The organism is Gottfriedia sp. NPDC057948 (genome assembly GCF_042887255.1).
GTDB lineage: Bacteria > Bacillota > Bacilli > Bacillales > Bacillaceae_G > Gottfriedia.
In genome coordinates this window covers 654412-769754 of sequence record NZ_JBHVPN010000001.1, presented here as the reverse complement: position 1 = coordinate 769754, position 115343 = coordinate 654412, and the positions used below count along the sequence as shown (strand labels likewise).

Sequence of the window (115343 nt, the reverse complement as noted above, 5' to 3'; positions counted from 1 at the left end):
GAAATTTGATTACCTTTTCAACAGCATTTTCCATTTCATTATTTAATACTAAGCTTCTAAGTAATGCATGAAGCTTTTCTCCCTTACCTTGTAAGCTAAATAACTGTTCAAAAACATTTCTAGCTTGAAACGGTAAATTAATTGACTGAATAAAACGTTCTAATTCATCTATGTTTTTTAAATAAATTAGCTTTTTCAATTTGTTTTTTTGCGACTCGGTTAAATTACATTCCTTAAATAATCCTTCGATAAACCCTGTATGCCCGATTTCTAAAATAAAAGGAACTTTGCTTAATAAATCAATTGCCATAATAACTACTTCTATTTCAGATGCTTCAGTAATTTGCCCTAAATTTTCAACACCAAATTGATTAATTTCTTCAAGCTCTAGCCCCATATTTCGATAGATTGTTGATTGATAAAATACTTTACATTTCTCTTCCTTTTGCGCGATTGGATAAATTTCTTTCATCAATGCACTAGTTAAATCAGGTCTTAACAAGAAAATTTGCTGTAAACGTGTTAAAACAACAACTAAGTCTTCTCTAGCTAATCTAGGGTTTCGACTTGAAAATGAATCATACTCTTCAAATAACTGAGGATGAAAAGGAATATATCCTCGCTCTAGTGCATAATCTTCCATTTTTCTTTTATATCGATAATTGACTAATGACTGCTTTAATTTCCCATCCAATTGAACATTCCCCCTTCTAGAAAAAACAAAAAGGCCATACAGGTTAAATGCCTGTATGGCCTTCTGGCACGACACAAGCACCTTTTTCGTAACACGAAGAGGGCTTGCATCTACGGTCAATTTTTGTCCATAGATTCAAACCCTGGGTGGATGATGATGTTGTAGCCCATTATTCGTGCGTGCGAAAAACATGTTCATGTCTCCTTTTTCGTTTTATTTTTATTCATCTTAATGAATTTGATATAAGTTGTCAATCCCTTTTGAAAAATAAAAATTTTGAAAGGGTTTACATTAGCTTTTTTTAATTTATTGAATAAAATGTCTTTTTTATTCTTAAAGCGATTGGTTTTGTTAAAATAAATTTTTGCTAGTGGTCATAAAACACAATTACATAATTATTTAAATTATGAAAGTTATATTATGTTAAACAAATTAAAAAAGACCTTGGAAATTAAAAATCCAATGCCTTTTTCATTTAGTTAATATTACATATTTACTAGCTTTTTAGGTCTTGTTTTCCAACTATTTTCATTGATTCTGATTCTGTATTTCGCGTAAGATAAGCAATGTGTAAACTGAAGAAAAGAGCAGGGATAAACAAGACTAACCAATAGTAAACTGTTCTAATTAATCGTCCTTCATCAACTTCGCCAATTGGATAGTATGTCCACAAATCAATTACGTAAAAAGCAGTTAATTTGATGAAAATAGCAAACGGGATTAGGGCGATGATGCGTTTTTTTTCACTCCAGTTTTGGAGAATCATAAATAAACCGAAACATAAAATGGATACTTGTAAAATCAAATCGGCGATAAAAATATCATTGTAACCATTTATAAAATAAAGCATGAAAATATTTAACGAGCAGATTGTGATCAAAGTTGTACTACTAAAAAAAACAGTCGCAATCAGAAGGCTGATCAATTTAATTTGAATAGAAATGTTATCATTTGTGATGTAAGGGAATTTTAACAATATAAAAGTTAACCCACTTAATATTATTCCGATGAAAATGTTTCGAAAGATTAGGTTTTTTTTTCGTAATTTTTGACCACCCCATAAATAAGGTGATGCAAAATAAAAGAAAGTGACAATGGTGCATAGGTTGATAAAAATATATTTAAGGAGCATTTTTGCCTCCGTTCGTTTACAATCGTAAAGTTTTATTCAATTAAAACAACAACTTTATTTTTTACATCTAGTTCATTTATAAGCGTAACAAGATTTTTTGTAAGAATTGGGATAGGCTGCAGTATTATTCATGGCCTGTAAACTGCAAAAAGGGTGAAAACCTCTCTACTTACTAGCGAACATGTAGAATATTTTCCACCCATTATGAGTACCTATTGGATTTGTGTCATTCCTTATTGGATAATTTCAAATACTCTCCAAGGTTCAATGTAATCTAAGAGTTTCAATTCATTTTCTGGTATCCGACCAACTATATTTTTACGACCATCATTTGGCATGTCCTTTAAAATAAGATGGAGTTCACCTTTATAACGACCATATTCATTATTGATAATTACGATATCACCACGTTTTAATTCATCGTTGTGATGCGGCTCAATGCTTGCATCTTTATACGAAATTCGTGACATTGTTGATCTTGCCATATATTCACTCATGTCTCCACGAACAAAATGAGGGAATTTAAAAATAATTTCTTTTTCCACATCGCTCACATTGTCATTTAAATCGATCTTGAAAGATAACTTTGATGGATTGACCTTACTAAGTGTCTTTAGTTCTTCTTCGCTAGCATACGCATTGGCTACGATTACATCATCTACTAAACCAGTTGCGAATAAGTGACGGGCGGCTACATCAATTGGAAGAAAACGATGCTCCTCTAACGTACAAAGTCCCTCATTCACTGGCCAAGGGCCAAAAGTTGAGTTATTCTGACTAGAAACAAATGCTGCAACCTTTAAACCAAGGTCTTTTACATCTTTACTGCATTTTTCAAAATGTTTGAAGCTTAATCCTGAATACATTTGCGGGTAAAAGTTATGGCAGGTAATAATATATTCTTTATTTGCTTTATAACTTAAAATATTATCTATATATTTAGTACCAATACTGGCATTAATTTCAATTTTTAGATTAAATGGGTTATAAGTCATGAATGCTTCTTTTGCACCGTCAAACCCCTCATCCAATCGAATGCCTGCTGCACCTAATTCAGCAAAGAAGCTCAAGTCCTCATAAGTGATACCCAGTTTCGAAAAAATATTGGGTGCAACATCCAAAATCACTTCCATGCCTAATGAATTCGCATGACCAATGATTTCTTTGAATTCGTCTTTGATTTCGTCTACATTTTTCCCTTCAACACTTAATAAACAAGTAAACACTCGTTTAAACCCATATTTTGCAGCTAGCGATAAATACGCCAGATCTTTTTCTTTTGAGGAGTTTTCTGGATAAATTGAGACACCTAATCTAGGCATCATATCACCTCTTTTTGACAGGATAGGTTTTCTTTTCGGATTACTTCTTCGAGATAAGCAAATTGCTTGCTCATGTTCTTTTTGCTTTTTCTAGCGAAAAATATGGAGGCTAAACTGTAATTCAAATTTTGCAGTGTTGATGAGGCTTGGTAACTCTCTTTATAGTGGATCTCGACGCCTTTTTCGGTATCAGTTAGGGTGTATGCCATTGTATTGATTCCTTTTGAATGTTCAATCGTTGCCCGATATTCTTTCGATGGAATTAGCTCATCGATATGAACTTTCACTGCTGTATCATAACCCATGCGGTTTTTGATGTTCTTTTGATAGGAAAATTCTTTCGCTAATTGTTCTTTCGAAATCGTCTGACCTGTACTCTGCTTGATGTCATGTAGAATGGAATGAAGCAATTGCTCGAATACCTCTTCTGCCCGAACTTTTAACAGTACGATTAATTCCATTATTTCGCACCTTCAAAAGCAGCTAGTTTCTTGTATAAACCAATAAACTCCTCTGCCATTATTTTGATCGTTTCTGCGCTCATCATTTGATCTTCAGCGTGAACCAATAGTAAGTTAATGTCCGTTTTTTCACCACTTGCTTCTTGTTGGATTAATTTTGCGTGATAGTGATGTCCTTTTAGAAACACATCTCGTCCTTCTTCTATTAACAAAGCAGCTTTTTCAAAATCCCCATTTTTCGCTTCAACCATCGCTTCTAAATACATGGACTTTGCAGATCCAACTGCTGAAATGATTTGAAAACAAATTAATTCGTTCTGTTCCACTTTACATTCCTCCTACTTTTTTTTAAAACAGAGAGAAAAGAATGCTTTCTTCTCTTCTCTCTGTTCGTTTTTATGAAACTTTTTCAGATTCGTGACGGTTCGCTAATTTAATGAATGGGTAATAAATGACAACCGCAATCGCTAGGTTGATAATCGCCACTAAAGCGGCTTTGATGTCTCCAGATGTCGATAAAAATGCACTTAGACCAACTGGTGTTACCCAAGGTACAACGACGTTTGTATACCCAATGAAGCCTGTTACAGTTGCTATATAAGCTGTAAGGGTTAAGACTACTGGCACGATCATGAACGGAATGATTAAAATCGGACTTAACACGACTGGTAATCCAAACATGATTGGTTCGTTTATTTGGAAGAGTGAGGCCGCTCCGCCTATTTTCGAAATTTCACGGTAATCTCGACGCTTAGAAGCGATAAAGATTGCGATAACTAGTGCTAATGTCGCACCAGCACCGCCAAGGTGAACAAATGAATCGAAGAAAACAGATGTGAAGACGTTGTGCCCACCACTTGCATTGGCTGCAACTTGTGGCAGATAAATCGCGTTTGTAATGGCACCCATCATGTTGCCACCATGTAAACCGAAGAACCATAGTACTTGTATCATTAAAACGTAGATAATTGCCGAGAATGGATTTTGTGATAAATGCATGAATGGATCGGTAATAAATTTTGTAATTAAGTCGAAGAGATTTGTTTCGACTAAGATTTTTGCTTCATTTAAGATTGAGAATAATACTGGCACAAACGCGCCAACGATAATCGCTACTAAACCAGGTATGATCGCCGCAAATGCACGTCCAACTGCTGGTGGTACATTATCTGGTAATTTTAAAGTAAGATTTTTCTTCATTAAAAAGATGAAAATTTGTGTGATGACCAATGTGACGATGATCGCTGTTAATAACGCTCCGAAGTTAAAGTATTGCCAACCAAAGTTCCCCCATGTTCCTTGTGTCGTTTTTCCATCTGCTAAGGTAATTGTTACCCCTTGAGGTGTTAATGCAAGAAAACCTGCTACAGCAACGACGGCAGCTGATAAAGGGTTTACATTATACGATTTTGCTAAACTGTATGCGACTGTAAAGACCAAAACGAGTGATAGAACCGCAAATGTTCCCCACCAGATATTCCCCATTAGTGGTTGAAGGTATTTAGTTGTAAATTGCAGATAACCACTTGTTTCTGGCTTTAAGTTAAACCATTCTGCAATCAGTGAGGCTGGTGTAAAGAAAACATTGTTTAATAAGACGGCTAATGATCCAGCCATGACTAATGGCATTAACGCGACGAATCCATCGCGAATTGCGACTAAGTGACGCTGTCCACCAATTTTAGCAGCAATTGGTACAAAGTGCTCTTCCATCCATTTTATGAAACGATTCATATAGTGAATCCTCCCTTAATTGTTTTTCTTTTTTTCGCGAAACCATTATCCTAATCGAGCAAGTGCATCGTCCAAAACTTTTTTTCCATTCATAGTGCCATAAGACATCATATCAATCACGGTTACGGGGATTTTGTGTTGAACCATTTCGTTAATTTTTCCTTCAAGGTATTTCACTTGAGGTCCAAGAAGAATAATATCTGCTTTCTCCCAAACGGATTTTGCTTCTGCTTCTGCATTTGCCCAGATATTCACATCGATTCCTTCCTTAGTTGCATAATCTTTCATTTTGTTGACAAGTAAACTCGTTGACATTCCCGCTGAACAAACTAACATGATATTAATCATCTATTTGCCTCCTAAAATTGAAGATTTTCAAATACTTTTAAATCCTTTAACAACATTAGAATGATATCGTTCTTCTTTTAATTCCCCCTCTTCTTTTCAAGTGAATTACTATACTTGAATAATAACATCCAAATAGTATTTCGGATTGTGAAATAGTGTACATTTTGTGTACAATATTAAAATTGAAAATTTAGCCAAATTCTTAAATAAAAAAGTAGCCATTTGCTGCTCGAATTTCTTATGTACACCAATTGAATTTATAAGCAAAATAAAGATGTTAATCACTGAAAATTAACCTTTCCTTGTTCAAACAACTTGCATTATAAAAAAAAGAGCGCCAAAGCAGTCGATCGTTATTCAACTAAAGCATCGTTAATTGAACAACAAACTTAGGGGCTATTGATACAACAGCACATATAATTCATATAGTTAAAACATTTATCGTTTGTTCACTCATTTCGATCACAGGTATAGAAATATATTTGATGGATATTATCTATTTGTACCCATAATGGTACAGGCATGAATAGAAAAATTGTGAACGTTTTTCTTTCAACTGTGAAACACAGTAACCGACAAAAAAGGCACACGATGACGGTGTGTCTTTTTTGTTTGCAAATATACTACAATTACTTGTCTCTAATGTGGATAGAAACTTTTTATGATACCATTCAGAAAATAAGAAGTAATTTAACTAAGTCGTCTCTAATGCGCATTGGAATAATATCAAACGCTGTCTTTATCCATTTTTACACTCCCTTATTACTATTTAGTTCTAGCTAAGAACACATTATAATCATAGGAAAATTCTTGTGAAAATCCTTACAAAATTTGGAGTAAGTATCTTTTTATTTGTTAGGTTAAATAATCCATTTTGCAAAGGACATAATATAAATATACTTCATAGAAGTTTTACTATTTTATGACGTGGATATAGTTGTCGTGTAATTACATACAAATTCATCATCCGGTTTATAAGCTAAGTAAGGTAAAGATACAATTAACATTCTATTGAAATATGTGAAAAAGCCAAACAAAAAAAGATATTCAACAGATAGAAAAAACTTGTCATAGAATAATAAAAAGAGCAGTTTAACAACACTGCTCCTTGCAATTAGATTTCATCTAAGCGTTTGCATGATTGTTAGTAGATAATCAGTAAAAAACTTCTTTGGTAATCAAAATGAAACGAATGGATATGATAAGGTTGCTTCTGTCCTCCTATACGTTAATTCATCTCAACTCCACTTTCTAATTTTTATCAATATTTTGATAATATTTATATGACTGAACTAACGAAATTTATCCTAGAAGGAGTGTAAAAAATGATGCTTAAGTGTGAATGGATTGAATTTATGTATGAAAATGATCCGCTGACTGAAGAGGAGTTTGAAGAAATGATGGGTGAAACTTTTCAGGCTATGATGGTAGATGAAAATAATTTCCCCCAGTATATATGGACAGCTAATCATGTCGTGATTGTCACCAAGAGAGTTAGACATGTGGAAGACGTTGAGTTCAAAAAAATTCCAAGAAATCCAGCTTGTGAATAAAAAAAGCAGATGGTTATTATGCCATCTGCTTTTTCATTTAAAATCCTCTATATGCATTTAAATAGACTTCTTCAAGCTCCTTCACAAGCGGTAAACGCGGATTTGCTGTTGTACATTGGTCCTCGAAAGCTTTATCCGCTAAATACGAAACCTTTTCTAAGAACTCATTTTCATCAATTCCTTGACCACGAATACTCATTTCAATTCCTAATTCTTTTCCTAATTTTACGATTGCCTTGATTAAGCTATCCACGCCTTCTTCCGTTGTTGATGCTGGTAGCCCTAGCATACGAGCAATCTCAGCATAACGTTGGTCAGCGATGAAAAACTTATATTTAGGGAACGACACAAACTTAGTTGGTTTTTGCGAATTATAACGGATCACATGTGGCATTAAAATAGTATTCGCACGTCCATGTGGAATATGGAACTCTGCTCCAATTTTGTGTGCCAAACTATGATTAATTCCAAGGAAGGCATTGGCAAATGCCATACCCGCAATAGCTGAAGCATTATGCATTTTTTCACGAGCTTCAAGATCACTACCATCATGGTATGCTCTTGGTAAGTAAGTGAATACCATTTTGATTGCTTGCATTGCAAGACCATCGGTATAATCGTTCGCTAATACACTTACATACGCTTCAATCGCATGAGTTAATACGTCCATACCTGTATCAGCCGTGATCGATTTTGGTATAGTTGCGACGAATTGCGGATCAATTATTGCAACGTCCGGTGTTAACTCATAATCAGCTAATGGGTATTTTACGTTTTTCGCTTTATCGGTAATAACCGTAAATGGTGTTACTTCTGAACCAGTTCCTGAAGTGGTTGGAATAGCAACGAATTTCGCTTTGCGACCCAAGTGAGGATACTTGTAAGCGCGCTTACGAATATCTAAGAACTTCAATTTTGGTCCTTCTAAATCAGTTTCTGGATACTCATAGAATAGCCACATTCCTTTTGCAGCGTCCATTGCGGAACCACCACCAAAAGCAATAATCGTATCTGGTTCAAATGACCGCATACGTTCTGCACCTTTGTATACCGTTAAGTCTGATGGATCAGGTTCAACATCGGAGAAAATCTCAATCTGAATATTTTCCCCTTGTTTTTCTAAATGGTATTTGATGACATCAACATAACCAAGTTTTACCATTGCTGCGTCAGTAACAATAAACGCTTTCTTAATACCTTGCATCACTTCTAAGTATTGAGTTGAATACTTTTCAAAATAAATTTTAGGCGGTATTTTGAACCATTGCATATTCGTATTTCTTCTTCCTAATTTTTTGAAATTCAATAGATGAGTTGAAGTCACGTTGGCGGAAACTGAGTTCTTACCATATGAGCCACAGCCTAATGTAAGGGATGGAATAAACGCATTGTAAATATCTCCAATTCCACCATGAGTAGAAGGTGAATTAAAAATAATACGATACGCTCTCATCCGTAGCCCGAATTCTTTTTGAATTTCTTCGTCACCTGTATGGATAACAGCAGAATGACCTAGACCACCGAAATGTAAGATCTCGTCACACGTTTTAATGCCTTCGTCTTTGCCTTTTACTTTAATCGCTGCAAGCACTGGACTTAATTTTTCACGCGTTAACGGTTCACCAACTCGTTCACATTCAACAATCAATATTTTTGTATCTTGCGGAACATCGATACCAGCTTTTTTTGCGATTTCATAAGGTGATTTACCAACAATATCTGCATTAACCGCACATGTATTTTCATTAATCACAAGACCTTCTAATTTCTTCTTCTCTTCTGAGTTTGCGAAATAACACTTATTATCAATTAACTCTTGTTTTACTTCGTCGTAAATAGATTCGTCAACTACAATGGATTGTTCTGAAGCACAAATCATCCCATTATCAAACGTTTTTGAAAGCATTAAATCATTACATGCTTGTTTAATATTTGCTGTTTTTTCAATATAACAAGGAACGTTACCAGGACCAACACCTAACGCTGGTTTTCCTGTACTGTATGCTGACTTCACCATTCCAGAACCACCAGTTGCTAAAACTAATGAAACTCCTTCATGGTTCATCAACTGCTTAGTTGCTTCAATTGAAGGTACTTTAATCCATTGGATACAGTCTTCTGGTGCACCTGCAACTACTGCAGCTTCTAAAAGGATGCGAGCTGCTTCTAAACTACAGTTTTGAGCAGATGGATGAAACGCAAAAATAATTGGATTTCTTGTTTTAATTGAAATAATCGATTTAAACATTGTTGTTGATGTTGGATTCGTTGTTGGTGTTACACCCGCGATTACCCCAACTGGTTCTGCAATCTCAATAATCCCTGCTTGTTTATCTTCTCGAACGACACCAACGGTTTTGTTATCCTTGATGCTATTCCATATATATTCAGTTGCAAAAATATTTTTAATAATTTTATCCTCATATACACCTCGGCCAGTTTCTTCAACCGCCATTTTTGCTAGTCGCATATGATTATCTAATCCTGCTAGAACCATTGCATGACAAATTTTATCAACTTGCTCTTGTGTGTAACTTTCGAATTTAGCTAAAGCTTGTTGGCCTTTTTCAACCATTTCATTGATTGTTTGAGTAACTTCTGAAGTATCCGCTGTTACTTGTTTTTTATCAACTGCCATGATGTACCCCCTAAAAAAATCACTTAATTTAACCCCTTTTTTCGCACGGGTAATTTTATTATGTGAAAATAAAAAGGTTTCATTATTGAGAAATTTTGTTATTACATCTTTATTGAAAAATGTGCAAACTATCAAAGGTAGTTTGAATTCAATACATAAGAGGTGGGATTATTGGAACAATGGCAAGGTTTTAAGGAAGGTTCATGGACAAGAAAGGTCAATGTACGTGAATTTATCAATTTAAATTATATAGAATACAAAGGAAATGACGAATTTTTATCAGCACCTACAGAAGCAACAAATACGTTATGGGCACAAGTCATGGAACTAACAAAGCAAGAAAGAGAACGAGGCGGAATGTATGATATGGATACGAAAACGGTATCCACGATCACATCACATGGAGCTGGTTATTTAAATAAGGAACTTGAAAAAGTGGTTGGTGTTCAAACCGACGAACCATTTAAACGTTCCATGCAACCATTTGGTGGAATACGTATGGCAAAAGCCGCATGTGAAGCATATGGATACGAACTCGATCCTGAAATACAACAAATCTTTACAGACTACCGAAAAACACACAATCAAGGTGTGTTCGATGCGTACACAAAAGAAATGGTTATGGCTCGAAAAACGGGTATTATTACAGGACTTCCTGATGCCTATGGACGCGGACGAATTATTGGGGACTACCGACGTGTCGCTTTATACGGCATTGATTTCTTAATGGCTGAAAAATTAAAAGAGTTTCACAATACAAGCAATGTCATGTCAGAAGATACAATCCGATTACGTGAAGAAATGTCCGAACAGTACCGAGCATTAAACGAGTTAAAAGAACTTGGAACCATTTATGGATTTGATTTATCACGACCTGCAGCCAATACACAAGAAGCATTTCAATGGTTGTACCTAGCATATCTTGCAGCGATTAAAGAGCAAAATGGAGCGGCTATGAGCATAGGACGTATCTCTACCTTCTTAGATATTTATGTAGAGCGTGATTTACAGAAAAAGACTATTACAGAGGAAGAAATTCAAGAAATCGTTGACCATTTTGTCATGAAACTTCGTATTGTAAAGTTTGCTAGAACACCTGACTACAACGAATTATTTAGTGGTGATCCAACTTGGGTAACTGAATCAATTGGTGGCATGTCGAACGATGGAAGATCACTTGTCACCAAAACGTCTTTCCGTTTCTTGCATACCCTAGATAATTTAGGTCCAGCTCCAGAACCAAACTTAACCGTTCTATGGTCACCGCAACTACCGGAGAACTTTAAACGATTCTGTTCAAAAACGTCAATTAATACGAGCTCGATTCAGTATGAGAATGATGATATTATGCGACCTGAATATGGCGACGATTATGGGATTGCTTGTTGCGTTTCCGCAATGGAAATAGGGAAGCAAATGCAGTTCTTTGGTGCGAGGGCAAATCTTGCAAAAGCACTCTTATATGCAATCAATGGGTGTGTTGATGAAAAATTAAAGATACAGGCAGGGCCACAATTCCAACCGATTACCTCAGATATTTTAAATTATAATGAGGTCATGCAAAAGTTTAATAACGTAATGGACTGGCTTGCAGGCCTTTACATTAACACACTAAATGTCATTCATTACATGCACGACAAGTACAGTTATGAACGCATTGAGATGGCGTTACACGATACCAAAATTTTACGTACAATGGCGACTGGTATTGCAGGATTAAGTGTAGTAACTGATTCATTAAGTGCGATTAAGTATGGCCAAGTGAAAGTAATCCGTGATGAGAATGGTCTAGCAGTTGATTTCGAAACAACTGGTGAGTATCCGAAATACGGTAACAATGATGATCGAGTAGATAGTATCGCAGTAGAGCTTGTGGAAACATTTATGCAGAAGTTACGTAAACATCCAACGTATCGTAATTCACTTCATACGTTATCTGTTCTCACGATTACGTCGAATGTTGTTTATGGTAAGAAAACAGGTAATACACCAGATACTCGACGAGCAGGTGAACCATTTGCACCTGGAGCGAATCCAATGCATGGTCGAGATGTAAAAGGGACTCTCGCTTCACTTGCATCTGTTGCTAAACTTCCATATGCTGACGCAATGGATGGAATCTCTAATACGTTCTCAATTGTTCCAAAAGCACTAGGGAAAGAAAAAGATGACCAAATCGGCAACCTCGTGTCCATTTTAGATGGATATGCAATCAAATCTGGTCACCATTTAAATGTAAACGTATTGAATCGAGAAACATTAATGAAGGCGATGGAACATCCTGAAGAGTATCCTCAATTAACCATTCGTGTATCGGGTTATGCCGTAAACTTTATTAAGTTAACGAAAGAGCAACAGCTCGATGTTATTAACCGAACATTCCACGAATCATTATAAAAGGAGGAGTACTAGTGGAAGGAAACATTCACTCAATTGAAAGCTTGGGCACTGTTGATGGCCCAGGAATACGGTATGTTGTATTTACACAAGGTTGCCTTCTACGCTGTCAATTTTGCCATAATGCAGATACTTGGGAGATTGGTACAGGGAAAAAAGTATCCGTTTCTGAAATCATGAAAGAATTGGAAAGCTATTTACCTTTTATTCAACCGTCTGGTGGTGGCATAACAGTAAGTGGTGGAGAGCCCCTGCTACAAATGCCGTTTTTGATTGAATTATTTAAAGAGTGTAAAAAGAAAGGGATTCATACGACAATAGACTCTTCCGGCGGATCTTTTAATGCAGAGTCAAAAACGTATATGAATAACCTAGATGAACTATTAGGTTATACAGATCTTATCTTATTGGACTTAAAGCACATTAATCGCAAAAAACATATTAAATTAACAGGGATGCCAAACGATCACATAATCGATTTTGCTCAGCTGTTATCTGAACGACAAATACCTGTATGGATCCGTCATGTTTTGATTCCGACAGTAACAGATGATGAAGAAGATTTAACAAAGCTAGGCGAATTTATTGGCACACTTATAAACGTAGATCGAGTTGAAATCCTTCCGTATCATAAGCTAGGGGTTTATAAATGGAAGGAACTTGGACTTGAATATCCATTAGAAGGGATCGAAACGCCAACTGATGAAGAAGTCGAATATGCTTTGAAAAAAATAACTGCACATTATAAAAAACGAAACGTTACTGTCATTTAAACAATTAAACGTAACTAAGATGAGCTTTATGAACATTTTAGTTGCGTTTTTGAACTGTTAAATTTTACTTATAAATCAATAATGTTTCAATTGCAGTAACTAATTTTGCATCATCTTTGTTTGTCTTCCCTACTACAACCTAGTCCATGGTTCATCGCCTGTAATTCTATCAATTATATTTTCTGCTTCCCAAACAGCTGCTATTTCTAATCCTTGACAGTCAGCTTTATTGACTTTACTAATTTCTCCTTTATGGTAAATTGAGTATTCGCCTGAGATACTGTCAATTATACAATATGGAGGAGGCCATTCTTCTTATTCATCTTTAAACGGACGATAATCAACTATTGGCCAATCACCTGAAGTTAATACATCGTTATATACACCAACTATAAATTGATAATCTTCTATTTTTGGCATGTCTACAATATTCTCACCAATATGAACGTATATGCCAATTGAAGCATCTCTAAATGTACGACAGAAAGCAAAATGACCATTAGGTAAAGGTATCGCATGAGAATTACCTATTTTTCGTCTAGTTCGTTTAACCATATGCGTACTCCTTTTTAGGCACTCTCCAAATCACATTTTTAAAACATCAACATACTGTTTAGCTTCTAAAAATGAAAGGTCTAAACCAGTTCTAACTTCTCTAATTGCTTGAATTTCTTTTCCTTCTCTTAAAAGTTTACGCAATTCATCATTAATTGGATGTTCTGGTACTTCAACTACTTTGGCAATCTGATCTAAAGTAATCTTTATGTTTTTCATTCGATTCTCTAGTTTGTTAAGTTTATCAATAATCGTTGTAATAAGTACAAAAACAATGACTAACAGTAAGCCAAAAAACATATATTCCATCCTAATCACCTACCAATATTTCTATTTATAATAGTTAACTTTATTGAATATCATTAAATATTTTTTCAAAGAGCTCTAATGGAATAGTAAACTTAGTTGTTTTATCATTCTTCCAATAAGTAATAATTTCAAATAGATTCCCTTTCTTCTCAACTTCCAGTAAAGCATTCTCCCCTTTATCTCTTACTGAGACAAAACGATTACCATTTTTCCTCTCTTTTTGTTTGTATTCGAAATTAAAATTTTGTATGTTCATTTTTATCCCCGCTCCTTTTTAATACATATTGAATAAGTAAATTTTACCATATATTGGAATTAAATTGATTTTTTATTGATTGTGCCAATTAAAATGTTGATTTTGGATCTCAAAAAACTGCCTATACATATGTAACCAAAAAGTGCCTATAGAACATACAAGTTACTATCGCACTTTAAAGTACGTTCTTTTTTTCTTTAAAAATTTATTACATAATAGCAACTGTAGAGAATAGTTTCCTTAGATGACATCGTTAATCACTATTACTACTCACTAACAACATCATTTAAATTTACTTCATGCTACATGAAGATTTATATATAGGAGGATTTATATGAAAGAGAAAAACATATTTAAAGGAAAACTAGGTTTTGGAACTGCTCCACTAGGAAATATGTTCCGTAACATCCCTGATGAAGAAGCCTTCGCAACTGTTGTAGCAGCTTGGGATCATGGCATTCGTTACTTTGATACAGCCCCACTCTATGGTGCAGGTCTAGCAGAATTGCGCCTTGGGGAAGTATTATCAAGATACAATCGTGATGAATATGTTTTAAGTACAAAAGTTGGACGTTTAATTCTTGATGAACTTGAAGACGTTTCTGAACGAGATTTAGGTGAAAAAGGTGGAGTTTTTGAATTTGGACGTAAGAATAAGATTGTGAATGATTATAGTGCTGACGCAACTTTACGTTCAATCGAACAAAGTTTAAATCTTTTGAAAACTGATCATTTAGACATTGTCTATGTTCATGATATTGCACAAGATTTTTATGGCGACGAGTGGATCGCTCAGTTTGAAATTGCACGTACTGGTGCTTTCCGTGTACTTTCTCAATTACGAGACGAAGGTGTTATTAAATCTTGGGGACTTGGTGTAAATAAAGTAGAACCAATCGAAATCGCATTAGAATTAGGTGAATACAAACCTGATGTTAGCTTATTAGCTGGTCGTTATACACTTTTAGATCATGATCGTGCGCTTCAACGATTAATGCCCGAAGCTGCTAAACAAAATGTTGATATTATCGTTGGTGGTCCTTATAGCTCAGGTATTCTAGCTGGTGGAACTCACTTCGAATATCAAAAAGCATCACCTGAAATTATCGCGAAAGTTGAGAAAATCAAAGGAATTGCTAAGAGACATGGTATCAGTGTGAAAGCTGCAGCTCTGCAATTTTCAATATCAAATCCAGCAGTTGCAACAATCATTCCTGGTGCAAGTAAACCAGAGCGAATTGCCGAAGACCAAGCTGCATTAAATGAAGTAATTCCAGCTGCATTCTGGCAAGAAATGAGAGAACAAAAACTAGTTGCAGAAAATGCACCATTACCAATAGACATTAAATAATAACTTTATTAAAGGAGCTAATAAAATGGCTAACACAATCGTTACAATGGAAATTCCTGCAAATCCTAAAAAAAGTATGGCAATTAATTGGCGGTTTCAACTCGCTACCAGATTGGTTACCATATATCCCAAATAGTGAATTATTAGAAGGTGGACGAGTTCGTAGTTTGGCAAATCCGGATGGAGATGCGATTGTTGAACGTCTTGAAGCATTCAATGATAAAGTGCGTTTTTATACGTATTCAATAATGAAAGCACCATTCCCTATTACAAACTATCAATCGACAATACGAGTTCAAGAGCATCCCGATCATAATAAATCAATTGTTGAGTGGTCTGGCAGTTTTACTCCAGTGGATGTAACTGATGAAGAAGTTATCAATCTATTCAATGGGATTTATAAAGATGGATTGGAAGCATTAAGACAAGCATTTCAAGTTTTAGCAGTGTAATAGTTAATAAAAAAATCAAGAGGAATACTTATTCCCTTTGATTTTTTCTTTTAAAGTTTTTAAAAATTAAGCATAGGAATACTTCTTAAAATTATTAAATCTTAAGCTTATTGTTTTTTTCGTTGTTTTTTATTTTGTTCTACAAATAAGTGATATTTTTGAAATTCTTCTTCAAGTTGATCTAGTAGTCTTCCATTTCCTCTTATTATTTACTCTCTATAACTAGAGTCCAACTAAAGTAATCTATCGTTTTATTTGGCTCCTAGCCATAAAACAACAGATGGACCGGTTTTAATGAATTATAATAGCCTCCATGTAAATAACCACTTTGGCTATATATTGGATATCCTTGAACATATCCACTGCTCTGCCATGTGCCTATACCTGACCCACCACATCCGCAGCTTGGACCTGGAGAACGACTCCCCATGATTCAACTATTTGATGTGCCGTCCGTGAATCTTATCTTTTACCCATCAGATAGGAAATAGCTGCAACTTCCATAATTGCATGAGGATTCGGGCTTCTCTTTAGCCATACTGTACCCATGGTTGAACCTGAGACAAAGTTTCTTTTTTGAGATTGTTGCTTACGATAAACAACATTAAATCCCTTCAAAAATATAATAACTACAATCATCCAACTCCATTTTTCTTCAACTCACGCATGCATTAGTTGTACAAAAAGTTGTTGTAAACTAGTTTCCGTTTTTTACCGATAAGAGTTTTTATGTAACTAGCTTTATACCCAAAAATTAATAATAAAAAACTCTTCCCTATTTCGTAAAGGAAGAGCTTTGAAATTTTTAATTGGTTGAAATTCCGCGAGCTCCCCAAATTGAATCAATTTGAGCTCCGTGCGACCCGCCGTAGAGCAGTACATCAGCTTGTTTAATAGCTCTAGCTCCATCTCTGAATGTTGCATTTGGAGTCAAAGAGAAGTGAGACTGCAAGATGATCTTGGTTGCAATATCCCGCCCAAACGCTTTCGCCATGTCATACTCCCCTTGAGACCAGATTTCACCATCCGCATGCACTTCCCCTGCCCAATCACGAGGATACACTTTATTATTGTCTAGTCGACGTAGGCAAGGAGGATTGCTTGAAGAATAGGAAGTAGCATCCCATTCGCCGATGCATCCTTTACCATATCCATTTGTTGACAGAGAATCTTCATAAGTAGCACCTAGGAAATCCCCGAAGCCCTCTCCCATTGCACCTCCCTCAACAGAATTACCAAAGCCAGGCACTTGGTTATCTTGGATTGAGTGTCCATATTCATGTGCGACAATTCCTGCATCCTCAGCATCATCCACTCCGCCAGATCCAAACGTCAACTCTTTCGTGGATGGAGAGTAGAAAGAGTTATCCTGAGTATAAGTATTTACATTGGCTTTAATCGAACGATTATTAATATTCTGAAAACCTATTGACTGGATATAACGTTGTAATGTGTCAATATGATAATATGTGTTCACATCCTCGAAACTATCATTTGATCGGGTATAATTGAACGTATTCGATGATGAGAAGGTTTTTGCTTTCGAGTATATGTTTACATAGCTACCTTTTAAGTAGCCAGATCCATCAAGTCCTAATAGACTGACTGCTTTTAATTGATTGTTCAGAGCAGTGGAGTCTGCATCTCTTTTATCTGTGAGACCTGTGATAGAGCCTTGCGATGCCACTGGATTGGGCATGAATACTTGTCCTGTTCCAGTAGCACGTTGGTTTAGGTTTCTTTTCTTTAATAGTTTTCCATTTTCAGCATGAATGTACGTTTCCCAAGCACCAAACGGCTCGTCCGTATGTACAACAACGCGATAGATCGGAATAGCTACACCATCTTCAATTATATAACCAAATTCTTTAGAGTTTTTTGCCCAATTGCCCTTGTCTTTTGCACCGATGTTTTTAATCGCTTTTGATTCTGCATCCTCTTTAGACATTTTATTTTTTATTTTTTCAACTGATTTGTACGGGGCATAATCGGAAACAACAAGCAGAATTTTACCTGATTGATTCAAAGTAACCGTAAGTTGATTAGAAAATACTGGTGCTCCCTCTATTGTTTGCTGATAGCGGACATAAGAACCTTTTTCTGAATTAATTACTGCTTCAACATTCAAATCGGAGAGGTCCTCTTTTAGGTTATACTTGTAAGCGTGTTCCTTTAGATACTGATTCGCAACTGTTCTGGCATCGGATGTTTCGATTACTGCTGCTTGTGTGTGTGCGCCCCTTTCTGCCATGACGGTTGGAACCGTCATCGTTAATAAAATAGATGTGGCTGCGATAATACTCCTGCGTTTCTTCATTGCTTTTCCTCCCATTCTTCTAACAAATTTTTAATGTTCAGAATTATTTTATAATTCATTCCTCGAATTGACAATATTTACTTTTTTTTAAATTACGTCAAGTTTCGCAGACTGAAATGGGCAAATACACCTTGATATAACTTGGAAGTCCTGCAATCTATTCCCGTAAATAATCATGAGAGTTGGACGATAGCCAAAATGGGGTTGAAAAGAGGATTGGCCCCAACGAGCACGTAAGGGTACCATACGTCAGCATAGAGATATTTTCGCTCCTAAAGATGTTTAACAATTTCTTGAAACATCTTCCTATGAATCTAGGTAAAAAGCAAAAAAAAAGGAATGGAAACAGAATAAATTCTTCTGTAATTTCCATCCTTTTTTGCACAACAAATATCTTCTTTTACTTAACAACAATTAATTTGTTGTTCAACTAACGCACGCGTTAGTTGCATAAGAACGTTTAAGCAATGACTAATAGCTGTCCTCATCCTTTGAGGAATTTAAAAAGACCGTGCAAGACGGAATCCAAGGTCTTCTATGCAAAATGACGGATGGCTACGACGACGACATGAAGCACCACAACCTCTTGCTACCTCTGCCCAGCTACCACCTCGAAAAATTCGGTAGGACCCATAGACCTGTTCATCATATAAATCCCAACACCACTCCCAAACATTTCCTAACATATCATACAGACCCCATGCATTCGGTTCCTTTCTTCCTACTTCATGTATTTTATCTCCAGAATTTTCATTGTACCAGGCAATTTTATCAAGTTCACCGTATCTATAACCAGTGGTCCCTGCTTTACACGCATATTGCCACTCTGCTTCTGTAGGAAGTCTATAGCCATCTGATTCCCAATCACAAAATATGTTTTCACCATCATTACTTATTGAATAACACTCTTTCAGTCCTGCTTTCTGTGAAAGTAGATTACAAAAAGAAATGGCATCATTCCAAGAAATATTCACAACTGGTTTTAGATCTCTGACAAAAGTATTAAGTGATGTATTTGTTATAGTATTGTATATACCCATAGTTACAGGATACTGGGCAAGTAGAAATGGTCTTATTTCAGTTTTCCATTTACTTTTTATTCTATCGTCTCTTAATTCTATATTTCCTCCTGGAATTTTTACCATTTGATAGTCAATGTAACTCTTAATTTCATTTGACACTCTGTCTTCCTCCTAATGATCATGATTTATTAAAAATCACCTCGTTAAGAATTATAAGAACAATTCAAAAATTACGTTGGTTTTTTGTAGATTAAAATCCGTTAGTAAAATAAAAAAGTCTGCAAATCAGCATATTCGTTATACAACAAACATATGCGTTAGTTGGTTAAGAATTATATTATTTCATCAAGAATATCGGTAAGATTTTCCTCTGAAATTACTCTTAAACCGTTTCTTTTAAGTAATGCTGTTGTGACACCATTTCCAACAACTTTCTTACCTTTAAATTCACCATTATAAATCATGGCACTTCCACAGGATGGACTGTACTCCTTAAGAACAATTATAGTTGCATTAACTTCTTGAGCTTTCCTTAGTGTATGGTAAGCCCCTTTTATGTAAAGTTCTGTTACGTCTCTACCCGATTTCTCAACTACTTTTGCTTTCCCATCAAGAACATCTTCTCCGTCACCACCTACTATTTCTGCAGGCTCTCTTGGTGTTAAAAAATCTCCAAGTAATTCAGGACATACAGTAATAGCTCTATTTTCTTGTATCAATTTTTGAATCCTATTATCTAAACTATGGGAACCGTTGTATCTTACCTCTAAACCAGCTAAACAAGAACTAACTAAAATCAATGATTCCACCCCATTTTAAATAAATACTTTTTAATGTTGTTGGTATAACTTTATAATTACTAAAACAAAAAAAGTCCATTAGTTGGATATCAATCTATTGTTTTTGTACCTTTTATATCATTACTTATCTTTTCAAAACAAATGTTAACTGTACGTTCATTTGAACGAGTTCGATGCATTGTGTTAGCTGGAATCCTAAAGATTTCTCCTGGTTTTAAAGAGATGGTTTCATCGTTTTCTAAGTCAATAAAAAGTTCGCCTTCTAATACATAAAATTATTCATCACAATCCTCGTGTTTATGCCAGTGAAAATCACCATTTATTACAGCTATTCTTAGTGCGTGATCATTTACTTCACTTACGATGAAATTTGTATATTCCATTTGATCCTGTGTCAATATTAGCAGGTTAATTACTTCTAGTTGTCCTTTATTTTGCATAATCTATCTCCTTTAATATTAGTAAATTCTAAATTAAATGAACAAATTAACTTTACCACATTTTGGAATTACCAACACTTTCCTTTAACTATTCTGTCATTTACAAATAAAAAATCTGCAATTAAGGAGCTTTGATATGCAACTAACGCATTGCGTTCGTATTATAAGGTCAACCAGTTAAAATTTCTGGTTGACCATTTTTTATATGGTCTTATGATTAAGTAGTCGGGGCAGAACGAGGCACTCGTGGGGCTTAGACCCCGTCAACTAAACAGTTCACCCCCTACTTATAGAAACATGCTTTGGGCTGGTTGGGACAAAGATCCCGCATAACAAGCGAACCTATGACACTATAAGGGAGTTTTAGGAGGAGATAGTTTATGAATCCAGTAGTTGGTCTGGATGTCGCAAAAGGAGAAAGTCAAATACAAGCTTTTTTAGATAGAAAGACTCCTTTTAAAAGAAGTTTTAAGATTTTACATACAGTTGAAGGATTTGAACAGCTACTTCAATTCTTAAAGAGTATCGAAGAAATAGCGAACACAAAACCAGTATTGAATAATGGAATCAACAGGGCATTACCATTCTCCAGTTATGCAGTTCTTAGATAGCCTAAATTATATTTACATCGTTATTAATCCATTAATCTCTTATCGTGCTAAAAGCTCGAGTTTAAGAAAAGTAAAGACTGATGTCTTCGATGCGTACCACCTCTGCGAGCTGTATTACAAAGAAGAGTTAGAGCCACATAAAAAACGTGGTGCACAGTTACTGAACCTACGAAATTTAACGAGACAGCACGAGCATTTAACGGGAATTAGTTCACAGGCAAAACTACATTTTTTAGCGATTTTAGATCAAGTGTTTCCTGAATATCGAGGTGTATTTGGAGATTTGTATTCTAATGTTTCGCTCTTAACTTTACTAGAGTTTCCCTCATCTGAGGCTGTGTTACAAGCAGGTGAAGAACAGCTAGCTAAACGAATCGCATCTTTATGTACTAGTCGTTCTAAACAATGGGCAAACGAAAGAGCTAAGCTTTTAATAATTGCGGCTGAAAAAAATCCGTTTCAAGTAAATCTTTATAGAAGCCTTATTATTTCGCTTGAAATGCATATTAAAATGGTTCTTCAATACAAAGAACATCTATCCAATTTAAAATCAGAGATAGATGTCCTCGTAAAAGAAATTGAAGAATATACTATCAACCAATCGATTACAGGTATCGGAAAAAAATCGCGGCAACGATTATCTCTGAAATTGGTGAAATTGATCGGTTTGATAATCCTAAAAAACTTGTGGCTTTCACTGGAGTTGATCCAAGTGTCTTTGAATCTGGTAAATTCACAGCCAGTAGAAACCGAATTACAAAACGTGGTTCGAGTCGCTTGAGACATGCGCTATTCATGGCTGTTCGGTGTGCAATTCGTGATAATCGTAAGAGTAAGACAACAGACGAAATTATCCCAAGAAATAAACGAATGCGACAATTTTACGATTAAAAGCGCCAGGAAGGAAAAACATTTAGAGTAACAGTTATTGCTTGTGTAAACAAACTATTACATTGGATTTATGCCCTGTTAAAAAGCAAAACCAATTTCCAAGATCTAGCTTAAAATCTGAACCAACTTCAATTATCATAATCTTCCAATTTTGAATAAGTGGAAGATTATTTGGCATGTCAAAAATAGTATAACATGAGTCACAAAATTTTTTTATTGAAAATTATTGACAAACTATTAGCTGGTTTAGTTACATAAGGTATTTACTTTTTACCCGATGAAAAACCGTCAAATAATCGTCCTCCAAAGGGTTGCAATATATTCTCTACTAATTGAATAACTTGATTTTTATCACTGGTCTTATAAAAATTATCAAAAGCCTCTACAAAATGATTTGCAAATTCTTCATCATAATGTCTTAATGAACGAACTACCCATTTCGATGTACCAATCCATTTACAGTTTGTTCTCAATAGGAATTCGCTTACCAGTTCAGCAAGTGTATTAGCAATAAATATTTCTTCTGCTCTATTAGAGCAACCAATAAAATCGTCCAATGCATCCGTAATAAAATATCGTTTTGTTATTATCGTTTCTTCTGACCATTCTTCTGGTCCCTTATCTAATATCTTATTAGCATCTTTTTTTATAGAGTCAATTATTCCATCATCTTTTAGGATTATTCCTTCTGAAACCATTCTTTGCAAAGAAGGTGTCGCTCTTTTAAAATCAATTTCAAAAAACCTCTTATAAGAAGTTAGGTTATGTACAAATACCTCGATAGCCCAACCAAAATCTATAAATGACTCTCTATAAGCTGAAGTTAGATTTCTATCAAAAATAATAATATCAAGATCAGATGTTTTTGTTCCCTCACCTCGTACTACACTTCCAGCTAATAAAGCTCCTTGACAGTTTGGAAAATACTTTTTAATAAACTGATGTGCTGTATCGATTGGGTTTAATTTATTCAAATCTCCCATTACATTCACCCCTGAATAACAACTTTCTTAAGTTTGATTATTTCTATATTAAACAAAAAATTCCTTTATAAAGTTCCGTTCTTTATTGAACTATTCTGCCATTTTCTTCAATAAAAAAACGAGCCATTTTTGTGACTCGTGATCTTCAACTATCGCATGCGTTCGACAACGTAGTAACAAGAACTTCCAATTTCAAACCATCTTTTCTTAAGATTCAATATTTAAATCTTTAACTTTAACAAAACCAAATCAATTTACTCTTGGAAAAATTCATTTTATGTAATCCTTCCACCTATTTAGTAAATTTAGCCCTAAGTAAATATACAACTTTATAGTCTTTTATTTCCTTAATATGGTTATTCACATCTCTATAAAAATCATCAGTAAGTGAATTCATATGATTTCCATTTTTATAACAAATAAAGCTAGCTAAAACTATATTATTTTTAAACGGATTGTTTACTATATGGGGGCCTCTCCAAGTACAAACGCCTTCTAATTCATCATTAATAATTGTTCGGTTGCTTTCACGACCATTAATACCAAGAATAAATACAGATTGATTTTGATTATTAAGTGTTTTAGATGTTGCAAAGATAATTGTACCATCATCTTTAATTTCAGAAGTAATGTGATTTATCTTTTTTCCGACTAATTTACCAAATTCATATTTTTCAACCCAAACAGATAATTGTTTGTAACTACTTTCAACATTGAAGTCATAAACAAAAGAAACATCCGATGTTGTTGAAAGTATTTCCGATTCTCTATTTGTCAAATTAGCTTCAGAAATAGTATTTTGATCATTAGTACATGCACTCAAAGAAAATACTAGAAAAATTAATATTGTTGTGAATATAATCTTTTTCATTATTTCCTCCCAACTCGCACTCTCTTATTACTCCTTATTCTACATATTTATATTCTACTTAAAGTACTTAATACCTTGTTCAACTAATCTGACATTTAGCCACCCATGCTGCGCAAGCGCTGCACCACAGCGAATGAAAATTAATTGGATTTGTCAATACTGATACTGACTTTATCCAGTCAACTGTAATCACTAGACTTTTTAGTTAAGCTCTCCTCTTTTTTTTAACGATTGAGCAGGGTTTTCTTAAGTATTGTCATTTTGTTAAATCAGAACTAACTTATTTTCATGGTAGTTCAACAAGCTCGCATATTACATTCCTGTTTAGCGACTTTTAATAAAGCTTGTCTTCACCCCATTTCCGTTATATAAAGATAAAACAAAAAAATCGTCATTCTTAAAAATGACGATTTTCCAATTAATTAGATTGTAGAAGTATTTTTCGTTAATGCCGGCTTTAAATGTAAGATTAGTCCTTCATTTTCAGCAGCAGTTCCGATTGTAATTCGAATTCCATTAGGGAATGCACGGATAATGTATCCTTTTGATTCTAGATCTTTAAAGATTTCTTGACTATTTTCAAGTGGAACAAATATAAAGTTTGCTTGAGATGGGTAGAATTCGATTCCATAGCTGTTGAAAAGCTCTTCGTATTGTTCCATGCCTTTTTTATTTTGTTCAACACAGTTTTTAATAAAGACTTGGTCTTCAAGTGCTGCTATTGCTGCTACTTGAGATAGCATTGAAGTGTTAAATGGTAGTCTAGCGATATTTAATTCTTGAATTAATTTGCTATTTGCGATTCCGTAACCAATTCGGAAAGATGCTAGGCCGTATGCTTTTGAAAATGTTCTTAATACGATTAGATTTTCAAATTTATTTAGTAATGAGATTGTATCAGGGAAATCTGATGCTGATACATATTCCACGTAAGCTTCGTCAACAACTACAAAAGTTGAGCTTGGTACTTTTTCTAAAAACTCGACTAATTTGCGGCTTCCAATATATGTACCTGTTGGGTTATTTGGATTACAAATCCAAACAATTTTAGTATTCGCGTCTATTTGTTCAAGCATAGCATCTAAATTGTGTACACCTTTCACTAAAGGTACAGGTCTAACTTCAGCACCTTCAATAACTGCGTGATGAGCATATTGTGAAAAAGTTTGTGATGCTTGTACAATATTATGTTCTTTTGTAAGCAACGCTCGACTAATCATTTGAATAACTTCGTCAGCACCACTTCCGAATATTAATTGATCCGGCTGTATATTTAGAAAGTTTGCTAATTTCTTACTAATTTCTTCTGTCGCTCCATCTGGATAAATCGCAAACTTACTTACTACATTACGTAGTTCTTCAAAAACTTTAGGAGAACATCCGAATGGATTTTCATTTGATGCAAGTTTTACTACTTTGTCTAGACCATATTCACGCATGACTACTTCACTTGGTTTTCCTGGTGTGTATGCTTGAAGAGTCAAAATTTGTGGTTTCACGTACATGCTTATTTCTCCTTTTATTCAAAGTTTTGTATAATGTTGTCAGTTTATCATATTATTAAGCTGTTAATCTAGTACTATTTTCAAGAATATTTCAAATTATCTAGTTCCATAATACCTGCGTTATCTTGAGCATAGCTTGTTTCAAATTCAAATAAAAAGTAGAATCAAAAGACTCTACTTTTCAATCCAACTACCCATATAAGCTGGATCTTCATATTGATGTGCTTCTTTTACTACGTAAAGTGGTCTAAATGTATCAATCATAACTGCTAGTTCTAATGTTTCTTTCTTTCCAATACTGCCTTCAGTTTTACCTGGATGTGGTCCATGTGGAATACCTGATGGATGTAATGTAATAGACTCTTGTTCGATCCCTTTTCTACTCATAAAGTTTCCTTCTACATAGTAAAGGACTTCATCACTGTTTACATTACTGTGTACATAAGGCGCTGGAATTGCTTCAGGATGATAATCATACATCCTTGGTACAAATGAGCACACTACAAAATTATGTCCTTCGAATGTTTGATGTACTGGTGGTGGCTGATGAATTCTTCCTGTAATCGGTTCGAAATCTTCAATATTAAATGCCCATGGATATAAATACCCATCCCAACCTACTACATCAAATGGATGATGTGTTAAGACATGTTTATATAGGTTTCCTCTTGCTCTAGTTAGAACAGTAAATTCACCTTTTTCATCATATGTCTCTAATGTTTCTGGTCCTCTAAAATCACGTTCGCAAAATGGGCTATGCTCAAGCATTTGGCCATATTCATTGCGATAACGTCTTGGCGTTGTTAATTGGCTATTTGACTCAACAATTAAAAACTTCGTATCATCATTTGGAACTACTTTGTAAATTGTTCCAATAGGGATCATGATATAATCCCCTTTACGGTAAGTAATTGTTCCAAACATTGTTTGGATTTCACCTGAACCGTAATGGACGAAGAACATTTCATCTCCTTCACCATTTCGATAAAAATGCTTGCTTTCTTCCGTTACGTTAGCAACTGCAATTAACAGATCAGAATTACCTAAAACGTATACTCTTCCTTCTAAAGCATCACCTGTACGCTCTAAATTGTTTGTACGAATATGGCGGTGTTGCAGGGATGTTTGTTCTTCAAATTCGATTTGAAGTGATTTATAAAATGATGTTTCACTAACGGATGTAGGCATATGGTTATGATATAAAATAGATTGAGTACCTGAAAATCCTTTTGTTCCCATTACCTGCTCTCTGTATAATGATCCATCTTCTTTACGAAATTGAATATGTCTTTTCTTTGGAATCTTACCTAGACTACGATAATACACACGCTTCCCCTCACTTTCTTACAGTATTTCGTAATGTACCTAAACCTGTAATGCTTAACTCAACAACGTCTCCATCTTCTAACCAGCGATGTTTTTCTTCACCCAGTTCTAAAATACAACCTGTTCCAACAGTTCCGGATCCAATCACATCACCTGGATAGAGTGTTACATTTTTTGAAGCATGAGAAATTAATTCTGGAACGGAATAATAAATTGAAGAAAAGTTGCCACTAGAAATGACTTTTCCATTAACTGCAGCTGTCATCTTCAAATCATAGCTTTTACCTGTTCTAAATTTCTCAATTTCATCTTTCGTTACAATGCAAGGTCCTAAAGAAGTAGCAAAATCCTTACCTTTTGATGGACCTAAGCCAACCTTTACTTCATGTGCTTGAATATCTCTAGCACTCCAGTCATTCAAAATTGTATAGCCAAGAATATAATCATCGGCTTCTTCAACTGGGATATCTTTACCTTCTTTACCGATAATACAAGCGATTTCTAATTCAAAATCCATCTTTTTGCAATTAGTTGGAATACTGACATGATCCTCAGGTCCAATAACCGCTCGATGATTCGTAAAATAGAAAACTGGTACGTCATACCACTCAGGTATCATCTCTAGACCTCTTCTGCCGCGAGCAGTTTTCACATGCTCCTCAAAGGCATAAAAGTCACGAATACTTTGTGGTTTTGGTAATGGTGCTCGCAATTGAACGGAAGAAAGTGGAATACCTTCTCCTGTTATTTCTGCTATTTCATTTTTATATAAATCATAGTTTTCTAGAATTGTTAGTAAATCCGCTGGAATTCGGCCATTACTAGCTTTATTTAGATCAATTACTTGATCTTCAACTAATAAACCTGCACGCTCATTACCATCATATTGAAAAGTTATAAATTTCATACCTTCACCTTTTTCTTTCAATTGCAAAAGTATCAGAGATAGCACGAGTGTAAGAATGACCAGCAAGGCGACCGACTGGATTTAGCTTTTCAGTATTGATTTTGCCATCTGCATATAATTCATCATTTATATGAACATTAACGACTTTACCAATTACTAAACTTCCAGCACCTTTGTTCTCACCAAAATGTAGTAGCTCATGAAGCTCACATTCTAGTCCTACTAAACTTTCTTTTACTCGAGGAACTTGCACAGTTGTTCCATCCACTTTTGTAAGCCCAACTTGTTCAAATTCATCTACTCCATATGGAAAATCTGCAGCAGCATTATTAACTTGTTCGCAAATTTCTTCACTTACAATATTAATAATAAATCGTTTCGTCTGTTCAATATTTTTTAATGTGTCTTTTTTCTCGCCGTCTGTACCTCTGATCATTGGTGCAAAGCACACTAACATCGGGTCAGCACAAATCGCTGTAAAGAAACTAAAAGGTGCAACATTCGCTACACCTTCTGAGTTTACAGTTGAAACAAAAGCAATCGGACGAGGCAACACTGAACCAATTAACAGCTTATAAGCATCTTGCCATGGTAAAGTATCCGGTCTAATTTCCATTGTTACAACTCCTTATAGATTTCCTCGAAGTTCTTGCTCGCGCTCGATTGATTCGAATAATGCTTTAAAGTTACCATCACCGAATCCTCTAGCACCTTTACGTTGAATAATTTCAATAAATAAAGTTGGTCGGTCAACGATAGGACGAGTGAAAATTTGTAATAAATACCCTTCATCATCACGGTCAACTAAAATCTTTAATTCTCTTAATTTCTCAATATCTTCATCAATTTTTCCAACGCGCTCTGTTAACATATCATAGTACGTATCTGGTGTTTTTAAGAATTCTACACCTAAAGCTCTAAGCTTAGTAACTGTATCAACAATATCTTCAGTTAATAAAGCAATATGTTGTACGCCTGGTCCATTGTTATAGTCTAAGTACTCTTGAATTTGTGATTTCTTTTTACCTTCAGCTGGTTCATTAATTGGGAATTTAATTCTGCTTCCATTTGTCATAACTTTTGACATTAATGCAGAATACTCAGTACTAATATCGTCATCATCAAAATGGATCATTGATTGGAATCCCATTACATTTTCATAATAAGAAACCCATTCTTCCATTCTTTCAACGTTACCAACTACATGGTCTAATGCGATTAGTCCTGTTTCATTTACAGGAATTGTGAAAGCACGATCTTTATATCCTGGTAAGAAAGGACCATTGTAATCGCCTTTTTCAATTAATGTGTGAATTGTATCACCATAAGTTCCGATTACAGCTTTTTTAACTGTTCCATACTCATCGCTAACTTCAGTTGGAGGTATAATTTTAATTGCTCCACGGCTTACTGCACCTTGATACGCTGCTTCGATATCATCTACTAATAAAGCGATATCTTTAACACCATCGCCATGTTTTTTAATGAAGTCAGCAATTTTAGAATCTTCTTTTAAAGTTCCAGTAATAACTAGACGGATCGTACCATTTTTTAATACGTAAGAAACTTTATCACGTACTTTTGTTTCTAAACCAGAGTATGCTACTGGTGTAAATCCAAAAGTGTTTGCGAAGAAATAAGCTGTTTGTTTCGCATTCCCTACATATAATTCTAAATGATGCACATCTGATACTGGAAAAACATCATAGCTTGTATTTGTTTGTTTTAATTCATCTTGTTTCATTTTAATTTCCCCCTATAAATTACGATTTTTGTAAAGAAAAGAAAAAACTATGTAAGAGCGTTAAGTAAACGCTTACAAAACAAATAAACCGCATAAAAAAAATTCTTAACAAGGATGACAATTCGCCAAGAATACCATTTAGAAATATATGGGAATTTCCCTAACGAACACACAACCTTTACTACTATATTAATGTAATCATCGTTTTATGAATCGATTTTACATTTATATAGTAGTCTCTAAATAAATATTTCTACACTTCTTTTTAAATTCCTTCAAAAAATTTTAAATTTAATAAATTTTTTGTCGTTTCTTAATTTTATAACGATCGTATTAATTCGTTTTGCTTTTCTTTATATGATTTCCGCCCCATGCACATAAGAGATCCAAAATTGGTTTCATTGATTTACCATATTCATTTAATTCGTATTCCACTTTAGGTGGGATTTGATCATAAGCAATACGATTAATTAGACCATCTGCCTCTAACTCTCTTAATTGCTGTGTCAACATTTTTTGAGTTATTTTAGGCATCAGTTTTCTAAGCTCATTCGTTCTTTTTTTACCAGTTTCTAAATGGCAAAGTATGATACATTTCCACTTACCACCTATTACCTCAATCGCTGCTTCAATCGGCATATTATATTCTTTCATATATCCTCCATCATTGTTAATTACTATTTAATTAAAATTAAAGTTATTTTACTCAACTTTTTTAGTACAAATGAAAACTTCAAAATCACCATATATTGTAGATATATAACTATTGTCCTAACAATGATTTTGCAGTCAACAGTAAATGTTCATAAAATATAGCATACAAATAATTTATAGTTCAAATATTTATCAGTTATAAAAAGCCCAAATTTAGTTCTATAGACTTAGTTGATCCAAAAAGTTTTATAGGCACTTTTTAGTACGTACTTTATTTTAAGATCGTTATCATTCATAATTACAAACATAATTTATTCAAAAAGGAGTGGAAACAATATGTTTATCATTCATGGTAGTTCTAGGGAAAACGGAAATACAGAGCAACTAACAAATCTCATTACAAAAGATGTTGCCAAGACGGAGGTACAATTACGTCATAAACATATAAAGGCGATTAACGACCAAAGACATGAGCCAAATGGCTTCCAACCAATTGATGATGATTACGAGGAAATTGTTAGAGAAATGCTAGAGCATGATACGATTATTTTTTCAACACCTTTATATTGGTATGGAATGAGTGGATACATGAAAAACTTTATTGATCGTTGGTCTCAAAGTCTTCGTAATAAAGATCTACAATTCGCTGAAAAAATGAAAAACAAAAAAATGTATGTCGTAATTGTTGGTGGCGATCAGCCAAAAATTAAAGCACTACCATTAATTTTACAATTTAAACATATTTTCGAATTTGTTGGAGCAACACTTGAAGGACATATTATTGGAACCGGAAATTCACCTGGAGCAATATTAGAAGATCAATTAGCCATTCAGCAAGCCCAATTGCTAAATACAACACTAAAAAATAAGTAAGTACAACTAGAAGGAGCAAGACCTTGATTCCATTTTTACAACATAACCCAACTAAATTATGGTTTGGGAAAAATCAAATTGAACAATTAGCAAATGAAGTACAAGAATATCATCGTATACTTGTCATTTATGGTGGCGGTAGTATTAAAAAAAATGGCGTATATGATGACGTAATGAACCAACTAAGTGGTAAAACGATTTTTGAGCTTTCTGGCGTTGAACCAAACCCGAGACTAACAACTGTGCAAAAAGGAATTCAAATTTGTAGAGATAACAAAATTGATTTTATTGTAGCAGTAGGCGGCGGCAGTGTAATCGATTGTGTTAAAGCAATCGCAATTGGCGTTCCATTCGAAGGAGATGTGTGGGATCTTATTACTAGAAAATCCCAACCAACAAGTGCAACTCCTTTTGGTACTGTTTTAACTTTAGCAGCAACTGGATCAGAAATGAACTGTACATCGGTCATCTCTAATATGGAAGTAAATGAAAAAAGAGGATGGAGTAACCCATTCGTTTTTCCTAAATTTTCAATTTTAGACCCTACTTATACATTCTCGGTACCAATCGATCAAACAATCTATGGAATTGTTGATATTATGTCACATGCATTAGAGCAATATTTCCACCGTGCTAGCAATACACCTATGATTGACCGCTTTATCGAAAGTTTATTAATTACTGTAATCGAAGCTGGTGGAAAGCTTGTTAAGGATTTAGAAAACTATGAATTACGTGAAACAATTATGTACGCTGGAACAACAGCCTTTAATGATACGTTATTAAACGGTACAGATGGCGGCGACTGGGCATCACATCAGATTGAACATGCAGTATCTGCCATTTACGATATTCCACATGGCGGTGGATTGGCAATCATATTCCCGAACTGGTTAAGTCACTGCTTAGACTATGATCCAAGCAGAATTAAAATGCTAGCAACAAATGTTTTTGGAATTTCTGAAGAAGGAAAAACAACAAAGCAAGTTGCAGAAGAAGGGATCCAAGCACTAAGAAGTTTTTGGAACTCAATCGGTGCACCAAACCGTTTAGCAGATTATCAAATTGACGACTCACGTCTAGACGAGTTAGTAGAAAAATCATTCGTAAAACCAGTAGTTGGTGGTTACAAAATTTTGGATAAAGAAAGTGCACGAGATATTTTAGTTCGTTCTCTTTAATGATGGAAAGAACCTTGTATTAAGCGAGGTTCTTTCTTCAGTATGTGTGTGATAGTTGATCTTTATTGTTCTGAACCAATACCCTTTTGGTTCGATTTATTAAGTTTTTTGATTACGATCTGCTGTTTTATATTTTTCGGAGGTCTCTTGTTGGCTTATTTGTAGTTATATTGGTTTTAAATGCTGTTTTGCTAATTTTATTTGCAGTTCATATTTATTTGCAGTTTCACAGACTTTAATTACACCTATCCATGATTTTATTGGCGACTTCACTGACCATATATGCACTCACTAATTTTCTTTACACTTAGCTTCAATAATTATATTTGCAATTTCAAATCTAGCTGCTACTTCCCTAAATTTACTGGCAATTTTCTAATCAAAAACAAAAAAAAGAACCCACTAATAGGTTCTCAATTAAAATTGCATTTCTACCCAATTAAGTTCATTAATATGGTGATCTACAACGTTACAACACATATTCGGGTTAATCGTATCGACATGTGAAATTGTAATAGAAGACATTGAAACCGAATATTTAACTGTATCAACAATGCTCATATTATTCATATAGCCATATCCGATCCCAGCAACTAAAGCATCTCCCGCTCCTGTTACATTCACGACTGAAACTCCATCGGCTTGGATAATACCTTCTTCTATTCCATTATTATAATATATTCCTTCTGCATCTAAACTAATGAAAACATTTGTTACGCCTAATTCTCTAAAATATCGGCCAGCTTTTCGTACATCTTCAACTGATGTAATTTCATTTCCCCATAGCACTTCAGCTTCATGACGGTTTGGTTTAATCGTATGAAAATATTGAATATAATCTCTTATTTTTGAAGCTTTTGAAGCAGAAACTGGATCTAAAATAAATTTTGTTTCATTATGGAAATTTGTTAATAAATAAGCCAAAATATTTGGATTATCCGCGTCAACTACCATATATTCAGCATTTCGAATAACCTCTGTTTTGGAGTCTATAAACTCCTTTGTAAAATTGTTTGTGATATCTAAATCTACTACTGCAGAGACCATTTCTCCGCTTTCATTTAAAATAGCTAAATAGGTTGGGGTAGATTCACCTTTAATAATTAACGTGTCTTCCATATCTATGTTCATATTTTTTGCGTGATTTAACATGTTGATTCCATTGATATCATCACCAATGACTGATATAAACTTTGTATTTAAGTTGATCTTTGCCATATTTTCTGCAATATTACGGCAAACACCACCAAACGATACTTTCACACTGCCTGGATTTGAATCATATGGACGATAATTTTTTTTCGTAAACCCGATAATATCACATATCGAAACACCAAATACTAATATATATGGATTAGAAGGAATTGTCATTTTGTCAGTCCTTTCATTTTAAACTGAAAGAAAAATAAATTGTTTTGATTAACTAATTATACCAGTATAATATATTTTTTATAAAGTATTTTTTTGAACTTATTTTCATAATTAAATTCTTTTTTATTATTGACTAAAATTTTTTTTAAGTATAATATTTATTCTTACGTTTAAAAAATATATTTTTTACGTGGTTCGAGAACCTCCCACGAAAAAAAACTAAGGAGAAACAAAATGAAGTTAAAGACAATTACTGTTAATGGAGTATTTGCTGCACTTTATATTGCAGTTACGTACTTTATTCAACCGTTCGGGTTTACGAATGTACAGTTTCGTGTATCCGAAATTTTTAACCACTTAGTCGTATTTAATAAAAAGTACATATATGGAGTAGTTTTAGGAGTAATATTAGCTAATTTTTTCTTTTCTCCAATAATGGCATATGATTTAGTCTTTGGTGTTGGTCAATCGATTATTTCATTATTAATTACAATTGCAACGTCAAAATTTATAAAAGGTATTATACCGAGAATGATTGTTAACACGGTTGTATTTACGATTACTATGTTCTTAATCGCAATCGAATTAAAACTAGCATTTCATTTACCTTTCCCTATGACTTATTTAACTACAGCCATTGGTGAATTTGTAGTGATGGTTATTGGTATACCGATTATGTACTATTTAAATAAACGAGTAAAATTCGAACATCTTATTTAAGTAAAAAAGAGTTGTTTCTCTAAATGGAAACAACTCTTTTTCTTATGTATTATTTGTCTTCTCTTAATAAATAATCATTACCATCTTGATCGTAGAAATTAAACATTGAACCGTATGGCATTTTCATCAGATCATCAACTTTTACGCCATTTTGTTTCATTTTTTCATAAGCAGCTTCAATATCCGTTGTGCTAAAAAGTACAGATGGATGAGCTATTTTTTCTGGTTTAAATTGTTCCATCGAAGGTTTTGAGTATAGAACTAAAGTAGTAAATTCACTTTCGCTTGGACCTACTTCGATCCATTTAGCATCTGGTCCCATTGGCATTTCTATTTTTAGAACAAACCCCATCTTATTAATCCAAAAATCTTTTGCTTGCTCTTGATCTTCTACATAAACAGTAACTTTACCGATTTTATTAATCATTTAAAAATCTCCTCTACTCGTTAATTTTACTACCTACTTATTTTAGCAAACACAATTCTGCAAAACAAACCGAATAAGTATGAATTTTCACTTCATGTGTATGACTTTTTTCCTGTAGAAGCATTTTTATCAAACAATACCATATACTTTTTTGAAACAGTACAAAGTAAGGGGGAAATAATCTTGACTAATAACATTATTTGGAACGATGTTGATGAATATTTATTCGAAAAACTAATTCCGAATGATCCTATCTTAGAAAATGTATTAATTGCAAATGATCAAGCCGGTTTACCTAGTATTGATGTGTCTCCAACTCAAGGTAAATTACTTTATCTATTAGCAAAAATTAAAGGCGCTAAAAACATTTTAGAAATCGGTACTTTAGGTGGATACAGTAGTATTTGGTTATCTCGTGCACTTCCCGAAGATGTAAAATTAACAACCTTAGAAATTAGCCATGAGTATGCAAAAGTTGCCAAACAAAATATCATAAAAGCAAATTTGCAAGAAAAAGTAGAAATTATTATAGGAAAAGCGTTAGATACATTACCAACATTAAAAGAATCGAAGCCTTTATTTGATTTCGTATTTATCGATGCCGATAAACCAAATAATCCTCACTATTTAAATTGGGCATTAAAATTAGCAAGTCCAGGCGCTTTAATTATTGTAGATAATGTCGTTCGAAACGGAGAGGTAATTTATGAGACGAGTCAAGATGAAAGTGTCAAGGGTGTACGTCAATTAATGGATCTATTAGCTGCTGACCCTCGTATTGACACTACAGCAATTCAGACTGTTGGATTAAAAGGATATGATGGTTTTGTTATTGGAGTTGTTAAGTAACATCACAAAATTAACTTTCTTGATATGGGGTTATTTAGCTCTTGGAAAAATATTTCGAGTCCTGGAGAGTACTAAATTTAATTGAATTGGATGGTAAACAAGCAAAAAAGAAGTATGAACAATAAGTAACCGGCCATACTTCTTTACTATTTAATCGTAATAATTGCAGCTTACGGTTGTATAATCCACAGGAGGGGAAGTCTCTAAATCTACCGTAGAAACATTTTTGAAATCATCGATAATTACTTCCCCTTTTTCATTATTTTTTCACAACAGGAATCCACATTTCTCCAAAGACTAAGCCGTTTCGATTTCCCATAATAACCGCTGCGTTTGGCCCACCAACATAAGCAAAATCCTTTACTTCTGGTAATACTTGACCAAAGGCGATGCCAGTAAGATTATTACACAATTCATCAGCTGTATTCCCTTCTCCTTCTACAACTAGGTATTCTCCTTTAGGGAATTGAATATCTCTAGATTCCTCAGGAACTGTTGCATCTGTCATGACTCCAGCATAATGCATCATCTTATTATTTACAGCTTCGTTCACAGAAAAAATATAGTCATTTGTAGCTATGGCTTTTAAAGCGTTTAATCTACCATCTTCTTTAATAGCCCCCCAGAAGTGTTCCTTTTCTTTGTTGATCCCTACATAATCTGTATAATCGCTTTTAAGTTCAATTCCAATTCCTAAAACTCTAAAACTGTCTTTTTCTTCTAATTTATAATTTGTCATATTAAAAACCTTCCTTTTTTAAAATTTATCAAGCGATTTATTTCATCAGCTGATACGTTTATAATAAACTTAAATCATGTCAAAAAATGATACTGTTTAGGAGATACAGATGAAAAAAGTTGAACGTATTAATATCATCATGCGATATATAAACAATCGTGCTAAGTTTACAATCTCAGAAATCATGCAAGAATTTAACATCTCCCGTTCAACTGCTTTAAGAGATGTCAAAGAAATTGAAGCGATGGGAATGCCTCTTGTCGCTGAAGTTGGAAGAGATGGGGGTTATTTTGTTCTAAACAACTCTGTCCTCCCAACTGTTCGCTTTACAGATAATGAAATAAAAGCGCTATTTATTGCATTTATGGCCACAAGAAATAAACAACTTCCTTATCTAAAAAGTCGTCAATCTTTAACAGAAAAATTACTTGGTCTGATCACTGAAAATCAACAAGATGAACTTGTTCATTTAAATCAAATATTGCTTTTTGAAGGGACCAATCCAAAAAATCCCGACTTACTTGATCTATCAGACTTACCTCATCCAATGTTAGAAAAACTAATCCAAGCCCTACTATTGGATACTTGTTTATTGATTACCGTCAAAGAAGAGTTTGCATCCATTTCTTATCCGATTTATCTTTTGCATCTATATCATGACAAAGGCTTTTGGCTAATTGAAGGTTTTGACTTGGTGGATGAAAAGAAAAAGATTTTTCCTGTCGATCATCTTATTGATGTCATACCACACCATACAAAAAAAAGATTAAGTAAAAGAATAGTTCTAGAAAAACTGAGTAAACAAGAAGAAGAAATTAATCTTATCGTTGAACTTGGTCCGATCGCGATTGCTCAGTTTAAAAAATACCATCCTTTAAAAGTCTCAATTTCCTATACAAATCCATACCAATCCACAGCCATTCTAAAAACTTATATAAATGTTAAAAATTCTGGAGAATTAACCGAGTTTACGAATTGGCTTCTATATTTAGGTGAAGATATCAAGGTAAAGAAAATTCCAGAAGATGTCTTAGAAAGTTTGCAAAAAAGAATAAACTTATTCTGCCCATAAGCAGTATCGTTGAAAATATTTGTGGTAGGCAATACTATTAAGAATGCCCATTTTTTAACTTTTGTATCATAATGCTTAAAAACTACGAACTGCAAATAAAGTCTGAAAATCGCAAATAAATATAGCTAAACTACAATTTAAAAAACAGATAATCGCAATTAAAATTAGTGAAACTGCAATTAAATTTCGAAGAATCGCAAATAAAGTAAAAAATCACCTATGCCAGTTAAGGTATTCCGACCTGAAACTAGCTACTTTCAATTAGAAAATTTGCCAATACGCTCTACTTCATACTAATCGAATAAAAAACAGATATAACTCTGCTAAAATTTATAAAAAGAATCAATTTCAAACAAATGCGGAGAGCTTCAGAAATACCTCTCACTACCTTATTAAAATTAGCAAATAAAAAAAGTGCTGTAGTCCCATATTCAGTTAACCTGATTCATGGGACTACAGCACTTTTAAAATTACATAACACGCTTAAACATTTTCTCTAACTCATATGAACTAAAATGGATAACGATTGGTCGACCGTGAGGACATGTAAATGGATTACTTGATTTTCTCAACGATTCTAATAGATTAAAAATTTCATCGTTTGTTATATATTGATTTGCTTTTATTGACGCCTTACAGCTCATCATAATCGCTTTTTCTTCACGCAGTTTTTTTATATTAATTGTTCCGCGTTTTAACAGTTCTTGAATCATTTCATCAATTAATGTATCCTCTTGGCCTTCTGGAAACCAATTTGGATGTTCACGAATGACATAACTATTCAATCCGAACTTCTCGATAAATAATCCAACTTCTTGAAGTTCATCTTGGTATTGGTCTAATAAAATAGCTTGCTCAGGTGAAACATCAAATGTGATTGGAATTAATAAAGTTTGTAGTTCTGATGCAACTTCCCCAATTTTTTCCTTAAAATATTCATAGTAAACACGTTCCTGTGCGGCATGTTGATCAATTAAATATAATCCTTTTTCATTTTGAGCAATAATATACGTCCCGTGCATTTGCCCGATTGGATATAAAGGAGGTAGTTGGTCTATATTTTGCTCATCATATACTTCTTCGTTCACAATGACTGTTTCTTCTATATTTGATTGGTCGTCTTCATTTACAATATTTGAATATCCTACGTCTTTTTTAGATTCATGTTTTTCAAAATAAAGACTCTCATAATCGGTTGGAGTTGATGAATCAAATTGAGTAAATGAATCAAATTCAGTTGTATTTTCTTCCTTTATTGTTTCATTAGTCTCATTGGAATAATTCGAATTAGTAGTAAAAGGATCTTGAAGCGAGAATGGTAATTTTTTTTCTACGTCTTCTTTTATAGAAGAATGATCGAACGAAAATGTTGATTGTTCACTAAATATTTTTTCCTTTGGAACTGTTGACTTTATTTCTGGAATTAGGGAACGACCTCTAAAAACTTTTTTTATACTTTCGGTTATTAATGTAAATAATTGATCCTCTTTACTAAAACGAACTTCTTGTTTAGTTGGATGAACATTTACATCGACTAATTGAGGGTCCATTTTAATAAATAACGAAACGATTGGAAAACGGCCAATTGGTAGCAAAGTATGATAGCCTTCGCTAATTGATTTGTTTACGCCATAGTGTTTTACATATCTTCCATTTACATAAAGTGAAATATAGTTTCTAGTTGCTCGTGTATATTCAGGCATAGATAAGTAGCCTTCAATTTGAAAGTCTAATGACTCGCCTTTAAAATGAACCATGTTTTTTGCAATTTGTAGACCGTATAATGATGCAAGAATCTGTCTTGCGTCGCCATTTCCATTACTACGGAACATTAATTTATCATTATGTTTCAAATCAAAAGCGATTTGTGGATTTGCTAATGCCAATCGATAGACAACGTCTGTCACATTACTTAATTCTGTTTGAACTGTTCTCATATATTTTAATCTTGCTGGTGTATTAAAAAATAAATTTGAAACTTCAATACTTGTCCCTTTTGATTTAGCAATTTCTTTTTGGGATTGCAATACGCCACCTTTTAAAATTGTTTCAATTCCAGGTCCGTCTTCAGTTGATGTTTTTACTGTAACATAACTAACAGATGCAATACTCGGTAATGCTTCACCTCGGAAGCCTAATGTACGTATTCGAAACAAGTCATTCTCATCTTTTATTTTACTAGTTGCATGGCGCTCAAATGCAAGTATACTATCTTCCTTTGTCATCCCTTCGCCATTATCACTTACAAAAATTCGTGAGAGTCCACCGTCGTTAATTTCGACTGTAATACGTGTACTAATCGCATCAATTGCATTCTCAAGTAATTCCTTTACAACTGATGCAGGACGTTCTACAACTTCACCTGCAGCTATTTGATTGGCTAAAATCTCATCTAACTTCTGTATCTTTGACATTAGTGAACCTCCTCTCTAAATAAATGCACTAATCAATAAAAAAAGGTATAGTACATTAAGCTATTATCATAATTTTAATTATTAATAAAAAGAAAGGCCAATTGGCCTTCTTTTATTTTTTAACTTGCTTTTGAAGTTCATATAATAAATTAAATGCTTCCATAGGATTTAATTCTAGTATGTTTATTCCTTTTAATTGATCAATGACAGGATGGTTTTTAACAACTTCTTTAGCCACCGGTTGATGATCGTCAAATAAGCTTAACTGAGATTCAGCATCCTCTATGTCGGTTGTTTGAACAATTTCTTTTTTCGGTACTTGAATCGTTACAATCTCTTTTTCTGTATTTTCAATTCCTTCTTTAACATAGGAATGATTATTTGATTCTAAATCATTTAATAATTCTTTTGCTCTACTGATTACATCTTTTGGAAGATTTGCTAATTCGGCAACGTGGATACCGTAGCTTTGATCCGCTGCACCTTCAAAGATTTTATGAAGGAATAATACTTTTCCATCTTGCTCTTTTGCTGCAACGTGAATATTTTTCAAAAACTTAAGTTGATTAGCTAATACCGTCAATTCATGATAGTGAGTAGAAAAAAGCGTTTTTGCTCCAATATGATCATGTATATATTCAATCATTGCTTGTGCTAAAGCCATTCCATCATATGTTGAAGTTCCTCTACCAATTTCATCAAATAAGATTAAACTTTTTTCTGTTGCATTCGTGATTGCATAATTAGCTTCTAACATTTCAACCATAAATGTACTCTGCCCAGAAATTAAATCATCTGCAGCACCAATTCTCGTAAATATTTGGTCAAAAATAGGTAATTTCGCGTATTCAGCAGGTACATAGCAACCAATTTGAGCTAATATACTGATTAATGCAACTTGTTTCATATACGTACTTTTACCAGCCATATTAGGTCCTGTAATTAAAAATTGATGAGTATCAACATCGAAATTCGTATCATTCGGAATATACTCTGAACCTAGAAGTACCTTTTCAACTACTGGGTGTCTTCCATTCTTCACGATATATTCTCTTTCCTCAGTGAATGCTGGTCTTACATATCCATTTTTTTCACTAACTACAGAAAAACTTTGTAAAACGTCAATTTGACTAATTACTTGTCCTAATGTTTGAAGTCTAGATAAATATTGTTTTACTTGTTCTCGAATTGAAATAAATAACTCATATTCCAATCCAATCATTTTTTCTTCAGCTTCAAGAATCATTGTTTCTTTTTCTTTTAGCTCTTCAGTAATAAAGCGTTCTGCATTCGCTAACGTTTGTTTACGTTCGTAACGACCTTCAGGTATTTGACTAATATTTGATCTAGTTACCTCGATAAAGTAGCCGAAGATTCGATTGTATCCAATTTTTAAGGACTTAATCCCCGTAATTTCTCTTTCTCTTTGTTCTAATTCCATTAGCCAATTTTTACCGTTCTTACTAACGAATCGATATTCATCTAATGTTTTATGAAAGCCATCTTTAATAATGTTTCCTTCTTTAATAGATAAAGGTGCATCTTCAATAATTGCATTCTCTAAAAGAATTTGAAGCTCTTCACATGGATCGATTTGATTAATTAGTTCATCTATCGTTTCATGACTGATTGATTTTAAAGCATGAATAATTGAAGGTATTGTTTGAAGTGAACGTTTTAATTGTAATAAATCTCTTGCATTTACATTACCAAATGAGACTTTACCAGCTAAACGCTCTAAATCATAGACTTCTTTTAATAATTCCTTCAGGTCTTCACGAATAAAATAGTTTTCCATTAACAATTCCACAATCGTCAAACGATGCTCGATTTGTTTCGTACTTACTAGTGGACGTTGAATCCATTTTTTTAGTAATCGTCCACCCATCGCTGTTTTCGTTTCATCTAATAACCAATTCAAAGAACCTTGTTTGTTTTTTGAACGTTGTGTTTCAACTAATTCAAGATTTCTCATCGAATACATGTCCATGTTTAAAAAATCATGTTGATGAATAACGACTATTTCTTGAAGATGAGAAAGTGTTCGTTTTTGTGTTCTCGATAAATAATTTAATAATCTTGCAGCAGTAGCTTTTAAACTAGCTTGATCAATTGATTTTACAACATTTGTAAACTCCTCTGATAAACGATCGTTCTCCTCGAAAGAAACGGTAATTGAAAAGCTTTTTTCTAATGTTTGAATCGCTTTAGAAGAAAAATCTTCATTTACAACAACTTCTTTTGTGCCAGTTGCTGCAATTTTTAAAACTGCTTCTTCAATTGAACCACTAAGTAATAAAGCATTGCCCTCACCAGTCGTCAAATCGATCCAAGCTAAAGCATATGAACTTGGCGTTACTTCTGATAATGTTGAGATATAATGATTTTGCTTTTCATCAATCGATCTACCCTCCATTTGCGTCCCTGGAGTAATCAGCTGAACAACCTCTCTTCGAACTACTCCTTTTGCGACCGTTGGATCTTCGACTTGTTCACAAATAGCTACTTTATATCCTTTTTCAACTAATTGTTCTATATATCCAGCCGCAGAATGGAATGGTACTCCACACATTGGAATTCGTTCTTCAGTTCCTCCTGCTCGACCGGTTAAAGTAATTTCTAAAACTTGTGATGCCTTAATTGCATCCTCAAAAAACATTTCATAAAAATCCCCAAGTCTAAAAAACAAAAATGCATCTTGGTAATTTTTCTTTATATTTAAATATTGCTCAATCATTGGCGTATAAGTTGCCATTCTATCCTCTCCATCAAAAAACATTCTTCGCATATTATATCACATTTTGCGAAAAGGCTTAGAAAGTTCGAAAGTTAAGAAAAAGAAAACTTTTGATTGATTGGACAATAAAATCTTTATAAAATAAAAAAGCTAGGAAGTATCACCTTCCTAGCCTAGCTTACTCTTCTTCGCCCTCTAAAACAAAATCTGGATCTAAATCTTCAAACTCATCATCTACATCAAAGAACTCGTCATCGTCGTTTACACCATGTGGTGCAACAAGTACGACAATTTTCGTTTCACCTACAACTTCAACTAATACTTCTTTCTCTACAGTTACAATAAATCGATTTCCATTTGGAGAAATAATTGCATCTAAACAATTTGGATGTTTTAATGATCTAGCAATCACTTCACAATCTTCGCCAGTAAAGTTTTCATCTCTGTGTCTTAACTTTACTACTTCAGTATACTTAACAGACTCAGGAACTACTTCTGTTTTCGTATTGTCACCATAGGAGTACCAAATATTAATATCATATTTTCCAGATACTTCTACTCCATCTTTACATTTTTTTGCATCATATACATGGTTTATAACCCAGCAGCCTAAAATACTTGATGGAGTATGATTTGGTGTAATTGTATGTGTGACTTTGTTATATTTCTTGCCTCTTCCTACGACTGCCTTCGTTATAATCTCTCTATGTTCGCGTTCAGACATAGGTGTGACCCTCCTCGTTCCATTTTCATTTCATTCTATGCGTGACATATGCGGAATGTGTTAATGACATGAAAATTCTTTTATACAAGTTAAAAAAACATGTGATGATAAATTGTATGACGACAGCCCAATAAAGTTGACTCTAAATTGAAGAATTTAAAAAATAAACATAAAAATTATGATATTTAGGCTATTTAGTAATTACTTTATTAGCTATTCATAAAAAAAAGACTCGGGGCAGCAAAATTAATTGCTTCCTTGAGTCTTTTTTTATTAATGGTTGCAGCTATCTGTTTTGCAAGCATCCGGTCCATGTGCTACTTTAGAACCTGTCTCACCGCTTAATAAGTTACCACCTGTTGACTTAATGATTTCGTCTGTCACACCATTTGAGATCGTGTGAGCGATTAATTGAAGTAAATCATTAACTTCTACTTGAGAAGATTGAAACTCTTGTACAACTGGAATTGTTTCAAGTTTTTCATTTAATTCATCAAGCTCTTGTTCAACTTTTTTAAGTGCTTCTTTCTTGCCCCAGTGCTCTAAATTAACTGCTTGTTTTTGTAATGACTTAATTTCTTCAATATAAGCTCTTACAGCTTCACTCTCGTTAATTTGCGCTTCAGCACGTTTAAAAAAGTCTACTTCTTCAGTTTCAGAAATCATTACTGCTAATTCTTTTGCACGTTCAACGATATCAGTTTTTGTATATTTTCCCATTATAGCACCTCTACTGTTTCTTCTACTAATTCTCCATCTAATGACCATGTTTTAGCTTTTGTAACTTTTACTTTAACAATTTGACCAACGATTGATTTAGGACCTCTAAAGTTTACAAGTTTATTATAAGGAGTATACCCAGCTAGTACATCAGGGTTTTTCTTGCTTTCTCCCTCTACTAATACATCAAGTACTTGGCCTTCAAAACGTTTATTAAATTCAGCAGATTTTTCATTTACAAGAGTGTTAAGTCGTTGTAATCTTTCCTTTTTCACACTCTCTGGTACATTATCTACCATTTTTGCAGCCGGTGTCCCTTCACGTGGTGAATAAATGAATGTAAATGCTAAATCAAAACCAACTTCTTCATATAATGTCATCGTTTCTTCGAATTGCTCATCCGTTTCATTTGGGAATCCAACAATGATATCTGTTGTAAATGAAATTTGTGGCATTGCAGTTTTTAATTTTTTTACAAGTTCTAAGTATTGTTCACGATCATATTTACGTGACATTAGTTTTAGAACTTCAGAGCTACCAGATTGAACTGGTAAATGAATATGTGGCATTAAGTTGCCACCTTTTGCTAATACTTCTATTAAATGATCATCAAAATCACGTGGATGACTTGTTGTAAAACGAACACGTGGGATGCCAATTTTACGAATTTCATCCATTAAATGACCTAACCCATAATTACCATCATCTAAGTCTTTACCATAAGCATTAACATTTTGACCTAATAAAGTAACTTCTTTATAGCCCAGTCTAGCTAATTCACGTACTTCATTGATGATATCCTCTGGTTGACGACTACGTTCTTTACCGCGTGTGTAAGGAACAATACAGTACGTACAAAATTTATCACAACCATACATAATATTAACCCAAGCTTTAATTTCTCCACGACGTACTTTTGGAAGGTTCTCGATTACATCCCCTTCTTTTGACCATACTTCAATAACCATTTCTTTACTAAACATCGCTTCTTGAATAATAAATGGTAATCTATGAATATTATGTGTACCAAATACCATATCTATAAATGAATGTTTTTGTAAGATTCGATTAACAACTGCTTCTTCTTGAGACATACAACCACAAATTCCAATTAATAGATCTGGTCTTTGAAGTTTTAACGGTTTTAAGTGACCAATTTCACCAAACACTTTATTTTCAGCATTTTCTCGAATTGCACATGTGTTTAATAGAATAATATCAGCATCATCAACTGATGTAGCTACTTCATAACCCATCGTCGTTAGAATACCTGCCATAACTTCTGTGTCATGTTCATTCATTTGACAGCCATAAGTACGGATTAAGAATTTCTTACCTACACCTGAATTTCTCATTTCTTCAGGAATTTCGAAACCACGATCATAAGTAACTTCTTCTTTACCACGACGCTTTGCATCAGCCAAAGATGGAGCTTGGTAAACTTTTTCAAAATATTTACTATAATCTTTATCGTTTTTATCTTTTGAATTATTTATATTAGTGCCTTGAAGGCGTTGTTGTTCATTCATGAAACAATCTCCTTTCTTCTCGAGCGTCCACACATTACTTAAGTATATAACGTTATTCTACAATATACAATGTACGTTACGCAAAAAAGAAAGCCGATAATAGTAGTATATTTGAATAATTTTATTCAATTTTATAAAAACAATTCTTTAAATAATAAAGCGCTTTAATTACTAATAGAAGAATGTTGATTTCAAATATATGTCCTCACTCTTGGAACCGTGACCCGAGCCTCCTCGAATTCTTAAAAGCACCTTTTTCAACATAAAAAGAGAATCCAACATGGATTCTCTTAAATTAATAATTCTCAGTATGATAACTGTGAGTTCATAAGTTACATAAAAAAATAAAAATATAAGTAGCTCAAGAAACAACCTGTCCAGGAAACAATCGTAAAATTCATAACGATGATATTTTCTGACCAACCATATTTGATACCATAGTGAAAATGTATAGGGGCCATTAGAAATAATCTTTTTCTTGTTCTTTTAAAGTAGAAAACTTGAAAAATAACAGAAAACTGTTCAGCTAAATAAATAAAAAACAACATTGGAATCAAGATTTCTACTTTTTCAATGATCGCTAAAAAAGATAAAGAACCACCAATCGCCATTGAACCTGTGTCGCCCATAAAAGCCTTAGCTGGATATAAGTTATAAATTAAAAAACCAGCTAAACTAGCGATCATTATGAGACTAAAAATTTTCACTTCAATATGATCTGAAATCAGAAAAAAGAAAAAGAAGGTAGGGATTGAAACCATACCAAGCAGTCCATCCATCCCGTCAGTAAAATTAATAGCATTAGCTGATCCGACAATAAATAAAGTGATAAGGGCCAAATACACCCATAGTGGTAAAAAGATACTTATAGAATCCGTAATCCGAAAGGTTGTGTCTAGTTCAAAAAAATTAATTAATACAATAAGTAAAAAAATAGTAAAAGAAAATTGAAAAACTAGTTTTGTTTTAGCTGATATTCCTCCCGGATCCTGTTTTGATGCTTTCCAAAAGTCATCAAGAAAACCAACGACACTGAATAAAATAAAAGTTCCAACTAAAAAAAGCATAAGTGGACTTGAATAATTAACGAAAGCAACTAAAATACCGATCAAAAATATACTTCCCAGCATTAAAGGAGTTCCCTTTTTATTATGGTGTTCAGCTGGTAACTCCGCTCTTATAGGTTGAGTCAACTTCAATCTTCTTAACGTCGCAATTAAAAAGGGTGAAAGAATACTTACCAAGATAAAAGTAATTAAAGCAGGTACGAGTGAGGATGACAAAATTTTTCTCCTTTCAATTATTTTTATTTAAGAAATTCGATAATATCAAGCGATTTCCTTTATTTGCCTATTTTTTAATTTTAGAATTTATTTAATTGCGGGCAGCAAATAAGAGTTTGGGATTCGCAAATAAAGGGTTCTTCTATACAAATAAATGATGAAATTTGGCAAATAAACATTGGTATGCAAAAAAACTCGAAAATCACAAATAAATTTGGCAAAACTGCAATTAAAAATACGGAATCGCTAATATAATTAACAAATCTGCAATTAAATCTAATGGAAGTGCAAATATAATTAAATATTACCTGTACCCGTTAAAGTATTAAGGCCTAATAATTGTACCAAGTAGATGCTTTTAACTTAAAAATTAACAAATAAGTTCTTAAACTTACTAAATCGAATAAGAATCTGCTAATTTTCATTTAAAAAGCCCAATTATTTCAACTACGAATGATAGCTGAATTTGAAATTCCTCCCACTTCGTATACAGCAATAATTCAGAACGAAATATAATGTGAAAACCTCTTCTTATATCCTTGAAATTACTATATTAATATATCGCTAACATTAATTTTCCAAATCATATGGTCATATCCCTTTTCCCAATAGTCCTTTACTAAATAATCAGGTTCTCCAAATTTCTTTTTCCAGATTTTTTGGGCATTACAATACCCACTATCTAAACAAAATTCTTCTATCCCTTTATTCTGTAAAGTAACGTACATATTCTTTAATAGTAAATTTCCAATTCCATTTTTTTGATAGTCTGGATGTACAAATACAGTACCGACCTCAGGTAGCCCTTTTAATGCATGGTTTGTACAATTTAAAATAAGATCACTAGCTGGACCATATTCAATCGAACCAATAATTTTTTCGTTATCAAGAGCTATTAAAAAAAATCGTTTTTCACCATTACTTTCAAAATCATTTTCTAAATAAATTCCTTTTGTTTCGATTTCTTCATTCATACTTTCCACTTGATTGCTAATGCCTTCTTTTGCAAACGTGTCAGTAATCACTATATTAAAAAATTGATTTAACTCTTTCATGTCCTCTATTCTTGGTCTTCTTATTTTAATATTCATCATTAAAAACACTCCTAACTACAAACTACTTCAACATTAATTGGAAGTATCCTTCATAATAAATTGTCGTAAAAAAAAAACTCCTCAAAATTGAGGAGTTTTTCTTTGTATTACATGAATTCAGCAACTAATTTTTCGAATTGTGCTTTTTCTAATTGAAGTTCTGATTCAACTAATGGTTCTTCACTGTATCCAGAAATTAATTGTTGGTATGATTTTTGTTCTTTGTTTTGGTAGATTAGACCAGTTACTAAACCTTTATTTTGCATTAATGTTTGCATAGCCATTTCTTTGTTTGATGGATCATATCCTTCAACATCAGAAAGTTTAACAAGATTTTCTTTAAACCAGTCATATGTGTTTACTTTATTGTAAGTTACACATGGGCTGAATACGTTAATTAAAGAGAAACCTTTGTGGTTAATACCTTGCTCAATTAATGAAGTTAATTCTTTTAAATCACTTGAGAAACTTTGAGCTACGAATGTTCCACCAGCTGTTAATGCCATTTCCATTACTGAAAGTGCAGATTCAACTGAACCTTGTGGCGTACTCTTAGTTTTGAATCCTACATCACTACGAGGTGATGTTTGACCTTTTGTAAGACCATAGATTTGGTTGTCCATTACGATATACGTAATGTCGATGTTACGACGAATTGCATGGATTGTATGACCTAAACCGATAGCGAATCCATCACCGTCACCACCAGAAGCGATAACAGTTAGATCACGGTTAGCCATTTTTACACCTTGTGCAATTGGAAGTGAACGACCATGGATACCATGTAAACCGTAAGAGTTAATATATCCAGAAATACGACCAGAACATCCAATACCAGAAACTACTGCAAGGTTATCAGGTTCTAAACCAACATTTGCTGCTGCACGTTGAATAGATGCTTGTACAGAGAAGTCTCCACATCCTGGGCACCAGTTTGGTTTAATATTATTACGAAATTCTTTAAATGTTGCCATTTAGAACAACTCCTTCCTTGCAAGTATTGTAAATTTCTTTTGGTAAGAAAGGATTTCCATCATATTTTAGTAAGCTTGAAATCTTTTCTGCATGACCACAATTCATTTTGATAATGCTTGCTAATTGACCAGTAGCATTATTTTCAACAACGATTACACGCTTAGCTTTTTTAAGCTCAGGCATTAATTCGTTTGTTGGGAATGGGTGAATTAGACGGATATGAGCATGGTTAGCTTTGATACCATCTTGCTCTAAACGAACCATTGCTTCTTCAATCGCACCACGAGTTGAGTTGAAACCAACTAGTAATACATCAGCATCTTCGTGTTTAGAGTTCACTAACACTGGGTTAGGGAATTTTAGGTTATTTAACTTGCGCATACGTTTATCCATTTGATGATTACGGTTAATTGGTGATTCTGATGGTTTACCCATTTCATCATGCTCAACACCAGTTACGTGGTGAATTCCACCTTTCATACCTGGTACTACACGAGGAGAAACGCCATCTTCAGTCACTTCATAACGTTTGAAGTACTCTTTGTTTTCAGATACTGGTAATTCTTGTTTGTAATCAAACTTACCACGGCGAATTTGTACTTTTTCAAATTGAAGTGGCTCAACAGTTTGTTTACCTAAAGAAAGTTGTAAGTCAGTAATTACGATAACAGGTACTTGGAATTCTTCAGCTACGTTAAACGCTTCCACCATATCGTAGAATCCTTCTTCTACAGTACTTGGAGCGATTACTACTTTCGGAATTTCACCGTGAGTTCCGTAGATCATAGCCATTAAGTCTGATTGCTCTTGTTTAGTTGGAAGACCAGTACTTGGACCTCCACGTTGAGTATCAACGATTACTAAAGGAACTTCAGTTATACCAGAAAGACCGATTGCTTCCATCATTAATGAAAGACCAGGACCTGCAGATGCTGTTAATGTACGAACACCAGCATAGTTAGCACCGATTGCCATTGTACATGCAGCAATTTCGTCTTCAGTTTGAATAACTGCTCCACCATACTGAGGTAATTTTTTGATTAAGTATTCCATAATTTCAGATGCTGGCGTAATTGGATACGCTGCCATAAAACGAGAACCACCAGCTAATGCACCCATTGCGATTGCATCGTTACCGATTAGGAACATACGTTTTTTACCATCAGCTTCTGATAATTGCATTTTATTTACATTCACGCCAAGCATTTCTCTCATTTCTTCTGCTCCACGTGCGATTGCTTCTATGTTTTTCTCAACAATTTGTTGACCTTTTTTACCAAAAATTTCATCTACAACTTCTCTGAAAACTTCAATTGATAGACCTAAAATTGCACTTGAAGCTCCAACTGCAACCATGTTTTTCATTAATGAAGTACCTAGTTCAGTAGCTAATTCTGTAAATGGAATTGAATAAAGTGTTACGTCAGTTGAATCTGGAATTGTCGGATTAAATTTAGCATCAGCGATTACGATACCGCCTTTGCGTAATTCATAAAAGTTTACATCGATTGTTTCTTGGTCAAATGCTACTAAAATATCTAAGTCATCTGAAATTGCACGAACTTCAGTTGTACTTACACGAATTTTGTTATTAGTGTGACCACCTTTAATACGAGAAGAGAAATGACGATATCCGTATAAGTAGTAACCTAAACGGTTTAACGCAATTGCAAAAATCTCACCTGTACTTTCGATACCTTCACCCTGTTGTCCTCCAACTTTCCACGAAAGTTGTTCAATCATTTCCTACACCCCTTTGAATGCCCTCATTCGTAATAAATTAAATTATAAATGGATAATTTTTTTGCATATCATTCATTTGTTATAAAAGAATGAAAGCGATTTAAGACATATCTTTTGATATGAGTTAATTCGCTTTCAATTCTAGACCTATTAAACAAAAAAATCAATGATTTTGAAAGAAATTATTCCTTTAATTTTTATATTTTTATTATTCTGAACAAGTAACGTGTTATTTGTAATGTATATATGATGAATAATTCTCATACATAAAGCCTTTAACCTGTTGTTCTGTATAGTGTTTAAGCAATTCATTTGTTAAATTTTGATAAAGTCCTACGTGATGTAAATTTGTTGGATGAGTATCAATTCCATCAAAATCTGATCCCATCGCAATAAATTTTTCTCCACCTAGAGAGCACATATAATCAATATGTTTAAGAATATCTGAAATACTTGCGATACCTTCATCGACTAAAAAAGTAGGATAGAAATTTATCCCTACTATTGCTCCTCTATTAAACATAGCCTTTAGCTGTTCATCATTTAAATTTCTTGGATGTTTACAAATCGCTTTAGCATTTGAATGAGTCGCAGTTGGATATTTTGCTTGTTTAAATGCATCCCAAAACGCGGCTTCAGTACAATGAGAAAGATCACACCACATATTATGCTCATTTAAGTAATGAACTACACTTCTTCCAAAATTAGTTAACCCACCATTTCTTTCTTCAAGAATTCCATCTGCAGCTTCATTTGCATAATTCCATACTAGACCGACACTACGTACGCCTAGACGATGTAATATCTTTAAGCGATTAATATCACCTAAAAGTGCATCACAGCCCTCTAGCGTCAAAATAGCACCCATTTCGTTACTTTTTAATCCAACTTCATCTTCTTTTGTTCGAATAACTTTTATATTATTATTTTCTGTTGCTACTTTTTCATAAAAAAGTGTGACACATTGAAGAGCAGCATCAAATTTGATTAGTTTATGTATATTTTCGGGAATATAAATCGCATAGCATTGTATTTTACTATTCCCTTGTTTTAATCGATTAACTGAAACTTGTAGTGAATCATCATTTTCAAAATTGATTGAAGGCTTTTCAAGTAATTTCATCAGTACATCACAATGAGCATCAAAAACTTTCATAATTAATACCCTCCCATTTTTTTGACTATTGAAACTAGTGTAACATATTAATAATTCCAATAATAAAAGTAATAATTATACGCAAAAAAACTCGTCGACTGACGAGCTTCAAGTTGGAGCTAAAGTCTTAACTCCACTTTTTAATTACAAATTTGCGTAATCTGACTCGCTACCACTTAATCTTTCTTTAATTAAAAATAAAACAACCTGTCGCTTTAGGCTAACAGGTTGTTATTATTAACGAGGCTCTACGATTAATTTTATCGCTGTACGCTCTTCCCCATCGATTTGAATATCTGTAAATGCAGGGATACAAATTAGGTCTACACCACTTGGTGCAACAAATCCTCTTGCAATTGCAACTGCTTTTACAGCTTGGTTTAACGCGCCAGCACCAATTGCTTGAATTTCTGCTGTACCACGCTCTCTCAATACACCTGCAAGTGCTCCTGCTACAGAATTAGGGTTTGACTTTGCTGAAACTTTTAATATTTCCATTCCTGATCCTCCTTGTACTTACAAAGCTATTATTGTGTACAATAAAAACTATTCTCGATAACAAGAAGTTATTCCTGCAAATATTTAAAAGTTTTTTAAAAATTTTCACAATTCTTTTAATTAATATTATAGCTCTTGATGATCATCATTTATTTGTATTCTTTTTATTGATTTTGCTAGCCCAGTTTGTTTGTCTAATTCGATGATGACACCACTTAACTGACCTCTACCTTCATCTACTTCGAATCTCACTGGTAAGTTCGTTAAGAATTTTTTAATAACAGCTTCTTTCGTAACGCCTAGAATGCCATCATATGGACCTGTCATTCCAACATCCGTAATAAACGCTGTACCAGCAGGTAAAACTCGCTCATCAGCCGTTTGAACATGTGTATGTGTACCAACAACCGCTGTTACTCTTCCATCCAAATACCAGCCCATCGCAATTTTTTCACTTGTTGCTTCAGCATGAAAATCAACAAAAATGATGTTTGTTCGTTTTTTAGCGATTTTTATTAGCTCATCAGCTTTTTTAAAAGGACAATCAAGTGGTGGTAAAAATGTTCTACCTTGTAAATTTATAACGGCTATTTCAACATCATTAAAATTTAAAAAGACTAATCCATTACCGGGTGTACCTTCAGGGAAATTAGCTGGTCTAACTAAGTATTTTGCTTGATCAATAAATTCAAAAATATCCTTTTTATCCCATGCATGGTTACCAAGTGTTACTGCTTGAGCACCTAATTCTAAAAATTCGCGGTAAATTTTTTCCGTTATTCCTTTACCATGTGCTGCATTTTCACCATTTATAATCGTTACTGAAGGATTATATTTCCTTTTTAAAGCTTGAATATTAGCCTTTACCATTGCCCTACCATTTGAACCAACTACGTCGCCTATAAACATTATTCTCATTTCGTTACATCCTTCCAACTTGCCACTGTTAATTCACAGCACTGATTTTACTTTTAGATTACCCAAAAATACGAAAAGCCCCATTACTAGCACAATCTGAATCTTCATCTATGCCATTCAACTAAGATTCATTTCAGATATGTATTAGTTGGAGCTATTTTTAAAAATACTTTATTTTGTTACAAAAAAGAAAATAAAGTGGCATAGACCACTTTATTTTGCATACTCGACAGCTCGAGTTTCACGAATAACCGTAACTTTTATATGGCCTGGATAATCCAGTTCATCTTCAATACGTTTTCTAATATCTCTCGCTAATCTATGAGCTTGTAAATCATCAATTGTATCTGGTTTTACCATGATACGTACTTCACGTCCTGCTTGAATAGCGAATGATTTTTCTACACCTTCATATGATTCAGAAATCTCTTCAAGCTTTTCTAAACGACGGATATAGTTTTCTAATGTTTCGCTACGTGCTCCTGGTCTAGCAGCAGATAATGCATCTGCAGCAGCTACAAGAACCGCAATAATTGAAGTTGGCGCAGCATCTCCGTGATGAGATGCAATACTATTGATAACTACTGGATGTTCTTTATATTTCGTTGCTAATTCGACACCGATTTCAACGTGACTTCCTTCTACCTCATGGTCAATTGCTTTACCAATATCGTGAAGTAAACCTGCACGTTTTGCAAGTTTTGTATCTTCACCAAGTTCAGCAGCCATAAGTCCAGCTAGGTTCGCTACTTCCATCGAATGCTTTAACACATTTTGACCATAACTAGTTCTAAATTTCAGACGACCTAATATTTTAATTAAGTCAGGGTGAATTCCATGAACACCAACTTCAAAAGTAGTTTGTTCACCGACTTCACGTATGTACTCATCTACTTCTCGTCTTGATTTTTCAACCATTTCTTCAATTCGTGCAGGATGGATTCGACCATCTTGTACTAATTTATCTAGTGCAATTCGTGCAGTTTCACGACGAATTGGATCAAAACCTGATAATATTACTGCTTCAGGCGTATCATCAATAATTAAATCTATACCAGTTAACGTTTCTAAAGTACGTATATTTCGTCCTTCACGGCCAATAATACGACCTTTCATTTCATCATTTGGAAGATTTACAACTGAAACAGTTGTTTCAGCAACATGATCTGCAGCACATCGCTGGATTGCTAATGATAAAATATCTTTTGCTTTCTTATCTGCTTCTTCTTTTGCTCGAGCTTCTGTTTCTTTTACTAGTATTGCTGTTTCATGGGATAATTCATTTTCGACTTTAGTAAGTATTAATTGTCTTGCTTCTTCACGATTTAAGCTAGAAATTCTCTCTAACTCTTCTTGTTGAGCAGCAATTAATGCTTCTATCTTGCTTTCCATTTCTTCTATCTGCTGTTGTTTTAAAACAAGAGATTCCTCTTTTCTTTCAAGAACAGACTCACGTTTTGAAAGTCCATCATCTTTACGATCTAAGTTCTCTTCTTTTTGCATTAAACGATTTTCTGACTTTTGTAGTTCACTACGACGATCTCGAATTTCGTTCTCTGCATCTGTACGAATTTTGAAAATTTCGTCCTTTGCTTCCAATAAAGCTTCTTTTTTAATTGTTTCTGAATCACGTTTTGCATCTTCAATAATTTGATTTGCATGATTAGTTGCGCCATTTATTTTAGCTTCTGCAATGGACTTACGGACAAAAAATCCGACAGCATAACCGACTCCGAATGTGGCAAGCAATGCGAAGATGATCAAAATTATAGTATTTGCACCCATGATTTCACCTCCTCTTGCTATTTAGTTAGTTTCATTTTTGTCGGCTGTTATATTGTATAAATAATTGCATCAACATACAGCACACTTCAATTCAATTTTTCACAAAATAGTAATATTTTTTTAGAATATACACTTAAATATTAAATCTCTTACCAAATGATGTCAAGCCTTGTAAATCGCTTACTTACTTGATTTATCAATATTTATTACATTTTTACTAGATTTCATACATGAGAATCTAAATTTTATTCATTAATTTTTTTTTAAGATCTGATTAATAAGTTAATTGATCGAATTTTCCACTTATAAAGTACTACTTATAATTATAAAAGAAAATAGGTATTGTCTGTTATTTTGATAAGCCCTGATCATAAAAGTATGCCTGATTCTAATGCAAAACACCTACATACCATGATTGATTTGATTTGACTCTTCATTGTCATTCCAATAACCTCTCACTTGGAATTTCCTATAGGGCTGGTGAATCCTTCCATTCTCTAAAAATATAGGAAATATGAAATTATAAATATAAAAAAATGCAGGCACTTTTAATAAGCGCCCGCATTTTTTGTTAACTTATGACTACTCATTTAATAAAGAGAATTGTTCTTCGTCATCTGTTTCAGTAATAGTAACAGGGTTATCTAAACCATGGTGAAGACGGATTGATTGTTTAATCGTATCACGTATTTCTTTATTTTCTTTTAAGAATGACTTAGCATTCTCACGACCTTGTCCAAGACGCTCTTCATTGTAAGAATACCAAGCTCCACTCTTAAGAACGATATCTAAATCAGATCCAATATCAAGAATTTCTCCTTCTTTAGAAATACCTTCTCCATACATAATGTCTACTTCTGCTTGTCTAAATGGTGGTGCTACTTTATTTTTAACTACTTTAATCTTTGTTTTGTTACCCACAATATCATTACCTTGTTTTAATTGTTCAGCACGACGTACTTCTAAACGAATTGTAGAATAGAATTTTAACGCACGTCCACCTGGAGTCGTTTCAGGATTACCAAACATAACCCCAACTTTTTCACGAATTTGGTTAATGAAGAATGCGATCGTTTTTGACTTGTTAATTGCACCAGAAAGTTTACGTAATGCTTGAGACATTAATCGTGCTTGTAGACCTACGTGAGCATCACCCATCTCACCTTCAATTTCTGCTTTTGGAACTAATGCAGCTACTGAGTCAATTACGATAATATCAATTGCACCACTACGTACTAATGCTTCAGCGATTTCAAGTGCTTGTTCACCTGTATCTGGTTGAGATAATAATAACTCATCAATGTTTACACCTAATTTTTGAGCATAAACCGGATCTAATGCATGCTCAGCATCTATAAACGCCGCTTGTCCTCCATTTGCTTGAACTTCAGCGATTGCATGTAATGCTACAGTTGTTTTACCTGAACTTTCAGGACCATATACTTCGATAATTCGTCCTCTAGGATAACCACCTACACCTAATGCAACATCTAGTGCTAACGATCCACTAGAAATAGTTGAAATTTGGCGGTCAGTTTGTTCCCCAAGTTTCATAATTGAACCTTTACCGAATTGTTTTTCAATTTGTTTTAAAGCCATATCTAATGCAGCTTGACGATCACTCATTTAGATTCCTCCTTAAGGATTCATTTATCTCTTAACTATATAATAACTGTTTTTTGTTCGTTTGCCAACAAAAAAATAGAACGTTTATTCGATATTTTTCGTATTTAAACTTAATTTTTAAAGAATAGAAACGCTTGTTTCGTATTTTTTGGTCTATAAAACTAGATTTTTATTAATATCGAAACTATAAAATTAAAAAACTCGGCTAAATTAACCGAGCTTTTATATTATAAAATATTCTATTTCATTTTATAAGTCTTGACTTTCAAAACTTGAATTAATTAATTTAATCAACAAGTTCGCGCCATTTTTGACACTTGATAATCTTATTTGTTCTCTAGTGCCACTGAATTGAAACTCTTTTACAATTGGATCAGAATCGCCAATTTTTATACCGATAAATACTTTCCCTACTGGCACATCTTCTAATGTAGATGGTCCTGCTTCACCAGTAAAACTAATTGAAATATTACTTCCTGTTAATCTTTGAATATTTTCAACTAGTGATTTTGCACACTCTACACTTACTGCACCATTTTTATTAAGAATGTCTGATGGAACATTTAAAAGGTTTTGTTTCATTTCATTAGAATAACAAACAATACTACCTTTAAAAGTAGACGAGTTCCCAGGAATATCTGTCACTCTTTTACTGAATAGACCTCCAGTTAAACTTTCAGCAGCAGAAATAGTCAGTTTAAAATCTTTTAGCTTTTTTGATAAAACTGTAAATAAGTTTTCATTATTTGTACCATATATAAACTGCCCAACACGCTCACGTATTTTTTCTTCAGCTTGTCCAATTAGTTTTTCTGCCTCTTGTTCATTACTAGCACTTGCAGTAACTCGAAGCATCACTTCTCCCTCACTCGCTAAAGGAGCAATCGTTGGATTTGATTGATTTTCAAGTAAATCAAGTATTTCAGTTTCTAAAATCGATTCCCCGATGCCAAAAAACTTAAGCTCTTTCGAAATAATTGTACTTGCTTCCTTACCTTTTAAAAAATAAGGAATTAGTTCTTTCTCAACCATCGGAATCATTTCTTTAGGTGGTCCTGGTAATAATACAAATTGTTTATTTTTCGCTTCATAAACCATTCCAGGTGCCATACCATTTTTATTCAATAAAACATGTGCGTTATTAATGACTAATGCTTGTTTTTTATTATTTTCAGTCATTGGTCGATTTACTTTAATAAAATATTGTTCAATATACTCTAGTGATTGATCATGGTAAACAAGTGACTCTTGAACAAATTCTGCGACAACTTCTTTCGTTAAATCATCCTTTGTTGGTCCAAGTCCACCAGTTAGGATGATTAAATCACTTCTTGATGAAGCAATTTCTAATGCACTTTTAAGTCGTTCGGAATTGTCTCCTACAACTGTTTGGAAATGATGGTGATATCCTAATGCAGATAAATGTTTAGCTATAAATTGAGCATTTGTATTTGCAATTTGGCCTAAAAGTAGCTCAGTACCTACTGCGATGATTTCAGCACGTTTCATATCATTTCCCCCTATATTATTAATTACATAGATTGAAGAAGAACATCTCTATTTTTATAAAAATAATCCCAACCAGAATATACTGTAAAGAATAATGCCACCCAAAGTGATACATCTGCAATTGAAAATGGTAAGAAATTCAATGGGAAATCATGTAAGAAATATGCAGAAATCGCAACTATTTGAGCCCAAGTCTTAATTTTACCTAGCATTGCAGCAGCATGAACTTCTCCAGAGCCAGCTAAAATCATACGTAAACCGGTTACAGCAAACTCTCTACTTATTATGATAATTGTAATCCACGCAGGAACATAATGAAAATCAGTTAAGATAATTAATGCTGAAGAAACAAGTAATTTATCAGCAAGTGGATCTAAAAACTTTCCAAAATTAGTAACTAGATTATATTTTCTTGCGTAATAACCATCTATAAAATCAGTAACTGAAGCAATAATAAAAATTGCAGCTCCTACTAAATGATTAACCGGTATTGAATCACCCATTAATGTAACATTTCCCCATCCAAAATCGATTAAAACGGCAATCATAAATAATGGAATTAGACAAACCCTTGAAACTGTGATCTTATTTGGTAAATTCATGGTAAAACCCTCCAAAACTTTCTAAAAATGAAGCATTTATAATAAATGAATAAAAGCCATCTTAAAGATGACTATTGATTCATTTTTAAATTTTTAATCGTAATCTTTTGGTGAACAGCATTTGTTGGACTAACTGGATATTTAAATACCTCATCGTTAATTCGTAGCTCAACATTATTAGAAGCACCAATATTTACAGTTACTTCATTTTCATCTGTTAAGTCGTAGTTTTGAGTTTGTCCATGTTTTAAAATTCCGGAATAGAACATTTTTCCATCAGCATTTTTTAAATCCACATAACTTTCACCATTTGCAACTACTTCTAATTTAAATACATCCGTACCAGATAAAGAAATAGTAGTTCGTTTACCCGCTGCAGAGTCAACAGTAATTTTTTGCGCTGGCGTTTGCTCAGTCACATCATTTTTCGGTTTCTCTGTTTTTTTCGTATTATTAACTTTTGCCTGATCTAGCGCATTATTTTTTGGCTTTTCAATTTCAGAATTAGAGTTAGATTGAGATTGATTCGTATCCGCAGATTTTCCATCATTTTTTGATGGGAACATCATATAAATAGCGATGCAAATCCCAATGATAAGAATCGCTACTAGTATCCTTGGTAAATAATCCATTATTCGTGATGACTTCACATTACTTAATGGTTCTTTAAGCTTCGATGCTCTACTAGGGATTTCTTCATGCTTTACTTCTTCTACTGTACTAGCCACAGTTGATTCCTCTAACACTGGCTTTTCAGTTAAAAATCCAGAAACGTCAACACCAATTGTTTCTGCATATTGTCTAATAAATGCACGAACATAAAATTGCCCTGGCAATATTTCATAATTACCTTCTTCAATTGCTTCAAGATAACGTTTCTGAATCTTCGTTAACTCTTGTACATCGTCAATTGATAAGCCTTTCGCTTCTCTTGCTTCTCGTAAATATTTTCCTAATTCTGTCACAAGTTACACCCCAACTAACTTTAAAAATCAAACATCGAGAACGAGTTGTGTCCATTTTTATCCATTTGGTCTACAAGTTCATATTTAATTTCTTCATTTTCATCATTTCTTAATTCAATTATGTAATCAAAATCTTCTAAAGAGTATTCAGTTTGCTGTACAAATACATCAGGATGCTCCACTACTTTCACAGAAGACATTGCCATAATTTCGCGAACCAATTGCCAATGTTGCTCATTTGCTCTTCTATGAGAAAGAATGCCATCAATAATAAATACATTATCTGAATTATATTCGTCTTCTATTAATTGACTTCTTAATGTTTGTTTAATTAATGTTGATGAAACAAATAACCAGCGTTTATTTGCACATACACTTGCTGCTACAACTGATTCAGTTTTACCAACACGAGGCATTCCTCTAATTCCGATTAGCTTATGGCCTGGCATTTTAAATAACTCTGCCATAAAATCAACAAGCATACCTAAATCATCGCGGACAAAACGAAAAGTCTTTTTATCATCTACGTCTCGTTGAATATAAGTACCATGTCTTACAGCTAAGCGATCTCTTAGAGTTGGCTTTCTAAGTTTAATTATTGTTATATTGTCCATAGTATTTAAAATTGATTCAAATCTAGTAATTTGATCATCGTTATCGCAACCAAGTAACATGCCGCGTTTCATTGTGTCGACACCATTGATTGTTAAAATATTAATCCCTAGCATACCGATTAGCGATGCAATATCTCCAAGTAGTCCAGGGCGATTCTTATGTATTTCATACTCAAAATACCATTCGATTAACTCCATACCTATACCCCCTATTTGTTAACTACTTAACTCTCCATTTAATAATAAACGATTTCGCCATAATATAAAAGGTAAAATATGTGAAATAAATAACTTTCGACCGGAAACTTTGCTATGAAGTATGCCAACCGCCGTTTACTCCAAGGATTTGGCCAGTTATATAAGAAGATTGTTCGGAAATTAGGTAATTTACAGTATTCGCAATTTCACTTGGAAGAGCTAAACGATTCATTGGAATTTCATTTGCAATTTCTTTTAAATCTTCTTCACTGAAGGTATTTAACATATTGGTTTTTACGGCACCTGGAGCAACAGCATTTACTTTTATTCCACTTGGTCCTAGCTCTTTAGCTAATGCCATTACATAGGCGTTTTGAGCACCCTTTGTAGTTGAATATAATACCTCACATGATGCACCAATTTGTCCCCATATGGACGAAATAACGACTATACTGCCAGATTTTTTAGCCACCATATTAGGAAGAAAATGATTGACTACTTTGATCAAACTTTTGATATGTAATTGAGTCATTCGATTAATCTCTTCATCACTTACATCGTTAATCAAACCAATAATTGAAAAACCAGATGCATACACAATTGAATCAATTGGATCATTTATTTGTGATGTTAAAATTTCAACTCCATTTTCAACTGACAAGTCTGCTTGAACAAATTGGCAACTTACTTCAATCTCATTAGCCAATTCAATCAGTTCATTAAGTGGCTCTTTCTTACTGTTATAATGGACAACTAAATCATAATTTTCATTGATTAATTTTTTCGAAATTGCTAAACCAATGTCACCACTAGCTCCAATTACAAGAATTCTTTTTCTCATTTAATATAATCTCCATTTATTCGAGGTTTTAATGCAGGGTTAAAGAGTATTAAGAAATATAAAGATAAGCGAGGAAGCTCTCTTAAAATTTTTTATTAATAAATAGTACACCTAGATTCTTTAAAAACCCTTAAATTTTTAAAATTTCAAAAAGCATCCCATAGAGGATGCTTTTAATTCATTCAATGAGGAAGAACAAAAAATTCACTCATATAGTCTTCATTTATTAGATGACTGGCACTTTCTTTTAAATCCTCTACAGAAATAGATTGTAACACAGATACAATGTCAAATAAATGCATATCTAAGAACGCATATCGCGTAAATTGGTTAGCGATATATTCTGGAGAATTTAATGAGCGTAAGAATCCCCCAATTTTCTTTTTAACTACGCGATCGACAATTTCTTTTTCCCACTGAAGATTTTTTGAGTCTAATAACACTTCTTTTATTTTTTCTGAGAGTTTTTCAGGTGAAGTAGAATCTCCTCCGATGATCGCAAAAGCAAAACCATTTTCTGCAGAGTAATCATATGAGAACGTATCATCGATTAAACCATCTTCATACATTTGTTGATACGTATTTGAGCCTTTACCAAATAAATAATCAAGTAATACTGAAATTGATAATTCATGTTTTAATAATTCACTTCCACCTTTAGGTGCAGAAAAGTCTTTTACACCAACGAGTACTTTTGATGATTGGACATTCATATGTAACACTTTTTTCTTTTCTGCAGATTCAGGCGTTTCTTCAGGGAAAAATCTCTTAATTTCATTTGCATCTTTGAACGTTTTTTTACTTTGGTTTTCTTTAATTAAATTCATTGTTTTATCAGGGTCTACTGGACCTACAACAAAAAACAACATATTACTTGGGTGATAAAAAGTTTCGTAACAAGTATAAAGTAATTCTTTTGTAATTTTTGAAATTGATTCAACTGTACCAGCAATATCTGTTCTAACAGGATGTTTACCATATAAATTAGCAATCATCCCAAAATATTGTCTCCAATCAGGGTTATCTTCGTACATTTTAATTTCCTGACCGATGATCCCTTTTTCTTTTTCAACACTTTGATCAGAAAAATATGGATCTTGAACAAAATCAATTAAAGTCATTAAATTTTGTTCTACATTATTCGTTGCTGAAAATAAATAAGCAGTTCGTGTAAAACTTGTAAACGCATTAGAAGAGGCTCCTTGTTTGCTAAAAACCTGGAATACGTCCCCATCTTTCTTTTCAAATAGTTTGTGCTCTAAAAAATGAGCAATCCCATCTGGTACAACTAATTTTTCATCTTTTCCTAAAGGAATAAATTCAGAATCAATCGAACCGTATTTCGTTGTAAAGGTCGCATATGTTTTGTTGTAGCCTTGTTTAGGAAGAATATATACTTTTAATCCGTTTTCAAGCTCCTCGAAATAAAGCGTTTCATTCAATTGTTCAAAATACTTTTTTTCCATTATGCTCCCTCCTGACCTTTTAAGAAATAAGTTGTGTGAAGTTTAATTTTATTAGCTACAGCTACAATTTCATCTTTCGTAACTTTTTCAATTTCAGGGAACCAGTCCTCGATTGGACGTTCATTCCCTGCAGCTTGGTCATTGAATAATGTTTCAATTATTCCATATGCAGTGTCCATACTTTCTAATAGACTGTTTTTAATCACTAATTTTGTTTGATCAATTTCTTCTTCAGAGAAATTTCCCTTTTTCATTTCTTCCAGTTGTTCAGCAATAATTGTAGTTGCTTTTTCATAATTTTCACTTGCTATACCAGACATAACCATTAAAATTGATTTATGACTTTCAAAACGAGAAGCAGCATAGTATGCTAAGCTATTTTTTTCTCGAACATTGATAAATAATTTTGAATGAGAGAATCCACCAAAAAGTCCATTAAACACTTGAAGTGCAAAGTAATCAGGATCTTTAATCGAGATCCCAGTAGTATAACCGATGTGTAGTTTGCCCTGATTTAGTTTTTGCTCTTCAATTACTTCATTAGGAGAATCGACTGGCGTTGCTTTTGTTGTATCGACTGTTAATCTTTCACTAGTTGTGTTTCTAAAGTTCTCTTCAACTAATTGTTTACATTGGTCAAATGCAACATCTCCAACTATATAAAGATCAATTAAATCTTGTTGCAAAGCTTTTTCATAATACTTATAAAGTGACTCAGCTGTAATTGAATTGACATCTTCTGTTTTTCCATTTGCAAGTAATGCATAAGGTTCATCCTTAAACATTTCTTCCACTAGTCGTTGATTTGCATATTTCAATTTATCATCATTTATTGATTGAATTCGTTGTACTTGGGTTCTTTTTTGAGTTTCAACATGCTTAGCTGAAAATACCCCATTTTCTAAAAATGGATTTTGCCAAATAGAAGCAATAAGCATTAGAGCTTCATTTAGTAATGAACCTTGATTTGAAAGGTATTTTTCATTTGCAATGTCAATTGTAAATGACATAACATGATAATCCCCTTTTTTCGATACGTCTACAAAGAAGGTCGCCCCATATAATTCTTCTAATTTTCTTCTAATTTCACCATTGGTAGGAAGATCTTTTGTTCCACTTTGCAATATATAAGGTAAAATCCCGCGATACGATACTGTATCTTCTTCAAGTTTTCCACGTACTTTTAATGTAATCGAATTTGTTTTAAATTTTTCAGTTGTTACCACATGTAGCTTAATACCGTTAATATCACTATTTTTGTACTGTAACAAATTCAAATTGAACCCTCCTTAGTCAAATACTATTTACTCATATTTATTTCCAATATCTTCATTGTATCTCTAATTTTACCAAAAATAAAACCTACTGCTTAGTTTACCCAAAATAATTAATTCAAATAAAAATCTGTTCTTTTAAAATAAGTACTACGTCAACTGGAACGAAAGGATGCTCCCTATCCGTGGAGGGGGGGAAACTCCTCGGCCAGCCTGCGATCTTTTCCTACAGGAGTCTCGCACTTAACGTTTCAATCATTTTCAAAATATAAACGAGTTATTATTTAACTTCCATCTAATAGTTGAGAGGTGATCAACTACAGTAAATATTCATAACAACGATATTATTCCTAATTAATTGACAACATCCTTTAATTTAAAAATAGCTTCCTAATTTAATAGGAAGCTTTTTAAACATTTATTTATCGTTTACCTTTTTCATACGCAACACCAACTGATTTTGGTGCTTGAGATGATTTTGAGAAAATTACTAATGCGATTAAAGTTACTACGTATGGGAATAACTTTAATGCTAATGGTGGAATATGAGATAAACTTGGAATAACTTGCGATACATTGGCAATTGTTGTAGCTACACCAAAGAATAATGTCGCTGCTAAAATTCCAAGTGGTTTCCATTGTCCAAAAATTAATGCAGCAATTGCTAAGAAACCAAGACCTGCAACACTACCAGTAAATTCGCCAGAGTATGTTACTAAAATAATTGCTCCACCTAATCCAGAGAATGCACCAGAAATAATAACCCCAAGGTAACGAATACGGTATACGTTAATACCTGCTGCATCAGCTGCTTGAGGGTATTCACCACATGCACGTAGACGTAAGCCTAAACGAGTTTTATAAAGTATAAATGTACTAATGATTAGAATACCGATTACTAACCATGTTGTAGAATACGTGTTTTTAAAGAATAGATCTCCGAGAATTGGAATGTTCTTTAAGACTGGGATATCAGTACGAGTAATACCGTTAATACTGATGTTTCCAGATCCAGTAATATTTCTTGCTAAGAAGATTGTTAAAGCACCTGCAATCATATTAATTGCGATACCACTAATTACTTGATCTGCGTGTAAATTTATACTTGCAAACGCATGTAGTAAAGAGAATAAAGCACCTGTAAGAACTGCAACAAGAATTCCTACCCAGATAACCCAAACTTCACCTTGATGAGTTTCTTGAAGTTTTGAAATTGTTAAGGCACTAGCGAAACCACCAACAACCATTAAACCTTCTAAACCAATATTTACGACACCGCTTCGCTCAGAAAATAAACCACCTAATGCTACGATTAATAATGGAATCGTATAGGCAATTGCATATGGGAAAATTTGTATAATTAAATCCATGCCTTATTTCACCTTCTCTCCTACATTGCTGTTTTTGTATTTGCGTGATTTGGATACTCGATCTATAACTTTTTTAATTAAAATACTAGTTGCTGAGAAATAAATAATGATAGCAATGATAACATCAGCAATATCTGGTGGAATTGAAGTCATTGCACTCATAAAACCTTTACCAGAATATAATAGTCCAAAGAAAATTGCTGAGAAAAATACGCCAACTGGTGTATTCATTCCTAAAAGTGCCACGGCAATTCCGTCGAATCCTTCAGTAGGTAAAACACCTATTTGAATTAGTGATGCATTACCAGCGAATTGAACAACACCTGCTAAGCCTGCAAGTCCACCTGAAATCATCATTGATAAAACAACATTTCTATTTACTGAAATACCAGCGTATTCAGCAGCACTACGGTTGTAACCTACAGCTTTTAATTCATACCCTAATACTGTGCGATTAATAATAAATGAAATAACGATTACCATAATAACGGCGATAAATAAACCGAAGTTAATATATGAACCACCAAATAAATTTGATAATAACGGCATTTTTAATGTTGCAGCATCTGCAAGCATTTTTGACTCTGTTTCAGTACTACCTTTAAAATATTGTGGTACTAAATAATAAACAGTCCAGTATGCAATCCAGTTCATCATAATCGTAGAAACTACTTCGTGAACATTAAACTTAGCTTTTAGTAGTCCTGGAATAAATGCCCAAACTGCACCTGCAATAAAGGCTACAATTATCATAATTGGAACTAAGATAAGAGTAGGTAAATCGACAGTTAAACCAATTGCAGAAGCACAAAATCCTGCGAAAAGCATTTGGCCAGCTGCACCAATATTAAATAAACCTGTTCTGAATGCAAATGCAACAGAAAGTCCTGTTAAAATTAACGGAGTAGCAGTCGCAAATGTATTACCAATACGCTCCGGATCTTTTAATCCACCTTGGAATAAATAAGTAAACCCTTCTATTGGATCATTACCTGTTACTAAAATTAATAATGCTCCAGCTAGTAAACCTAAAACTACGGCAATTAAAGAAATGATTCCTCCCTTTTTCATGCCCCTTCACCTCTCCTTATACCAGCCATCATTAATCCTAATTCATCTTCATTTGTGTCTTTGGCATTAACGATATCAACGATTTCTCCAGCATTTACGATTGCAATGCGGTCAGATAAATTAAGAACTTCATCTAGTTCTAACGAGATTAATAGAACAGCTTTTCCACTATCTCTTTGCTCAATTAATCTCTTATGAATATACTCTATCGAACCAACGTCTAAACCACGTGTTGGCTGACATGCAATTAATAACTCAGGCTTAAGTTCGATTTCGCGACCAATAATTGCTTTTTGTTGGTTTCCTCCAGACATTGATTCAACGACTGTTTTAGCCCCTTCACCAGAGCGTACATCGAATTCTTCAATGATTTTCTTTGCATGTTTGGCAATCGCAGCTTTATCTAAAACTCCATATTTAGAGAACGGTTCTTGATTATAAATCTCTAGAACTACGTTTTCTTCAATCGTATATTCAAGAACAAGTCCTCTTTTTTGACGATCCTCTGGAATGTGTGCAATACCACTTCTAATTCGCTCACGTATACTGCGTTTTGTAATATCTTGATTTTTTAATAAAATAGAACCCTCTTCAATCGGTCTTAACCCTGTAATTGCTTCAACAAGTTCAGATTGTCCATTTCCTTCAACTCCGGCAATCCCAACGATTTCACCTGCTCGAACTTGAAGTGTAGCATTTTTTAAACCTAAAACTTTTTTATTATTTTTGACACTTAAATTATTTACATCTAGTACAACTTCACCAGGTTTTGATTCTACCTTATCTACCTTGAAAGACACCTGACGTCCGACCATCATAGATGCCATTTCAGATTCAGAAGTTTGTTTTACATCAACTGTACCAATGTACTTCCCATGACGAATGACTGTACATTGATCTGCAACAGCTTTAATTTCTTTTAATTTATGTGTAATGATAATGATTGACTTGCCTTCATTAATCAAGTTTTTAATAATCTTCATTAAATCTTGTATCTCTTGTGGAGTAAGTACTGCTGTTGGCTCATCTAGGATTAATACTTCAGCATTACGATATAAAGTTTTTAAAATTTCGACTCTTTGTTGCATCCCTACTGTAATATCTTCAATCTTTGCATATGGATCTACATTTAAGCCATAAGTTTTAGAAAGCTCTTCAATACGTTTTGCTGCAGTCTTGATATCTACTACTAGCCCTTTTTTAGGTTCAAGACCTAGAATAATATTTTCTGTTACTGTAAAATTTGAAACTAATTTAAAATGTTGGTGAACCATTCCGATTCCTAGTTCATTTGCAACATTTGGATTTGAAATTTTAACTTCTTTACCTTTTATTTTTATAATCCCTTTTTCGGGTGTGTACATTCCAAAAAGGACGGACATTAAAGTTGATTTCCCTGCTCCGTTTTCACCTAATAAAGCATGAACTTCCCCTTTTTTTAATCGTAGTGTAATATTATCATTCGCTATAATGCCAGGAAACTCTTTTGTTATATTTAGCATCTCCACTACATATTCCATAATTTTCCTCCTTGATATTACGAAGTCATTTTTTATTTTTAAAGTTTTACTTGATTTCGAAATATTTTTTATATTTTTTATTTAAGGAGGGCTTAACTCTCTCTCCCGATCGTCATGCCCTAATCAATTGGAAGCTTTTTAAGTGCTTGCAATTGATTAAAGCATGAAAGAAAAAAACCATTTTTAGGGTAGAAGAAGCATATAAAAGGGTCTCCTTTCCTATGCTTCTTCTATCATTTATTAATTAGAAAGATAATTACTTAATTAAATTTCCTCTTTCACTTGCTACTACAATTTCACCAGACTTAACTTTGTTAAATACATCATTAACTTTTGTTAAAGTATCAGAACTTAAGTTTGGATTTTCTTTTGGTAAACCAATTCCATCATTTTTTGCATCGTAAGTTAAAGTTTGTCCACCAGGGAATTTTTTATCTTTTTCAGCTTTAACCATATCAGAAGCTGCTTTTGCAACACCTTTCATAGCTGAAGTTAAAATTACTGATTTGTTATCTTTATAAACTCCATCAGCGTACTGATCTACGTCTACACCAACAACCCAAACTTCTTTACCACTAGCTACTCTGTTTTTAGCTTCAGTAATAGCACCTTGTCCTACTCCACCTGCTGCAGCGAAAATCGCTTTAACGCCACGGTCATACATTTGAGCTGCAATTTGTTGACCTGCTGCTTTGTCTGTAAAGCTTCCAGAATAAACAACGTTATTAGCTTTTAAAGTAATGCTAGTTCCAAGGTTTTCGTTTGCATATTTAATACCTTGTTGGAATCCCCAGTTATATTTTTGAACTGCTGGAATTTCCATACCACCGATAAATCCAACATCACCAGTTTTTAATTGAACTGCTGTTGCAATACCAGCTAGGTAGCCAGCTTCATGTTCTGAGAAGAAAATTGAAACTGTGTTATCTTTTACATTTGGAGTAAAATCTTTAGCTGTATGTGGAGTACCATCGATAATGACAAATTTGTCATCTTTATATTTATCTTGCGCTTTGTTAATTGCAGTTTCAAATTTATAACCAGGAGTTATGATAAATTGAAACCCTGCATCATTTAAGTTTCCGATTTCTTTTAAGTAATCTGCTTCAGTTTCACCAGCAGGTTTTAAGTATTTTGTATCTTGCTTAAGATTGAAACCTAAATCTTTAGCTCCAGCTTGGATCCCTTCCCAAGTACCTTGGTTAAATGACTTATCATCAATCGTACCAGAGTCAGTTACCATCCCTACTTTAAATGCGCCTTTTGCGTCTTTTGTATCTCCACCTTTACCACAAGCACCTAAAATTGTACCTGCTGCTAAGGCCATTGAAAGAACAAGACCAGCTTTTTTCATCTTCATAAAAATTTGCCCCCTTAAATTTTTATTTACATTTGTACTAGCTTGGTTTATAATCGTTATCTTAACGATCCACCTCCCTAATAATTTTAATGAAATTTCAGTAAACAATATTTGAAAACTCGCCAAAACTTATTTTTCGTAAATATTAATTTGGCTATACAATTTAATTTCTTTTTCTTAAAACATTAAAGCTGAACTGATCCGCTCTGAAGTAATTATAAGAATGTAAAACTGCACGGTTTAAATCGTCAAAATGTAACTGTTCGATTAATAATAATGAAACATCTGGTTCACACTGTAATAAAGGAGAAACTTTATCGTGGTAACCGATAGGTTCAATTCTTGCACTTGAATATTCGATATTTCGACCGGTTTCTTTTTTGATGAATGTAAAGAACGAATGATCTTCATATGAAGGAACCTGTTTAAAATAATTAGTCGGTAATTTATCAATGCAATAAACTACAGGTTCACCATTTGCTGTTCGAATTCTTTCTACTACGTGCATACGATCATCTTCAGTGATTGTGAAGCTTTTTAAATCTTCCTTCGTAGGAACTAATAGTTTAGAAGATAAAAAGATTGTACCAGGCTCTTTACCTGCATCAATAATCATTTCTGACACACTACTTAATTGTTCAATGCCTGTCCTAAAAATTGGTTTCGGTTTCACAAATGTCCCGACCCCGTGTCTTCTTACTAAGATATTTTCTTCTTCTAAAACTCTTAATGCTTCTCTTAATGTTGCTCTTGATACTCCAAAAATTTTAGATAACTCATACTCTGATGGTAACTTATGATGTGGCAAGTAAATACCATTCTCAATATCTTGTTTTATTCGATCCATCACTTGGAGATAAAGTAATCTGGTGTCTGTTTTAATCTTCATTTCCCATCCCCCAAACTTCGGATTTCAGACATCAGTTGTTAGACATCTGTCGTATAATCCTTCTTTACTATACTGTTATTTTTTACTCATTTCAACACTTTTTTGTAAACGCTTTATTTTTTATTTCGTTAATGAATCAATTCTTCATATTTAACAAAAAAAACTCTTATAATCTACAGTTCCACTTAGTGAAAAAGCTAGATTATAAGAGTTTTTGATTTTCGTAAATATAAATCATTTCTCCATAATAATGCTTTTTCCCCATAGTATTGCAAATATTGGTTGCAATGTAGAAACTTCCGACCCATTATGTCGATATTATATGAGGACTATCAATTTATCTGAAGAAATAATATCATTGTATGTCTAAAAATGTCAATAATGTTTCGACATTTTTTTCTTTTTGTTTAAGACAAGGCTTGCTCATCTTCCACTGGTTTACTAATTAATACTTCCCTAGGTTTACTACCTTCATACGGACCAACTATACCATTATCTTCCATCGCATCAATTAATCTGGCAGCTCTTGTATAACCAATTCTAAACCTTCTTTGTAGTAGTGATACCGAGGCTGATTGCATATTTGTTACTAAATCAACAGCTTCATTATAAAGATCATCATTCACTTCAGATTTCCCATCTTTTTCCTCTTTTACCATCATTTCTTCTTGGTATTGAGCCTTTTGTTGAGAGATTGAAAACTCGACTACTCTTTCAACTTCATCATCAGATAAAAATGCTCCTTGTACTCGAATAGGTTTAGATGCACCGATTGGTTGATATAACATATCTCCTCTTCCTAATAGTTTTTCTGCTCCACCAGTATCAAGTATTGTACGAGAATCTGTTTGAGAAGATACACTAAAAGCAATTCGAGAAGGTATATTCGCTTTAATAACACCCGTAATAACGTCAACGGACGGTCTTTGTGTAGCAATAATTAAGTGGATACCCGCTGCACGAGCCATTTGAGCTAATCTAGTGATTGAATCTTCCACGTCACTTGAAGCTACCATCATTAAGTCAGCTAACTCATCAACAATCACAACGATAAATGGTAAAAAAGGTTGTTTCGAATCAGTCATCGTATTATTTTGTTTCGTTAATTCGTTATAAGCTTCGATATTTCTAGTACCTGAATGAGAAAAAAGCTCATATCTTCTTTCCATTTCACTAACAACTTTTCGTAACGCTTGTGAAGCCTTTTTAGGATTTGTTACAACCGGAGTTAGCAAATGAGGAATACCATTATAAACATTTAATTCAACCATCTTCGGATCGATTAGCATTAGCTTTACTTCAGATGGTTTTGCATTCATTAGGATACTAACAATGATTCCATTTATACATACGCTTTTCCCACTACCTGTCGCCCCAGCTACTAGTAGATGTGGCATTTTATTAAGCTCTGCAAATACAGCATCACCGGCAATATCTTTTCCTAACGAAACAGCTAATGGATTTTGTAATTTCGGATTTTTTGCTTCGAGAACTTCTCTAAGTAATACAGTCGTTATATTCGTATTAGGGACTTCAATTCCTACAGCAGATTTACCTGGAATCGGAGCTTCAATTCGAATATCTTTGGCTGCAAGTGCAAGTGCTAAATCATCACTAAGATTAACAATACGACTAACTTTTACCCCTGCTTCAGGGTATACTTCATATTTTGTTACCGCAGGTCCATGATGTACTTTTGTGACTGTAGCCTTTACACCAAAACTTTGAAATGTTCTTTCAAGCTTGTCCGCATTTTCCTTTAGTTTGGATTCATTTTCACGTTTTTTAGTACCCTTTGGGTAGGCCAATAGATCCATTGATGGCAATACGTAATCTACTTTATCATCAATACTTACTTCTGCAACTGGCAATTCGATAGACTGATCGTCTTCCTCTGCAAAATGAGCCTGGATTTGATTTGAATTATTTGCGATGATCAATTCTGGCTCCTTAGGTGGCTGATATGTAGGAGAATACTCGATTTGAATTTCTTTTTTCGGCTCGATGTTGTTCTCATCTTCATATGAATTTTTAACTTGGTAATTTAAACTATTACCAGCAGACACTTCTTCTTCATGATCATTGTCTTCATATGAATCTTTCTTTGATTTTCTCTTTTGCTTAGCCTCAGCTCGTCTACTAGTCGTTTTTTGTTCACGGCCACGCTTCCAGAAATTTGTAAAATCCTTACAGGTATCTGAAATTAAATTTCTTACTTTTGGCATTATATATTGATATACATAACCACCAAGTGGCTTACCAGTAATAAATAAAACTCCCGCAACAATTGCAATGATTCCGAATAGAATCGCACCGGTTCGGTCAAATAAGAAATATAAAACTGCAAAAAGTATCGCTCCAATCATACCTCCACCAAGATCCACCGTACTAATTTTGCCTTTGGCTTCAATTAAAAATAAATCTAGCGTACTTTTTATGACAGATTGATCGTGAAATTGATTATTTTTTGCTAATAAATCAAATAGAGTAACATGACTAAACATCAATATACTAAAGAAGATTAACAATCCACCAATCGTAATACTCGAAACAAATGGAGGTCTTTTTCGATAAATTATGCTATATGCAGATAAACCGATGATAAAAAGAAAACTAAGCATGTACCATTCCCCAAAGAAGAATCTCAAGAATAATACAAAGGCTTTACCTACAATACCAAGCTTTAATATTGTTACGATTGATAGTGCTAAAAATATTAATCCACTAATTTCATACCATATTGAACCATTGCCAGTTACTGATTTTCGAGCTTTTGACTTTTGCTGCTTCTGCTTTGCCATGTAATTCACCCCCATCAAAATTTGCAGATTCGCCAAAGAAAGCAGCCTTTTGGCTGCTTTCTTAAATTGAATTTATTATAACATATCAGAACATATGTTTACCATGTATTGTTAATAATTACCTCAAGTTGGAAGAACTAAAATTCTTTGACCAGGTGTATATTGCATAAAATGCTGCGGATCGGTACTTACAATTCTTTTAATTTCAAAAGCTGTACCCCCAACACTATCAACCAACATTGGAACACCATTGTATTCCAAAAACTGCTGCGATGTGTATTCTTGTTGATCAACAGGAAAAATCGATTCAATTGGCATTATTGTATAAAGAATCAAAATTCATTCTCCTCTTTATTAGACTTTTCTTTTCGTTCGTCAATTAATTCCTGCAACTTACTTAGTGCTTGCCCAATCCCACCTACATCATCAATTAGTCCATATTTTACTGCATCTCCACCGACTACATTTGAGCCGATATCTCTTGTTAAATTACCTTTTGTAAACATTAATTCCTTGAAACGTTCTTCCGTAATATTCGAGTGCTTCGTAACAAAACGAGTTACCCTTTCTTGCATTTTATCAAGATATTCAAACGTTTGAGGTACACCAATTACTAAACCAGTTAGACGAATTGGATGGATCGTCATTGTTGCCGTTTCCGCGATAAATGAAAAGTCAGTACTCACTGCAATTGGTACTCCGATACTATGTCCACCGCCTAAAACGATTGACACAGTAGGTTTCGTTAATGTTGCTATCATTTCTGATATCGCAAGACCAGCTTCCACATCTCCACCGACAGTATTTAGAACAATTAATAATCCTTCAATCTTAGGATTTTGTTCAATTGCAACTAATTGCGGGATTAAATGTTCATATTTCGTTGTCTTGTTTTGAGGTGGTAATGCTACATGCCCTTCAATTTGTCCAATTATCGTTAGACAATGAATTTTTGAATCATTGCTTGCTGGAACATTTGTTTGTCCTAATTGCTGAATTTTTTCAACAATGCTCATATCCTTTTGATCATTTGGCTTTGGAGGTGCATCTTCGTTTGGAATAGGTGTTTCATTATTTGAATTTGTCAAAACGGTTCCCCCTATCATTTTTCATACAAGTTAGTATGTGAAAATAATAAGGAAATCATACCCATCTTGGATTAAGAAGTACCTAATTTTTAAAATTATACTTCCATTAATATCGGAAGAATCATTGGTCTTCTTTTTGTTTCTTCATATAAGTAAGCGCTTAATCCATCTCTAATTGAATTTTTTAATAATGTCCATTCAATTTGATCGTTCTGTAACATTTTTTCTGTAATGTCTTTAACAATTTCAGTTGCTCTAGTTATTAATTTTTCGGACTCACGAACATATACAAAGCCACGAGTTATAATTTCCGGACCAGAAATGATTGCTTTCTTTTGCTTGTTAAACGTTACGACAACGATTAGTATTCCATCTTGAGAAAGTAGCTTACGATCACGTAATACGATATTTCCAACATCACCGACACCAATTCCGTCAATTAAAACGTTGCCAACTTCTACTCTCTCAGTACGAGAAGCTTGACCATTTTTAAACGAAACGATGTCCCCTTTTTCAATAATAAAAATATCTTCTTTTGCCATCCCTACTTCTTCTGCAATATGTGAATGTGCTTTTTGCATTCGATATTCACCATGAACTGGTATGAAATATTTTGGCTTCATTAATTCAAGCATTAATTTTAATTCTTCTTCATAGCCATGGCCAGATACATGTACCTTTTTATAACCATAAATAACATTTGCGCCAGCTCTAAATAATAGATTAACAGAAGTTGAAACTAACATTTCATTTCCTGGAATAGGTGTTGCCGCCATTAGTACAGTATCACCTTTTCGAATTGAAACTTGTTTATGCGTACCTTTAGCTATTTTTGAAAGGGCTGCCATCGGTTCTCCTTGAGTACCTGTTGTAAGGATGACAATATCTCTTTCTTTATAATTATCTGTATCCACAACTGAAATCATTAAATCATCAGGAATCGATAAATAATCTAATTCCTTCGCTATTTCAATTGATTTCATCATACTACTTCCGACTACTGCTAGTTTTCTACCAGAAGCTACACTTGCATTAATAACCTGTTGGATTCGATATATATTTGAGGAAAAGCAAGCTACTAAAACTCTTCCTTTGGCATTCATGATTTCTTTTTTAATTTCTTCTGATACTTTCTTCTCAGACCCCGAAAACCCTTGTCTTTCTGCGTTTGTGCTATCAGATAGCAAACATAAGACTCCTTTATCTCCTATTAATGCTAATTTACCTAAATCAGCTCCTGGATACGGACTTTTCGATTGATCAAACTTGAAATCTCCAGTAAAAACGACAGCACCTTGTGGTGTATTTACACAAAATCCAAATGAATCAGGAATACTGTGAGTAGTCCTAAAAAAGCTAATTGAGCTATTTTCAAATGTTAATAAAGTATTTTCGTCATATAGTTCAAATTGCTCAAGGTTTTTAATACCCTTTTCACTTAATTTTTCTCTTATATATAAATAAGCTAATTTATTCGTGTAAAACTTTACCTGTGGAAGCTTATTCATAATATATGGAATCGCACCAATATGATCTTCATGCCCATGTGTTATAAAAACACCTACAACTTTATGTGCGTTTTTCTCTAAATAACTTACATCAGGTATGACATGATCTATTCCGTACATTTCTTGGTCAGGAAATTTTAAACCTGCATCTAACACGTAAATCAATTCACCAACTTCGACTATATACATGTTTTTTCCGATTTCTCCGACCCCACCAAGGGCAAAAACTTTTACTTGTTCCTTCATTTCCTTCACCACAACCTGTTCCTCCTAGTTAGTTCTTTAAATATACAGACCGTTCAAAATCTTACAAACATTATATCCTAGTCCGAACAGGTAAAACAAGATACATTCTTCCTTAAATAGGAAAAACGGATTACTTTGGGTATGTATTTTTAATCATTTTTTAACGCTCAGGTTGATATAGCTAACTTTGAAAAGAAAAATTGTTGTTTCCACTTCATCTTCCCTTCTTAACGATAGGAGTAAAGATTCCTTGAATTAAGTAGTAAAAATAAGAGTTACCTTTTTAATAAATCTTTCTTTAATGAGAAAATGACAAAGTCAGCTCTATGGGTGATATTTAAAATGTGTCATATTGAATTTCTTTATAATTGAATAGTCAATTATTACTTATTGCTGGAATAAGAATATGTTAGAAAAGGAGGTTCGATATGAATTTTAATGACAGTGAGCCCCCAAAAATGAAACTTTCTAAATTCGTTGATGAACTACCCATTCCACCAATTTTAAAACCTCGCTGGAAAGATCAATTTTATACTTATTATGAAGTAACGATGACGGAGTTTAAGCAATCGCTCCATAGTGAGTTAAATGACTCAACTGTTTGGGGGTATGAAGGAAGCTATCCTGGACCTACAATTAAAGTAGAGAAAGGTGAAATCGTGTTTATTAAATGGATTAATGCTCTCCCAGACAAACACCTGTTTCCGATAGATTATACTGTTCATGGTGCTCATAAAGATGTCCCTCAAGTAAGGACAGTTGTACATGTACATGGTGCTTGTGTTGAACCAGAAAGCGATGGCTATCCGGAAGCTTGGTTTACTAAAGATTATAAACAAGTTGGTCGTTATTTTAGAAAGCAAGTATATCGATATGATAATTGCGATTGTGCATCTACGCTTTGGTATCATGATCATGCACTTGGTATTACAAGGCTTAATATTTATGCTGGTTTAGCAGGATTCTATCTAATTAGTGATCAGAAGGAAAGTTCATTAAATTTACCGAATGGGAAATATGATGTCCCGCTATTGATACAAGATAAAAGTTTTAATCACGATGGTTCACTTTATTATCCAAAACAACCAGATCAACCAATCAAAGAACTACAAACGTCTATTATCCCTGAATTTATTGGTGATACTGTAATCGTGAATGGTAAAGTTCATCCTTATTTAAAAGTTGAACCAAGAAAATACCGATTTCGATTATTAAATGGTTCTAACTCACGCTTTTTTCGATTTAAGCTTGATACTGGTCAACTTATGTATCAAATCGCAACTGAGGGTGGATTCATGCAGCATCCGATTGGAATAAATGAGCTTATGTTATCACCTGCAGAACGAGCAGAAGTAATCATCGATTTTACTAATCTTGAGGGTAAGAAGATTATTATGCAGAATGATGCTCCTACCCCATTTCCATCTGGAAGACCTGTTGATGAAAATACGGGAACTGTGATGCAATTTCTAGTTACATTGCCATTGTCAAACGTGGATACGAGTATGATACCAGCTAATATGGTGACTATTCCAAAAATAAATGAACAGTCTGCTTCAATGCAGCGATACTTAACATTAGATCACAAGATGGATCAGTATGGACGAGAAATTATGTTATTGGATAATAAACATTGGGATGCCCCCATTACAGAAAATCCGAAATTGGGAACGACCGAAATATGGTATTTAATTAACATAACGCCAGATGCTCATCCTATACATCTCCACTTAATTGATTTCCAAATCTTAGATCGTAGAAACTTTGATGTAGAAAAGTATAAAAAGGAAAGAATCATTCAGTACACAGATCCACCGACTCCACCAAACCCACAAGAATGTGGATGGAAGGACACTGTTCAAGCCAATCCAAATCAAGTAACTAGAATAATCATGAGGTTTGGGCCATTCACAGGATTATATGTTTGGCACTGTCATATGTTGGAACACGAGGACTATGAAATGATGAGACCATTTATAGTGATTCAATAGGAGAATTCTGTTTTTTTGAGGATTTAGTCCATACATTAAAAAAACCACTTACGCCATCCAAATTAATCGGATTAATGATAAGTGGTTTTATTATTAATTTCTTTGTAATGCTTCGTCTAATTTATTTATTAATATACCGATCGTTGTGCGTTCAGCTTCTGAAAGTGGTACAAGCGGTAAACGAACTCCACCAACATCTAAACCTTTCATTTGTAAAGCTGTTTTGATTGGACCTGGACTTGGTGCCATGAAGAATCCTTCAAATAATGGTAATAGTTTACGGTGTAAGAATTGTGCTTTAGCCATATCTCCTGTGAAGAAGCTTTCAGCTAATTGCTGCATTTCATTTCCTAACACGTGTGATGCAACTGAAACCGTTCCCTTTGAACCAATTGCAAATGCAGGAAGTGTTAGGCCGTCGTCACCACAATATAATTCAAAATCTTCAGGAGTACGGTCAATAATTTCTGTCATGATGCTTAAGTTACCAGTCGCATCTTTAATTGCAACTACATTCGGAATTTCTGCTAATCTTACAACTGTATCTACAGAAAGGCTAGCTACTGTTCTACCTGGTACATTATATAACATTACAGGCAGTTCAGTACTTTCAGCTGCCGCTTTAAAGTGTTGATATAATCCTTCTTGGTTCGGTTTATTATAATAAGGTACAACTACCATTATTGCATCTACACCTAAAGCAGAAACCTTTTTCGTTAATTCAACTGTTTCACGAGTATTATTACTTCCTGTACCCGCGATTACAGGTACTCTTCTTTCTGCAGCTGAAACAACATGGCTAATTAATGCTAACTTTTCTTCAGAAGTTAACGTTGGAGATTCTCCAGTTGTTCCACAAACTACGATTGAATCCGTACCATTCTCAATTAAGTAGTTAACAAGTTTTGTTGTTTTTGCGAAATCAATATTTCCTTTTGAATCAAAAGGTGTTACCATCGCTGTTGAAATTTTACCAAATCTACTCATTGTTCCACTCCGATCAAAAATTAATCCACTTTAACTGAACTAAGTTCAAATGCATCATGAAGTGCAGTAACTGCTTCGACCATATCTTCATTTTTGACAAGTACCCAAATTGTTGTATGACTGTCAGCTGATTGTAAAATTTGAATCCCTTTTTCAGCTAATGCAGTTACAATTTTTGAAGTTACGCCAGGTACTCCTGCAATTGCCGCTCCAACTATCGATACTTTTGCACATCCTGTAGTGTATGAAGGTTCATAGCCAATACCTTTTAATACATCAATCGCTTTTGAAGCAACTTCATCACTTACAGTGTATACTACACCATTAGGTGAGATATTAATAAAGTCTACACTTATTCCTTTATTTGCCATTGCTTTAAATACTTGAGAATGTAAATCAAAAGTATGTTCCTTTGAAGTTACTCTAATTTGCGTAACATTCGGTACATGTGCGATTCCTGTAATTAAACGATCTTGAATATTCTCACCAATAATTCGTTGTGTAGGATTCGATGTTACTAGTGTACCTAAACTATTTGAATAAGTTGATCGAATTCGAATAGGTACCTTCCCTTGCATCGCGATTTCTACAGCTCTAGGATGAATTACTTTCGCTCCTTGATATGCCATATTACAAATTTCCGCATAAGTAACAACTGATAAAGGTCTTGCTTCTTTTACAATCCTTGGATCTGCTGTCATTACGCCTTCAACGTCAGTAAAGATTTCAATAGTTTCTGCGCCAACAGCAACCCCTAGTGCAGAAGCAGAAGTATCACTTCCACCTCTACCTAATGTTGTGATATCACCATTAGATGTTGATCCTTGGAATCCTGCTACTACTACTACATCATAGTTTTCTAGCTCTTTAATTAGACGGCCGCATTTCATATCAAGAATTTTTGCATTTCCAAATTCATCATTTGTTCGGAAACCTGCAGTTGCACCTGTCATTGCCATGGCATGAATACCGTTTTCATTCAATAAATTTGAAAAAACAATTGATGAAATTGTTTCACCACATGACATTAATAAATCAAGTTCTCTTTGTGTTACCTTACTTTTTTTTGCGCCAACTAGATTTAATAGTGTATCTGTTGCATATGGTTCACCTTTTCGTCCCATAGCAGAAACAACTACTACTAATTTATATCCTTTTTCTAATGCTTCTTTTATATGCTTAAGTGCGTGCTTTCTTCCATTTTCGTCACGTACTGAAGTCCCTCCAAATTTTTGGACTAATATTTTCATTTTTGCACCTCTCTAGCAGTTTTCACTAAATGATGCTTAACTCAATTAATCTTTCAGCAATTTGCACTGAATTCCAAGCAGCACCTTTTAATAGATTATCTGAAACGATCCATAAATGGAATCCAAATGGATTATCTAGGTCTTTACGGATACGTCCTACAAATACTTCATTACTTCCAATACTGTAAAATGGCATTGGATATAGTTGTTGTTCTGGATCATCTTGTAAAACAATTCCAGGTGCATCACTTAAAAGTGATTTAAGTTCAGCTACCGAAACTTCCTTATCAACTTCAATATAAACAGACTCTGAGTGACCAGAAATTACAGGAAGCCTTACACAAGTTGCGCTAATTTGTAATTCAGGTAAATGCATGATTTTTTTGGTTTCATTAATCATTTTCATTTCTTCATAAGTATATCCATTCTCAGTAAATACATCGATTTGTGGAATTGCGTTAAAAGCAATTTGATAATGTTTCTCACCACTTTTTACTGGTAATACTGATGGAGTCGCTTCTTCACCATTTAAGAATGCTTGCGCTTGTTCCTTTAATGCTTCAATTGCTGTAACTCCAGCACCAGAAACGGCTTGGTAAGTTGAAACTACTACTTTATTTAAACCAATTGTTTGACGAATTGGTTCTAGGGCAACAACCATTTGGATTGTTGAACAGTTAGGATTTGCAATAATACCTTTATGATTAAATAAATCTTTGTCATTTACTTCAGGTACAACTAAAGGCACATCTTCAGCCATTCTAAATGCACTAGTGTTATCTACTACTACTGCCCCTCTTTTAACTGCTTCAGGAGCTAGATCTTTTGATACTGAGCCACCCGCACTAAATAAAGCAATATCAACACCTTCAAATGCTTCAGGAGTAGCTTCTTGTACGATTACTTCTTCACCTTTATATGTTAATTTTGTTCCTGCAGAACGTTTTGAAGATAAATATTTAATTTCTTTTACTGGAAAATTTCTTTTCTCTAATGTTGCAATCATTTGTTGTCCAACTGCTCCAGTTGCACCTACTACAGCTACTACATAACTTTGTTTATTCCCCACTTTTTTTGCACCATCCCTGTTTTCACTTTTATTAAATAGTTTACGTCAAATGAAGTTTAAATTCAAAGGTTTTCGCTTGAATAATTGATTTCATAGTAACGAGTATGTATCCAATGACACATACTCAATTTTCTTCATTCTAACATAGAAAAAATAATTCAGTCCTATTTTTTCTAAAATATTTATTGGAGATCGCGATATTTTTCAACTAAAACAGGTTGAAGTTGTTTTCCTTCAATAGAAGATTTCACTGTATCAAGCAATGAATCCATTCTTGCCACTAATGAATTCGGTTTTTTAATTGGATCATCTTGACCAAAGGGAATAAAATAGATATTTTTTGTACTCATTAAACGCATTAAATTATGACTTAGAGGATAATACCAATCTAAAAGGAATATCATTGGTTTGGGACAGTAAAAAATTGACTTTAAAAGGAGCCGATTAAAGGATTTAAAAGGGGATTGAAACAAAAAATTAAGCTTAGTAAAATAATTTTTAAGATCTCACCCTAATGATTGTAATGAACGATATATTTAGTGTAAACAGAATCAAGTTGTTTTTTAATGCAAGTATTATAAAATGTTTGTTTATAATCAGTATATAGTACCTTTAAAAACCGATCTCTAATTGATTTAATCGTCAAATTATGAAACCGTAAATAGGTTTCAGTAAAAAATACCATATTGTTTGAAAAAGTTTCATCGTCGATTTCAAAAAATGTCCGTACAGCTCGAACACCAATATTCCCCATTAAAACAGTAACATCTTCCACGTCAACATTTGCATCTAGTTCAAAAATAATAATCTCATGGTCGTTTCTAGTTCTATTATTTGCACCTTTAAGTGAATAACCTATTAATTCACCATTTGTAAGATTAAAAGCAACTACACCTTTAGCATAATCTAAGGCCCAGTTATTATAAGCTAGTTCTATGACATCTTTTATTCTTACATTTAATATTAAATGTTCAGCAAGTTTACGTTCGATCAATTTTTCCTTTGAAATAAATTGTTTTTTTAAATGATATTCGATAATAACCAACATTCCTCTCTATGATGAATATTTAGAATCACTATCACTATAATTACGATCGTAATGTAAAAAAAATGACAGATTTTTGAGTAATCTGTCTCAGAATTTTTCTGAAATACATGAATCATCTTGATCATGGTCACTATTATATCTGCAGTTAAATTGATTGCATATTTAGTTTTTTACCGTTGTATAAGTACAAAAATATTGTTTTTCAAGCAATATAGACTTTTGGAAAAATAGCTAATTCTGCTTTGACCAAGATAACAAATAAAAAAAGCACCCCTTTTTTAGGTTTTAGGTGCTTACTAAGTTCATCCTACTGATCATCTTTCTTATACAATTCTTCTTTAACAATCTTTCGGCCAATCGTATGGATTTCTTCAATAATTTTCTTTCTATTTTCTTCTGTCACATCATTTGGCGCAATTATATTCACTTTTGTTTTTCCAAATTGATAGGTAGCAGTAAATTCTGTTTGTTTACTCAGTATCACCACCCCCATAATTCATTGTATGTTTAGTTTTATGACGGACTAACCAATCTTTTGTTGTCGATTGATTCAAAAATTAATTAATTCCTTAATTAGACATATATATAGTCTATGAGGTGATTAAATGGAACGAGTTGCATTGTACTTGCGTAAAAGTCGAGCAGATTTAGATGCAGAAGCTAAAGGTGAAGGTGAAACCTTATCAAAGCATAAGGAGCAGCTTTTAAAATTCGCTAAGGAGCAGAATTTAAATATCATTTGTATCCGACAGGAAATTGCATCTGGTGAATCGCTTGTTTATCGGCCAGAAATGTTAAAACTTTTACAAGAAGTTGAAGAATTAAAATATGATGGCGTGTTAGTAATGGATATGGACCGTCTTGGACGCGGTAATATGAAGGAGCAGGGTATTATTTTAGAAACGTTTAAATCATCTAGAACTAAAATAATTACACCGAGAAAGACCTATGACCTTCATGATGAGTTTGATGAAGAATACAGTGAATTTGAGGCATTTATGGCGCGAAAAGAATTAAAAATAATTACACGTAGACTTCAACGAGGTCGAGTATTATCTGTCCAAAGAGGAAATTATTTAGGAACCTTTGCACCCTATGGATATGAGATTTATGAAACGAAGGAATTCCGCTCTTTACGTATTAATAGCAATCAGGCAAAGGTAGTAAAAAGTATTTTTGAATGGTATACGAAGGATTTGATCGGTGCAAATGAAATTGCCAACCGTTTAAATCAATTGAATATCCTTTCCTATACTGGAAAAAAGTGGAGTTACCATTCCATTTTGGAGATGATAAAAAATCCTATTTATATCGGTAAGGTGACTTGGAATAAAAAATCAAGTAAAGGTATAAGAAAACCAAAATCTGACTGGTTAATTGTTGATGGTAAACATGAAGCAATCATTGACCCTGATATATACAACTCAGCACAAGATATTTTAAGTAGCCGATACCATGCTCCTTATAATAGTAAATTAAGTAATCAGCTAGCTGGAATAATGTTTTGTAGTAAATGTGGATCAAAATTACAGCAGCGTTATCCAAAGGGTAAGCCTAGACAAATTGTGTGTACAAATAACCGTTGTAATACTCGCTCTTCCTATACTCATTTAATTGAAGAAAAACTCTTACAAGGGTTAGAAATTTGGTTAAAAGAATACAAAATAAGTTTTACGAATCAACCCGACGAGGAAGATTTTGAAGTAATTAATTTAAAAAAACAGGCTCTTAAACAAATTGAAAATGAATTAGATGAAGTAGTAAAACAAAAAAATAATTTATTTAATTTACTAGAACGTGGTGTTTATGATGAATCGATTTACAATGAACGTTCTGAAATCGTCTCTAATCGACTAAAAGAACTTTCAAATAGTAAGACGTTAATTTTGGATGAACTAGCTAAATATCACAATAGAGAGTTGCTAAACGTACAATTTATCCCAACCTTTGAAAAAGTGTTAGATTTATATTACAAAACAACTGATATAGAACTTAAAAATCGTCTCCTTAAATCAGTTTTATTTAAAGTTGAGTATCAAAAAGAGCCACATCAAAAACTAGATGATTTTACACTTATACTTTACCCAAAGCTCCCCAAGTGACCTTGTTAACTGATTTGGTATTACCATCTAAGTCACATTAAATTAGTTCCATTTAAACCTAAAGCATCGTTTGTGGAAATACCTAAAACAACAGGTTTTCCATTTCTTAATGTTGCCTTTGCCGCCATTAATACGGGGCTATCAGTTTGAGCATTAGCAAACTTACTCATTGAATTTCCTGTTAACGGTGCAATTACCATACAATCTAATTGTACTTTTGGACCAAATGGTTCTGCTCCTACAATTGAATCAACTGTTTTACGCCCTGTAATTTCTTCTATTTTTTCGATCCAGTCTTCTCCTACACCAAATCGAGTTGTTGTGCTTTTTACAGTAAATGTAACAACAGGGTATACGTCAGCTCCATCATCGACTAACTTTTGAATTTGTGGTACTACCTCTTCATAAGTACAATGTGATCCTGTAATACCAAATCCAATTTTCTTACCTTTCAACGTCATTTTTGTTGCTCCTTCCTTTTATCTAAATCTACCTTTAATAGCTGTGTTAGTACGTTTCCAATTATTTGCCCTGCTGTTTTAGGAGCAACGATTCCTGGTAAACCTGGTGCTAGTAATGCCTTAATACCTCTTTTTTCAGCATAACGAAAATCTGTTCCTCCAGGTTTAGAAGCTAAATCAATGATTAATGAATGAGGTTGTAATTTTGAAATGACACTTGCTGTCACGATTTGAACTGGAACAGTATTAATTACAACATCTACATCCTTTAAGGCCTCTTCAATATTCTTAAATTCAAAAGCTTCTAAGCCCATTTCAACAATTCTAGCAATATGTTCTGATTTACGAGCCCCTACTTTTACTTTTGCACCCAAATTATGAAAAGTCCTTGCGACACTCATTCCTGTACGACCTAAACCTAATACGGCGACTTTCGAATTATGAATTGTATATTCCGTATGTTGAATAACCATCATGATCGTACCTTCAACAGTTGGAATACTATTATAAATAGCTACATCGTCTCGTTCAAATAATTTTACTAACTTCCGATTTGAAGCCGTAACTATACTATCTAAGTAAGAGTTACTTATTCCAGAGTAAATCGTACAATGCGAAGGAGTACTGTCTAAAATTTCTTTTGTCAGCACGACTTTCTCATTTGAAAAAATTGTATCGACAACTCCTTCAATATTCGTACCTGGTACAGGTAGAAGGATTGCATCTAAATCTTCAAAATTTGCATCTGCCATTAATTCTTTTGATGCACTGGTAAATCCACTATCTAATTGTTCAAAGCCTATTAATGTTACCTTTGCGTCTAACTCTGTTAACTTCCGAATAACTTCCAGCTGTCTGGCGTCCCCACCAATAACAGCAATATGCAAGCCAGTTAACATGCAGCATTCACCTTCTTTACTTCACTATGGTAAATGGAAATTAATCTCTGTAAGCAGGACTACCGCCTAACATCTTTCTCCTAAATATCTTATGAATCTTCCATTGCATTGGTGAAGATTCTTTCTAAAATTAAGGAGCAGTAATGAAAAACTGTTTAAATCTGAGCATTTCTATTCTCGGTTATTTGAAAAATAAAAAAGAGGGCCCTATAAGGGACCCCCTAATTGAACTTAATGTTTAATATTTGTTGGAATTACTCCATCAGGACTTACTAATGAAACTGCATAGTCGTCAGTAAATACAAACTTCGCAATATCATTTACTTTATCAATTGTTACATCATCTATTAGTTGAATTACTTCATCTAAAGTACGGTGATTGCCTAGCATTAATTCATTTTTACCATTTCGGCTCATTCTGCTATTTGTACTTTCTAATCCTAACATTAAATTACCTTTTAATTGCTCTTTACAATTATTTAATTCTTTTTCTGTTATTCCATCTGCATTTAATACTTTTAAAGTTTCTTGGATTGTTTCAAATAATTGATTTAGTTGGCTTTTTCCAGTACCTGCATAAATTGCAACTGTACCGCTATCATGGTATGCAGAGTGATATGAGAAAACTGAATATGCAAGTCCTTTTTGCTCACGAACATCTTGGAATAAACGACTACTCATACTACCACCAAGTATATTGTTTAAGGCAATTAATGGATATAAATCGCTATGTCCAAGTTCAAGACCTCTATAGCCAACACAAAGATGTGCTTGCTCTGTTTCTTTTTTGCGAGCAATTTGTCCATAATGGATTGTTGGGATTCCAAAGTTTATATCTTTCTTTTTCCCCTCATAATTTCCAAATAATTCTTCAACACGTTTAATAAAGGATTCATCGATATTACCTGCAATTGAAATAACTACTTGATCCGGAGTGTAAAAATCCTTCATGTACTGACGTAAAGTATCGCCATTAAAAGTTTTTAAAGTTTCTTCTGTACCTAAAATTGGATAACCTAATGGATGAGTTTCGTACATAACTTTACCTAATAAATCATGAACTAAATCATCTGGTGTATCATCATACATTTTGATTTCTTCAAGTACTACATTTTTTTCTTTTTCTAATTCACCTTCATCAAAAGTTGAATTAAAAAACATATCTCCTAACACTTCTAACGCGTAATCCGCATGAGTATCTAACACTTTAGCGTAATAACAAGTATATTCTTTTGAAGTAAATGCATTTACTTGTCCACCAATTGAATCAAAACTTTCAGCGATTTCTTTCGCATTGCGTGTTTTAGTACCTTTAAAGAACATATGCTCAAGAAAATGTGAAACACCATTTAGTTCTGACGTTTCATTGCTTGAACCTGTTTTAATCCAGACTCCAAGTGCAACTGAACGGACAGTTGAAATATTTTCAATTACTACTCTAACTCCATTTTTACAAGTATGTCGTACAATCATGTAATGCCTCCTATGTATACACCATCTATTTACACTTTTGTAATAAGATTGAAAAATTTAACTATATTTTACAATCATCTTAACAAAGCTGAAAGTAATTGTCATTTGTTTTCAACTTTTTTAATTGTATCGTACCGTTTTTCATCTAATAAAGTTGAAATATTTACAACTTTTCGACCTGATGCCTCTATTTTTGTGATTAGTTCATCAAGTGCCTCAGCTGTCGGTTTCGTTGGATGCATAAGAACGATTGTACCATTGTCTACTTTTTTCATAACACGATTAATAATGACTTCTCTTGGCGGTTTCTGCCAATCAATCGTATCTGCTGTCCACATAATTGTTTTTAATCCTAAACTTGAAGCGATTTTAACTACCTCGTCACGATAACTACCGCTTGGAGGAGCAAACCATACAACTTTTTCATTAGTTGTAGCTAGTATAACTGAATTTGTTTGAGTTATTTCATTTCTTATTTGCTGACTACCTAATCTTGCCATATCGGGATGTGTATAAGAATGATTCCCAACTTCTTGATCTGCAGCAGTGATAAGTTGAGCGACAGTTGGATTATTTTTTACCCATCTACCCTCAAGAAAGAAAGTTGCGTTTGCATTGTGCTTCTTTAATACTTCTAACATTTCCGGAATATATTCATTTCCCCATGCAACATTGATTGTAAATGCTACCATTGGTTTTTCAGGATTCCCTTTATACACTGGTGATGGTGGTAAATCTTTTAAATGAACTTTTGGAGAAACTTCTTTAAATACTAGTTTATTCTCATCAAACTTACCTTTTGCCTTCATTTTCTTATATGACGCATTAACATCGACTGTTAAACCATTATAGCCGGGTATTGCTTTCCAAACCGAGTCCACATAGGCATCTTTTGGAGCTATCTCGAAAGTTGGCGCTTTTGTTTTGATTTCATCCAATAACCCATTTGTTTTTGCTGTTACAAATGACGATTTTAAAGTTAAGTTCCTCACGTATTGATTCGTATATTGATTTCTAACTGCTAAAAATGCTAGAAATAATGCCATAACGAATGCTAAGACTTTTAACCGACTTCTACTCATTTCCTAAACGCCCTCCTACTAGAAGGAATATGATATTTTTTAAAAAATAGAACAAGCTTTCTACTTATGTACGACTAAATTAGTAATAACTAATTTATCTGGTAATTTCTAGTTCTACTTTTCTTATTGTAACCAAAAAAATTTTAGGCACACATGAAATTCTGGAAAATTAAAAAGTGAGGATTAAGAAGGAATGTTGAAGTAAAAAAATAAAAAAACAACAGGCTCATTCTATGTGCCTGTTGTTTTTATGGGTTAGGAAGGCGAACGCCTTCCGCTTTTCATGATGTCTAGCTCCAGGCGTTTGCCCCTCGAGGTCATAAGCCAAGGACCAGCAAAGGTTAAAAAACAACCTTCACTGGTCCTTGTCTTATGCTTGTCGGGGCAGAGCGAACGCCTTCCGCTTTTCTAGTTTTGCTCAGCTTTTTCTTTTTGCTCTTTTAATACAGCTTTACGAGATAAGTTTACTCGTCCTTGTTTGTCGATTTCAGTTACTTTTACTAGGATTTCGTCTCCAAGTGAAACTACGTCTTCAACTTTTGCAATGCGTTCTTCTGCAAGTTCAGAAATATGGACTAATCCATCTTTACCTGCAAAGATTTCTACGAATGCGCCGAATTTTTCAATTCGTTTTACTTTACCCATGTATAATTGACCAACTTCTACTTCTCGAACAAGGTCTTCGATAATTTGTTTTGCACGTTCATTCATAGGTTGGTCCACAGATGAAATAAATACTGTTCCATCTTGTTCGATGTCAATTTTCACGCCAGTTTCTTCAATAATTTTATTGATTTGTTTTCCACCAGGTCCAATAACATCTTTAATTTTATCTGGGTTAATTGTCATCATTAAGATTTTTGGAGCAAACTCAGATAAAGCTGTTCTTGGTTCGCGTATTGTAGCAAGCATAGAATCAAGAATTTGCATACGACCAATTTTTGCTTGTTCTAATGCTTCTTTTAAAATTTGTTCTGATAAACCTTCTATTTTAATGTCCATTTGAAGTGCAGTTACACCTTTAGCTGTTCCTGCTACTTTAAAGTCCATATCTCCTAAATGATCTTCCATACCTTGAATGTCTGTAAGAACAGAATAATGTTCACCAGATTTAATTAATCCCATTGCAATACCAGCAACTGGTGCTTTGATTGGTACACCAGCATCCATCATTGCTAGAGTACTTGCACAAATACTTGCTTGTGAAGTAGAACCATTTGATTCAAGTACTTCTGATACAAGGCGGATTGTGTATGGGAAATCTTTTTGATCTGGAATACTTGGCTCAAGTGCTCTTTCACCTAATGCTCCATGTCCAATTTCACGGCGACCTGGTCCACGAATAGGTCCTGTTTCACCAACACTGAATTGTGGAAAATTATAATGATGCATAAAACGTTTTGATTCTTCAATACCTAATCCATCAAGAATTTGCACATCACCTAGTGCACCTAGTGTACAAATGCTTAATGCTTGAGTTTGTCCACGAGTGAATAAACCAGAACCATGTGTACGAGGTAGTAAACCAACCTGTGATGATAATGGACGGATTTCATCTAATTTTCTTCCATCAGGACGAACTTTTTCAACCGTAATTAAACGACGGACTTCTTCTTTTACTAGCATTGAAAGAATTTCTTTAACTTGTCCAATAGTCTCATCGTCTGCTTCATTTTCTTCAAACTGAAGAACAACACGTTCTTTTACTTCATTGATCGCAGCTTCACGAGCATGTTTTTCATGAACTTGAATTGCTGCATTTAGTTCTTTTTCACAAATTTCACGAATTTGTTTTTCTAATTCAGCATCAAGTTCATGAAGTTGAATTTCGATTTTTTCTTTTCCAATTTGAGCTACAATTTCTTCTTGGAAAGCAATTAATTTTTTAATTTCTTCATGACCAAACATAATTGCTTCAAGCATAACTTCTTCTGGCACTTCATTAGCTCCAGCTTCAACCATGTTAATTGCATCTTTCGTTCCAGCAACTGTTAAATGAATGTCACTGTTTTCAGCTTGCTCAACAGTTGGATTAATAATAAATTCCCCATTAATACGACCAACTACAACTCCAGCAATAGGTCCGTTAAAAGGAATGTCAGATACGCATAGCGCTAGTGAACTACCAAACATAGCAGCCATTTCTGATGAACAATCTTGATCAACACTCATTACCATGCTGATTACTTGTACTTCATTACGGAATCCATCTGCAAATAATGGTCGAATTGGGCGGTCAATTAGTCGACTCGCTAATATTGCTTTTTCACTTGGTCTACCTTCACGTTTAATAAATCCACCAGGAATTTTACCTACTGCATATAAACGCTCTTCGTAGTTTACTGTTAATGGGAAAAAGCTAACTTTTTTAGGTTCCTTTGATGCAGTTGCTGTTGCTAATACGACAGTATCTTCGTATCTTACTAAAACTGCTCCATTTGCTTGCTTTGCTAATTGTCCTACTTCTACAGTAAGAGTTTTACCTGCAAGCTCCGTGGAAAAAACGTGCTTTTGTTGTTCCATATGGTATAAATACCCCTCTCTAATTTACAATTCAAAGTCTAAACTAATTATGTAAAAAAATCGTATATTCTCTATTATCTCCTATGTTTAGTAAAGAAATCAACTAACGAGAAAAAGAGAATAAATATTTATAAATTTAAAATTCAATTGATCAGTAATTTTAAATCGATATGTATAAGAAAAAGCGGGAAGAATCCCGCTTTTTCTTAAAGTATCAAATTAATACTCGAATTAACGACGTAAACCTAATTTGTTAATTAATTCACGGTAACGAGTAATGTCTTTGTTACGTAAGTAGTTAAGTAAGTTACGACGCTTACCAACCATTTTTAATAAACCACGACGAGAGTGGTGATCTTTTTTGTGAGTACGTAAGTGCCCATTTAAAGAGTTAATGTTTTCAGTTAAAACTGCAATTTGAACTTCTGGAGAACCAGTATCGTTCGCATGAGTTTTGTAAGTGCTGATAATTTCGTTTTTACGTTCTTGAGTTAATGCCATGTTTTTTCACCTCATAATAATATTGTTGAACACCTATCACCTAGCAGTCGTCGGTGAATCGATTTGCCAAGCAACGGTTTTTCAAGTACTTTAATAATATTACATTGTTTTAATTATAAAAGCAAGTATTCTAAATTAGTTATTCGCGAAAATAACTTTTTACTGTTTCACGATCTTTTTGTAATTGATCGATTAACTCATTTATACCATTAAACTTCTTTTCATCACGTATTCTAGCATACCAAAAAATTTCAACTTCATTTCCGTATATATCTTCATTAAATTCAAAAATATTTACTTCAATTGTTTGTTTTTGGAACTCATGATAGAAAGTTGGTTTGTATCCAATATTACACATACCTTCATATATTTCACCGTTAACAATACATTTCACAGCATAAACACCTACTGATGGTAATGCATACGGAATGGAAACAGAAATATTAGCTGTTGGAAATCCAATTGTTCGGCCACGTTTGTCACCATCTACAACGATCCCTTTAATTTGATACTGTCTGCCAAGTAAGTGGGTAGCTTCTTCCATTTCACCGGCTTTTATCGCTTCCCTAATTCGTGTTGAACTTACTTTCTCTTCATCTAAAACGAATTTTGAAACTGTTGATTGAGTAAATTCACCTCTAGAATGAAATGGTAATGATTCCATATTCCCTTTACCATATTTTCCGAATGAAAAATCAAATCCAGCAACAACATGTTTTGCATTTAAAGCAATAATGTATTGATCAACAAATTCTTGTGGTAGTAGTGCCGCAAATTCCTCTGAAAATTCAACAACAAATAATTGGTCTACACAAAGTTTCTCCATCCACTTCACTTTTAGCTCCAAAGGTGTTAAATAAGAAATCGCATCATCACGATTTCCAAGAATTGCAGATGGATGTGGATTGAATGTCATCACTGATAATAATAATCCTTTTTCATCCGCAATTTCTTTAGCAGCTTTTATGACTTGTTGATGACCTTTATGTACTCCATCAAAAAAGCCAAGTGCTAAGACCGTTTCTTTACAATCTTCTTTTTTTATTGAATGAGGATGGGTGATTTTTATTATTTTTGTCATATTTATCACCTTTTCTATAATCAAGTCTCTTTTCCCATTATAGAACAATGAATAAAATTTATATAGTTTTTTCTATTGGTTATGAAATACTCTTGTCGGTTTAATTACATTATTATTTTTAGGGTTTGGAGTGTACATTGCAATAATTCGATTATTTTCGTTGTAGACTGCAATATATTCCCCTTCTTTACAGTTCATCGTATTCGGAAAAAATCCACCATTAAATACTCTTATTTCTTCTTCAGCTGTCACAGTTAGACGTGGATACTCATTAAGAGCTTGCTCCATCGATAACATTACACGATCTAAAGTAAAATCATTAGCATTTTCTTCTAATTCAGCAAATGTAACACAATCATCAATCGTAAATGCACCTGCTTTTGTTCTAGTTAAATAAGACATATGAGCAGGGAATCCTAAAAGCTCACCAATTTGAACAGCTAAAGTTCTAATATATGTACCTTTACTACAAAAAACTTCAAATTTAAAAGAAATTGTATCGCCTTCGAATACTTCTCGATTATCAAGTAAAATGATTTCAAATATTGTAACTGTTCTAGTTGGACGTTCTACTTCGATTCCAGCCCTCGCGTATTCATATAACTTTTTGCCATTTACTTTAACAGCAGAGTACATAGGTGGAGTTTGACTAATTTCTCCAGTTAATTGATTTAGTACTTTTAAAATTTCTTCACGAGTAATAGCTCGATCAACCTTCTTTTGCTCAATAGTTTCACCATGAGCATCCTCAGTTGTTGTAGAAAATCCTAAAGTAATTTCACCAATATATTTTTTCCGATCATCGGTTAAATATGGTATTAGCTTTGTAGCTTCACCTACACAGATCGGCAAGACGCCCGTTACTTCTGGATCTAGGGTTCCTGTATGACCGACTTTTTTTGTCTTTAAAATCTTTCTTATTTTAAAGACGCAATCATGAGAGGTAAGACCCGCTGGTTTATTTAGTGCAATTACACCATTCATCTTATCACCTATCGTTTATTATTTAGCATGATGAAAAATGGATAGACGAATCTCTCGCCTATCCATTCATTATCAGTTATTCTCTTTATTAATTTGAGTTAGCAATGTCTCAATTCGATTACCATAATCGACTGATTCATCAAATTCAAAAATTATTTCTGGTGTCTTACGTAAACGAATACGTTGACCAATTTCAGAACGAATAAATCCTTTTGCTTTCGCTAATCCAATTAATGTATTTTGACGTTGTTCGTCGTCACCTAATACTGAAATATAGACTTTAGCTTGTTGAAGGTCACCAGTTACTTGAACATCAGTAACTGTTACGAAGCCGATTCTTGGATCTTTTATTTTTCTACCAATAATCTCACCAAGTTCTTTCTTCATTTGTTCCCCAACACGATGTGCTCTTACTTTCATACTTTCACCTCAATCTTACAAAGCAAAACAATTCGTGCTTTCATACAATTAGTTTAACTAATTGTATAAATAATTATTTATTATGCTGAACTTATTCATTTGTGATAAGTCCATTATTTATTTCCAGTTTTAAATCATCTTCTAGAAGAAATATTATGATGTCTAGTTCCAGCGACTTGCCCCTCGAGGTCATAAGCCCAATAGCAGTAAAGGTTAAAAACCAACCTTTTCTGCTATTGTTCTTATGCTTGTCGGGGCTGAGCAAGTCGATTCCACTTTTCGTAATGTCTAGTTCCAAAAGCTAGCTCTTCGGTAATATTCCAACTACTTTCGAAGTGGACAAACCACCACTTCTTCAAGTTGTCGGAGATATTCCCTTCAGAGCTGGGCAAGCTTTTTCCACTTTTCGTTACTTACGTTTAATTTCTTCCATTACGTAAGCTTCGATTACGTCGCCTTCTTTAATATCATTGTATTTCTCGATCGTGATACCACATTCGTAGTTTGTCGCTACTTCTTTAACGTCATCTTTGAAACGTTTTAATGTGTCTAATTGACCTTCGAATACAACAATACCGTCACGAATTAAACGAACACCGCTGTCACGAGTGATTTTTCCATCAGTTACATAACATCCAGCAATTGTACCAACTTTTGATACTTTGAATACTTGACGAACTTCTGCTTGACCGATTACTTTTTCTTCAAACTCAGGGTCTAACATACCTTTCATCGCAGCTTCAATTTCTTCAATTGCTTTGTAAATAATACGGTGTAATCGAATATCTACATTTTCTAAATCTGCAGTACGTTTTGCATTTACATCAGGACGTACGTTGAAACCAATAATAATTGCATTAGATGCAGAAGCTAAAATTACATCTGATTCAGAAATTGCACCAGCGCCTGTGTGGATGATTTTAACTTTAACGCCTTCTACTTCAATTTTTTGTAATGAAGCAGCCATCGCCTCAACAGAACCTTGAACGTCTGCTTTAACAATTAGATTGATTTCTTTTACGTTACCTTCTTGAATTTGAGCAAATAAATCTTCAAGAGATAATTTTGAGCTTTCACTACGTTGTTGCAGAACTGCTTGTGAAGCACGTGCTTCACCAACTTGACGCGCACGTTTCTCATCAGCAAATACCATAAAACGGTCACCTGCTTGAGGAACTTCATTTAAACCAGTAATTTCAACTGGCATTGAAGGACCAGCCTCTTTAATTCGGCGACCTAAGTCATTTACCATTGCACGTACTCGTCCAAATGAAGTACCAACTACAATTGGATCTCCAACTTTTAATGTACCATTTTGAACTAATAAAGTTGCAACTGCACCTTTACCTTTATCTAATTCAGCTTCAATTACAGTACCTAGTGCTTTACGTGTAGGGTTAGCTTTATATTCTTCTACTTCACTAACTAAAAGAATCATTTCAAGTAACTGATCAACACCATTACCGTTTAATGCTGAAATAGGAACAAAGATTGTGTCTCCACCCCATGCTTCTGATACAATACCGTGTTCAGTTAATTCCTGCATTACACGATCTGGGTTTGCAGATTCTTTATCCATTTTATTCACAGCTATAATAATAGGAACTTCTGCTGCTTTTGCGTGATTGATCGCTTCCACTGTTTGAGGCATAACACCGTCATCAGCTGCTACAACGATAATTGTAATATCAGTAACTTGTGCTCCACGTGCACGCATTGTAGTAAATGCGGCGTGACCAGGCGTATCTAAGAACGTAATTTTCTTTCCTTCGATTTCTACTTGGTAAGCACCGATATGTTGTGTAATTCCACCTGCTTCTCCAGCAGTTACCTTTGATTTACGAATATAGTCAAGTAAAGTTGTTTTACCGTGGTCAACGTGACCCATAATCGTTACAACTGGTGGACGTTCTTGTAGATTAGCTTCATCGTCAGCTTCATCAATAAAGCTTTCGAAGTCATTTTCATCAACAATAACTTCCTCTTCAACTTCAACTCCGTAGTCACTTGCTAATAATTCGATTGTGTCTTTATCAAGGTCTTGGTTGATTGTCGCCATAATGCCTAACATAAATAATTTTTTAATTAATTCTGATGGTTCTTTACCTAATTTTTTTGCAAGCTCAGATACTTTTAATGAACCTGAGAAGATTATTTTATTTGAGGTGTTCTCGGTTGAGTTATTTTTATGATTCATATTTTGATTGCCTTTCTTTATCCCTGTCGTTTGTCGATCTTCATTTTGACTGCTTTGCTTTTGGCTGTCAGTCTTTTTCTTTTTATTACTGTTCTTTTTTGATTTTTCTTTCGTATCTTCTAATTGATCGTCTACTTCGTAATCAAGTTCTTCACTAACTTCTACATTAAATGCAGGAATTACCTTAAAAGAAGATTTTGACACAGCTTTTTGGGGTTGTTTTATCTCCACAGACTTTGGTTGAAAACTCTTATTTAATTTTTCAACAATATCCTCTGCAATTGTGGCCATATGATTCTTTACTTCGATTTTTAAATCCTTGAGTCTTTCAATAATTTCCTTACTTGAAACATTTTGCTTTTTAGCATACTCATAAATTCTAATTTTCGTCATACGTTCACCCCCAGATTAGTCCATTAATTTAATAATGTCTGAAGTTTTGTTGCAAATCCTTGGTCAGTAATTGCAACGACCACTCGAGCGTCTTTCCCAATAGCGTGCCCTAATTCAAAGCGATTTTCAACATAACAAAGTGGAGTATTGTAAAAAGTTGTTTTGTCTTTTATTTTCTTCGCAGTTAACTCAGAAGCATCCTTTGACAAAATAACTAGTTTTGCTCTTTTTTGTTGGACTTCTTTTACAACTAACTCTTCGCCTGAAACCACTTTACGAGCTCTAGCTGCAAGTCCTAATAAAGACAATCCTTTGTTTGTCATGCTTTTTCCTTTTCAATATACGCTAAAAGTTCTTCATATAAACTAGCATCAATTTTAGCGTTTAATTGCTGTTCTAAAGTGTTTTTTTGCTGCGCTTGTTTTACAACTTCAACAGATTTAGTTAAGTAAGCTCCACGACCCGATTTTTTTCCACTTGGATCAAGGGAAACTTCTCCTTCTTTAGAACGAACAATTCTAATTAATTCTTTTTTTGGTTTCATTTCTTGTGTGACAACACACTTACGTAAAGGAATTTTTCGATTCATGAGTTTACTCACTCCTCATTAAAGTCGTCAGCGTAAGCATCGAAATCATCATTAGATACTGTTGCTTCTTGCGCTGGTGATGTATAGTCAATACCAATTTTATCTGCGTCTGACTGTGATTTAATATCTATTTTCCAACCAGTTAAACGCGCAGCTAATCTAGCATTTTGACCTCTTTTTCCAATTGCAAGAGATAATTGGTGATCTGGTACTACTACAGTAGTTGCTTTTTCTTCTTCATTTACTAAAACTCTAATAACTTGAGATGGACTTAATGCATTTGCAACAAATTCAACTGGATCTGAAGACCAACGTACAATATCAATTTTTTCACCTTTTAATTCATTAACAATTGCTTGTACACGTTGACCTTTTTGACCTACACATGCACCTACTGGATCTAAATCAGGGTTGCTTGTATATACTGAAATCTTAGAACGGTCACCTGCTTCACGTGCAACTGAACGAATTTCTACAACACCATCATAAATTTCAGGTACTTCTGTTTCAAATAAACGCTTTAATAATCCAGGGTGAGTACGTGATACAAAAATCTGTGGACCTTTTGAAGTTTTTTCTACTTTTGTAACAAATACTTTAATGCGATCATGGATTCTGTATTTCTCAGTTGGAATTTGTTCTGTTACAGGAAGAACTGCTTCAATTTTTCCTAAGTTAACATAAATAGCGCGTGAATCGATACGTTGAACTGTACCTGTCATCATATCTTCTTGGCGGTCAATATACTCTGAATAAATTACACCGCGTTCTGCTTCACGTACTCTTTGTGTTACGACTTGTTTAGCAGTAGTTGCAGCAACTCGTCCAAAGTCTTTAGGTGTTACTTCTAATTCAATGATATCGCCTACCATAAAGTTTGGATTATGTTGTTGTGCTTCTTCAACTGTAATTTCTAAACGAGTATCAAACACATTGCTTACAATTTCTTTTCTTGCAAAAACACGAATTGAACCGTTATGTAGGTTAAAATCAACTCGAACATTTTGTGCTTGATTGAAATTACGTTTATATGCTGAAATTAAAGCAGCTTCAATTGCTTCAATTACTACATCTTTACTAATTCCTTTTTCTCTTTCAATTATTTCTAATGCTGTTAATAACTCCGAACTCATTAAAAGTACCCCCTACTTAAAAAAACGTAACAGCAAGTCTTGCACTTGCAATTTTTGGTGTTGGAATTGTAATCATTTTTTTTCTTGTTTTAATTGTTAATTCTAACTGAACTTCCTCTGACGTATAGGAAATTAATTTCCCTTCAAATTTCTTTTCGTCAAGGATTGGTTCATATGTTTTAATGAAAACTTGTTTTCCAATTGCTTTAATAAAATCTTGTTCTTTCTTTAAAGGACGCTCAGCACCAGGTGACGAAACATCTAAAAAATATAGGTTTTCAATTGGATCTTTTTCATCTAAGACTTCACTTAGTCTTTCACTTACTGCAGCACATTGCTCCAAATCAATTCCAGACTCACTATCTATAAATACTCGAAGGAACCAGTCTTTTCCTTCTTTTACGTATTCTACATCAACTAACTCTAATCCTAGTTGTTCAATTATTGGTTGTGCTAATTCTGATACAACCTCTGTGACCTTCTTACTCAAGAAGTATCCTCCTTCCAAACATTACAAGATGAAAATTCCCTGCTATTTAGCAGGGAAATTATCTTTAGTATTTCCAATTTACGCAATTATTGTAACTTAAAATTCAAGTTGCACACTACGTAAGAGATGAATTGGATCATAAGGGTAATAAGAAAGAGCAGGTTGCCCCTGCTCTTCAAGAAAAATCCCGTGCTAAATTACATCTGTATCTACTATACCATAATTCCCAAGTTTTGCAAACTGTTAAAAGCCATCGAAAAGTGATAATTGGTTTTGATCAGGTAAGTTTTGTAAACAGCCTTGTTTATCTAAATACTCTAATACTGTTTTTGAAATTTTACTTCTTTGTTGTAAGTCTTCTTTCGAAAGAAATTCTCCGTCTTCTCTAGACGCAACAATATTTTTAGCCGCATTCGTCCCTAATCCAGGAATCGAATTAAACGGTGGAATCAATTTGTTACCATTTACTAAAAATTCATCTGCACTTGATCGATATAAATCCATTTTTTCAAATGAAAAACCTCTTTCACACATTTCTAATGCTAACTCTAGTACAGTCATTAAACTTCTCTCTTTTACTGATGCATCTAAACCTTTTATCGCGATCTCTTCAATTTTAGCTTTAATCGTACTTGGACCAGCAATCATTGCTTCGATATCGAAATCTTCTGCTCGTACTGTAAAATATGCAGCATAATAAAGAATTGGATGGTGAACTTTGAAATATGCTATTCGTACTGCCATCAAAACATATGCAGCCGCGTGGGCCTTCGGGAACATGTACTTAATTTTTTTACATGAATCAATATACCAAGCAGGTACTTTATTATTTCTCATTTCTTCTTCCCACTCTGCTGGTACGCCCTTACCTTTACGAACTGATTCCATTATTTTAAAAGCTAATGAAGGCTCTAATCCTTGATATATTAAATAAACCATGATGTCGTCACGACAACCAATTACTTCAGAAAGTGTACAAGTTCCACTGTTAATTAATTCAGATGCATTTCCTAACCATACATCTGTACCATGTGATAAACCAGAAATTTGAACTAGCTCTGAGAAAGTAGATGGCTTCGTATCTTCTAACATTTGACGAACGAATTTTGTTCCAAATTCCGGAATTCCATAAGTACCTGTCTTACAGCCTATTTGTTCCTCTGAAACACCTAAAGGTTCTGGGCCAGCAAATATTTTCATAACTTCAGGGTCATCAGTTGGAATCGTTTTTGGATCGATTCCACTTAAGTCTTGAAGCATGCGGATAACGGTTGGATCATCGTGTCCAAGAATATCTAGTTTTAATAAATTATCATGGATTGAATGGAAATCAAAATGTGTCGTTTTCCATTCAGACTTTACATCATCAGCTGGGAACTGAATCGGTGAAAAATCATAAATGTCCATATAATCTGGAACTACGATAATTCCACCTGGATGTTGTCCAGTCGTTCTTTTTACTCCTGTACATCCCATAGCTAATCGATCATATTCAGCACCACGTAAATTTAGATTATGATCATTTGCATACCCTCTAACATAGCCGTAAGCTGTCTTGTCAGCTACAGTACCAATTGTACCTGCACGATAGACATAGTCCTCACCAAAAAGTACTTTTGTATAATTGTGAGCAGTTGGTTGATATTCACCGCTGAAATTCAAATCGATATCAGGAACCTTATCCCCTTTAAATCCAAGGAAGGTTTCGAACGGAATATCATGACCATCTTTTTTAAATGCGGTACCACATTCTGGACAATCTTTGTTCGGTAAATCGAATCCAGAACCTACTGATCCATCATTGAAAAACTCAGAATGTTTACAATTTGGACAGACGTAATGTGGTGGAAGTGGATTTACTTCCGTTATTTCTGTCATGGTTGCTACTAATGATGAACCTACAGATCCCCTTGAACCCACTAGATACCCATCATCTAAAGATTTTTTTACAAGTTTATGCGAAATCAAGTAAATTACGGCAAAACCATGCCCAATAATACTTTTCAACTCTTTTTCAAGACGGGCTTCTACAATTTCTGGTAATTGCTCTCCGTAAATAGATCTTGCCATTTGATAGCTCATATCGCGAACTTCATCTTCAGCACCTTCAATTTTTGGAGTATATAAGTCATCCTTAATTGGTTTAATATCTTCAATCAAACTAGAAATTTTTTGAGTATTTGTGACGACTATTTCTTTTGCTTTTTCTTCTCCTAAAAATGCGAATGAAGATAGCATCTCATTGGTTGTTCTAAAATGAACATCTGGTAATCGATGTCGATTTAATGGATTTGCTCCACCCTGAGAACCAACTAAAATTTTTCGATAAATTTGGTCTTCTTTTTGTAAGTGATGAACGTTGCCAGTACCAACTACAATTTTTTCTACCTTCTCAGCCATTTTTACGAGCTTTGAAATTACTTCTCTTAAATGTTGTTCATTTCGAACAATTTCTAATTCTACTAAATGTAAAAGTGTCTCTGGCGGCATTACTTCGATATAATCATAAAACTCCATTAGCTTTTCTGCTTCTTCAGGAGATTTTTGAACACTTGCCTCAAAAACTTCACCTTTATCACATGCAGATCCGACTAATAATCCTTCGCGATGTTTCACTAATAATGATCGAGGAACCCTTGCAACTCGATGGTGATAATGAATATGAGAATATGAAACAATTTTAAACAAGTTTTTTAGTCCAGTTTCATTGGTAGCTAATAGAGTTGCATGTGATGGTCTTGCTCGTTTATAAGCATCGCCTTTCCCCATGTTATTATTTAGCTCGTCATGATAATACATATCCTGCTCTGCTGCATCTTTTAGCATTTTTAAGAGTAAGAAGCCAGTGGCCTCGGCATCGTAAATCGCTCTATGATGTTGTGTTAAGTTAATATCGAATTTTTTACAAAGTGTATTTAATCGGAAGTTTTTAAAATCTGGATATAATGTTCTAGCTAACTCAAGCGTATCGATTACACCGTTATTTGTAATACCAATTTCATATTTTTTAAAGCCCATTTGAATAAAACCCATATCAAATGAAGCATTATGAGCTACTAAAATATCGTCACCCATCCACTCTTTAAACTCACGAAGTACAACATCAACATTTGGGGCATCTCTTACCATATCGTCAGTAATTCCCGTCAATTCAATCGTAGTTGCAGATAGTGGATGATGTGGATTTGCAAATCGTTCAAATCGGTCAATGATTTCACCTTTATGAATCTTTACAGCAGCTAACTCGATGATCGTATCGTAAACAGCAGAAAGACCTGTTGTCTCTACGTCAAATACAACATAGGTTGCTTCCTCTAATGAAACATGAGATGGATTATATGCTGTTGGTACACCATCATTTACTAGATTTATTTCAACGCCATATAGAATTTTCACACCGTGTTTTTTCCCTGCTCCAAATGCTTCGGGGAAGGATTGAACAACTGCATGATCCGTTATTGCAATAGCTTCATGTCCAAATTTACCTGCTTGTTTGACTAAATCACCTGCTGAAACGACTGAATCCATTTGGCTCATGTGTGTATGAGCATGTAACTCAATTCTACGCTCTCCTTCTTTTGCTTTATCCTTGCGTTCATCTGGCGTAATTTCATTTATATCGTTTGCAATCATGACTAAATCACGAACAAATGTATCGTTTTGTACTGATCCTCTAACTTTTACCCACATACCCTTTTTAATTTTATTTAACATTGGGATATCTTCTTTATCTCTAGAGAACATTTTAACTAGAATTGAGCTAGTGTAATCAGTAATTTTAAAGGTAATTAAGACACGGCCACTCTTAAGTTCACGAATTTCAGAATCGAATACATATCCTTGTAGAACTACTCGTTTTTCTTCTTCAATGATTGACGAAATCGTATTAATTTCAGTTTCTTTAATATAATATCCAACGACAAGAGGACCCTGAGGCTCATCTCCTTCAGCTTCTTCAGCAGCCTCTTTCTTTTCTAATTCAACAAGTACTTCCATCGCTCGCTTGCGATCTTCTTCAGCTTTTTTCTCAAGAAACTCAGTTTTTTCTTCAACATTATCTTTTATCGTATTCTCAAAAAACAACTTAGGAAAACCTACTTTTTGATATAAATCCTGCAGCTGAGGAACGTATCGATTTGTAAAAGCATTTTCTTCAATTAGACTATTTAAATCGATGATTACTTTATTATTTTCAACTGAAGGTAGAGCAGATTCAATATGTTGTAATATAGGAGATTTCGATTCAACAGATTGAATCATAAATGACCAATAATCAATTACTTTTTGTTCATCTATTTTTGGATTTTCAGTATTAATAACGACGGAAACATCTGCTATATGTTTAAAAGCTCTTAATAAACTTGTTACAAATACTTGAAATGTTGCAAAAGGTAAAACATTATCTATTTTAAAAGTAAACTGCCATTTTTTTTCGCTTTTATTTACTTCAAGATTTACGATTTCCCCATTTTTAAAATATAGATCTCGCATATCTTCGGGAAACTGAAGCTGATCTAATAATAGCTGAAACCGCTCCTGACGTGTTTGTCCCATTTTTTCACCAACCTTATTATATAAATTGCAGTTAAATTGCAGTATATGTGTAAAAAAAATCGAAAGTACCTCTAAAAGTCAGAGGTACTTTTTATTTGTGTGCGATTCCAGTTAGGTGTCGCTTCCACTTTTATTTTATTTTAACATATTTATTTCATTCACAAGGTTAGAAATTTCTACTTCTTTACTAACTTGTCCATCTCTAGTTTTTAGTTCTACAATTCCTTCTGCAGCTTTTTTACCAACAACTACACGTACAGGAATTCCGAAAAGATCAGCATCTGCAAATTTTACACCTACGCGTTCATTTCGGTCATCTAATAATACATCTTGTCCAATCTCTTTTAACGTTTTATAAATATCGTCTGCTAAATTTACTTGCTCTTCATTCTTTGTATTTACAGTAATGACATGTACATCAAATGGAGCTAGGTTTTTAGGCCATACAATACCTTTCTCGTCATTATATTGCTCTACAATTGCAGCTAAAGTACGAGATACACCGATTCCATAGCAACCCATAATGATTGGATTCGATTTTCCATTTTCATCAAGGAATGTTGCATTCATAGCCTCAGAATATTTTGTACCTAATTTAAATACATGACCTACTTCAATACCTTTTGCGAATGAAATAGTTCCATTACCGTCTGGTGATAAGTCACCTTCTTGAATAAATCTTAAGTCTACGAAATCTTTCACATCATAGTCTCTATTTACAGTTACGTTAATGAAGTGATAACCTTCTTCATTTGCTCCACAGCAACCATTTACAATATCTTTAATTGCATTATCCGCTAATACTAATAAATCAGATTTTACTCCAATTGGACCTAATGATCCGATTTCACAGTTCATTAGTTCTTTTACTTCTTCTTTAGTAGCAAGCTCAACTGAATGTGCACCTAGATAATTCTTTAATTTAATATCGTTGATTTCGTGGTCACCACGAGCAAGCACTAATACAAAACTTTCATCTGCTTTGAAAATAATTGATTTAATGCTTTTTTCAATCGGTAAGTTTAAGAATTCAATTACTTCATCGATTGTTTTTTGATTTGGCGTTTCTACTTTTTGAACTTCTTCTAATTTCTCATCAGATGGTTCGTAATTCGTCACAACTGGCGCCATTTCAATATTTGCTGCATAGCTAGATTCATTTGAAAATGCGATTGTATCTTCACCAATGTCAGATAACACCATGAATTCATGCGTATCTTTTCCACCCATCGCTCCTGAATCAGCAACAACAGCTCTGAAATTTAATCCACAACGAGTAAATACGTTGCTATAAGCCGTAAATAAACGATCATATACTTCATCTAAGCTTTCTTGTGATGCATGGAAAGAATATGCATCTTTCATTAAAAATTCACGCCCACGAAGTAGTCCAAAACGAGGACGTTTTTCATCACGGAACTTTGATTGTACTTGGTAAAGTGTAATCGGTAATTTTTTATATGATTTTAATTCATCACGAATAATCGAAGTAACAACTTCTTCATGTGTTGCTCCTAATGCAAATCCTCTACCGTGACGATCTCTTAAACGCATTAGTTCTGGACCAAAATTTTCCCAACGACCTGATTCTTCCCATAATTCCTGCGCTTGCATTGATGGCATTAACATTTCCATCGCACCAGCATTATTCATTTCTTCTCGAACGATATTTGCTACTTTTTGAAGAACTTTATTGCCTAAAGGTAAGAAACTATATATACCAGATGCATTTTGTCTAATAAAACCAGCTCTTAATAATAATTGATGGCTTTTTATATCTGCATCTGATGGTACTTCACGAAGAGTTGGACTATATACGATACTTTGTTTCAAAAGGATTCACCTCATATTTTATTCTTATATTCTTTTTTAATCAATTTTAAATAGATTTCATAATTGTCTTAAAAGCTATATGTAACCATACAAACGAACAAGTTCAAAAAAAGCACTATGCAAGATAAGAATCCGCTCCCACTTAAAACGAGCTAATTGACAAACAGTATGTCACTAAGCCCGTTTTATAAGCAAGTAAGTCGCGGATTCTTTAAACAAAATACATGAAATTACACGATTAAATTAAACAGAGCTTCTTATAAGAAAAATCTTTTAATATCGTTCCAAGTTACGATGATCATTAATAACATTAAAAGCGCAAAACCAATAAAGTGAACGACACCTTCTTTTTGACGATCTATTGGTCGACCTCTTAATGCTTCTATTGCAAAAAATGTTAGTCTTCCTCCATCAAGAGCTGGTAATGGTAATAAATTCATAATACCAAGGTTAATACTTAAAAATGCTGCCCATTTCATTAAGTAGAAAATACCTGATTGTGCAGCTTGATCTGTAACCTGATAAATACCAACTGGACCAGAAAGATTATTGATTGAGAATTGACCAGATACTAAATGACCAACTGCTAATACTATTTCTTTTGTCCATCCAATTGTTTCAGTTATACCATATTTAACTGAAGAAAAAACATTTTTTTCAACAGGTGCATATACACCGATTAAACCATTAACTTTATGATCGATTTCTTCTGATTTTGGAGTGATTGGAATCGAAATAACTTTGCTATCTCTTTTCACTTTAAATAATAATTCTTTACTTGGACTTTCTCTTACAATTTTAACTACTTCTGCCCATTTTGAAACTTCTTTATGATCAATTGATAAAACAATGTCGCCTTCTTTTAGACCAGAAGTTTGTGCTGGACCTTTTGGAAGTAATTCACCAATTTTAGCATCATTTACTGGAGTTCCTTGAAGTAATCCTAATAAGATAAAGATGACCAAAGCTAAAACAAAATTCATCATTGGGCCTGCAAAAATGGCAATCGCTCTTTTTCCTACAGATTTACTATTAAATTGTCGGTTATACGGAGCAATCTGGTGCCCTTGTCCTTCACTATAAATGAACGCTTTTTCATTTACATTGAATTTTGATACACCTTCAGTTCCTTCTTCAATACCAATGATTTCTAACTTATGCTCTAAATCTATTGAATCAACTTCAACAAAACGAAGATCTTGGAAACGATCAAACTGGTCAACTACAATTTTAGTAACTTCACCTACCGTGTTAAATTGCAAACCGATATGTGATCCAGGCTTTACTTGTACCATTTCTGGATCTTCTCCAGCGTAACGAACATAACCACCAAGAGGTAATAATCTTATTGTGTATGTGGTTTCATTTCGATAAAATGAGAAAACCTTTGGACCAAATCCAATCGCAAATTCTCTACATAAAATACCAGCACGTTTTGCAAAATATAGATGTCCTAGTTCATGAAAAAATACAAGTGCGCCAAAAATTACAACAAACGCTATAACTGTATTCATCTAATTACCACCCTTACTTTATTAGTGATGAAACGAATTGTCTTGTTTGTTCATCAATGTTACGAATTTCTTCTAACGAAGGTTTACTAATTACATTGTGTTTTTCAAGAGCGTTTTCTATTAAATTCTCAATTTGTAAGAATGATATTTTATTCTGTAGAAAAGCAGCTACCGCTTCCTCATTTGCTGCATTTAATACAGTAGGTAAACTACCGCCAACTTTTCCAGCTTCATAAGCATAATCTAAACATTTAAACCTGTTAAAGTCCATCTCTTGGAAATGAAGTGTCCCAAATTTAATTAAATCTAATGGCTTATGATTATTAATCGGTTTTCTTGAAGGATAGTTAAGTGCATAGGCAATCGGTACTCTCATATCAGGTGTTCCTAATTGTGCCATTACACTTCCGTCATCGAATTCAATCATAGAGTGAATAACACTTTCTCTATGAAGTACTACATCAATTTTTTCATATGGCATATTAAATAGCCAATGTGCTTCAATCACTTCTAATCCTTTATTCATCATTGTAGCTGAATCAATTGTAATCTTTGCACCCATTGACCAATTTGGATGGTTTAGAGCATCTTCAATTGTAACATCCTTTAATTGATCTCTTGTTTTATCTCTAAAGCTACCACCTGAAGCTGTGATGATTAATTTATGTATTTCATTCGGGTTTTCACCATTTAAACATTGATAGATTGCTGAATGCTCACTATCTACCGGTAAAATGGAGACACCATATTTTTCTGCTTCAGCCATTACAATATGACCTGCAGTTACTAATGTCTCTTTATTCGCAAGTGCGATTGTTTTACCATTTTGGATTGCTTTCATAGTTGGAACTAAACCTACACTTCCAACAACAGCGTTAACAAGTATTGTACTGTCTTCATGGACGGCAACTTCGATGAGACCTTCTTCACCATATAAAACTTTGGTTTTCGAAGGGATACCTAAGCTCGTCAGTTTTTCAGCCTCTTCTTTACCAGCAACTGAAACTAGTTTTGGTTTAAATTCTAAAATAATCTTATATAATTGATCAATATTTCTTCCAGCTGAACACGCGACTAATTCAAAATCATTTGATTGATTTCTAATAATATCGAGTGTTTGTATACCGATTGAACCAGTTGCTCCAAGTAAGCTGATTTTCTTCATTTTCATATGTCTCCTTAAATACAAAAACTAATACTATAACGTAAATAGTAAATAGACGATCGGTAATGTGAAAATGATACTATCAAATCTGTCTAAAATCCCACCATGACCAGGTAATAAATTTCCTGAGTCTTTAACACCGTAGTATCTTTTATATGCAGATTGCACGAGATCACCTAATTGACCAAAAATCGAAACAAGAACAGCTACTAGTACTAAATATAGTATTGAATGATTTAAAGTTAACATAATCGATAAAATTACTGCAACTACTACAGCACAAATAATTCCACCTATCGAACCTTCAATCGTTTTATTGGGACTAATATCAGGCCAAAGTTTAGTTTTACCTGTAGCTTTCCCAATAAAATATGCACCTGAATCAGTTGCCCAAATTACGAATAATGGGAAGAAGAAGGATGAAATTCCCATATTTCTCATCTCGTACATATAATGAAATCCTAATCCTACATATAAACTGCTTAATACTACAAAAGAAGCATCTTCAAAAGTAAATGTATTCTTTGTAATTACCGTATATGATAAAAGTAATAGGATTAGTACAATTGAAATTTCTGTTTTACCGATTTCTATAGGAAAAAGCTTATTTGATAAATCATTTGGAGTAATTGCTACCCAAGTTAAGATTAATCCAAGTACAGTTTGTGCACTAAATAAATTAAACTTTTTCATTCTAATCAATTCAAAATAACCGATTGTGCCAAGTGCAAATACAAGTAACCCAAACGGCCATCTACCAAATATTACTAATCCTAAAAATAATGCTCCAGCTATAACTCCTGTTATAATACGCTGTTTCAAGTTCGTTCACCGCTTTCTTAAATACCACCATATCTTCTTGCTCGATTTTGATATTCTTTAACCGCATCTATTAAACACTCTTCGGTAAAATCGGGCCATAATACATCTGTAAAATATAGTTCAGAATAAGCAATTTGCCAAAGCATAAAATTACTAATCCTTAATTCACCACTTGTTCTAATTAACAAATCTGGATCTTTAAAATCACTAGTCATTAAATACCGATTAAACAAGTCTTCATTAATTTCTTCTTTATTTATTCTATTATCCAATACATCTGAAGAAATCTTTTTAACAGCAGAAATAATTTCGTCTCTAGAACCATAATTTAGGGCAAAATTTAATACCATACCCGTATTATTTTTAGTTTCCTCTACTGCTCTTAATACTGCTTCTGTAGTATAGCTTGGTAATTGCTCTTTATTTCCAGTTAATCTTACCTGCACATTTTCTTCGATTAATTCAGGTAAAAATGTCCCCAGAAATTCTTGTGGTAACTTCATTAAGAATTCTACTTCAGTTTTAGGTCTTTTCCAATTCTCAGTTGAAAAAGCATATAAAGTTAAAGTCTTTACACCTAATTTACTAGCAGTTCTAGCAATTTTCCGAACTACTTTCATTCCCTCATAGTGTCCCTTAACCCTTGGTAGATTCCTCTTTTGTGCCCATCTACCATTACCATCCATTATTATTGCAACATGCTCAGGAATTACTCCGTCGACCCCATTTAATTGCGAACTTGGAGGTACATTTTTCTCTTCTTTATTTCTTTTAAAAAAAGAAATTAATTTAAACATCTTTAATCCTCCGTTTAAGTATATCTAATTAAAGCATTGAGTAAAAAAACCCCCTTAAACAGAGGGTCTTTTTACTCAAAGCGCTTAGTTTATTTAATTATAATGCAATAATGAAATTATGTAATAGCATAATGTGAAAAATTCATTATTTTTCTAAGCGCTAGTAAGATATACCTTGCAATGCAGTATTAAACTTCCATTATCTCTTTTTCTTTATCTTTTGTAATTCCATCGATTTTTTCGATGTGTGAATCTGTTTGTTTTTGAATGTCTTCTACAAGACCACGTAATTCATCTTCAGTAATTTCACCATTTTTTTCTGCTTTTTTAAGATCATCATTTGCATCACGGCGGATGTTACGTACAGCAACTTTAGCATCTTCAGCAGATTTTTTAACTACTTTTACTAAATCGCGACGACGCTCTTCTGTTAATGGTGGGAAACTAATTCTGATTACAGTTCCATCATTTGAAGGGTTTAAGCCTAAGTCAGCTTTTTGAATCGCTTTATCCATATCATTAATAACTGTTTTATCGTAAGGAGTAATTAATAATAATCTTGCTTCTGGCACTGAAATATTTGCCATTTGGTTGATTGGTGTTGGAGCACCATAATATTCAACTAAAACTTTATCTAAAATAGCTGGGTTCGCACGACCAGCACGTACTGTTGCTAATTCTCTAGAGAAAGCAGAAACAGCTTTTGTCATTTTTTCTTTTGCTAAAGAAATGATTTGATTAGACATTTTTATTTCCCCTTTACTATTGTTCCAATATTTTCGCCAAGTACGGCACGTTTAATATTACCTTCTTCCATAATTGAGAATACAATTAATGGAATATCATTGTCCATACATAAAGAAGATGCAGTTGAATCCATTACACCTAAACCTTCTTTTAATACGTCTAAATATGTAAGAGTTTCGTATTTTACAGCAGTTTTATCGATTGATGGGTCAGCGGTATATACTCCGTCTACATTATTTTTTGCCATTAAAATAACATCTGCTTCAATTTCAGCAGCACGTAATGCAGCAGTAGTATCAGTTGAGAAATAAGGATTTCCTGTACCAGCAGCAAAAATTACAACACGTTTTTTCTCTAAATGACGAATTGCTTTACGACGGATATATGGTTCTGCAACTTGACGCATTTCAATTGATGATTGTACACGAGATTGTACACCAAGTGTTTCAAGGCTATCTTGTAGTGCTAATGAGTTCATTACAGTACCTAACATGCCCATGTAGTCAGCTGTAGCTCGGTCCATACCCATTTCGCTACCTGTCTTACCACGCCAAATATTACCAGCACCTACTACTACTGCAACTTCAACATCTAGTTCTGCAATTTCTTTAACTTGTTCAGCAATTGATTTAATAACTGATGGATTAATTCCAAATCCTTGCCCGCCAGCTAGTGCTTCACCACTAAGTTTTAATACTACGCGATTATACTTTGCTTTACTCATAATACCCTCCATTTACGTACATCTATGTATTTACATTTCTTTAAAAAATAGGGAACACATAGTGTCCCCTATTTTCATTCAAAGTAACAATTAGTTACCTTTAACTTGATTCATTACTTCTTCAGCAAAGTTATCTTCACGTTTTTCTAAGCCTTCTCCAACTTCATAACGAACGAAAGATTTAACAGTTCCGTTAGCAGCTTTTACGAATTGACCTACTTTAACGTCTGGGTTTTTAACGAAAGATTGATCTAATAAGCAGATTTCTTCGAAGTATTTACCAATACGTCCTTCTACCATTTTAGCAACGATGTTTTCAGGTTTACCTTCGTTTAATGCTTGTTGAGTTAGAATTCCACGCTCATGCTCAACTTCTTCTTGAGAAACAGCATCACGAGAGATATATTTAGGGTTGATTGCAGCGATGTGCATAGATACGTCTTTAGCAACATCTTCTTTAGTTGTTCCTTCTACTACTGAAAGAACACCGATACGGCCGCCACTGTGTAAGTAAGCACCAAATGCATCAGCATCAGTTTTAGAAACTAATTCAAAACGACGTAAAGAGATTTTTTCTCCGATTTTAGCAATTGCATGGTTGATGTATGTTTCAACAGTTTCACCATTTTCCATTGTTTGTGCTAATGCTTCTTCAACAGTTGCAGGTTTGTTAGCAACGATATGTTTAGCAAGAACAGAACCTAATTCTTTGAAACCTTCGTTTTTAGCAACGAAATCAGTTTCAGAGTTTACTTCGATTAATACTGCATCGTTTCCAGCTACTTCAACGAAAGTTAAACCTTCAGCAGCGATACGGTCACCTTTTTTAGCAGCTTTAGCGATCCCTTTTTCACGAAGGTAATCGATTGCTTTGTCCATGTTACCTTCAGTTTCAGTTAATGCTTTTTTGCAATCCATCATACCAGCGCCAGTTTTTTCACGTAATTCTTTTACCATTTGTGCAGTAATTGCCATAATAATTCATCTCCTATATGTAAGCTTATTTTATTCAATCGTTTTATAAGGTAAACAATTTTCGATTATTTTAACCTTAAAAAAAGGTGATAAAAGGCTAAAACCTCTTATCACCTTTCAATTTCTCATTAAGCAGTTGTTTCTTCGCCTTGTTTCGCTTCAAGAATCGCATCTGCCATTTTTGATGTAAGAAGTTTTACAGCTCTAATAGCATCGTCGTTTGCTGGGATAACGTGATCGATTTCATCTGGATCACAGTTAGTGTCAACAATACCGATGATAGGAATGTTTAACTTACGAGCTTCAGCAACAGCGATACGCTCTTTACGAGGATCAACTACGAATAATGCATCAGGAAGTTGCTTCATGTCTTTGATTCCGCCTAAGAATTTTTCAAGACGTTCTAATTCTTTTTTAAGTTGAATAACTTCTTTCTTAGGTAACACTTCAAAAGTGCCATCTTCTTGCATTTTTTCGATATCTTTTAAACGTTTAACACGTTTTTGGATTGTTTGGAAGTTTGTTAACGTTCCACCTAACCAACGTTGGTTAATGAAGTACATACCAGAACGGATTGCTTCATCTTTAATAGCTTCTTGAGCTTGTTTTTTAGTACCAACGAAAAGGATGTTTCCACCTTCAGCAGCGATACCTTTCATTACGTTGTAACATTCTTCAACCTTTTTAACTGTTTTTTGTAGGTCGATGATGTAGATACCGTTACGCTCAGTGAAGATGTAACGTTTCATTTTTGGGTTCCAACGGCGTGTTTGGTGACCGAAGTGAACACCAGCTTCTAATAATTGCTTCATAGAAATTACTGACATTTTATTTCCTCCTAATGGTTCTTTTTCCTCCGCTCACGTCTTCTTCTCCTATCACTCCCAAACTGGGTAGCACCAATAAGAAAATCGGCAAGCGTGTGTATTAACACCATGGACTACTATAGCATATACAACATTAATTATCAAGAGAAAACGAGAAATTATTGTCGAAGTTTCAACAATCGTTGTTTTTCCTTTTCTCTATATAAATCCTTCTACCATTTTCATCCATAGTAAGTCTATTTTTTAGAACATCGAACTTCTATTATTCGAATTTGGTCTTTTCTTCCATACTAAATGATCAACACATTATGCATTAAAATAAGTATTTAAATTAAGAATTCACCTGTCCAAATAACTGAATATTTATCAGTATTGGGAATTTTTGTTAATTTATTCAACTTAATCGTATTCTTCAATAAAATTGTTAAAAAAGAAATTGTCAATAAAGTAAGGAATGTGAGGCTGATTTCCACTACTCAAATATAAATAATCTTAAAAATCATTTATACTAATTATTTCTAATAGAATTGCCATTTAAACTTCTAAATGAATTCAATGTAGAGTTTACAAAGCTCCTATATATTACTTTTACTTAAAAGATTCCTTAATTTAAAAATAGATTTAGCATGGATCTGAGAAACTCTAGAAATCGATAAATTAATAATTGTTCCAATTTCAGTAAATGTTAATTCTTCATGATAATACAAACTTATTACAAGCTGCTCTTTCTCATTTAATTCAGTTACAATCGTCTTGGCAAGTAGCCTTATTTGTTCATCTTTCAGTAGCATTTCTTCTGGTGTTAATGTCTCATGATCTTTTATTGTATGAATAAAATTAACTTGTCCATCTCCAGCATCTTTGATTTGTTCATCTACAGACAACATATTTGAGAAAAACACATCATTTATGACATTAACAACTTCCATCGAAGAATAACCAGTATAAAATGCTATTTCTTCAGGTGTAGCTTTTCGTTCAAGAGCCGGTTCTAACTTTTCAATTGCACATTCAATTTTTTTTGCTTTATCTCTAATTGATCTAGGTAACCAGTCTTCTTTACGAAGACCATCCAATATATTACCACTTATTCTAATTGAAGCATATGTTTCAAATTTTAAATCTCTTTTCGGGTCAAATTTCTCTAGTGCGTCATATAAGCCCATCATCGCTAAGCTGTGTAAATCATCTCTGCTGACACTTGAAGGTAATCTTTGAGCTATACGATTTACTTGATAGTGAACTAGTGGCATATAGACCTGCATTAACGCATCTCCGGCATCTAAATCACGATCTTCAATCCACATTTTCCAATAACTTTGTGAAACATTTTTTTGAACTTGCAACACGTCTTTCACCTCAGCGAATTACCATATTATGTTTAATACTTGATTGACAATTTATTTTTAAATAGTGATTTGGGTAAATATGTAATATCATGTCGATTTCCCAAGGAGTCGAGTGAATTCATAAAAAGGAGATTAAAATATATCTAGAATCAAGTCATCAAATTCTTCTTCTTTTATTACTATTTAGCCTTTCAATTCCCCTATTATTAAACGGCTAAATAGGAATAAATATGAATCTATTAATTTCATTCAATACTCGGTACGAATCAATCCATTTCGCCATACATAAGCACCACGTATTGTATAATTTTATATACTAGGTCTCAAAATGCTTTTTCAATGTAAGTTTCGATAAAACTCAGTTATTCACTTTTCTACCCTTTTAAAAATTATATTATTAAAACTCTTTAATGTATTCACTCATTCTTTAAAATAATGTGAAACTTTATTTAGCACAATAAAAAATATTATTTTTTTCATTTTTTTAAAATAATTGTACATATATTCAAGAATTCTATTTTTAATAATAGATTAATCTTTAGGATGACGTGATTTTAGTTATACTTAATAAAGAACAAATGTAAAGAGTACAAATTTTTGTTTGATATTGTAGTTCTTAATCTTCGTCTTAAGGAGAGTATGTATCTGGAGTGGAAATAACTGACATATACTAAAAAACAACAATATATTTGAAAGCAGCCAACAATATAAAACTAAAAACATCATTACAATTCTATTATCTAATTCCCTCTCAAAAATAATGTTTATATTTTATCACTATAATCAAGTAAATATTTTTTAATCATACCATAATTTCCAATTCGTCTATATATCTCATTTATACAAAAAAGGAAAATAGTCTCTATTTAACAAATCTTTTTATTCTGATATAAAAATTTTAAAAATTCTAATCATTTTTAATTTAATAAAGACAAAAAAACCTTTTCCCAATTATTAATTGAGAAAAGGTTTAAACTAAAATATTATCTTTTGCCTTCTTTAAGAAGTGACCTTATTAATTAGTTAGATTTTAATTTCTCTAACTCTAATAAGAATTTGTCATTTAGTACTTTAATATAAGTACCTTTCATTCCTAGTGATCTTGACTCGATAACACCAGCACTTTCTAATTTACGTAGTGCATTTACGATAACAGATCTTGTAATTCCTACACGGTCAGCAATTTTACTTGCTACTAATAAACCTTCATAGCCATTTAATTCTTCAAAAATATGTTCGATTGCTTCTAATTCGCTATAAGAAAGAGATGAAATAGCCATTTGTACAACAGCTTTACTTCTAGCTTCTTCTTCAATTTCTTCTGCTTTTTCACGTAGAATTTCCATACCTACTACTGTTGCGCCATATTCAGCTAAGATTAAATCATCATTTTCAAAATCATGATTAATTCGAGCTAGAACAAGAGTACCTAAGCGCTCACCGCCACCAATAATTGGTACAATAGTTGTTAAACCGCCAGAAAATAAATCTTTATTTTCAACTGGGAATGCAGTGTGCTCACTGTTGATGTCTATATTTGATGATGTTTCATTAATATTAA

The 115343-nt window shown here is 33.6% G+C and carries 98 protein-coding genes, 5 pseudogenes and 2 riboswitches (2 of these 105 only partly in view); of the genes and pseudogenes, 13 read left to right on the top strand and 90 right to left on the bottom strand.

Annotation, left to right across the window (positions count from 1 at the left end):
• From ACFVRR_RS03560 to ACFVRR_RS03530, 7 genes are all read right to left on the bottom strand, one after another.
• Positions 1-694: the 5' portion of an ATP phosphoribosyltransferase regulatory subunit gene (locus ACFVRR_RS03560; RefSeq protein WP_387324692.1), read on the bottom strand. 224 nt of this gene lie to the left of the window's left edge; only the first 694 of its 918 coding nucleotides appear in the window; the start codon lies at positions 692-694; its stop codon lies off the left edge, out of view.
• 496 nt (positions 695-1190) lie between these two features.
• Positions 1191-1826, bottom strand: a complete 636-nt coding sequence (locus ACFVRR_RS03555; protein WP_387324691.1) for a hypothetical protein — start codon at positions 1824-1826, stop codon at positions 1191-1193.
• A 233-nt stretch (positions 1827-2059) separates the two neighbouring features.
• Positions 2060-3148, bottom strand: coding sequence for a DUF871 domain-containing protein (locus ACFVRR_RS03550; RefSeq protein ID WP_387324689.1), 1089 nt, complete (start codon positions 3146-3148; stop codon positions 2060-2062).
• Positions 3148-3609 carry a DUF3284 domain-containing protein gene (locus tag ACFVRR_RS03545; protein WP_387324687.1) on the bottom strand — a complete coding sequence of 154 codons (462 nt, stop codon included), beginning with the start codon at positions 3607-3609 and terminating at the stop codon, positions 3148-3150. Before ACFVRR_RS03545 ends, ACFVRR_RS03550 begins: the two co-directional genes overlap by 1 nt.
• On the bottom strand, positions 3609-3935 hold the full coding sequence (locus ACFVRR_RS03540; RefSeq protein ID WP_387324685.1) for a PTS sugar transporter subunit IIA: 327 nt from the start codon (positions 3933-3935) through the stop codon (positions 3609-3611). Before ACFVRR_RS03540 ends, ACFVRR_RS03545 begins: the two co-directional genes overlap by 1 nt.
• Before the next feature lie 70 nt (positions 3936-4005).
• Complete coding sequence (locus ACFVRR_RS03535) at positions 4006-5343, bottom strand: PTS sugar transporter subunit IIC (RefSeq protein WP_387324682.1); 1338 nt, start codon at positions 5341-5343, stop codon at positions 4006-4008.
• Between the two features lie 45 nt (positions 5344-5388).
• Positions 5389-5691 carry a PTS sugar transporter subunit IIB gene (locus ACFVRR_RS03530; RefSeq protein WP_387324680.1) on the bottom strand — a complete coding sequence of 101 codons (303 nt, stop codon included), beginning with the start codon at positions 5689-5691 and terminating at the stop codon, positions 5389-5391.
• Between the two features lie 1325 nt (positions 5692-7016).
• Here ACFVRR_RS03530 and ACFVRR_RS03525 point away from each other — a divergent pair.
• A complete protein-coding gene (locus ACFVRR_RS03525; protein WP_387324677.1) occupies positions 7017-7244 on the top strand; it encodes a hypothetical protein in 228 nt (75 codons plus the stop codon).
• Between the two features lie 37 nt (positions 7245-7281).
• Here ACFVRR_RS03525 and adhE read toward each other — a convergent pair whose 3' ends face one another.
• Positions 7282-9882 (bottom strand): bifunctional acetaldehyde-CoA/alcohol dehydrogenase, encoded by a 2601-nt coding sequence (gene adhE, locus ACFVRR_RS03520; protein WP_387324675.1) that lies wholly within the window; start codon positions 9880-9882, stop codon positions 7282-7284.
• 171 nt (positions 9883-10053) lie between these two features.
• Between adhE and pflB the strand changes: the two genes are divergently transcribed.
• Positions 10054-12279 (top strand): formate C-acetyltransferase, encoded by a 2226-nt coding sequence (gene pflB, locus ACFVRR_RS03515; RefSeq protein ID WP_387324673.1) that lies wholly within the window; start codon positions 10054-10056, stop codon positions 12277-12279.
• A gap of 14 nt (positions 12280-12293) precedes the next feature.
• The gene (gene pflA, locus ACFVRR_RS03510; protein ID WP_387324670.1) at positions 12294-13052 is read left to right on the top strand and encodes a pyruvate formate-lyase-activating protein; all 759 of its coding nucleotides are present in this window, start codon (positions 12294-12296) and stop codon (positions 13050-13052) included.
• A gap of 315 nt (positions 13053-13367) precedes the next feature.
• Here the strand turns inward: pflA and ACFVRR_RS03505 are convergent, their stop codons facing one another.
• The 3 genes from ACFVRR_RS03505 to ACFVRR_RS03495 are packed head-to-tail and all read right to left on the bottom strand — an operon-like array spanning position 13368 to position 14172.
• Entirely contained in the window at positions 13368-13607 is a 240-nt protein-coding gene (locus tag ACFVRR_RS03505) for an Imm26 family immunity protein (protein WP_387324667.1), read from the bottom strand.
• 30 nt (positions 13608-13637) lie between these two features.
• A complete protein-coding gene (locus ACFVRR_RS03500) occupies positions 13638-13916 on the bottom strand; it encodes a hypothetical protein (protein ID WP_387324665.1) in 279 nt (92 codons plus the stop codon).
• Between the two features lie 40 nt (positions 13917-13956).
• Positions 13957-14172, bottom strand: coding sequence for a hypothetical protein (locus ACFVRR_RS03495; protein WP_387324662.1), 216 nt, complete (start codon positions 14170-14172; stop codon positions 13957-13959).
• Between the two features lie 334 nt (positions 14173-14506).
• On the opposite strand from ACFVRR_RS03495, the gene ACFVRR_RS03490 reads away from it, so the two are divergent.
• Together ACFVRR_RS03490 and ACFVRR_RS03485 are read left to right on the top strand one after the other, a co-directional pair.
• Positions 14507-15523 carry an aldo/keto reductase gene (locus ACFVRR_RS03490; RefSeq protein ID WP_387324660.1) on the top strand — a complete coding sequence of 339 codons (1017 nt, stop codon included), beginning with the start codon at positions 14507-14509 and terminating at the stop codon, positions 15521-15523.
• Positions 15524-15548: 25 nt separating this feature from the next.
• A pseudogene (locus ACFVRR_RS03485) lies at positions 15549-15975 on the top strand (SRPBCC family protein).
• 462 nt (positions 15976-16437) lie between these two features.
• Here the strand turns inward: ACFVRR_RS03485 and ACFVRR_RS03480 are convergent.
• The 6 genes and pseudogenes from ACFVRR_RS03480 to ACFVRR_RS03455 all read right to left on the bottom strand — a co-directional run bounded on the left by ACFVRR_RS03480 (position 16438) and on the right by ACFVRR_RS03455 (position 20554).
• Positions 16438-16593: a hypothetical protein gene (locus tag ACFVRR_RS03480; protein WP_387324658.1), complete on the bottom strand. Its 156-nt coding sequence runs from the start codon at positions 16591-16593 to the stop codon at positions 16438-16440.
• Between the two features lie 187 nt (positions 16594-16780).
• Entirely contained in the window at positions 16781-18292 is a 1512-nt protein-coding gene (locus tag ACFVRR_RS03475) for a M36 family metallopeptidase (protein WP_387324656.1), read from the bottom strand.
• Between the two features lie 500 nt (positions 18293-18792).
• Positions 18793-19437, bottom strand: a complete 645-nt coding sequence (locus ACFVRR_RS03470; protein WP_387324966.1) for a formylglycine-generating enzyme family protein — start codon at positions 19435-19437, stop codon at positions 18793-18795.
• Between the two features lie 209 nt (positions 19438-19646).
• On the bottom strand, positions 19647-20114 hold the full coding sequence (locus ACFVRR_RS03465; RefSeq protein ID WP_387324654.1) for a 2-thiouracil desulfurase family protein: 468 nt from the start codon (positions 20112-20114) through the stop codon (positions 19647-19649).
• An 89-nt stretch (positions 20115-20203) separates the two neighbouring features.
• Positions 20204-20377 (bottom strand): annotated as a pseudogene (locus ACFVRR_RS03460) (cupin domain-containing protein); the annotation flags it as partial.
• Positions 20378-20389: 12 nt separating this feature from the next.
• Positions 20390-20554, bottom strand: coding sequence for a cupin domain-containing protein (locus tag ACFVRR_RS03455; protein WP_387324651.1), 165 nt, complete (start codon positions 20552-20554; stop codon positions 20390-20392).
• A gap of 380 nt (positions 20555-20934) precedes the next feature.
• Between ACFVRR_RS03455 and ACFVRR_RS03450 the strand changes: the two are divergent.
• Positions 20935-22170 (top strand): annotated as a pseudogene (locus tag ACFVRR_RS03450) (IS110 family RNA-guided transposase).
• Between the two features lie 149 nt (positions 22171-22319).
• Here the strand turns inward: ACFVRR_RS03450 and ACFVRR_RS03445 are convergent.
• From ACFVRR_RS03445 to ACFVRR_RS03410, 8 genes are all read right to left on the bottom strand, one after another.
• Positions 22320-23039, bottom strand: a complete 720-nt coding sequence (locus ACFVRR_RS03445; protein ID WP_387324648.1) for a nucleotidyltransferase domain-containing protein — start codon at positions 23037-23039, stop codon at positions 22320-22322.
• A gap of 292 nt (positions 23040-23331) precedes the next feature.
• Entirely contained in the window at positions 23332-23910 is a 579-nt protein-coding gene (locus ACFVRR_RS03440; protein ID WP_387324645.1) for a hypothetical protein, read from the bottom strand.
• Positions 23911-24332: 422 nt separating this feature from the next.
• Positions 24333-25415 (bottom strand): histidinol-phosphate transaminase, encoded by a 1083-nt coding sequence (gene hisC, locus ACFVRR_RS03435; RefSeq protein WP_387324642.1) that lies wholly within the window; start codon positions 25413-25415, stop codon positions 24333-24335.
• Positions 25416-25589: 174 nt separating this feature from the next.
• Entirely contained in the window at positions 25590-26741 is a 1152-nt protein-coding gene (locus tag ACFVRR_RS03430) for a homogentisate 1,2-dioxygenase (protein WP_097975378.1), read from the bottom strand.
• A gap of 10 nt (positions 26742-26751) precedes the next feature.
• Entirely contained in the window at positions 26752-27648 is an 897-nt protein-coding gene (locus ACFVRR_RS03425) for a fumarylacetoacetate hydrolase family protein (RefSeq protein ID WP_387324640.1), read from the bottom strand.
• A 4-nt stretch (positions 27649-27652) separates the two neighbouring features.
• Positions 27653-28264, bottom strand: coding sequence for a flavin reductase family protein (locus ACFVRR_RS03420; protein WP_069034472.1), 612 nt, complete (start codon positions 28262-28264; stop codon positions 27653-27655).
• 12 nt (positions 28265-28276) lie between these two features.
• Positions 28277-29392, bottom strand: a complete 1116-nt coding sequence (gene hppD, locus ACFVRR_RS03415) for a 4-hydroxyphenylpyruvate dioxygenase (RefSeq protein ID WP_387324636.1) — start codon at positions 29390-29392, stop codon at positions 28277-28279.
• Between the two features lie 333 nt (positions 29393-29725).
• Positions 29726-30046: a winged helix-turn-helix transcriptional regulator gene (locus tag ACFVRR_RS03410; RefSeq protein WP_097975384.1), complete on the bottom strand. Its 321-nt coding sequence runs from the start codon at positions 30044-30046 to the stop codon at positions 29726-29728.
• Positions 30047-30382: 336 nt separating this feature from the next.
• On the opposite strand from ACFVRR_RS03410, the gene ACFVRR_RS03405 reads away from it, so the two are divergent.
• Positions 30383-30919 (top strand): flavodoxin family protein, encoded by a 537-nt coding sequence (locus ACFVRR_RS03405; protein WP_387324632.1) that lies wholly within the window; start codon positions 30383-30385, stop codon positions 30917-30919.
• Between the two features lie 23 nt (positions 30920-30942).
• On the top strand, positions 30943-32100 hold the full coding sequence (locus ACFVRR_RS03400; RefSeq protein WP_387324629.1) for an iron-containing alcohol dehydrogenase: 1158 nt from the start codon (positions 30943-30945) through the stop codon (positions 32098-32100).
• 417 nt (positions 32101-32517) lie between these two features.
• Here the strand turns inward: ACFVRR_RS03400 and ACFVRR_RS03395 are convergent, their stop codons facing one another.
• Complete coding sequence (locus ACFVRR_RS03395) at positions 32518-33471, bottom strand: carbohydrate kinase family protein (RefSeq protein ID WP_387324626.1); 954 nt, start codon at positions 33469-33471, stop codon at positions 32518-32520.
• 184 nt (positions 33472-33655) lie between these two features.
• Positions 33656-33700, top strand: a riboswitch (PreQ1 riboswitch).
• A gap of 5 nt (positions 33701-33705) precedes the next feature.
• On the opposite strand from ACFVRR_RS03395, the gene ACFVRR_RS03390 reads away from it, so the two are divergent.
• On the top strand, positions 33706-34191 hold the full coding sequence (locus ACFVRR_RS03390) for a QueT transporter family protein (protein ID WP_387324623.1): 486 nt from the start codon (positions 33706-33708) through the stop codon (positions 34189-34191).
• A 49-nt stretch (positions 34192-34240) separates the two neighbouring features.
• Here the strand turns inward: ACFVRR_RS03390 and ACFVRR_RS03385 are convergent, their stop codons facing one another.
• Positions 34241-34618: a VOC family protein gene (locus ACFVRR_RS03385; RefSeq protein ID WP_097975394.1), complete on the bottom strand. Its 378-nt coding sequence runs from the start codon at positions 34616-34618 to the stop codon at positions 34241-34243.
• 183 nt (positions 34619-34801) lie between these two features.
• Between ACFVRR_RS03385 and ACFVRR_RS03380 the strand changes: the two genes are divergently transcribed.
• Entirely contained in the window at positions 34802-35467 is a 666-nt protein-coding gene (locus ACFVRR_RS03380; RefSeq protein WP_387324620.1) for an O-methyltransferase, read from the top strand.
• A 259-nt stretch (positions 35468-35726) separates the two neighbouring features.
• On the opposite strand, the gene ACFVRR_RS03375 is transcribed toward ACFVRR_RS03380, so the two are convergent.
• Positions 35727-36206 carry a GyrI-like domain-containing protein gene (locus tag ACFVRR_RS03375; protein ID WP_387324617.1) on the bottom strand — a complete coding sequence of 160 codons (480 nt, stop codon included), beginning with the start codon at positions 36204-36206 and terminating at the stop codon, positions 35727-35729.
• A 109-nt stretch (positions 36207-36315) separates the two neighbouring features.
• On the opposite strand from ACFVRR_RS03375, the gene ACFVRR_RS03370 reads away from it, so the two are divergent.
• The gene (locus tag ACFVRR_RS03370; RefSeq protein WP_387324614.1) at positions 36316-37278 is read left to right on the top strand and encodes a helix-turn-helix transcriptional regulator; all 963 of its coding nucleotides are present in this window, start codon (positions 36316-36318) and stop codon (positions 37276-37278) included.
• Between the two features lie 470 nt (positions 37279-37748).
• On the opposite strand, the gene mutL is transcribed toward ACFVRR_RS03370, so the two are convergent.
• From mutL to ACFVRR_RS03220, 30 genes are all read right to left on the bottom strand, one after another.
• On the bottom strand, positions 37749-39692 hold the full coding sequence (gene mutL / locus ACFVRR_RS03365) for a DNA mismatch repair endonuclease MutL (RefSeq protein ID WP_387324611.1): 1944 nt from the start codon (positions 39690-39692) through the stop codon (positions 37749-37751).
• Between the two features lie 112 nt (positions 39693-39804).
• A complete protein-coding gene (gene mutS, locus ACFVRR_RS03360; RefSeq protein ID WP_387324609.1) occupies positions 39805-42447 on the bottom strand; it encodes a DNA mismatch repair protein MutS in 2643 nt (880 codons plus the stop codon).
• A 160-nt stretch (positions 42448-42607) separates the two neighbouring features.
• Positions 42608-43153 carry an outer spore coat protein CotE gene (cotE, locus tag ACFVRR_RS03355; protein ID WP_387324606.1) on the bottom strand — a complete coding sequence of 182 codons (546 nt, stop codon included), beginning with the start codon at positions 43151-43153 and terminating at the stop codon, positions 42608-42610.
• A gap of 273 nt (positions 43154-43426) precedes the next feature.
• Positions 43427-43873 carry a YlbF/YmcA family competence regulator gene (locus ACFVRR_RS03350; RefSeq protein WP_387324604.1) on the bottom strand — a complete coding sequence of 149 codons (447 nt, stop codon included), beginning with the start codon at positions 43871-43873 and terminating at the stop codon, positions 43427-43429.
• The gene (gene miaB, locus ACFVRR_RS03345; RefSeq protein WP_387324602.1) at positions 43873-45402 is read right to left on the bottom strand and encodes a tRNA (N6-isopentenyl adenosine(37)-C2)-methylthiotransferase MiaB; all 1530 of its coding nucleotides are present in this window, start codon (positions 45400-45402) and stop codon (positions 43873-43875) included. Before miaB ends, ACFVRR_RS03350 begins: the two co-directional genes overlap by 1 nt.
• Before the next feature lie 332 nt (positions 45403-45734).
• The gene (gene mraY, locus ACFVRR_RS03340) at positions 45735-46685 is read right to left on the bottom strand and encodes a phospho-N-acetylmuramoyl-pentapeptide-transferase (RefSeq protein WP_387324599.1); all 951 of its coding nucleotides are present in this window, start codon (positions 46683-46685) and stop codon (positions 45735-45737) included.
• A 548-nt stretch (positions 46686-47233) separates the two neighbouring features.
• Positions 47234-47779, bottom strand: coding sequence for a GNAT family N-acetyltransferase (locus ACFVRR_RS03335; RefSeq protein WP_387324597.1), 546 nt, complete (start codon positions 47777-47779; stop codon positions 47234-47236).
• Positions 47780-47886: 107 nt separating this feature from the next.
• The gene (locus ACFVRR_RS03330) at positions 47887-48753 is read right to left on the bottom strand and encodes a 2-oxoacid:ferredoxin oxidoreductase subunit beta (RefSeq protein WP_097975411.1); all 867 of its coding nucleotides are present in this window, start codon (positions 48751-48753) and stop codon (positions 47887-47889) included.
• On the bottom strand, positions 48740-50497 hold the full coding sequence (locus tag ACFVRR_RS03325) for a 2-oxoacid:acceptor oxidoreductase subunit alpha (RefSeq protein ID WP_387324594.1): 1758 nt from the start codon (positions 50495-50497) through the stop codon (positions 48740-48742). Before ACFVRR_RS03325 ends, ACFVRR_RS03330 begins: the two co-directional genes overlap by 14 nt.
• A gap of 229 nt (positions 50498-50726) precedes the next feature.
• Complete coding sequence (locus ACFVRR_RS03320) at positions 50727-51653, bottom strand: dipeptidase (RefSeq protein ID WP_387324591.1); 927 nt, start codon at positions 51651-51653, stop codon at positions 50727-50729.
• Positions 51654-51890: 237 nt separating this feature from the next.
• Positions 51891-52151, bottom strand: a complete 261-nt coding sequence (gene spoVS, locus ACFVRR_RS03315) for a stage V sporulation protein SpoVS (RefSeq protein WP_088041153.1) — start codon at positions 52149-52151, stop codon at positions 51891-51893.
• 126 nt (positions 52152-52277) lie between these two features.
• On the bottom strand, positions 52278-53069 hold the full coding sequence (locus ACFVRR_RS03310; RefSeq protein WP_069034492.1) for a TIGR00282 family metallophosphoesterase: 792 nt from the start codon (positions 53067-53069) through the stop codon (positions 52278-52280).
• Between the two features lie 213 nt (positions 53070-53282).
• The gene (gene rny / locus ACFVRR_RS03305) at positions 53283-54854 is read right to left on the bottom strand and encodes a ribonuclease Y (protein ID WP_069034493.1); all 1572 of its coding nucleotides are present in this window, start codon (positions 54852-54854) and stop codon (positions 53283-53285) included.
• Positions 54855-55436: 582 nt separating this feature from the next.
• Positions 55437-56480: a recombinase RecA gene (recA, locus tag ACFVRR_RS03300; protein WP_097975417.1), complete on the bottom strand. Its 1044-nt coding sequence runs from the start codon at positions 56478-56480 to the stop codon at positions 55437-55439.
• A 249-nt stretch (positions 56481-56729) separates the two neighbouring features.
• Positions 56730-57989, bottom strand: coding sequence for a competence/damage-inducible protein A (locus ACFVRR_RS03295; protein ID WP_387324587.1), 1260 nt, complete (start codon positions 57987-57989; stop codon positions 56730-56732).
• 23 nt (positions 57990-58012) lie between these two features.
• Entirely contained in the window at positions 58013-58591 is a 579-nt protein-coding gene (gene pgsA / locus ACFVRR_RS03290; protein ID WP_387324585.1) for a CDP-diacylglycerol--glycerol-3-phosphate 3-phosphatidyltransferase, read from the bottom strand.
• A 71-nt stretch (positions 58592-58662) separates the two neighbouring features.
• Positions 58663-59556, bottom strand: a complete 894-nt coding sequence (locus ACFVRR_RS03285; RefSeq protein WP_387324583.1) for a helix-turn-helix domain-containing protein — start codon at positions 59554-59556, stop codon at positions 58663-58665.
• Between the two features lie 20 nt (positions 59557-59576).
• A complete protein-coding gene (locus tag ACFVRR_RS03280; protein ID WP_097975425.1) occupies positions 59577-60368 on the bottom strand; it encodes a DUF3388 domain-containing protein in 792 nt (263 codons plus the stop codon).
• Positions 60369-60480: 112 nt separating this feature from the next.
• A complete protein-coding gene (gene ymfI, locus ACFVRR_RS03275) occupies positions 60481-61209 on the bottom strand; it encodes an elongation factor P 5-aminopentanone reductase (protein WP_387324581.1) in 729 nt (242 codons plus the stop codon).
• Between the two features lie 182 nt (positions 61210-61391).
• Entirely contained in the window at positions 61392-62675 is a 1284-nt protein-coding gene (yfmH, locus tag ACFVRR_RS03270; protein WP_387324579.1) for an EF-P 5-aminopentanol modification-associated protein YfmH, read from the bottom strand.
• Positions 62675-63946 carry an EF-P 5-aminopentanol modification-associated protein YfmF gene (yfmF, locus tag ACFVRR_RS03265; RefSeq protein WP_387324963.1) on the bottom strand — a complete coding sequence of 424 codons (1272 nt, stop codon included), beginning with the start codon at positions 63944-63946 and terminating at the stop codon, positions 62675-62677. Before yfmF ends, yfmH begins: the two co-directional genes overlap by 1 nt.
• 425 nt (positions 63947-64371) lie before the next feature.
• Positions 64372-65319, bottom strand: a complete 948-nt coding sequence (locus tag ACFVRR_RS03260) for an ABC transporter permease (protein WP_387324577.1) — start codon at positions 65317-65319, stop codon at positions 64372-64374.
• 3 nt (positions 65320-65322) lie between these two features.
• The gene (locus tag ACFVRR_RS03255) at positions 65323-66390 is read right to left on the bottom strand and encodes an ABC transporter permease (RefSeq protein WP_387324574.1); all 1068 of its coding nucleotides are present in this window, start codon (positions 66388-66390) and stop codon (positions 65323-65325) included.
• Complete coding sequence (locus ACFVRR_RS03250) at positions 66387-67910, bottom strand: ABC transporter ATP-binding protein (RefSeq protein ID WP_097975434.1); 1524 nt, start codon at positions 67908-67910, stop codon at positions 66387-66389. Before ACFVRR_RS03250 ends, ACFVRR_RS03255 begins: the two co-directional genes overlap by 4 nt.
• 256 nt (positions 67911-68166) lie before the next feature.
• A complete protein-coding gene (locus ACFVRR_RS03245) occupies positions 68167-69264 on the bottom strand; it encodes a BMP family lipoprotein (RefSeq protein ID WP_217993261.1) in 1098 nt (365 codons plus the stop codon).
• Between the two features lie 169 nt (positions 69265-69433).
• Positions 69434-70159, bottom strand: a complete 726-nt coding sequence (locus ACFVRR_RS03240) for a GntR family transcriptional regulator (protein WP_056470769.1) — start codon at positions 70157-70159, stop codon at positions 69434-69436.
• A 244-nt stretch (positions 70160-70403) separates the two neighbouring features.
• A riboswitch (purine riboswitch) is annotated at positions 70404-70505 on the bottom strand.
• A gap of 61 nt (positions 70506-70566) precedes the next feature.
• A complete protein-coding gene (locus ACFVRR_RS03235) occupies positions 70567-72960 on the bottom strand; it encodes a DNA translocase FtsK (RefSeq protein WP_387324570.1) in 2394 nt (797 codons plus the stop codon).
• A gap of 123 nt (positions 72961-73083) precedes the next feature.
• Complete coding sequence (locus ACFVRR_RS03230; protein WP_025568559.1) at positions 73084-73296, bottom strand: YlzJ-like family protein; 213 nt, start codon at positions 73294-73296, stop codon at positions 73084-73086.
• A complete protein-coding gene (locus ACFVRR_RS03225; RefSeq protein ID WP_286131700.1) occupies positions 73293-73976 on the bottom strand; it encodes a ClpP family protease in 684 nt (227 codons plus the stop codon). Before ACFVRR_RS03225 ends, ACFVRR_RS03230 begins: the two co-directional genes overlap by 4 nt.
• Before the next feature lie 167 nt (positions 73977-74143).
• Positions 74144-75814, bottom strand: a complete 1671-nt coding sequence (locus tag ACFVRR_RS03220) for a ribonuclease J (RefSeq protein ID WP_387324567.1) — start codon at positions 75812-75814, stop codon at positions 74144-74146.
• 446 nt (positions 75815-76260) lie between these two features.
• Here ACFVRR_RS03220 and ACFVRR_RS03215 point away from each other — a divergent pair, with 446 nt between their 5' ends.
• Entirely contained in the window at positions 76261-77793 is a 1533-nt protein-coding gene (locus tag ACFVRR_RS03215; RefSeq protein WP_387324958.1) for a multicopper oxidase family protein, read from the top strand.
• 93 nt (positions 77794-77886) lie between these two features.
• On the opposite strand, the gene dapA is transcribed toward ACFVRR_RS03215, so the two are convergent.
• The 6 genes and pseudogenes from dapA to ACFVRR_RS03185 form a co-directional block, all read right to left on the bottom strand.
• On the bottom strand, positions 77887-78780 hold the full coding sequence (gene dapA / locus ACFVRR_RS03210) for a 4-hydroxy-tetrahydrodipicolinate synthase (RefSeq protein WP_387324565.1): 894 nt from the start codon (positions 78778-78780) through the stop codon (positions 77887-77889).
• 20 nt (positions 78781-78800) lie between these two features.
• Positions 78801-80030, bottom strand: coding sequence for an aspartate kinase (gene dapG, locus ACFVRR_RS03205; protein ID WP_387324562.1), 1230 nt, complete (start codon positions 80028-80030; stop codon positions 78801-78803).
• A gap of 25 nt (positions 80031-80055) precedes the next feature.
• On the bottom strand, positions 80056-81099 hold the full coding sequence (gene asd / locus ACFVRR_RS03200) for an aspartate-semialdehyde dehydrogenase (protein WP_097975448.1): 1044 nt from the start codon (positions 81097-81099) through the stop codon (positions 80056-80058).
• Between the two features lie 182 nt (positions 81100-81281).
• Positions 81282-81464 (bottom strand): annotated as a pseudogene (gene spoVFB, locus ACFVRR_RS03195) (dipicolinate synthase subunit B); the annotation flags it as partial.
• A gap of 146 nt (positions 81465-81610) precedes the next feature.
• Entirely contained in the window at positions 81611-82144 is a 534-nt protein-coding gene (locus ACFVRR_RS03190) for a hypothetical protein (protein WP_387324559.1), read from the bottom strand.
• 310 nt (positions 82145-82454) lie between these two features.
• On the bottom strand, positions 82455-82631 hold the full coding sequence (locus ACFVRR_RS03185) for a hypothetical protein (protein WP_387324557.1): 177 nt from the start codon (positions 82629-82631) through the stop codon (positions 82455-82457).
• Positions 82632-82752: 121 nt separating this feature from the next.
• On the opposite strand from ACFVRR_RS03185, the gene ACFVRR_RS03180 reads away from it, so the two are divergent.
• Positions 82753-84249 carry a recombinase family protein gene (locus ACFVRR_RS03180; protein ID WP_387324555.1) on the top strand — a complete coding sequence of 499 codons (1497 nt, stop codon included), beginning with the start codon at positions 82753-82755 and terminating at the stop codon, positions 84247-84249.
• A gap of 35 nt (positions 84250-84284) precedes the next feature.
• Here ACFVRR_RS03180 and dpaB read toward each other — a convergent pair.
• From dpaB to codY, 26 genes and pseudogenes are all read right to left on the bottom strand, one after another.
• Positions 84285-84710, bottom strand: a pseudogene (dpaB, locus tag ACFVRR_RS03175) (dipicolinate synthase subunit B); the annotation flags it as partial.
• On the bottom strand, positions 84707-85609 hold the full coding sequence (gene dpaA, locus ACFVRR_RS03170; protein WP_097975454.1) for a dipicolinic acid synthetase subunit A: 903 nt from the start codon (positions 85607-85609) through the stop codon (positions 84707-84709). The gene dpaA and the pseudogene dpaB, both read right to left, overlap by 4 nt.
• A 231-nt stretch (positions 85610-85840) precedes the next feature.
• Positions 85841-87082 (bottom strand): M16 family metallopeptidase, encoded by a 1242-nt coding sequence (locus ACFVRR_RS03165; RefSeq protein WP_387324552.1) that lies wholly within the window; start codon positions 87080-87082, stop codon positions 85841-85843.
• A gap of 101 nt (positions 87083-87183) precedes the next feature.
• Entirely contained in the window at positions 87184-88164 is a 981-nt protein-coding gene (locus ACFVRR_RS03160) for a polysaccharide deacetylase family protein (RefSeq protein ID WP_387324550.1), read from the bottom strand.
• Between the two features lie 408 nt (positions 88165-88572).
• Complete coding sequence (gene pnp / locus ACFVRR_RS03155) at positions 88573-90687, bottom strand: polyribonucleotide nucleotidyltransferase (RefSeq protein ID WP_387324547.1); 2115 nt, start codon at positions 90685-90687, stop codon at positions 88573-88575.
• A gap of 231 nt (positions 90688-90918) precedes the next feature.
• Entirely contained in the window at positions 90919-91188 is a 270-nt protein-coding gene (gene rpsO, locus ACFVRR_RS03150) for a 30S ribosomal protein S15 (RefSeq protein ID WP_025568545.1), read from the bottom strand.
• A 139-nt stretch (positions 91189-91327) separates the two neighbouring features.
• Entirely contained in the window at positions 91328-92269 is a 942-nt protein-coding gene (gene ribF, locus ACFVRR_RS03145) for a bifunctional riboflavin kinase/FAD synthetase (protein WP_387324544.1), read from the bottom strand.
• Positions 92270-92341: 72 nt separating this feature from the next.
• Positions 92342-93253 carry a tRNA pseudouridine(55) synthase TruB gene (gene truB, locus ACFVRR_RS03140; RefSeq protein WP_387324542.1) on the bottom strand — a complete coding sequence of 304 codons (912 nt, stop codon included), beginning with the start codon at positions 93251-93253 and terminating at the stop codon, positions 92342-92344.
• A 72-nt stretch (positions 93254-93325) separates the two neighbouring features.
• Positions 93326-93673 carry a 30S ribosome-binding factor RbfA gene (gene rbfA / locus ACFVRR_RS03135; RefSeq protein WP_387324540.1) on the bottom strand — a complete coding sequence of 116 codons (348 nt, stop codon included), beginning with the start codon at positions 93671-93673 and terminating at the stop codon, positions 93326-93328.
• A gap of 409 nt (positions 93674-94082) precedes the next feature.
• On the bottom strand, positions 94083-96263 hold the full coding sequence (infB, locus tag ACFVRR_RS03130; RefSeq protein ID WP_387324538.1) for a translation initiation factor IF-2: 2181 nt from the start codon (positions 96261-96263) through the stop codon (positions 94083-94085).
• A gap of 23 nt (positions 96264-96286) precedes the next feature.
• Complete coding sequence (locus ACFVRR_RS03125) at positions 96287-96586, bottom strand: YlxQ family RNA-binding protein (protein WP_097975467.1); 300 nt, start codon at positions 96584-96586, stop codon at positions 96287-96289.
• A complete protein-coding gene (gene rnpM / locus ACFVRR_RS03120) occupies positions 96583-96852 on the bottom strand; it encodes an RNase P modulator RnpM (protein ID WP_387324535.1) in 270 nt (89 codons plus the stop codon). Before rnpM ends, ACFVRR_RS03125 begins: the two co-directional genes overlap by 4 nt.
• A gap of 8 nt (positions 96853-96860) precedes the next feature.
• Positions 96861-97985 (bottom strand): transcription termination factor NusA, encoded by a 1125-nt coding sequence (nusA, locus tag ACFVRR_RS03115; RefSeq protein ID WP_387324532.1) that lies wholly within the window; start codon positions 97983-97985, stop codon positions 96861-96863.
• Positions 97986-98001: 16 nt separating this feature from the next.
• Positions 98002-98475: a ribosome maturation factor RimP gene (rimP, locus tag ACFVRR_RS03110; protein ID WP_097975469.1), complete on the bottom strand. Its 474-nt coding sequence runs from the start codon at positions 98473-98475 to the stop codon at positions 98002-98004.
• A 243-nt stretch (positions 98476-98718) separates the two neighbouring features.
• Positions 98719-103029, bottom strand: coding sequence for a PolC-type DNA polymerase III (locus ACFVRR_RS03105; protein WP_387324528.1), 4311 nt, complete (start codon positions 103027-103029; stop codon positions 98719-98721).
• 135 nt (positions 103030-103164) lie between these two features.
• Complete coding sequence (locus ACFVRR_RS03100) at positions 103165-104862, bottom strand: proline--tRNA ligase (RefSeq protein WP_387324525.1); 1698 nt, start codon at positions 104860-104862, stop codon at positions 103165-103167.
• A gap of 257 nt (positions 104863-105119) precedes the next feature.
• Positions 105120-106376, bottom strand: coding sequence for an RIP metalloprotease RseP (gene rseP / locus ACFVRR_RS03095; RefSeq protein WP_387324523.1), 1257 nt, complete (start codon positions 106374-106376; stop codon positions 105120-105122).
• A 13-nt stretch (positions 106377-106389) separates the two neighbouring features.
• The gene (gene dxr / locus ACFVRR_RS03090) at positions 106390-107541 is read right to left on the bottom strand and encodes a 1-deoxy-D-xylulose-5-phosphate reductoisomerase (RefSeq protein ID WP_387324520.1); all 1152 of its coding nucleotides are present in this window, start codon (positions 107539-107541) and stop codon (positions 106390-106392) included.
• Between the two features lie 33 nt (positions 107542-107574).
• Positions 107575-108363 (bottom strand): phosphatidate cytidylyltransferase, encoded by a 789-nt coding sequence (locus ACFVRR_RS03085; protein ID WP_387324516.1) that lies wholly within the window; start codon positions 108361-108363, stop codon positions 107575-107577.
• 17 nt (positions 108364-108380) lie between these two features.
• The gene (locus tag ACFVRR_RS03080) at positions 108381-109160 is read right to left on the bottom strand and encodes an undecaprenyl pyrophosphate synthase (RefSeq protein WP_387324514.1); all 780 of its coding nucleotides are present in this window, start codon (positions 109158-109160) and stop codon (positions 108381-108383) included.
• A gap of 188 nt (positions 109161-109348) precedes the next feature.
• Entirely contained in the window at positions 109349-109906 is a 558-nt protein-coding gene (gene frr, locus ACFVRR_RS03075) for a ribosome recycling factor (protein ID WP_097975482.1), read from the bottom strand.
• Between the two features lie 2 nt (positions 109907-109908).
• Complete coding sequence (gene pyrH, locus ACFVRR_RS03070; protein ID WP_097975483.1) at positions 109909-110631, bottom strand: UMP kinase; 723 nt, start codon at positions 110629-110631, stop codon at positions 109909-109911.
• A gap of 90 nt (positions 110632-110721) precedes the next feature.
• Positions 110722-111606, bottom strand: coding sequence for a translation elongation factor Ts (tsf, locus tag ACFVRR_RS03065; protein ID WP_248266367.1), 885 nt, complete (start codon positions 111604-111606; stop codon positions 110722-110724).
• A gap of 128 nt (positions 111607-111734) precedes the next feature.
• Positions 111735-112433, bottom strand: a complete 699-nt coding sequence (gene rpsB / locus ACFVRR_RS03060) for a 30S ribosomal protein S2 (protein ID WP_387324510.1) — start codon at positions 112431-112433, stop codon at positions 111735-111737.
• Between the two features lie 575 nt (positions 112434-113008).
• Positions 113009-113779 (bottom strand): FliA/WhiG family RNA polymerase sigma factor, encoded by a 771-nt coding sequence (locus ACFVRR_RS03055; RefSeq protein WP_387324956.1) that lies wholly within the window; start codon positions 113777-113779, stop codon positions 113009-113011.
• A 1022-nt stretch (positions 113780-114801) separates the two neighbouring features.
• Positions 114802-115343, bottom strand: partial view of a GTP-sensing pleiotropic transcriptional regulator CodY gene (codY, locus tag ACFVRR_RS03050; protein ID WP_056470865.1) — the 3' portion only. 238 nt of this gene lie beyond the right edge of the window; the window shows 542 of its 780 coding nt (coding positions 239-780); its start codon lies beyond the right edge, outside the window; its stop codon occupies positions 114802-114804.

Bases quoted from the DNA above. Each gene is read 5' to 3' on its own strand.
- ACFVRR_RS03410 (WP_097975384.1), bottom strand. From the start codon at position 30,046: ATGAAAGAATATAATATGCCGATTGAAGCAGCGATTGAGGTAATAGGT.
- infB (WP_387324538.1), bottom strand. From the start codon at position 96,263: ATGACGAAAATTAGAATTTATGAGTATGCTAAAAAGCAAAATGTTTCA.
- ACFVRR_RS03545 (WP_387324687.1), bottom strand. From the start codon at position 3,609: ATGGAATTAATCGTACTGTTAAAAGTTCGGGCAGAAGAGGTATTCGAG.
- adhE (WP_387324675.1), bottom strand. From the start codon at position 9,882: ATGGCAGTTGATAAAAAACAAGTAACAGCGGATACTTCAGAAGTTACT.
- rny (WP_069034493.1), bottom strand. From the start codon at position 54,854: ATGGGTGCAAATACTATAATTTTGATCATCTTCGCATTGCTTGCCACA.
- ACFVRR_RS03325 (WP_387324594.1), bottom strand. From the start codon at position 50,497: ATGATTGAACAACTTTCGTGGAAAGTTGGAGGACAACAGGGTGAAGGT.
- ACFVRR_RS03370 (WP_387324614.1), top strand. From the start codon at position 36,316: ATGAAAAAAGTTGAACGTATTAATATCATCATGCGATATATAAACAAT.
- recA (WP_097975417.1), bottom strand. From the start codon at position 56,480: ATGAGTGATCGTCAAGCTGCATTAGATATGGCTTTAAAACAAATTGAA.
- dapG (WP_387324562.1), bottom strand. From the start codon at position 80,030: ATGAAAATATTAGTCCAAAAATTTGGAGGGACTTCAGTACGTGACGAA.
- ACFVRR_RS03310 (WP_069034492.1), bottom strand. From the start codon at position 53,069: ATGAGAATAATGTTTATAGGCGACGTAGTTGGTTCAAATGGTAGGGCA.
- rpsB (WP_387324510.1), bottom strand. From the start codon at position 112,433: ATGTCAGTAATTTCTATGAAGCAATTATTAGAAGCTGGTGTTCACTTC.
- ACFVRR_RS03470 (WP_387324966.1), bottom strand. From the start codon at position 19,437: ATGGTAAAAATTCCAGGAGGAAATATAGAATTAAGAGACGATAGAATA.
- ACFVRR_RS03215 (WP_387324958.1), top strand. From the start codon at position 76,261: ATGAAACTTTCTAAATTCGTTGATGAACTACCCATTCCACCAATTTTA.
- ACFVRR_RS03180 (WP_387324555.1), top strand. From the start codon at position 82,753: ATGGAACGAGTTGCATTGTACTTGCGTAAAAGTCGAGCAGATTTAGAT.
- ACFVRR_RS03160 (WP_387324550.1), bottom strand. From the start codon at position 88,164: ATGAGTAGAAGTCGGTTAAAAGTCTTAGCATTCGTTATGGCATTATTT.
- ACFVRR_RS03260 (WP_387324577.1), bottom strand. From the start codon at position 65,319: ATGGATTTAATTATACAAATTTTCCCATATGCAATTGCCTATACGATT.
- cotE (WP_387324606.1), bottom strand. From the start codon at position 43,153: ATGTCTGAACGCGAACATAGAGAGATTATAACGAAGGCAGTCGTAGGA.
- ACFVRR_RS03250 (WP_097975434.1), bottom strand. From the start codon at position 67,910: ATGGAATATGTAGTGGAGATGCTAAATATAACAAAAGAGTTTCCTGGC.
- dpaA (WP_097975454.1), bottom strand. From the start codon at position 85,609: ATGTTAACTGGCTTGCATATTGCTGTTATTGGTGGGGACGCCAGACAG.
- ACFVRR_RS03500 (WP_387324665.1), bottom strand. From the start codon at position 13,916: ATGGAATATATGTTTTTTGGCTTACTGTTAGTCATTGTTTTTGTACTT.
- ACFVRR_RS03280 (WP_097975425.1), bottom strand. From the start codon at position 60,368: ATGGAGTTAATCGAATGGTATTTTGAGTATGAAATACATAAGAATCGC.
- ACFVRR_RS03350 (WP_387324604.1), bottom strand. From the start codon at position 43,873: ATGGGAAAATATACAAAAACTGATATCGTTGAACGTGCAAAAGAATTA.
- ACFVRR_RS03245 (WP_217993261.1), bottom strand. From the start codon at position 69,264: ATGAAAAAAGCTGGTCTTGTTCTTTCAATGGCCTTAGCAGCAGGTACA.
- ACFVRR_RS03475 (WP_387324656.1), bottom strand. From the start codon at position 18,292: ATGAAGAAACGCAGGAGTATTATCGCAGCCACATCTATTTTATTAACG.
- hppD (WP_387324636.1), bottom strand. From the start codon at position 29,392: ATGAAACAAGATGAATTAAAACAAACAAATACAAGCTATGATGTTTTT.
- ACFVRR_RS03490 (WP_387324660.1), top strand. From the start codon at position 14,507: ATGAAAGAGAAAAACATATTTAAAGGAAAACTAGGTTTTGGAACTGCT.
- ACFVRR_RS03225 (WP_286131700.1), bottom strand. From the start codon at position 73,976: ATGAGCATTGTTGAAAAAATTCAGCAATTAGGACAAACAAATGTTCCA.
- ymfI (WP_387324581.1), bottom strand. From the start codon at position 61,209: ATGAGAAAAAGAATTCTTGTAATTGGAGCTAGTGGTGACATTGGTTTA.
- frr (WP_097975482.1), bottom strand. From the start codon at position 109,906: ATGTCTAATCAAATCATTTCTTTAGCAAAAGAAAAAATGACAAAAGCT.
- ACFVRR_RS03495 (WP_387324662.1), bottom strand. From the start codon at position 14,172: ATGAACATACAAAATTTTAATTTCGAATACAAACAAAAAGAGAGGAAA.
- miaB (WP_387324602.1), bottom strand. From the start codon at position 45,402: ATGAATGAACAACAACGCCTTCAAGGCACTAATATAAATAATTCAAAA.
- spoVS (WP_088041153.1), bottom strand. From the start codon at position 52,151: ATGGAAATATTAAAAGTTTCAGCAAAGTCAAACCCTAATTCTGTAGCA.
- pgsA (WP_387324585.1), bottom strand. From the start codon at position 58,591: ATGAATTTACCAAATAAGATCACAGTTTCAAGGGTTTGTCTAATTCCA.
- ACFVRR_RS03405 (WP_387324632.1), top strand. From the start codon at position 30,383: ATGTTTATCATTCATGGTAGTTCTAGGGAAAACGGAAATACAGAGCAA.
- ribF (WP_387324544.1), bottom strand. From the start codon at position 92,269: ATGACAAAAATAATAAAAATCACCCATCCTCATTCAATAAAAAAAGAA.
- ACFVRR_RS03555 (WP_387324691.1), bottom strand. From the start codon at position 1,826: ATGCTCCTTAAATATATTTTTATCAACCTATGCACCATTGTCACTTTC.
- rseP (WP_387324523.1), bottom strand. From the start codon at position 106,376: ATGAATACAGTTATAGCGTTTGTTGTAATTTTTGGCGCACTTGTATTT.
- mutL (WP_387324611.1), bottom strand. From the start codon at position 39,692: ATGTCAAAGATACAGAAGTTAGATGAGATTTTAGCCAATCAAATAGCT.
- ACFVRR_RS03080 (WP_387324514.1), bottom strand. From the start codon at position 109,160: ATGTTTAAATTAATTTCTTTTTTTAAAAGAAATAAAGAAGAGAAAAAT.
- yfmH (WP_387324579.1), bottom strand. From the start codon at position 62,675: ATGGAAAAAAAGTATTTTGAACAATTGAATGAAACGCTTTATTTCGAG.
- ACFVRR_RS03330 (WP_097975411.1), bottom strand. From the start codon at position 48,753: ATGGCAACATTTAAAGAATTTCGTAATAATATTAAACCAAACTGGTGC.
- ACFVRR_RS03320 (WP_387324591.1), bottom strand. From the start codon at position 51,653: ATGAAAGTTTTTGATGCTCATTGTGATGTACTGATGAAATTACTTGAA.
- dapA (WP_387324565.1), bottom strand. From the start codon at position 78,780: ATGAGTAGATTTGGTAAAATTTCAACAGCGATGGTAACACCTTTTGAT.
- mutS (WP_387324609.1), bottom strand. From the start codon at position 42,447: ATGGCAACTTATACGCCAATGATTGAGCAATATTTAAATATAAAGAAA.
- ACFVRR_RS03125 (WP_097975467.1), bottom strand. From the start codon at position 96,586: ATGACAAACAAAGGATTGTCTTTATTAGGACTTGCAGCTAGAGCTCGT.
- ACFVRR_RS03445 (WP_387324648.1), bottom strand. From the start codon at position 23,039: ATGGGAGATTTGAATAAATTAAACCCAATCGATACAGCACATCAGTTT.
- ACFVRR_RS03385 (WP_097975394.1), bottom strand. From the start codon at position 34,618: ATGATTAATAAAATCGGTAAAGTTACTGTTTATGTAGAAGATCAAGAG.
- ACFVRR_RS03505 (WP_387324667.1), bottom strand. From the start codon at position 13,607: ATGGTTAAACGAACTAGACGAAAAATAGGTAATTCTCATGCGATACCT.
- pyrH (WP_097975483.1), bottom strand. From the start codon at position 110,631: ATGAGTAAAGCAAAGTATAATCGCGTAGTATTAAAACTTAGTGGTGAA.
- ACFVRR_RS03375 (WP_387324617.1), bottom strand. From the start codon at position 36,206: ATGACAAATTATAAATTAGAAGAAAAAGACAGTTTTAGAGTTTTAGGA.
- tsf (WP_248266367.1), bottom strand. From the start codon at position 111,606: ATGGCAATTACTGCACAAATGGTAAAAGAATTACGTGAAAAAACTGGC.
- ACFVRR_RS03105 (WP_387324528.1), bottom strand. From the start codon at position 103,029: ATGGGACAAACACGTCAGGAGCGGTTTCAGCTATTATTAGATCAGCTT.
- ACFVRR_RS03425 (WP_387324640.1), bottom strand. From the start codon at position 27,648: ATGAAATTTATAACTTTTCAATATGATGGTAATGAGCGTGCAGGTTTA.
- rpsO (WP_025568545.1), bottom strand. From the start codon at position 91,188: ATGGCATTAACTCAAGAACGTAAAAACGAAATTATCAGCACTTACAAA.
- truB (WP_387324542.1), bottom strand. From the start codon at position 93,253: ATGAATGGTGTAATTGCACTAAATAAACCAGCGGGTCTTACCTCTCAT.
- ACFVRR_RS03165 (WP_387324552.1), bottom strand. From the start codon at position 87,082: ATGATTGTACGACATACTTGTAAAAATGGAGTTAGAGTAGTAATTGAA.
- ACFVRR_RS03240 (WP_056470769.1), bottom strand. From the start codon at position 70,159: ATGAAGATTAAAACAGACACCAGATTACTTTATCTCCAAGTGATGGAT.
- hisC (WP_387324642.1), bottom strand. From the start codon at position 25,415: ATGTACGTGAAACCACAAATTTTGACTCTTCAAGCATACACACCAGGA.
- ACFVRR_RS03530 (WP_387324680.1), bottom strand. From the start codon at position 5,691: ATGATTAATATCATGTTAGTTTGTTCAGCGGGAATGTCAACGAGTTTA.
- rnpM (WP_387324535.1), bottom strand. From the start codon at position 96,852: ATGAATCGAAAAATTCCTTTACGTAAGTGTGTTGTCACACAAGAAATG.
- ACFVRR_RS03455 (WP_387324651.1), bottom strand. From the start codon at position 20,554: ATGCAAAATAAAGGACAACTAGAAGTAATTAACCTGCTAATATTGACA.
- ACFVRR_RS03295 (WP_387324587.1), bottom strand. From the start codon at position 57,989: ATGAAACGTGCTGAAATCATCGCAGTAGGTACTGAGCTACTTTTAGGC.
- ACFVRR_RS03550 (WP_387324689.1), bottom strand. From the start codon at position 3,148: ATGCCTAGATTAGGTGTCTCAATTTATCCAGAAAACTCCTCAAAAGAA.
- ACFVRR_RS03335 (WP_387324597.1), bottom strand. From the start codon at position 47,779: ATGATGAATATTAAAATAAGAAGACCAAGAATAGAGGACATGAAAGAG.
- ACFVRR_RS03535 (WP_387324682.1), bottom strand. From the start codon at position 5,343: ATGAATCGTTTCATAAAATGGATGGAAGAGCACTTTGTACCAATTGCT.
- ACFVRR_RS03255 (WP_387324574.1), bottom strand. From the start codon at position 66,390: ATGAAAAAGGGAGGAATCATTTCTTTAATTGCCGTAGTTTTAGGTTTA.
- ACFVRR_RS03420 (WP_069034472.1), bottom strand. From the start codon at position 28,264: ATGGAAATTAGACCGGATACTTTACCATGGCAAGATGCTTATAAGCTG.
- ACFVRR_RS03235 (WP_387324570.1), bottom strand. From the start codon at position 72,960: ATGGCAAAGCAGAAGCAGCAAAAGTCAAAAGCTCGAAAATCAGTAACT.
- ACFVRR_RS03525 (WP_387324677.1), top strand. From the start codon at position 7,017: ATGATGCTTAAGTGTGAATGGATTGAATTTATGTATGAAAATGATCCG.
- ACFVRR_RS03390 (WP_387324623.1), top strand. From the start codon at position 33,706: ATGAAGTTAAAGACAATTACTGTTAATGGAGTATTTGCTGCACTTTAT.
- rbfA (WP_387324540.1), bottom strand. From the start codon at position 93,673: ATGAAAGTAAGAGCACATCGTGTTGGGGAACAAATGAAGAAAGAACTT.
- pnp (WP_387324547.1), bottom strand. From the start codon at position 90,687: ATGGAACAACAAAAGCACGTTTTTTCCACGGAGCTTGCAGGTAAAACT.
- ACFVRR_RS03395 (WP_387324626.1), bottom strand. From the start codon at position 33,471: ATGACAATTCCTTCTAATCCATATATATTAGTATTTGGTGTTTCGATA.
- dxr (WP_387324520.1), bottom strand. From the start codon at position 107,541: ATGAAGAAAATCAGCTTACTTGGAGCAACTGGTTCAATCGGTATACAA.
- ACFVRR_RS03440 (WP_387324645.1), bottom strand. From the start codon at position 23,910: ATGAAAAAGATTATATTCACAACAATATTAATTTTTCTAGTATTTTCT.
- nusA (WP_387324532.1), bottom strand. From the start codon at position 97,985: ATGAGTTCGGAGTTATTAACAGCATTAGAAATAATTGAAAGAGAAAAA.